At 40.0% G+C, this 111,258-nt stretch carries 137 protein-coding genes and 2 pseudogenes (2 of these 139 running past the window's edge); 35 read left to right on the top strand and 104 right to left on the bottom strand.

Annotated features, from left to right (window positions below; translation table 11 throughout):
• The 4 genes from FZC78_RS12110 to FZC78_RS23700 all read right to left on the bottom strand — a co-directional run.
• Positions 1–24 carry the beginning of a hypothetical protein gene (locus tag FZC78_RS12110; protein ID WP_148939958.1) on the bottom strand. It extends 192 nt beyond the left edge of the window, so the window shows 24 of its 216 coding nt (coding positions 1–24); its start codon is at positions 22–24; its stop codon lies beyond the left edge, outside the window.
• Between the two features lie 320 nt (positions 25–344).
• Positions 345–1,166 carry an STAS domain-containing protein gene (locus tag FZC78_RS12105; RefSeq protein ID WP_148939957.1) on the bottom strand — a complete coding sequence of 274 codons (822 nt, stop codon included), beginning with the start codon at positions 1,164–1,166 and terminating at the stop codon, positions 345–347.
• 212 nt (positions 1,167–1,378) lie between these two features.
• Positions 1,379–1,543, bottom strand: a complete 165-nt coding sequence (locus tag FZC78_RS24770; RefSeq protein WP_353733573.1) for an HAD hydrolase-like protein — start codon at positions 1,541–1,543, stop codon at positions 1,379–1,381.
• A 75-nt stretch (positions 1,544–1,618) separates the two neighbouring features.
• Positions 1,619–1,783: a hypothetical protein gene (locus FZC78_RS23700; RefSeq protein ID WP_187444922.1), complete on the bottom strand. Its 165-nt coding sequence runs from the start codon at positions 1,781–1,783 to the stop codon at positions 1,619–1,621.
• A gap of 186 nt (positions 1,784–1,969) precedes the next feature.
• Here FZC78_RS23700 and FZC78_RS12100 point away from each other — a divergent pair, with 186 nt between their 5' ends.
• On the top strand, positions 1,970–2,824 hold the full coding sequence (locus tag FZC78_RS12100) for a manganese catalase family protein (RefSeq protein ID WP_148939956.1): 855 nt from the start codon (positions 1,970–1,972) through the stop codon (positions 2,822–2,824).
• A 644-nt stretch (positions 2,825–3,468) separates the two neighbouring features.
• On the opposite strand, the gene FZC78_RS12095 is transcribed toward FZC78_RS12100, so the two are convergent.
• Positions 3,469–3,834 (bottom strand): hypothetical protein, encoded by a 366-nt coding sequence (locus FZC78_RS12095; RefSeq protein ID WP_148939955.1) that lies wholly within the window; start codon positions 3,832–3,834, stop codon positions 3,469–3,471.
• Between the two features lie 289 nt (positions 3,835–4,123).
• Here FZC78_RS12095 and FZC78_RS12090 point away from each other — a divergent pair, with 289 nt between their 5' ends.
• Together FZC78_RS12090 and FZC78_RS23695 are read left to right on the top strand one after the other, a co-directional pair.
• On the top strand, positions 4,124–4,492 hold the full coding sequence (locus tag FZC78_RS12090; protein WP_148939954.1) for a hypothetical protein: 369 nt from the start codon (positions 4,124–4,126) through the stop codon (positions 4,490–4,492).
• Positions 4,493–4,600: 108 nt separating this feature from the next.
• Entirely contained in the window at positions 4,601–4,738 is a 138-nt protein-coding gene (locus tag FZC78_RS23695; protein ID WP_187444921.1) for a hypothetical protein, read from the top strand.
• Between the two features lie 277 nt (positions 4,739–5,015).
• Here the strand turns inward: FZC78_RS23695 and FZC78_RS12085 are convergent, their stop codons facing one another.
• The 4 genes from FZC78_RS12085 to FZC78_RS23690 form a co-directional block, all read right to left on the bottom strand.
• On the bottom strand, positions 5,016–5,576 hold the full coding sequence (locus FZC78_RS12085) for an ATP-binding protein (protein ID WP_148939953.1): 561 nt from the start codon (positions 5,574–5,576) through the stop codon (positions 5,016–5,018).
• Positions 5,577–5,983: 407 nt separating this feature from the next.
• A complete protein-coding gene (locus FZC78_RS24595) occupies positions 5,984–6,109 on the bottom strand; it encodes a hypothetical protein (RefSeq protein WP_286365492.1) in 126 nt (41 codons plus the stop codon).
• A gap of 246 nt (positions 6,110–6,355) precedes the next feature.
• Positions 6,356–6,847 (bottom strand): fasciclin domain-containing protein, encoded by a 492-nt coding sequence (locus FZC78_RS12080; RefSeq protein WP_187444920.1) that lies wholly within the window; start codon positions 6,845–6,847, stop codon positions 6,356–6,358.
• 123 nt (positions 6,848–6,970) lie between these two features.
• Complete coding sequence (locus FZC78_RS23690) at positions 6,971–7,147, bottom strand: hypothetical protein (RefSeq protein WP_187444919.1); 177 nt, start codon at positions 7,145–7,147, stop codon at positions 6,971–6,973.
• Positions 7,148–7,380: 233 nt separating this feature from the next.
• On the opposite strand from FZC78_RS23690, the pseudogene tnpB reads away from it, so the two are divergent.
• Positions 7,381–8,553: pseudogene (gene tnpB / locus FZC78_RS12075) on the top strand (IS200/IS605 family element RNA-guided endonuclease TnpB).
• 483 nt (positions 8,554–9,036) lie between these two features.
• Here the strand turns inward: tnpB and FZC78_RS12070 are convergent.
• Both FZC78_RS12070 and FZC78_RS12065 read right to left on the bottom strand, forming a co-directional pair.
• Entirely contained in the window at positions 9,037–9,582 is a 546-nt protein-coding gene (locus FZC78_RS12070) for an MEDS domain-containing protein (protein ID WP_148939952.1), read from the bottom strand.
• Positions 9,583–10,829: 1,247 nt separating this feature from the next.
• Positions 10,830–12,086, bottom strand: a complete 1,257-nt coding sequence (locus FZC78_RS12065) for a YeeE/YedE family protein (protein ID WP_187444918.1) — start codon at positions 12,084–12,086, stop codon at positions 10,830–10,832.
• 412 nt (positions 12,087–12,498) lie between these two features.
• Here FZC78_RS12065 and FZC78_RS24765 point away from each other — a divergent pair, with 412 nt between their 5' ends.
• Complete coding sequence (locus FZC78_RS24765) at positions 12,499–12,573, top strand: alpha-hydroxy-acid oxidizing protein (RefSeq protein WP_148940002.1); 75 nt, start codon at positions 12,499–12,501, stop codon at positions 12,571–12,573.
• A gap of 127 nt (positions 12,574–12,700) precedes the next feature.
• Here FZC78_RS24765 and FZC78_RS23685 read toward each other — a convergent pair whose 3' ends face one another.
• The 7 genes from FZC78_RS23685 to FZC78_RS12035 form a co-directional block, all read right to left on the bottom strand.
• Complete coding sequence (locus FZC78_RS23685) at positions 12,701–12,841, bottom strand: hypothetical protein (protein ID WP_187444917.1); 141 nt, start codon at positions 12,839–12,841, stop codon at positions 12,701–12,703.
• A 1-nt stretch (position 12,842) separates the two neighbouring features.
• Positions 12,843–13,187: a hypothetical protein gene (locus tag FZC78_RS12055; protein ID WP_148939950.1), complete on the bottom strand. Its 345-nt coding sequence runs from the start codon at positions 13,185–13,187 to the stop codon at positions 12,843–12,845.
• Between the two features lie 361 nt (positions 13,188–13,548).
• A complete protein-coding gene (locus FZC78_RS23680) occupies positions 13,549–13,725 on the bottom strand; it encodes a hypothetical protein (RefSeq protein WP_187444916.1) in 177 nt (58 codons plus the stop codon).
• Positions 13,726–13,890: 165 nt separating this feature from the next.
• Entirely contained in the window at positions 13,891–14,442 is a 552-nt protein-coding gene (locus tag FZC78_RS12050) for a GNAT family N-acetyltransferase (protein ID WP_286365495.1), read from the bottom strand.
• Positions 14,443–14,521: 79 nt separating this feature from the next.
• Entirely contained in the window at positions 14,522–15,469 is a 948-nt protein-coding gene (locus FZC78_RS12045; protein WP_148939949.1) for a phosphotransferase family protein, read from the bottom strand.
• Between the two features lie 159 nt (positions 15,470–15,628).
• Positions 15,629–15,856, bottom strand: a complete 228-nt coding sequence (locus FZC78_RS12040; protein ID WP_148939948.1) for a hypothetical protein — start codon at positions 15,854–15,856, stop codon at positions 15,629–15,631.
• A gap of 311 nt (positions 15,857–16,167) precedes the next feature.
• The gene (locus tag FZC78_RS12035; RefSeq protein WP_148939947.1) at positions 16,168–17,385 is read right to left on the bottom strand and encodes an MFS transporter; all 1,218 of its coding nucleotides are present in this window, start codon (positions 17,383–17,385) and stop codon (positions 16,168–16,170) included.
• A gap of 271 nt (positions 17,386–17,656) precedes the next feature.
• On the opposite strand from FZC78_RS12035, the gene FZC78_RS23675 reads away from it, so the two are divergent.
• Complete coding sequence (locus FZC78_RS23675) at positions 17,657–17,830, top strand: hypothetical protein (RefSeq protein ID WP_187444915.1); 174 nt, start codon at positions 17,657–17,659, stop codon at positions 17,828–17,830.
• Positions 17,831–17,878: 48 nt separating this feature from the next.
• Here FZC78_RS23675 and FZC78_RS12030 read toward each other — a convergent pair whose 3' ends face one another.
• The gene (locus FZC78_RS12030; protein ID WP_148939946.1) at positions 17,879–18,076 is read right to left on the bottom strand and encodes a hypothetical protein; all 198 of its coding nucleotides are present in this window, start codon (positions 18,074–18,076) and stop codon (positions 17,879–17,881) included.
• 117 nt (positions 18,077–18,193) lie between these two features.
• Between FZC78_RS12030 and FZC78_RS12025 the strand changes: the two genes are divergently transcribed.
• On the top strand, positions 18,194–18,964 hold the full coding sequence (locus FZC78_RS12025) for a DUF3891 family protein (RefSeq protein ID WP_148939945.1): 771 nt from the start codon (positions 18,194–18,196) through the stop codon (positions 18,962–18,964).
• A gap of 71 nt (positions 18,965–19,035) precedes the next feature.
• Here the strand turns inward: FZC78_RS12025 and FZC78_RS12020 are convergent, their stop codons facing one another.
• The 4 genes from FZC78_RS12020 to FZC78_RS12005 all read right to left on the bottom strand — a co-directional run bounded on the left by FZC78_RS12020 (position 19,036) and on the right by FZC78_RS12005 (position 21,401).
• The gene (locus tag FZC78_RS12020; protein ID WP_148939944.1) at positions 19,036–19,446 is read right to left on the bottom strand and encodes a hypothetical protein; all 411 of its coding nucleotides are present in this window, start codon (positions 19,444–19,446) and stop codon (positions 19,036–19,038) included.
• A gap of 71 nt (positions 19,447–19,517) precedes the next feature.
• Positions 19,518–19,958 (bottom strand): hypothetical protein, encoded by a 441-nt coding sequence (locus tag FZC78_RS12015; protein ID WP_148939943.1) that lies wholly within the window; start codon positions 19,956–19,958, stop codon positions 19,518–19,520.
• Positions 19,959–20,121: 163 nt separating this feature from the next.
• Positions 20,122–20,598, bottom strand: coding sequence for a DUF2975 domain-containing protein (locus FZC78_RS12010; RefSeq protein ID WP_148939942.1), 477 nt, complete (start codon positions 20,596–20,598; stop codon positions 20,122–20,124).
• Between the two features lie 158 nt (positions 20,599–20,756).
• Positions 20,757–21,401 (bottom strand): 2OG-Fe(II) oxygenase, encoded by a 645-nt coding sequence (locus tag FZC78_RS12005; protein WP_148939941.1) that lies wholly within the window; start codon positions 21,399–21,401, stop codon positions 20,757–20,759.
• Between the two features lie 248 nt (positions 21,402–21,649).
• Here FZC78_RS12005 and FZC78_RS24590 point away from each other — a divergent pair, with 248 nt between their 5' ends.
• Entirely contained in the window at positions 21,650–21,775 is a 126-nt protein-coding gene (locus FZC78_RS24590) for a hypothetical protein (protein WP_262372146.1), read from the top strand.
• Positions 21,776–21,816: 41 nt separating this feature from the next.
• Here the strand turns inward: FZC78_RS24590 and FZC78_RS12000 are convergent, their stop codons facing one another.
• The 11 genes from FZC78_RS12000 to FZC78_RS11950 all read right to left on the bottom strand — a co-directional run bounded on the left by FZC78_RS12000 (position 21,817) and on the right by FZC78_RS11950 (position 32,093).
• Complete coding sequence (locus tag FZC78_RS12000; protein WP_148939940.1) at positions 21,817–22,746, bottom strand: serine hydrolase domain-containing protein; 930 nt, start codon at positions 22,744–22,746, stop codon at positions 21,817–21,819.
• A gap of 888 nt (positions 22,747–23,634) precedes the next feature.
• Positions 23,635–24,393 carry a class I SAM-dependent methyltransferase gene (locus FZC78_RS11995; protein WP_148939939.1) on the bottom strand — a complete coding sequence of 253 codons (759 nt, stop codon included), beginning with the start codon at positions 24,391–24,393 and terminating at the stop codon, positions 23,635–23,637.
• 38 nt (positions 24,394–24,431) lie between these two features.
• Positions 24,432–24,812: a nuclear transport factor 2 family protein gene (locus tag FZC78_RS11990; protein ID WP_148939938.1), complete on the bottom strand. Its 381-nt coding sequence runs from the start codon at positions 24,810–24,812 to the stop codon at positions 24,432–24,434.
• A 21-nt stretch (positions 24,813–24,833) separates the two neighbouring features.
• Positions 24,834–25,874, bottom strand: a complete 1,041-nt coding sequence (locus tag FZC78_RS11985; RefSeq protein WP_148939937.1) for a DUF1835 domain-containing protein — start codon at positions 25,872–25,874, stop codon at positions 24,834–24,836.
• A 16-nt stretch (positions 25,875–25,890) separates the two neighbouring features.
• Positions 25,891–26,403 carry a hypothetical protein gene (locus FZC78_RS11980; RefSeq protein WP_252183601.1) on the bottom strand — a complete coding sequence of 171 codons (513 nt, stop codon included), beginning with the start codon at positions 26,401–26,403 and terminating at the stop codon, positions 25,891–25,893.
• A gap of 323 nt (positions 26,404–26,726) precedes the next feature.
• Positions 26,727–27,038, bottom strand: coding sequence for a hypothetical protein (locus tag FZC78_RS11975; protein WP_252183600.1), 312 nt, complete (start codon positions 27,036–27,038; stop codon positions 26,727–26,729).
• Positions 27,039–27,499: 461 nt separating this feature from the next.
• Entirely contained in the window at positions 27,500–28,504 is a 1,005-nt protein-coding gene (locus FZC78_RS11970) for an LLM class flavin-dependent oxidoreductase (protein WP_148939934.1), read from the bottom strand.
• A gap of 216 nt (positions 28,505–28,720) precedes the next feature.
• Entirely contained in the window at positions 28,721–29,740 is a 1,020-nt protein-coding gene (locus FZC78_RS11965; protein WP_148939933.1) for a C45 family autoproteolytic acyltransferase/hydolase, read from the bottom strand.
• Positions 29,741–29,884: 144 nt separating this feature from the next.
• A complete protein-coding gene (locus FZC78_RS11960; RefSeq protein WP_148939932.1) occupies positions 29,885–30,451 on the bottom strand; it encodes a sugar O-acetyltransferase in 567 nt (188 codons plus the stop codon).
• Between the two features lie 194 nt (positions 30,452–30,645).
• A complete protein-coding gene (locus tag FZC78_RS11955; protein WP_148939931.1) occupies positions 30,646–31,599 on the bottom strand; it encodes a DUF2268 domain-containing protein in 954 nt (317 codons plus the stop codon).
• A gap of 119 nt (positions 31,600–31,718) precedes the next feature.
• Positions 31,719–32,093 (bottom strand): nucleotide excision repair endonuclease, encoded by a 375-nt coding sequence (locus FZC78_RS11950; RefSeq protein WP_148939930.1) that lies wholly within the window; start codon positions 32,091–32,093, stop codon positions 31,719–31,721.
• 177 nt (positions 32,094–32,270) lie between these two features.
• Here FZC78_RS11950 and FZC78_RS11945 point away from each other — a divergent pair, with 177 nt between their 5' ends.
• The 3 genes from FZC78_RS11945 (at position 32,271) to FZC78_RS11935 (ending at position 33,777) form a co-directional block, all read left to right on the top strand.
• On the top strand, positions 32,271–32,570 hold the full coding sequence (locus FZC78_RS11945) for a hypothetical protein (protein ID WP_148939929.1): 300 nt from the start codon (positions 32,271–32,273) through the stop codon (positions 32,568–32,570).
• A 536-nt stretch (positions 32,571–33,106) separates the two neighbouring features.
• Complete coding sequence (locus FZC78_RS11940) at positions 33,107–33,286, top strand: hypothetical protein (protein ID WP_148939928.1); 180 nt, start codon at positions 33,107–33,109, stop codon at positions 33,284–33,286.
• Between the two features lie 11 nt (positions 33,287–33,297).
• Positions 33,298–33,777 (top strand): DMP19 family protein, encoded by a 480-nt coding sequence (locus FZC78_RS11935; RefSeq protein ID WP_252183599.1) that lies wholly within the window; start codon positions 33,298–33,300, stop codon positions 33,775–33,777.
• A gap of 287 nt (positions 33,778–34,064) precedes the next feature.
• Here FZC78_RS11935 and FZC78_RS11930 read toward each other — a convergent pair whose 3' ends face one another.
• The 17 genes from FZC78_RS11930 to FZC78_RS11850 all read right to left on the bottom strand — a co-directional run bounded on the left by FZC78_RS11930 (position 34,065) and on the right by FZC78_RS11850 (position 51,847).
• Entirely contained in the window at positions 34,065–34,565 is a 501-nt protein-coding gene (locus FZC78_RS11930; RefSeq protein ID WP_148939927.1) for a hypothetical protein, read from the bottom strand.
• A 117-nt stretch (positions 34,566–34,682) separates the two neighbouring features.
• Positions 34,683–35,690 (bottom strand): phosphotransferase family protein, encoded by a 1,008-nt coding sequence (locus tag FZC78_RS11925; RefSeq protein WP_148939926.1) that lies wholly within the window; start codon positions 35,688–35,690, stop codon positions 34,683–34,685.
• A gap of 52 nt (positions 35,691–35,742) precedes the next feature.
• Entirely contained in the window at positions 35,743–35,976 is a 234-nt protein-coding gene (locus tag FZC78_RS11920; protein WP_148939925.1) for a hypothetical protein, read from the bottom strand.
• A 64-nt stretch (positions 35,977–36,040) separates the two neighbouring features.
• Positions 36,041–36,598 carry a GNAT family N-acetyltransferase gene (locus FZC78_RS11915; RefSeq protein ID WP_148939924.1) on the bottom strand — a complete coding sequence of 186 codons (558 nt, stop codon included), beginning with the start codon at positions 36,596–36,598 and terminating at the stop codon, positions 36,041–36,043.
• Between the two features lie 33 nt (positions 36,599–36,631).
• Complete coding sequence (locus tag FZC78_RS11910) at positions 36,632–37,276, bottom strand: DUF3108 domain-containing protein (protein WP_148939923.1); 645 nt, start codon at positions 37,274–37,276, stop codon at positions 36,632–36,634.
• Positions 37,277–37,349: 73 nt separating this feature from the next.
• On the bottom strand, positions 37,350–40,145 hold the full coding sequence (locus tag FZC78_RS11905; RefSeq protein ID WP_148939922.1) for a vWA domain-containing protein: 2,796 nt from the start codon (positions 40,143–40,145) through the stop codon (positions 37,350–37,352).
• Positions 40,129–41,952, bottom strand: coding sequence for a vWA domain-containing protein (locus FZC78_RS11900; RefSeq protein ID WP_148939921.1), 1,824 nt, complete (start codon positions 41,950–41,952; stop codon positions 40,129–40,131). The genes FZC78_RS11905 and FZC78_RS11900 overlap by 17 nt, the downstream gene beginning before the upstream one ends.
• Before the next feature lie 9 nt (positions 41,953–41,961).
• Positions 41,962–42,831 (bottom strand): DUF58 domain-containing protein, encoded by an 870-nt coding sequence (locus FZC78_RS11895; protein WP_148939920.1) that lies wholly within the window; start codon positions 42,829–42,831, stop codon positions 41,962–41,964.
• Entirely contained in the window at positions 42,828–43,835 is a 1,008-nt protein-coding gene (locus FZC78_RS11890) for an AAA family ATPase (RefSeq protein WP_148939919.1), read from the bottom strand. Before FZC78_RS11890 ends, FZC78_RS11895 begins: the two co-directional genes overlap by 4 nt.
• A gap of 4 nt (positions 43,836–43,839) precedes the next feature.
• The gene (locus FZC78_RS11885; RefSeq protein ID WP_148939918.1) at positions 43,840–45,414 is read right to left on the bottom strand and encodes a hypothetical protein; all 1,575 of its coding nucleotides are present in this window, start codon (positions 45,412–45,414) and stop codon (positions 43,840–43,842) included.
• Positions 45,407–46,261: an ABC transporter permease gene (locus tag FZC78_RS11880; protein ID WP_148939917.1), complete on the bottom strand. Its 855-nt coding sequence runs from the start codon at positions 46,259–46,261 to the stop codon at positions 45,407–45,409. Before FZC78_RS11880 ends, FZC78_RS11885 begins: the two co-directional genes overlap by 8 nt.
• A complete protein-coding gene (locus tag FZC78_RS11875; protein ID WP_148939916.1) occupies positions 46,262–47,194 on the bottom strand; it encodes an ABC transporter ATP-binding protein in 933 nt (310 codons plus the stop codon).
• Positions 47,191–49,626: a hypothetical protein gene (locus FZC78_RS11870; protein ID WP_148939915.1), complete on the bottom strand. Its 2,436-nt coding sequence runs from the start codon at positions 49,624–49,626 to the stop codon at positions 47,191–47,193. Before FZC78_RS11870 ends, FZC78_RS11875 begins: the two co-directional genes overlap by 4 nt.
• A 156-nt stretch (positions 49,627–49,782) precedes the next feature.
• Positions 49,783–50,010, bottom strand: a complete 228-nt coding sequence (locus tag FZC78_RS11865) for an NUDIX hydrolase (RefSeq protein ID WP_148939914.1) — start codon at positions 50,008–50,010, stop codon at positions 49,783–49,785.
• 1 nt (position 50,011) lies between these two features.
• Entirely contained in the window at positions 50,012–50,563 is a 552-nt protein-coding gene (locus FZC78_RS11860; protein ID WP_148939913.1) for an AAA family ATPase, read from the bottom strand.
• Positions 50,560–51,000, bottom strand: a complete 441-nt coding sequence (locus FZC78_RS11855) for an NUDIX hydrolase (protein ID WP_148939912.1) — start codon at positions 50,998–51,000, stop codon at positions 50,560–50,562. The genes FZC78_RS11860 and FZC78_RS11855 overlap by 4 nt, the downstream gene beginning before the upstream one ends.
• Positions 51,001–51,187: 187 nt before the next feature.
• On the bottom strand, positions 51,188–51,847 hold the full coding sequence (locus tag FZC78_RS11850) for a class I SAM-dependent methyltransferase (RefSeq protein WP_252183604.1): 660 nt from the start codon (positions 51,845–51,847) through the stop codon (positions 51,188–51,190).
• A gap of 151 nt (positions 51,848–51,998) precedes the next feature.
• On the opposite strand from FZC78_RS11850, the gene FZC78_RS11845 reads away from it, so the two are divergent.
• Positions 51,999–53,258, top strand: a complete 1,260-nt coding sequence (locus FZC78_RS11845; protein WP_148940000.1) for an NADH:flavin oxidoreductase/NADH oxidase family protein — start codon at positions 51,999–52,001, stop codon at positions 53,256–53,258.
• Positions 53,259–53,360: 102 nt separating this feature from the next.
• Here the strand turns inward: FZC78_RS11845 and FZC78_RS11840 are convergent, their stop codons facing one another.
• The 3 genes from FZC78_RS11840 to lepB form a co-directional block, all read right to left on the bottom strand.
• Positions 53,361–53,864, bottom strand: coding sequence for a phosphoribosylanthranilate isomerase (locus FZC78_RS11840; protein WP_148939910.1), 504 nt, complete (start codon positions 53,862–53,864; stop codon positions 53,361–53,363).
• Positions 53,865–54,340: 476 nt separating this feature from the next.
• The gene (locus FZC78_RS11835; RefSeq protein WP_148939909.1) at positions 54,341–54,580 is read right to left on the bottom strand and encodes a hypothetical protein; all 240 of its coding nucleotides are present in this window, start codon (positions 54,578–54,580) and stop codon (positions 54,341–54,343) included.
• Positions 54,581–54,658: 78 nt separating this feature from the next.
• Entirely contained in the window at positions 54,659–55,201 is a 543-nt protein-coding gene (gene lepB / locus FZC78_RS11830; RefSeq protein WP_148939908.1) for a signal peptidase I, read from the bottom strand.
• 586 nt (positions 55,202–55,787) lie between these two features.
• Here lepB and FZC78_RS11825 point away from each other — a divergent pair.
• On the top strand, positions 55,788–56,900 hold the full coding sequence (locus FZC78_RS11825; RefSeq protein WP_187444913.1) for an AI-2E family transporter: 1,113 nt from the start codon (positions 55,788–55,790) through the stop codon (positions 56,898–56,900).
• A gap of 52 nt (positions 56,901–56,952) precedes the next feature.
• On the opposite strand, the gene FZC78_RS11820 is transcribed toward FZC78_RS11825, so the two are convergent.
• Positions 56,953–57,318: a winged helix-turn-helix transcriptional regulator gene (locus FZC78_RS11820; protein WP_148939906.1), complete on the bottom strand. Its 366-nt coding sequence runs from the start codon at positions 57,316–57,318 to the stop codon at positions 56,953–56,955.
• 202 nt (positions 57,319–57,520) lie between these two features.
• Between FZC78_RS11820 and hxlA the strand changes: the two genes are divergently transcribed.
• The 3 genes from hxlA (at position 57,521) to FZC78_RS11805 (ending at position 59,501) form a co-directional block, all read left to right on the top strand.
• The gene (gene hxlA, locus FZC78_RS11815) at positions 57,521–58,153 is read left to right on the top strand and encodes a 3-hexulose-6-phosphate synthase (protein ID WP_148939905.1); all 633 of its coding nucleotides are present in this window, start codon (positions 57,521–57,523) and stop codon (positions 58,151–58,153) included.
• A 2-nt stretch (positions 58,154–58,155) separates the two neighbouring features.
• The gene (hxlB, locus tag FZC78_RS11810) at positions 58,156–58,713 is read left to right on the top strand and encodes a 6-phospho-3-hexuloisomerase (RefSeq protein ID WP_148939904.1); all 558 of its coding nucleotides are present in this window, start codon (positions 58,156–58,158) and stop codon (positions 58,711–58,713) included.
• 293 nt (positions 58,714–59,006) lie between these two features.
• Entirely contained in the window at positions 59,007–59,501 is a 495-nt protein-coding gene (locus FZC78_RS11805) for a DUF4825 domain-containing protein (protein WP_187444912.1), read from the top strand.
• Positions 59,502–59,728: 227 nt separating this feature from the next.
• On the opposite strand, the gene FZC78_RS11800 is transcribed toward FZC78_RS11805, so the two are convergent.
• Complete coding sequence (locus tag FZC78_RS11800) at positions 59,729–62,794, bottom strand: efflux RND transporter permease subunit (RefSeq protein ID WP_148939902.1); 3,066 nt, start codon at positions 62,792–62,794, stop codon at positions 59,729–59,731.
• 464 nt (positions 62,795–63,258) lie between these two features.
• On the opposite strand from FZC78_RS11800, the gene FZC78_RS11795 reads away from it, so the two are divergent.
• From FZC78_RS11795 to FZC78_RS11780, 4 genes are all read left to right on the top strand, one after another.
• On the top strand, positions 63,259–64,131 hold the full coding sequence (locus tag FZC78_RS11795; protein ID WP_148939901.1) for a TetR/AcrR family transcriptional regulator: 873 nt from the start codon (positions 63,259–63,261) through the stop codon (positions 64,129–64,131).
• A 284-nt stretch (positions 64,132–64,415) separates the two neighbouring features.
• Positions 64,416–64,820: a hypothetical protein gene (locus FZC78_RS11790; protein WP_148939900.1), complete on the top strand. Its 405-nt coding sequence runs from the start codon at positions 64,416–64,418 to the stop codon at positions 64,818–64,820.
• Between the two features lie 464 nt (positions 64,821–65,284).
• On the top strand, positions 65,285–65,488 hold the full coding sequence (locus tag FZC78_RS11785; RefSeq protein ID WP_148939899.1) for a hypothetical protein: 204 nt from the start codon (positions 65,285–65,287) through the stop codon (positions 65,486–65,488).
• Between the two features lie 6 nt (positions 65,489–65,494).
• On the top strand, positions 65,495–66,127 hold the full coding sequence (locus tag FZC78_RS11780) for an STAS domain-containing protein (RefSeq protein WP_353733576.1): 633 nt from the start codon (positions 65,495–65,497) through the stop codon (positions 66,125–66,127).
• 255 nt (positions 66,128–66,382) lie between these two features.
• On the opposite strand, the gene FZC78_RS11775 is transcribed toward FZC78_RS11780, so the two are convergent.
• From FZC78_RS11775 to FZC78_RS11760, 4 genes are all read right to left on the bottom strand, one after another.
• A complete protein-coding gene (locus tag FZC78_RS11775) occupies positions 66,383–66,943 on the bottom strand; it encodes a cysteine hydrolase family protein (RefSeq protein ID WP_148939897.1) in 561 nt (186 codons plus the stop codon).
• A 76-nt stretch (positions 66,944–67,019) separates the two neighbouring features.
• The gene (locus FZC78_RS11770) at positions 67,020–67,481 is read right to left on the bottom strand and encodes a hypothetical protein (protein ID WP_148939896.1); all 462 of its coding nucleotides are present in this window, start codon (positions 67,479–67,481) and stop codon (positions 67,020–67,022) included.
• A complete protein-coding gene (locus FZC78_RS11765) occupies positions 67,478–68,110 on the bottom strand; it encodes a DUF3885 domain-containing protein (protein ID WP_148939895.1) in 633 nt (210 codons plus the stop codon). Before FZC78_RS11765 ends, FZC78_RS11770 begins: the two co-directional genes overlap by 4 nt.
• Positions 68,111–68,413: 303 nt before the next feature.
• Positions 68,414–68,809: a hypothetical protein gene (locus FZC78_RS11760; RefSeq protein ID WP_148939894.1), complete on the bottom strand. Its 396-nt coding sequence runs from the start codon at positions 68,807–68,809 to the stop codon at positions 68,414–68,416.
• A gap of 345 nt (positions 68,810–69,154) precedes the next feature.
• On the opposite strand from FZC78_RS11760, the pseudogene FZC78_RS11755 reads away from it, so the two are divergent.
• Positions 69,155–69,440 (top strand): annotated as a pseudogene (locus tag FZC78_RS11755) (IS1595 family transposase); the annotation flags it as partial.
• Between the two features lie 22 nt (positions 69,441–69,462).
• Here FZC78_RS11755 and FZC78_RS11750 read toward each other — a convergent pair.
• The 5 genes from FZC78_RS11750 to FZC78_RS11730 form a co-directional block, all read right to left on the bottom strand.
• A complete protein-coding gene (locus tag FZC78_RS11750) occupies positions 69,463–70,014 on the bottom strand; it encodes a 2'-5' RNA ligase family protein (RefSeq protein ID WP_148939893.1) in 552 nt (183 codons plus the stop codon).
• A 152-nt stretch (positions 70,015–70,166) separates the two neighbouring features.
• Entirely contained in the window at positions 70,167–72,752 is a 2,586-nt protein-coding gene (locus FZC78_RS11745; protein WP_148939892.1) for an ABC transporter permease, read from the bottom strand.
• Positions 72,749–73,432: an ABC transporter ATP-binding protein gene (locus tag FZC78_RS11740; protein WP_148939891.1), complete on the bottom strand. Its 684-nt coding sequence runs from the start codon at positions 73,430–73,432 to the stop codon at positions 72,749–72,751. Before FZC78_RS11740 ends, FZC78_RS11745 begins: the two co-directional genes overlap by 4 nt.
• Before the next feature lie 122 nt (positions 73,433–73,554).
• Positions 73,555–74,562, bottom strand: a complete 1,008-nt coding sequence (locus tag FZC78_RS11735; protein ID WP_148939890.1) for a sensor histidine kinase — start codon at positions 74,560–74,562, stop codon at positions 73,555–73,557.
• A gap of 1 nt (position 74,563) precedes the next feature.
• Positions 74,564–75,250: a response regulator transcription factor gene (locus FZC78_RS11730; RefSeq protein WP_148939889.1), complete on the bottom strand. Its 687-nt coding sequence runs from the start codon at positions 75,248–75,250 to the stop codon at positions 74,564–74,566.
• Between the two features lie 219 nt (positions 75,251–75,469).
• On the opposite strand from FZC78_RS11730, the gene FZC78_RS11725 reads away from it, so the two are divergent.
• A complete protein-coding gene (locus tag FZC78_RS11725) occupies positions 75,470–75,850 on the top strand; it encodes a hypothetical protein (RefSeq protein WP_148939888.1) in 381 nt (126 codons plus the stop codon).
• Between the two features lie 518 nt (positions 75,851–76,368).
• Here the strand turns inward: FZC78_RS11725 and FZC78_RS11720 are convergent.
• Complete coding sequence (locus FZC78_RS11720; RefSeq protein WP_148939887.1) at positions 76,369–76,560, bottom strand: hypothetical protein; 192 nt, start codon at positions 76,558–76,560, stop codon at positions 76,369–76,371.
• Positions 76,561–76,726: 166 nt separating this feature from the next.
• Between FZC78_RS11720 and FZC78_RS11715 the strand changes: the two genes are divergently transcribed.
• Positions 76,727–77,011 carry a hypothetical protein gene (locus FZC78_RS11715; protein ID WP_148939886.1) on the top strand — a complete coding sequence of 95 codons (285 nt, stop codon included), beginning with the start codon at positions 76,727–76,729 and terminating at the stop codon, positions 77,009–77,011.
• A 26-nt stretch (positions 77,012–77,037) separates the two neighbouring features.
• Positions 77,038–77,871, top strand: a complete 834-nt coding sequence (locus tag FZC78_RS11710; RefSeq protein WP_148939885.1) for an alpha/beta fold hydrolase — start codon at positions 77,038–77,040, stop codon at positions 77,869–77,871.
• 415 nt (positions 77,872–78,286) lie between these two features.
• Here FZC78_RS11710 and FZC78_RS11705 read toward each other — a convergent pair whose 3' ends face one another.
• From FZC78_RS11705 to FZC78_RS11660, 10 genes are all read right to left on the bottom strand, one after another.
• Positions 78,287–78,511 carry a hypothetical protein gene (locus FZC78_RS11705; RefSeq protein WP_148939884.1) on the bottom strand — a complete coding sequence of 75 codons (225 nt, stop codon included), beginning with the start codon at positions 78,509–78,511 and terminating at the stop codon, positions 78,287–78,289.
• A gap of 92 nt (positions 78,512–78,603) precedes the next feature.
• Positions 78,604–79,104, bottom strand: a complete 501-nt coding sequence (locus FZC78_RS11700; RefSeq protein WP_148939883.1) for an NUDIX hydrolase — start codon at positions 79,102–79,104, stop codon at positions 78,604–78,606.
• Between the two features lie 15 nt (positions 79,105–79,119).
• On the bottom strand, positions 79,120–79,398 hold the full coding sequence (locus tag FZC78_RS11695) for a CPBP family glutamic-type intramembrane protease (protein WP_148939882.1): 279 nt from the start codon (positions 79,396–79,398) through the stop codon (positions 79,120–79,122).
• Positions 79,399–79,439: 41 nt separating this feature from the next.
• Positions 79,440–79,643 (bottom strand): hypothetical protein, encoded by a 204-nt coding sequence (locus tag FZC78_RS11690; protein WP_148939881.1) that lies wholly within the window; start codon positions 79,641–79,643, stop codon positions 79,440–79,442.
• A gap of 78 nt (positions 79,644–79,721) precedes the next feature.
• Positions 79,722–80,660, bottom strand: coding sequence for a hypothetical protein (locus FZC78_RS11685; protein ID WP_148939880.1), 939 nt, complete (start codon positions 80,658–80,660; stop codon positions 79,722–79,724).
• 12 nt (positions 80,661–80,672) lie between these two features.
• The gene (locus tag FZC78_RS11680; protein ID WP_148939879.1) at positions 80,673–81,098 is read right to left on the bottom strand and encodes a hypothetical protein; all 426 of its coding nucleotides are present in this window, start codon (positions 81,096–81,098) and stop codon (positions 80,673–80,675) included.
• A gap of 2 nt (positions 81,099–81,100) precedes the next feature.
• On the bottom strand, positions 81,101–81,304 hold the full coding sequence (locus FZC78_RS11675) for a helix-turn-helix transcriptional regulator (RefSeq protein WP_148939878.1): 204 nt from the start codon (positions 81,302–81,304) through the stop codon (positions 81,101–81,103).
• Between the two features lie 377 nt (positions 81,305–81,681).
• Positions 81,682–82,494, bottom strand: a complete 813-nt coding sequence (locus FZC78_RS11670) for a hypothetical protein (protein WP_148939877.1) — start codon at positions 82,492–82,494, stop codon at positions 81,682–81,684.
• Between the two features lie 350 nt (positions 82,495–82,844).
• Positions 82,845–83,063 carry a hypothetical protein gene (locus FZC78_RS11665; RefSeq protein ID WP_148939876.1) on the bottom strand — a complete coding sequence of 73 codons (219 nt, stop codon included), beginning with the start codon at positions 83,061–83,063 and terminating at the stop codon, positions 82,845–82,847.
• 48 nt (positions 83,064–83,111) lie between these two features.
• Positions 83,112–83,846, bottom strand: a complete 735-nt coding sequence (locus FZC78_RS11660; protein ID WP_252183598.1) for a DUF5694 domain-containing protein — start codon at positions 83,844–83,846, stop codon at positions 83,112–83,114.
• A gap of 471 nt (positions 83,847–84,317) precedes the next feature.
• On the opposite strand from FZC78_RS11660, the gene FZC78_RS11655 reads away from it, so the two are divergent.
• On the top strand, positions 84,318–84,554 hold the full coding sequence (locus FZC78_RS11655; protein WP_187444911.1) for a DUF3953 domain-containing protein: 237 nt from the start codon (positions 84,318–84,320) through the stop codon (positions 84,552–84,554).
• Between the two features lie 156 nt (positions 84,555–84,710).
• Here the strand turns inward: FZC78_RS11655 and FZC78_RS11650 are convergent, their stop codons facing one another.
• Positions 84,711–85,970, bottom strand: a complete 1,260-nt coding sequence (locus FZC78_RS11650) for an MDR family MFS transporter (protein WP_148939874.1) — start codon at positions 85,968–85,970, stop codon at positions 84,711–84,713.
• Between the two features lie 99 nt (positions 85,971–86,069).
• Here FZC78_RS11650 and FZC78_RS11645 point away from each other — a divergent pair, with 99 nt between their 5' ends.
• Positions 86,070–87,710, top strand: coding sequence for an ABC transporter substrate-binding protein (locus FZC78_RS11645; protein ID WP_148939873.1), 1,641 nt, complete (start codon positions 86,070–86,072; stop codon positions 87,708–87,710).
• A gap of 132 nt (positions 87,711–87,842) precedes the next feature.
• Here FZC78_RS11645 and FZC78_RS11640 read toward each other — a convergent pair whose 3' ends face one another.
• The 4 genes from FZC78_RS11640 to FZC78_RS11625 all read right to left on the bottom strand — a co-directional run bounded on the left by FZC78_RS11640 (position 87,843) and on the right by FZC78_RS11625 (position 91,434).
• Positions 87,843–88,067: a hypothetical protein gene (locus FZC78_RS11640; RefSeq protein ID WP_148939872.1), complete on the bottom strand. Its 225-nt coding sequence runs from the start codon at positions 88,065–88,067 to the stop codon at positions 87,843–87,845.
• A gap of 48 nt (positions 88,068–88,115) precedes the next feature.
• A complete protein-coding gene (locus tag FZC78_RS11635; RefSeq protein ID WP_148939871.1) occupies positions 88,116–89,162 on the bottom strand; it encodes a DUF2268 domain-containing protein in 1,047 nt (348 codons plus the stop codon).
• A gap of 486 nt (positions 89,163–89,648) precedes the next feature.
• On the bottom strand, positions 89,649–90,191 hold the full coding sequence (locus FZC78_RS11630; protein WP_252183597.1) for a DUF1648 domain-containing protein: 543 nt from the start codon (positions 90,189–90,191) through the stop codon (positions 89,649–89,651).
• Positions 90,192–90,348: 157 nt separating this feature from the next.
• A complete protein-coding gene (locus tag FZC78_RS11625; RefSeq protein WP_148939870.1) occupies positions 90,349–91,434 on the bottom strand; it encodes a citrate synthase/methylcitrate synthase in 1,086 nt (361 codons plus the stop codon).
• Positions 91,435–91,547: 113 nt separating this feature from the next.
• Here FZC78_RS11625 and FZC78_RS11620 point away from each other — a divergent pair, with 113 nt between their 5' ends.
• Positions 91,548–92,426 (top strand): LysR family transcriptional regulator, encoded by an 879-nt coding sequence (locus FZC78_RS11620; protein ID WP_148939869.1) that lies wholly within the window; start codon positions 91,548–91,550, stop codon positions 92,424–92,426.
• Between the two features lie 302 nt (positions 92,427–92,728).
• On the opposite strand, the gene FZC78_RS11615 is transcribed toward FZC78_RS11620, so the two are convergent.
• The gene (locus tag FZC78_RS11615) at positions 92,729–93,034 is read right to left on the bottom strand and encodes a hypothetical protein (protein ID WP_148939868.1); all 306 of its coding nucleotides are present in this window, start codon (positions 93,032–93,034) and stop codon (positions 92,729–92,731) included.
• 198 nt (positions 93,035–93,232) lie between these two features.
• On the bottom strand, positions 93,233–93,667 hold the full coding sequence (locus FZC78_RS11610) for a cell wall hydrolase (protein WP_148939867.1): 435 nt from the start codon (positions 93,665–93,667) through the stop codon (positions 93,233–93,235).
• Between the two features lie 325 nt (positions 93,668–93,992).
• On the opposite strand from FZC78_RS11610, the gene FZC78_RS11605 reads away from it, so the two are divergent.
• Positions 93,993–94,196 carry a hypothetical protein gene (locus tag FZC78_RS11605; protein ID WP_148939866.1) on the top strand — a complete coding sequence of 68 codons (204 nt, stop codon included), beginning with the start codon at positions 93,993–93,995 and terminating at the stop codon, positions 94,194–94,196.
• Positions 94,197–94,341: 145 nt separating this feature from the next.
• Here the strand turns inward: FZC78_RS11605 and FZC78_RS11600 are convergent, their stop codons facing one another.
• Positions 94,342–95,034 carry a polysaccharide deacetylase family protein gene (locus FZC78_RS11600; protein ID WP_148939865.1) on the bottom strand — a complete coding sequence of 231 codons (693 nt, stop codon included), beginning with the start codon at positions 95,032–95,034 and terminating at the stop codon, positions 94,342–94,344.
• 335 nt (positions 95,035–95,369) lie between these two features.
• Complete coding sequence (locus FZC78_RS11595) at positions 95,370–95,789, bottom strand: hypothetical protein (RefSeq protein ID WP_148939864.1); 420 nt, start codon at positions 95,787–95,789, stop codon at positions 95,370–95,372.
• A gap of 298 nt (positions 95,790–96,087) precedes the next feature.
• Here FZC78_RS11595 and FZC78_RS11590 point away from each other — a divergent pair, with 298 nt between their 5' ends.
• Positions 96,088–96,336, top strand: coding sequence for a YueH family protein (locus tag FZC78_RS11590; RefSeq protein WP_148939863.1), 249 nt, complete (start codon positions 96,088–96,090; stop codon positions 96,334–96,336).
• 122 nt (positions 96,337–96,458) lie between these two features.
• On the opposite strand, the gene FZC78_RS11585 is transcribed toward FZC78_RS11590, so the two are convergent.
• Positions 96,459–96,746 (bottom strand): DUF5316 domain-containing protein, encoded by a 288-nt coding sequence (locus FZC78_RS11585; protein ID WP_148939862.1) that lies wholly within the window; start codon positions 96,744–96,746, stop codon positions 96,459–96,461.
• A 159-nt stretch (positions 96,747–96,905) separates the two neighbouring features.
• Between FZC78_RS11585 and FZC78_RS11580 the strand changes: the two genes are divergently transcribed.
• Complete coding sequence (locus FZC78_RS11580) at positions 96,906–97,907, top strand: DUF3231 family protein (protein ID WP_148939861.1); 1,002 nt, start codon at positions 96,906–96,908, stop codon at positions 97,905–97,907.
• A gap of 384 nt (positions 97,908–98,291) precedes the next feature.
• On the opposite strand, the gene FZC78_RS11575 is transcribed toward FZC78_RS11580, so the two are convergent.
• From FZC78_RS11575 to FZC78_RS11565, 3 genes are all read right to left on the bottom strand, one after another.
• Positions 98,292–98,414 carry an NAD(P)-binding protein gene (locus tag FZC78_RS11575; protein ID WP_148939860.1) on the bottom strand — a complete coding sequence of 41 codons (123 nt, stop codon included), beginning with the start codon at positions 98,412–98,414 and terminating at the stop codon, positions 98,292–98,294.
• A gap of 41 nt (positions 98,415–98,455) precedes the next feature.
• Positions 98,456–98,998, bottom strand: coding sequence for a thiol-disulfide oxidoreductase ResA (gene resA / locus FZC78_RS11570; RefSeq protein WP_148939859.1), 543 nt, complete (start codon positions 98,996–98,998; stop codon positions 98,456–98,458).
• Positions 98,999–99,444: 446 nt separating this feature from the next.
• Positions 99,445–99,753: a hypothetical protein gene (locus FZC78_RS11565; RefSeq protein ID WP_148939858.1), complete on the bottom strand. Its 309-nt coding sequence runs from the start codon at positions 99,751–99,753 to the stop codon at positions 99,445–99,447.
• Positions 99,754–99,939: 186 nt separating this feature from the next.
• Here FZC78_RS11565 and FZC78_RS11560 point away from each other — a divergent pair, with 186 nt between their 5' ends.
• On the top strand, positions 99,940–100,530 hold the full coding sequence (locus FZC78_RS11560; protein ID WP_148939997.1) for an HAD-IA family hydrolase: 591 nt from the start codon (positions 99,940–99,942) through the stop codon (positions 100,528–100,530).
• An 88-nt stretch (positions 100,531–100,618) separates the two neighbouring features.
• Here the strand turns inward: FZC78_RS11560 and FZC78_RS11555 are convergent, their stop codons facing one another.
• Positions 100,619–100,807: a hypothetical protein gene (locus FZC78_RS11555; protein WP_148939857.1), complete on the bottom strand. Its 189-nt coding sequence runs from the start codon at positions 100,805–100,807 to the stop codon at positions 100,619–100,621.
• Positions 100,808–100,961: 154 nt separating this feature from the next.
• Here FZC78_RS11555 and FZC78_RS11550 point away from each other — a divergent pair, with 154 nt between their 5' ends.
• Positions 100,962–101,702 (top strand): phosphotransferase family protein, encoded by a 741-nt coding sequence (locus tag FZC78_RS11550; RefSeq protein WP_148939996.1) that lies wholly within the window; start codon positions 100,962–100,964, stop codon positions 101,700–101,702.
• Between the two features lie 185 nt (positions 101,703–101,887).
• Here FZC78_RS11550 and FZC78_RS11545 read toward each other — a convergent pair whose 3' ends face one another.
• From FZC78_RS11545 to FZC78_RS11530, 4 genes are all read right to left on the bottom strand, one after another.
• On the bottom strand, positions 101,888–102,463 hold the full coding sequence (locus FZC78_RS11545) for a histidine phosphatase family protein (RefSeq protein ID WP_148939856.1): 576 nt from the start codon (positions 102,461–102,463) through the stop codon (positions 101,888–101,890).
• A gap of 756 nt (positions 102,464–103,219) precedes the next feature.
• Positions 103,220–103,927 (bottom strand): class I SAM-dependent methyltransferase, encoded by a 708-nt coding sequence (locus FZC78_RS11540; RefSeq protein ID WP_148939855.1) that lies wholly within the window; start codon positions 103,925–103,927, stop codon positions 103,220–103,222.
• A 40-nt stretch (positions 103,928–103,967) separates the two neighbouring features.
• Entirely contained in the window at positions 103,968–104,150 is a 183-nt protein-coding gene (locus FZC78_RS11535) for a serine kinase (protein WP_148939854.1), read from the bottom strand.
• A gap of 71 nt (positions 104,151–104,221) precedes the next feature.
• Positions 104,222–104,356 (bottom strand): tRNA U-34 5-methylaminomethyl-2-thiouridine biosynthesis protein, encoded by a 135-nt coding sequence (locus FZC78_RS11530; protein WP_148939853.1) that lies wholly within the window; start codon positions 104,354–104,356, stop codon positions 104,222–104,224.
• A 126-nt stretch (positions 104,357–104,482) separates the two neighbouring features.
• On the opposite strand from FZC78_RS11530, the gene FZC78_RS11525 reads away from it, so the two are divergent.
• Positions 104,483–104,665: a DUF4083 domain-containing protein gene (locus FZC78_RS11525; RefSeq protein WP_148939852.1), complete on the top strand. Its 183-nt coding sequence runs from the start codon at positions 104,483–104,485 to the stop codon at positions 104,663–104,665.
• Positions 104,666–104,757: 92 nt separating this feature from the next.
• Here the strand turns inward: FZC78_RS11525 and FZC78_RS11520 are convergent, their stop codons facing one another.
• From FZC78_RS11520 to FZC78_RS11500, 6 genes are all read right to left on the bottom strand, one after another.
• Positions 104,758–104,958: a hypothetical protein gene (locus FZC78_RS11520; protein WP_148939851.1), complete on the bottom strand. Its 201-nt coding sequence runs from the start codon at positions 104,956–104,958 to the stop codon at positions 104,758–104,760.
• A 206-nt stretch (positions 104,959–105,164) separates the two neighbouring features.
• A complete protein-coding gene (locus FZC78_RS11515; protein WP_148939850.1) occupies positions 105,165–105,734 on the bottom strand; it encodes a hypothetical protein in 570 nt (189 codons plus the stop codon).
• A 274-nt stretch (positions 105,735–106,008) separates the two neighbouring features.
• The gene (locus tag FZC78_RS11510; RefSeq protein ID WP_148939849.1) at positions 106,009–106,239 is read right to left on the bottom strand and encodes a DUF3953 domain-containing protein; all 231 of its coding nucleotides are present in this window, start codon (positions 106,237–106,239) and stop codon (positions 106,009–106,011) included.
• A gap of 50 nt (positions 106,240–106,289) precedes the next feature.
• Positions 106,290–106,520: a hypothetical protein gene (locus FZC78_RS11505; protein ID WP_353733572.1), complete on the bottom strand. Its 231-nt coding sequence runs from the start codon at positions 106,518–106,520 to the stop codon at positions 106,290–106,292.
• A gap of 164 nt (positions 106,521–106,684) precedes the next feature.
• The gene (locus FZC78_RS23670) at positions 106,685–106,849 is read right to left on the bottom strand and encodes a hypothetical protein (protein WP_187444910.1); all 165 of its coding nucleotides are present in this window, start codon (positions 106,847–106,849) and stop codon (positions 106,685–106,687) included.
• 44 nt (positions 106,850–106,893) lie between these two features.
• Positions 106,894–107,511, bottom strand: coding sequence for a hypothetical protein (locus FZC78_RS11500; RefSeq protein WP_148939847.1), 618 nt, complete (start codon positions 107,509–107,511; stop codon positions 106,894–106,896).
• Positions 107,512–107,940: 429 nt separating this feature from the next.
• Here FZC78_RS11500 and FZC78_RS11495 point away from each other — a divergent pair, with 429 nt between their 5' ends.
• On the top strand, positions 107,941–108,147 hold the full coding sequence (locus tag FZC78_RS11495; RefSeq protein ID WP_435874089.1) for a helix-turn-helix transcriptional regulator: 207 nt from the start codon (positions 107,941–107,943) through the stop codon (positions 108,145–108,147).
• A complete protein-coding gene (locus FZC78_RS11490; protein ID WP_148939845.1) occupies positions 108,144–108,626 on the top strand; it encodes a hypothetical protein in 483 nt (160 codons plus the stop codon). The genes FZC78_RS11495 and FZC78_RS11490 overlap by 4 nt, the downstream gene beginning before the upstream one ends.
• A gap of 74 nt (positions 108,627–108,700) precedes the next feature.
• Here FZC78_RS11490 and FZC78_RS11485 read toward each other — a convergent pair whose 3' ends face one another.
• The 4 genes from FZC78_RS11485 to FZC78_RS24585 all read right to left on the bottom strand — a co-directional run.
• On the bottom strand, positions 108,701–109,111 hold the full coding sequence (locus FZC78_RS11485; RefSeq protein WP_148939844.1) for a hypothetical protein: 411 nt from the start codon (positions 109,109–109,111) through the stop codon (positions 108,701–108,703).
• Positions 109,101–109,328 carry a helix-turn-helix transcriptional regulator gene (locus tag FZC78_RS11480; RefSeq protein WP_148939843.1) on the bottom strand — a complete coding sequence of 76 codons (228 nt, stop codon included), beginning with the start codon at positions 109,326–109,328 and terminating at the stop codon, positions 109,101–109,103. The genes FZC78_RS11485 and FZC78_RS11480 overlap by 11 nt, the downstream gene beginning before the upstream one ends.
• Positions 109,329–109,510: 182 nt before the next feature.
• On the bottom strand, positions 109,511–110,671 hold the full coding sequence (locus FZC78_RS11475) for an FtsW/RodA/SpoVE family cell cycle protein (protein ID WP_148939842.1): 1,161 nt from the start codon (positions 110,669–110,671) through the stop codon (positions 109,511–109,513).
• Between the two features lie 558 nt (positions 110,672–111,229).
• Positions 111,230–111,258, bottom strand: partial view of a hypothetical protein gene (locus FZC78_RS24585; protein ID WP_286365493.1) — the 3' portion only. The gene runs 145 nt beyond the window's last position; only the last 29 of its 174 coding nucleotides appear in the window; its start codon lies off the right edge, out of view; it ends in the stop codon at positions 111,230–111,232.

Genomic DNA, 111,258 nt, shown 5'->3' with positions numbered 1-111,258 from the left:
ATGATAAAAATAAACAATGTACATTCTTCTCACCTGCTTCAAATGAATTGAAGTGCCTATTCATCACTATATGAAGGGCAAGGTGAATAGATACGGTTAAGAAGAAAAGAAAAGCAGGAGATTTTCTTAGCAGACCTAATTGACTCTTACATATTTTTATAAATGATGTATCTCTCACATTTTTTTCATGTTCAAAATCAGCTGAGATTATAAAAAGTTGATTTCCAACACAACCGAAACATTTACTAAACCACGTTCACATTAATTTTTTAAAAAAAGCTTTTAGACATAGTCCATGTTTTGGACTTTGTCTAAAAGCTGATCACACCAAAAAGATGCATTTTTTATTCCATATATTCCAACGCCTGCTTAACGCTCTTGAAGGTGTTTCCGCTGCTATTGGTTTCGATGCCGATACTGATTGCAGCCTTGGCTAAGTGTGGCGAAATACCAGTCGAAATCATTTGGATTCCTAAGAGGCGAAGCATCCGCCTGATATTTTGGATATTTACTGCTGCTATGTCATCTATTTCGTTGACTCCAGAAAAGTCCACAATCAGAAAATCAATTTTTAAATCATTGACTTTGGGCAGCACTGAGTCCATTAAATGGGCCGATCGATGCTGATCAAGCTTGCCGACAAGCGGTATAACCGCCATGCTTTCTTTTAAAGGGACGACAGGAAAAGAAATAATATCGATTTCCTCTTTAAACTCTTCTTTCATTTTGGCATTGAACTCTTCAAAGGCAGTTACTGTTTCTTCCAGACTGATATCAAGCATTTTATTGACCTTTTTCAAGAGAAGGGTAAATTGATCTGTTGAAAGATTGAATTGGGATGTCCAATTGGTTATAAGGTCGGTGAAAACTTCCCTTGTAGGGGGATAACGGTATATAATCTCAGATATCTTTCCATTAGCCGACACTTGTTCATAGGCATTCTGTTTGCTCCATTCCAAGAGTTCTGCGGGCATGTTCTTTCCTTCATATTCCAATGAAGAGCAAAGGAACTTTACGAAGGACTTATACATTGAGACAGCCCTGTCCTTTTCAACTTGCGAAATCTCCAGTGACATATGATTAAGGACAGATTCGACTATTTGATTGGCTAAACCCTCATTATTCTCTTCTAAAAATTCAATAAGGTTGTTCATCTTTGGTTTCAATAGAAGATGCTCCTAATTTTTCTTTCTATTATAACAAGTTTGGTGTGATTCTTGTACCTTCTGCAAGTACTGATGAAGCAAATGGTTCTTTCGATCTATCTATAGGATTTTTTAATAGGATTTCCTTTTTAACTTGAAAAAATAAATTTTTATTGAAAGATATCTTCTTTGAATCCACCAAATACTTTTTTGAGCCAGCTTGAATTCTTTTTTTATGGCCAGATGATCAGAAGGGTTTTCAAACCTAATCTGTTTCCGCATAAAATGTCTGTTATCAGTTTGTCTCGTAGAATTAATACCTGCTCTGGCTTAACATCTTCATGTTCTAGATAATTCTTGATGGACGGCTTTTTACAATTATTAATTATAATTACCATTAAATTGATTTTTAAGGGGGCTGTTCGTTCAGTACCGCTATTGGATATTCCTGTTACTTTAATTCCGTTATCATTCTAGTTTCTTATCCATTCGTTTGCCTTATCGTTAGCCTGACTGCTGGCATTGACCAGTGTTTGATCTAAATCCACTAAGACGAGTTTTATCTTTTGATGATGCAGCCATTCTGCATCCACATTGGTCAAGTGATTAGTATAAAAATCAGGCTGCAATTTTAACATCGGTAGTCCTCTCATTTTACATAAATTTATGAACTTGATGATGAAATCTTCCCCCAGCCAAGTTATATTAAACGTTTGAATGTGCTTCAAAACAGGCATTGTCTATTTAAAAATATCGGGACATACACACATTTTAATTATTCCAATAGGATAAATAGAATCTTTCTTATAAAGGAGAAATGTCCTGTGTTTTATCACGTTAAAGAATTACAATACCAAGCGAAACCAGATAGACCCGATCCATTGTTTGCGAAGCAGCTGCAAGAGGTACTGGGCGGCCAGTTTGGCGAAATCTCAGTGGCACTTCAATATCTTTTTCAAGGCTGGAATGTTAGAGGAAATGGGAAATATAAAGATTTATTGATGGATACAGGTGCAGAGGAGCTGGCACATATTGAAATGCTCGCTACGATGATTGCCCGATTACTGGAGGGTGCACCGGTCGGAGATTTAGAAGTGGCGGCCAAGGATCCCATTATTGGTGCTATACTCGGCGGGATGAATCCACAGCATGCCATTGTTTCAGGTCTTGGAGCCATGCCTGCGGACAGTGTTGGCAACAGATGGACAGCTGACTACATTATTGCCAGCGGAAACCTACTCGCAGATTTTAGAGCAAACTTGAATGCTGAATCTCAAGGCCGTCTTCAAGTTGTACGGTTATATGAATCCACTACCGACCGCGGAGTTAAAGATATGCTTTCATGGCTCATTGCACGGGATACCATGCATCAGAATCAGTGGATTGCCGCCATTAAAGAATTGGAAGCAAAAGAAAACGTAGTTGTTCCAAGTACGTTCCCTAAAGAACTTGAAAAAAGAGAAGTATCTTATACATTATTCAATCTTTCCAGAGGAAACAAAAGTGCTGCAGGAAGATGGGCAAGCGGACCGAGCATGGATGGAGAAGGAACATTCAATTATGTCGAGGATCCTGTGCCTTTCGGACCTAAGCCTGCACTTCGACCTGCGCCTTCTTATATTCATGATACGCTGCCATCGGTGCTTAAAAGCGATATGATGCCTCCTAATATGTGTTAAAAAACGCCTGCGATTATTCTGTTATAAGAGCCCGGTTTGTAATATGTGACTGTGAAAAACCATCGTTGACTATATTAGAATAGACTCGTCAATGTGAGAGCGCTGAAAATCTACTCAATGTTAAAAAGGAACAACAAGGTTCAATGTATTAAATAAATAGAGGGAAAATCTCCCTCTATTCTCTCCAGTATGGGCTGGTTTTTGCAATTAGAGGGAAAATCTCCCCTTATTTTTCCGCTGCATACTTAATTAAGGAGCAGACGGATTCCGCTATAAAGGCCACTCCTTCGTAAACCATCCCAGCGGAGTCGCACACCTACTGAAATCAAAACTCCTTTTAGGACCTGAAGTGAAAAAAGCAGAATCACTCTCTTAAGGGAGCGATTCTGCTTTTTTACTATTTGTTGAACTTTTACAGCACCCTCATAAATGGCGCGCCTTTTGGATTTAATATATGGGATGGAATATCCGGCATATACATTTGCGATCCTTCTGCTCTTCGTCGTCGACGTTCTTTCCGCATTTAAATCCAGCCTTTCCCTATAATAGATACCGTTAGCGCTGGCTGGGTTTCTGCTTTTCCGTAGAGATTCATATATTACATAAGATTTTATCCGATTTTTTACCAGTTGCTTTCTCTATGCTCATTCGTTTGTTCTATACGTTTTCCTGCTTATCTTGTAAACGATGACAATTATATATATGGCTGCAAGCGGCAATATGGCTTCAGCTGTGGAACTGGGCAGGATATTAAAAACAAAGCTGCCAAGTAAAAGCATCAACACATAGCTGCAAGTCCAAACTAATTTTGAAAGTCCTACTAAATATTCACTAAGTCCTTTCTTTAACTTTTCCCCTATCATCACTGAAAAGATTAAAGAGAATATCATAAGGATAAATAATACAGGCCGTAAGAATTCGGGTAATACAAAATGGCTGCCAATGCTGAAATAGGTTAATACGGAGAATGCAATTAACAGGTGTAAATTATACTTTATGATTGGTGACATCTTCTTCCCCCCTATTTATAAGATGATTTACCATGATAAATAGTTTCATAGACCTGCATAAAACAACAAATGGTTATAGTGAGTTACGTTAACCTCAATAGTATTCCTAAATCCCTGACCCCTGAAAAGTTACTTCCACATTTTCATATTCTGATTATCCAATTATTATCAGAAATGGAGTAAAGGCACCTCACTTTTTATAAAGAAATAGTTTATTTTTTGAAACAATTTCCTTATCCTCATAGTTTAACAGATAACACTAACAAATCAGAATAACCAGGAGGAAAAAATGAACTGCAAAGCGATTCTTTTACTATTAATCTCCTTTTCTTTATTACTTGGCGGCTGCCGGATAGAGAGTGGAAGTAATGATGAACACACAGATAAGAAAGAAACAAAAGCTGTGCAAGAAAATGACATGAAATCTAAAGAGGAAAAAACGACTGCTCTAGCAACCATGGAGATGTATAATCAGCTGGAAAAAGGAATGAGCTACGAAGAAGTTAAAGAAATTATTGGTTCAGAAGGCAAGGCTGCTACAGAAGAGGGAGACGCTGATATGATGTATATTTGGGACGGCAGCTACCCCAATTCATTTTTGAGCGTTTCCTTTAAAAGAAATAAGTTAATGTCAAAAACACAAATGGGCTTGAAGTGATTCTCAAGAGTCTCCTGTTAGCTGTCAGTATTTTAAAAAATATAGAAATCACCCCCTTATATCATTAAAAGGAGTCGAAGGATATAGTGAAAGGGTTGGTGAAGTCCTATGAATAAACCATTAACGAAACTTTCTTATGACGATATAGATAAATTGCTTCAACCGGCAGATCAGGATCTGTTTCATAATATAAATTGGCAGTTCATTTCCGAAGAAGAGATGGAGACCCTATTGAAAACCCCTTAATGATACACTAAGGAATTTATGACAGAGAGGCTATAATGCAAAACATACAGAAGGACGCACTTAAATTCACTATAGAATTCGGTGCGTCTTTATATTTATCGATACCTTGACGGATAATAAGCGCTTTTGTCTTACATCAAGCTGTAAATCACAGGAGGGGAATTGATTATCGGAGATTTCAAAATAACAGTGCTTTCGTACCCTTAATTGAGTAACCTATAATATCTCTTGGTTTCCTGGATAAAAGTAAATGTTAGAGATGACAGACTGATTTCTATTACTCAAACTTCAGTATCTCAATTATCTTATCAATGACTACAGGGACATCCATAGGCTTTCCTATTGTAAAGAGACAGTCAGCTTCTCCTTTATTTGGCGAGAAGCTATTTTGCTTAACTGAATCCTGATTCTGGCGATTTAAGACTTCCGTAAAAGTCGACGCACTTCTGAAAATTTTTGTGCTTCGTGCACTGCAGGCTATACGCTCTTGTAGTAACACATCTGAAAGATTGAAATACACCAGAATACTGTGAAACCCCTCTCTGTGATAATACTCCAGAACCCTTGACCGGCTGTTTCGACCTAGATTCGAGTTGCAGAGAATAAGATGACTTTTTGTATTTTTAACAGCATACTCAACAATAGATTGGGTAATGGCTGTTTTTAATGTGTTGGGACCTTCTTCAGGCAGCAGTCTTTTATAATGTGTGTTAATAAATTCAGCATGGTTATCCTGGTCAATAACAAGAATGTCCTCTTGCTTCTCTTCCAGCAATCTCGCAAAGGTAGACTTCCCGCTATGCGTTTTTCCGACTGTCAGTATGACATATCTTTTCATTTGTTCACCACCTCTGCTCCTTATTTGTTGGTTACCGTTTATGTGGTCTCCGATTTCTGGGAAATCTATGTAGATAAAAGTGCAAGAAACTACTATAATTATCCATTTGTTTTATTGTTTTTAAAACGATTAATATGGTTACCTTTGTTTCAATGTCGTATGTTATTTAAAGAAAAAAAGCTGGTCAACATGGCTGGGCTGTTATATTCCCTCCTTGATAAATACGAATGAACTAAATGAAAGTTTCGGTTTTACTCTCAAAATTTAATATAAAAAATCCCTTCCGTGAACAGAAAGGGATCATTTACAACCTTCTTATCTCCAGTTGGATCTTTAGGTCTTATACAGTAAATTACTGTTGAATTAATCCTTAAAACATAAAAAGGATATTCTTATTGCTGCTTTTATTACTTTTTTCTTTTGCTTTCTTGAGCTTTTAAGGCTACGGTTTCGAGTCCATCCTGGGCAAATTCCACGTCATTCTTAGGCATTGCAGGATTATGCTGCAGGTCTTTATTTTTCTTTTTAGACATTGTTCTCCACCTTTCCTTTCTAGAGTTACTTTGCTCCTTTTCAAACTTCCTAATAGGCAAGCTGTAGTATTTTGTGATGATTTTAGGAATCGTATACCAACTCTTATATTGCTTTTTATGGGTATTCATCTGATTACCTAAGTGGTGTTCTATTTCATCCATATCATTCAGCAAGAAAGCTTTGAGAAAGAGTTCAATAAAAAAACGACTGAACTCTTATTAGAGACCAGTCGTTTCTAATGATCATTAAGGAATTAATACCTCATCAATCACATGTATGACACCATTTGATGTTTCGATATCCGCTTTTACAACATTGGCATTATTCACTCGTACAGGGTCAAGGGATACATCTATTGTTTTCTTGGCAAGAGTCTCTGCCTTCATGCCGTCTTTCAAGTCAGTTGAAAGAACCTTTCCAGGGACAACATGATACAGCAGAATATCTTTCAAGTCCTCTCTTGCTAGAAGTTCTTCTGCAGTGATGCCTAATTTGGTTAGAAGTTTTTCGAAGGCTGCGTCCGTAGGCGCAAAAACAGTGAAAGGGCCTTCTCCCTTCAACGTTTCTACCAATCCGGCTTTCTGCAAGGCTGCTGCCAAGGTTGTGAATTCACCAGCCTCTACAGCCGTATCAATAATATCCTTCTTACTCCCGGGGGTTTCTGCTGCAAAAGCACTATTTGCCAATGACATGAATATACTCATGACCATTAACAAAATAATTCCTTTTTTCTTCATGAATACTACCTCCTTTTTTACTGTAAACCTCTACAGAAGACTATATTTATCTCCTATGAGTTTACTCCAATGGTAGTATTCGTTAATTAATGCTTCCTATACCCATTTGCAAATACTTTACATTTAAGGTCCATTTCCAGGTCCGGATCCCGGTCCTGCATTGTAATTCTTATCTTCCCCAGGTCTTTCTCCAGGATTAATTCCCTTGATATTATGATCGTTCCCCCGTTTCTTTCTTCTCATATCTATCAAAAAGGCGAACAACAGTATCCCAATGATTAAAACAGGCACCCACCACATTAAGGCATCCTCCTCTCTGTAAAAAATGAACTTGGTTTTTTGTTCTTTGCAAACAATTTTTATCCAAAAATCGCGAGAAAACTCCCTCTTCAACCGTGTGAAGGGCATAGTCCAACGGTAAGGGGGAGATGAATCGCCTGCCTTTTGGTCTTTACTAAAAATACTTCGAAAGAAACATATGTTCCTAAAGTGCCATCTTTCTTGGTATAATTACTACAAGGAGGTGAAACCATTTGAATGTCAAAAAAACCTTTAAATTCAGGATCTATCCAAATCACGAACAGATTGAATTAATCAATAAAACGTTCGGTTGTTGCCGGTTCATCTACAACTATTTTGTTGGGAAACAAAAGAACAAAGACGCTTATTGGTCTATCGTAAATGAAATGGTACAGAATGGGCAGCTTGCACAGAACAATTAGAAAGGTGAATTTTTCAACAAGAACCAATCCATCAAAGCTGTTCGAGAGCTCAAGAAGACCTATTCATTCTTGAAAGAAGTCGATAGTATTGCCCTTCAGAAATCAGTTGAAATCGTTCATGATTCCTACACACGGTTTTACAAGAAACAAAATCGTTTACCTCGCTTCAAATCGAAGAAGAATCCCGTTCAATCCTATAACACAAAGTTTGTGAACGGGAATATACAAGTGAAAGATCAACACATCAAATTGCCAAAACTCGGCCTTGTTCGGTTTGCCAAGAGTCGTGAGGTAGAAGGACGTATAATGAACGCCACCATTCGACGAAGCCTTTCGGGTAAGTTCTTCGTTTCAATTTTGGCTGAATCAGCAGTTCAACCCTATAAAAAAACTGGCACCTCTGTCGGAATCGACGTAGGTCTGAAGGATTTCGCTACTCTTTCAGATGGCACAACCCATAAAAACCCCCGTTTTTTCCGTACACTAGAAAAGAAAATAATGAATGCCCGACGCATTCTTTCAAGGAGGCAATTGGGTTCTTCGAATTGGACTAAACAAAAAAAGAAAGTTGCCCGGCTGCACGAAAAAATCGCTACTGCAAGAAAAGATATGCTGGATAAAATCTCTACCGAAATAGTCAAAAACCACGACATTATCGGCATTGAAGATTTGTCCGTCGAAAAAATGTTGAAAAACAAAGATCTTTCAAAAGGAATCAGCGAAGTAAGCTGGGCCCAATTCAGGTCTATGTTGGAATACAAATCCTTATGGTACGGCAAACAGGTGATAGCCGCAGCGAAAAATTCCCCTTCCAGCCAGCTATGTTCTGTATGTAATTATAAGTATAAAGCCGGTAAAGATCTTGCGTTGCGCGAATGGACGTGTCCAACTTGTAAAAGCAGCCATCAAAGGGATCTTTACGCAAGTTTAAATCTTCGCAACGAAGCATTGCGATTAACCGCAGGGACTGCGGAGATAGCCTAATCAAAAACGAACCAAAAAGGTTTGTGTTCTTAGGAATCCCCCACTTCAAGCGACCTGTGAGGCGGTAAGTGGTGGGTAGTTCAAACATCATTATAGTAAGACTATATTTTAAGGGAAGGGTCTTCATCACCAATTTAAAAAGTTCTTCCAGTCAGCGAAGAGAGAAATAAAGGGAATTTGACGACAGCCAGCCGTTTAGATAAGCTCTAATCGTAAACTTTGTTCCATTTAAGATGAAAAATTGACAAATCCTCCTTTTAAAAAGCGAAACCACTTTTAATAATAGATAAGAGTTTTTCTCCCCCTTTATGAAAGAAAAATCTTAGTATCCGGGGTTCTCAGAAAGCACCAATCTGAAACAGCTTTTGGAGAAGAAATGAACGTTCTGGAAAATAAAAAAGCAGCTCAATTGAGAAGTGAATCTTAACTAAGCAGCTTTTTATGCATTAAACTGGCTTACATCTTTACGAAAGGATCAGCAGCTCAATATTTTATCAAGTCATCTGTTAATGTGACACGGTGGCATTTCATTAATAGCTCCTCCAACCCATCAGGAGTCAGATTGCTGTCATAGGCGCAGACCGAAATCAGGCCTTTGTCAGTAGTGAATGATTGTACTTGATTTTCATATAGAACAATTTTATCGAGGATATCTTCCTCATCACCCCATTCAACTAATCCCCAGGTCCATACAGGGACTCCATGATTTAAATAGGGCTCAACGGTTTTCTTGAAATAGGAAATGATCGTGTCAGGATCAAAACTTTGTGTAGCTGAATAGAAATCATAATTATTTGAGTAATGGATATTGGCTAATTCCTTCTCGCTCAAGATTTCCTGTAAGTGTTGTTTGATGCTAAGTAAATGTCTGTCATTCTCAACAAGCAATACAGGACTGCCTGCCTTCACTCCAGCTTTAATAAAAGCAACCGCGTTTTGAATATAAGTCTGTTCATTATTAAAATGATAAAGTATATGATTATCCTGTCCTTTAGATTCTTCTAGAACCTCCATAATTAAACTGCTCATTTATGTATAACCCCTTGTATTTTGACCTATTATTCATACTCTGAAAGGTATTTTCAGAGCTGTTCATTTTAATCAACCTCTTTTAAAGGGCTTTTTTCAATATATTTTCTGGTTTAACTAAAGTGTGGATTATTCAAATGAAATTTAAGAGAATGCAGAAATCTAATACAGCCTTTTAAATATAGGTTTCATCTTAACATGAGCTGATTGAGAATGCGAATAATCAGGACATTAAGGATATCGTAAGAATTATTCTGTAAAACAATATCGACTTAGGTTTTCATAAACATTTAACGGTCCATATATTTCCACTTTTTCATCTTCAGGATTTTCAGAGAGGTAAAAAATTTCAATAGGAAAAGAGGATGATTCGTATAGGTTCTGCTCAAAACCTTTCTCTTTTATCCATCTATATAAAGAAGTATAAGCTTTGTCTATGGTCATGTTTGTACAGGAAACTCTGGCAAATTTTATCTTCGGTATCTTGACCCTGACATTCCGTTTGGGATTTCGGTAAGGCTAAATACCTCCAAACAAGCAAAAAAGTCACCAAGATTTCATTCCTTAAATAGGGGCTTATCAACACTTTCCTGCTAACGGCATTTGGAATCTGTTCCATTTTTCCTTCAAACTCTTGCTGAACTTTCATGGCGGCATCCGGAAGAGATTCTGAAAAGTTAGCAGTAATGCTTTCCCCTACTAATAAAAATCTCTTTCAACCATATCAAACTTTACTGGTTCCATCAATTTTTAACTCCATTTCCAAATAAATCATATTTAATAATTCGAAGAAGAAGGGCTTTCCCCCTCTAAATACTTTTAAAAAGCACAAATTTCCTTTCAGCCTTGTTTCTGGGGTTAATTCTAAGCTTTCAGCCGTAAAAACGTTACTGCCTCTGCAAGTGATAATTAAAACTTAGAGAACCATGCAGTTGATATTTACCCAAGAGGCAGAAATGCCGCTAGCCATTCTGGGTTAAGAAAGCCATCTAATTTAATAAAGGCAATTTTCGTAAACTTTGTTGCTATTTGATACTCGTTCCGAAAAATAAATCATATTAAGAGGGGTGAAAACTGGTAACACCGAAAAGAAAGAGCTACTCTCTCTCGATAATAGATAAAACTCTTAGTATCCGGAAAAAATCCTGCTCTTGGAATTTTTTCGAAAGCAACAATATATACGAAAACAGCCTTAATAAAAAAAGGTTCAGTTATAGGGGTATACCCTCAACTGAACCTGCAAATTGTTAACAGAAAGTATCTTTGATTTTTGGAACTGAAAGACCAAACATCGGTCTTAAATAAAGTGCGATAAAGGTACCTGCCATCGCAAGGATTCCCCAAATATAACCATGAAGGCTGAACGAGGCTATGCCTCCAAAATAGGCTCCGATATTACAACCGAACGCCAGTCGTGCACCATATCCCATCAGCAAGCCTCCAATGACAGAAGCAGCAGCATTCTTACCAGTGATTTTAGAAACTTTAAAAAGACCGCCGGCAGCAGAAGCCATAAAAGCTCCTAAGATGACACCGAAGTTCAACACAGTGGTAGAATCTGCAAAAATAGAAGACTGTAAGACTTCAGCATTGCTTCCCTGCCAATACCCCCAGCTGGCAGCATCAATGCCAAAGAACACCGCTGCTTTAGAACCCCACAGGGCAAACGCAGAAGTGATTCCCCAAGGAGCACCGCGTGTCATCAGAGTCAATGCATTAAGAACTGCAAGCGCAATCGCTGCAGCGAATAATGGCCAAGAACCACGTAAAACTCTTTTCCATCCACTTGCAGAAGGAACCGGTGCCATTTTAGGTGACTTCTTCTTTCTTTCCACCACAATGGAAATCCATGCGATAAGAGCGAAAAGTGCTAGAGAAAGTACCCAGGCACCGCCGTAGCCTAAACCTGTGGAAGTTGCCAGTGAAATCGGTTCAAAGGATGGAAGTTCCTCAGTCCAGAAAGGCAAATGTGCCGCACCCACGGTTGCGCCAATAATGAAGAACAATAAAGTTATGAACATGACAGAGCGTCCGCCGCCTACTGCATAAAGAGTACCAGAGGCACAGCCGCCGCCAAGCTGCATTCCAATCCCGAACATGAACGCACCCACCACGAGGCTGATCCCTACCGGTGATACATAACCATTCACCGGACCTCCAAAAAAAGATAAACCGAATGCGAGAATTGGGGCAAATAGTGTAACCGTAACAGCCAGCATCAACATATGAGAACGCAGCGCTTCCCCATTGCCGACAGACATGAATCTGCGGAAAGCGGAAGTGAAACCAAAACGTGCATGAAATAAGGTATATCCAAGCAATAAGCCGATGATAAGCAATAACGGCTGTGCCGTTGATTGAGTCATCATCAGATAGATTAATAGAATGGCACTCATGATCAGTCCCCCATAAATTAAGGGCATTTGAGGATTGTTTAACTTGGTATCTGAACGCAGGACAGGATCCTTAGCGTCATTAATGGGTTGAACTTTTGTTGGAGACATCACCAACCACCCTTTCCTGATAGTTTTAGTCGGATTTACTATTCATATCTTACAAGGGGATTGGTGCTCTGTCAAAAAAATTGTTTGATGTAAGCTGAAGTACATTCTGTATAGAAATTCAACCAAAATGATGTACCCTATTTGCTGAGCGAGGATATTCTACACGAGAACCAATGTTATAATGCACTAGGTATGAGGTTCAACCGGAAATCAGTACCACAAGAAAAATATATTATTGAGGACTTATCAATTTCTGTTATACGAGCTTTGCCGGCAAGCGCAAATCGTGGTTTCAAACTCATTGGAATTAATGGCATCCAACCATTGAGGTAGAAAGCTCGATCATGGCTTCGCAACTTTGGATGTATTAGAAAAGATCTGCGGTGTTGTTCAAAATAAAATTCCCGTATAGTTGGACAGCGGCATTCGCACGGGAAGTGATATATTTAAAGCCTTAGCACCGGGGGCTTACCCTCTTGCTATGTAATCATATGCTTTCTTTTCCATCGCCGATTTTTCCTCTTATTCCCATTCATCAATAGAAATATATGGAAAATTGAGTTATCAAAATTAAACTTGTCTGAAAAATCAGCAGAGAAAGTAATTTGGCACTTTTAAAAGGATAACTTATATTCAGTCAATTCAGCATCTTTTGATTGTAGGTTACTCAGCATCATTTCCCAAAAAGCTGTTAACTCTGCCTCATCCATATAAGCCAGTTCTGTATCCTCCATTCTCTCATGGATATATTCCAAATCAGGAGACCCAAACCTTTAAGGTATTTAAAAATTCTTCCTTTGACATCTCATTAATTCCAGAGGAGTTTAAATTTGGCGATGTCGGAATAAAACTATACAGAGAAAATAGATCAGCCAGCCTCGAATATAGATCCTCATTCGGTTGGATCGTTTCCATTGTTTGAGTGGAAAGTTCCAAGCTCCATGACATTGCTGTTAAATATTCTGCCTTCTCTGCTTCTGAAACCTCTGCGTACTTTCTCGAAAGAATATTTCCAAACTGGATAGCGTATTCAACTCCGTCTTGCACTTTATCAAACTGAGCTTCTTTAACTTCTTTCCTATCTTCAAGTTGAAGAAACAAGAAAACATTGATTAGTAGAGATAATGGAAAACCAATCAGCAGTTTGTATTCTTTGAGGATTTTCTTGATTGCCCTCCTGGGTATGAACCTTTTTATTGAGTGGACTGCTTATTTTAATTTCATGGCCGATGACTCCTTCTTGCGGACCGTTATCTCCGGCATCCAATGGTTTCGTTGGCCCGTAAACTCAGTATGCGGGCCGTTATCTCCTGCATCCAGTGGTTTTGTTGGCCCATAAACTCAGTATGCGGGCCGTTATCTCCGGCATCCAGTGGTTTTGTTGGCCCGTAAACTCAGTATGCGGGCCGTTATCTCCGGCATCCAGTGGTTTTGTTGGCCTGTAAACTCAGTATGCGGGCCGTTATCTCTGGCATCCAATGGTTTCATTGGCCCGTTGACTCACTACGCGGGCTGTTATCTCTGCCTTGCAGTCGTTTTTATTAGTTTTACCTGATGCACCATGGCCCGAGATTCCGATAATCATTCGATCACCGTATCCTTTTATATATTCAACGATTTCCTCGATAACTTTCTCCATGTAATTTCCGTTTCTGAATGAACTTCTCTATATTTTGAAAGCTGCATCTTTCAGCTATTTCTGCCGCAATACAATAATGCATCATTCTTGATCCCATTAGAGTCCCGCCCCTATTCTTTTTCGACCATCACAGAAATTTCCCGGCACTATCTCTATTTTGTTTTTCTATGAATCTCCTTGCGAATTACTTCTTGTATTGCTATTTTCATAGTCTGCCTGAAGCATTCCATAAATAGCACAATCCTTGTACTGATTTTTGGCATTCCGGATCATATCCCTTACTATTCCTTCCTGTCTCATCCCGGACTTCAGCATGACTTTTCCTGAGGAGGGGTTGTCTGTGTTGTGAGCTGCAGAGATTTTATGTACATTCATTGTTTCAAAAGCAAATCGTACGACTTCCCTTAATGCTTCAGTAGCATAGCCTTTGTTCCACCAATTTGGCCCTACTGAGTAACTGACTTCACAATTGCCTGTTTGTTCATCAAAGTCATACAAATCTATTTCACCTATTAGTTCCCCGCTTGCTTTAAGTTCCATTCCCCAGTGGCAAAAATCTTCATTGTCGTATTGTCCGCAGATGGTCTCCAGCTTCTTGACAGTTTCTGAAATGAATTTGTGTGCTGGACTTACGCGGTTATCGCTTACTCTTTCATCTGAGAGCCAGCGATCAAAAATAGCTTCAGCATCAGATAAAGTCAGCCTCCTTAAAACCAGCCGATTCGTTTCTTACTCTGTTGTTCCCTCAAATCTGACCATTCTTACACCTCTTTGATCTGTTTTAGTAAGAAAGCGTTTAGTCTTTTTTTAGATTTCTTTCCATAAGGTTGTACGCAGCTCTACTAATCTCACCTGCTTTAAATAAAAGGATTTTTTGGATTTCTTCCTCAGAATGCAAGCCTTGAAAATACTTCTCTACCTCCCAGGCAATCATCATTGTAGTGTGGTCAATGTAAAAATGGTAGAAGTCCTGCTGGTAACTCTCCATATCAAGGGCAAAGTTATTCTTTCTTAATTGTTCTGTATAATATGTATCTGCGTAGTCGATTAGGTAAGGATCATATAAATCCTGCAGCATTATGGTAAAATCCCTTAACGGGGAGCTCATTGCTGCCCATTCCCAGTCTATGAACCACATCTGTTCACCATGATAAAAGATATTCTCAAGATGGGGATCACCATGAGTGAAGACTAAAGGACATTCCGCTATATAATCAATAAGCCCTAATCTTTCATATGCATTTTTGATATCTTTTATCCACTGCGTATCCACCCATTTCATCTGAGAATATAATTTTGTTAGTTGATCTGAACACCATTCAAGCGACTCGGTTGTGATTCTATGGATTGGAAATCTTTTATCTATATGGCTGGTATCTAAGGTATGCAGTTCGGCTAATCTTTCCACAATCCTTTTTACGGTTAATTCTTTTTCAGGGAGACTCTCCTTTGAAAAAGTTGTTTTAACTGGCCACCCTAGATCCTCCATAAGAATAGCGGGTGGTGAATCGCTCCAGATGTCATTCATTTTAGAAAAAGGAGAAATATAGTGACTGGCCATCTCCATAATTTCTATTTCATTTTCCCTGCCTTCAGCAAATTCTTTGTAAACAAAAGAGTATTGGCGACCATATTCGCTTTCTGCTGTAACTCTATAAATACACCCGGCATGTGCTCCCTTGATCATTTTCGTATTCTTTAAAACCAGTCCTTTTTTATGTAACCGCTGAAATAGATGCTTCACTCTATTCTCCTTTTCGTAAAAAATTTCGGTTTAATAGTGATTGATTTACCTTCTATGAAATTCCTTTAAATAGGAATTTTCATATAAGGGGCTTCGCTTTTTAAGTTGCTCAATTTCTAATCTATTTAGAAATTTTATGGCTTCCCGAATAATCCAATGCTATTCTCCGTATTGTTTCGTATAAGTAATCGATTTTACATATGCCTTCTCGTTTCCATACCAAGCATATTCCACATCATATCTTTCTCCAACTTTAATAAGCCCCCATATTTCTTCTGATTTCACCCTCAAGGTTATTAGAGTTTTTTCTTCCTCGCTCTTAATCTCAATATAGTATTCACCCTCATATGAAGAGTGAATTTTGTCTGTAACTCTTACTCCTTCCATCTTTTTTTCCTCTATTCTGTGATGGCTTAAATATTAGAAGCTTCCTACAGTAAATACGAGTAGAATCGTTATACGTAAAAGCAACTTCATTAAATAACCTCCCTTAATGCCTGAACATTCCTGACTGTTCTATTTCTGCTGCTAGGATTTAATTTAATGAATTCATTCCTCTGCTCCCTCAGTTTTTAAAGCTATTACTTTATACTATTTAGAGAAACAATCTGTAACAAATGGAATTCAAACTGACCATATGATCAACTATTTTCCCCTTAAGACTTAAAAGGCTCCCCTGGTTAAGGGAAGCCCTTGTTCTAACTTGTTTTTTCAAACCCGGCACTCAACGGTTCATTGAGTTGTTTTAATAATGGATTCATCAAGAAGTACAGTGCGAATAGTAGATAACCACATCCTGAAGTGCTCAAGAGGAACAGCCCGGATGTCATTTCCCCTATGACTCCTCCAAGCAGGTACCCTATAGGACTTAGTGAACCGAGTAGAGAACTGATAAATGCAAACCCGATCCCTATGTAATCTCTTGGAAGATTCACTCCAATCATCGTTTGGACAAAGATGCTCAGTATTCCAATTCCTGCCCAGGAAAAACCGAATAAGAGATAAGGCAGGATGGGTATCTCAAACAAGGCAAACGCCATCAGCCAACATGCGCCTGACCAGATAGAAATAAGCGGCATGATCCGATTTAGTGGAAATTGCTGTACTTTGCTTGACAGGATCGTTCCCGTTAAAGTGCCGGCAGACATCGAGGTCAACCAGAATCCATATTGAGCTGAGGTATCAGAAATGACAGGCAGCATAGCTAATCCCATGGTTGCCATCACGTTCATTCCGATAACCCCGAATATAAAATGAAGCAGCCTTCTTCTCTTTTTAACTACCATCAGGCCTTCTTTGAAATCTTCTTTGTATTGCTTAAAGAAACCCAGGGTCGATCTATCAGTCTCTTTTTTCGATTTAGGGATCTTCAAAAATAGAAGAAACAACAGTCCTGTTAAAACCAGGATGACAGAATTAAACAGATAAATAACACCTAATCCAACGAAAGCAATAAGCAATCCTGAAACTGCATCACAAAGAATATCAAGAGTTTGATAAGAAAAAGCAAATATGGAATTCACCTTTGTCAACTTACCTTTCTCGGCCAATCGCTCGATCAGAGCACTTTCAGTAGGATAGGTGAGTTCAGAAAACGATAAAGCAAAGAAAAGCAATGCGAGTAGCAGCGGAACCCATAATAGATTGTTTAGATATAAAATAGAGATAACAGTGACAAGCAGCCCTTGCCCCATCATCGCAGTCACTAAAATTTTTCTTTTGGAAAATCGATCGATCAGCGGTCCGTAAATGAATTGAATGGTCACCGGCAGGATAGCGATTGCACTTGTCACCCCAATCAGCAGGGGGGAATCTGTTACTGTTTTAACATACCAAATAGTAGCAATCATATAAAAGCTGTCGGCGAAATTCGTTAAAATTCTTCCTATTAATAAAATCACTAATTGTCTGTTCATCGTATTGGTCCTCCTTTAATAATTAATATTGAATCAATCATTATTAATTAAGGAGGTTTCCACATGAATACTATACGTTAATGGTCAAAAGGATTCAGATAAATGATTTTGATCATTGCGTTCTCCTTTCCTTTTTTATATGGTAATTATTTCATAATAATTTAGAATATTCAACTTAATTCCCTCTCTTTAACGCATCGATCAACTAAAAGAATGAATTCATGAAACCTTTAATGAAGTCAGATCGTATACTTAGTAGGAGGTGGAGAAGATGGATTTTATGTTTTTTGTTATACTGATCACGGCTCTTTCACTTATATATTACGGCTATATACATAAGATAGAGAATGATGTAAAAAAGAAAGAATTAGAGTTAGAGGAAAGAAAGATTGAGTTAGAGATCTTGCAATTGGAAGTTCAAAAGGAAAGGAAAAAGAGTGAGTAAAGAACCCCCTGTCTTCAAACTGGAGGGTTCTCTTTTTTAGCGGTTCAGTTATCTTACAATCAGCTTTTTTAACAACGCAAATATAGGGATGAAAAGAGCAATGAATATGCCGAGGTCTGCCAGAAGCAGCCATAGGTTGAATTCATCTGAAAAAACCCTGTATTGCAGCCCTAGAAATTCAGTGATTCTTTCAGAGAAAATGCCGACCAGAAAAATGGTCAGGAATGCTGCAAGAAATTCTTTCATAGTATGTACTCCCTATTTTTCTTTTTTAATATTACTATACCATTCGCTTTAAAAGCCAGTAAACCGGGAATGGTTTTATAAGATATACACCAATAATAAACAGGAGGAAATTTACATATGATCATCCGCGAAACCTCTCATTCGTTCTACATGATCCTTCAGCATGACCACGCCTTTTTATCAGGAGAAATAGTGAAGCATTTTGATGAAAATTCACTGCTTTCTAAAGAGGCTTTTTCTCATGTTCAGTATGCCGCCTATGAACATGACCGAGGCTGGATCGGTTTGGATGAGACTCCAATTTGGAATGACCGTTGCGGGGAACCCTATTCGTTTTCAGACTATCCCTTGTTACCTAAATTAGCATTCTACCGAATAGGTCTGGATGAGATTGAAGAAACCAGTGCTTATGCAGCTCTGTTGTGCAGCATGCACTTCTGTTCTTTCTTTGCCAGCTCAACTGATAGTGATTGTCTTGCCTTTCTACAGAAGGAAAGGAAACGGCAAGAAAGGATAAAAGGTGAAATTCAGGAAGTGAACGATGAATTAGTAATGCAGCATTTCCGCTTGCTTCAGTTCTCAGATAACCTCTCCCTCTATCTTTGCTTGAATCAACCTGGAGCGAGTAAAGAAAACGAACATCCCTGGTTTCGAAAAGGATTCAAGAACACGGAAACACTGCATACAAGCAATCAGCCTTTTATCCCTCGGTGGTTGAACAGAGGTGAAATAACAGTTGACCCGTTTCCTTTTCAAAAAGAATTTCCTCTTTCCTTAAAATATAAGGAGGTTCCCAAAAAGAATATCAAGGAAAAAGGAATTGCTGAGGCCTATCATCATAGTGAATTGAAGGAGCTGTGTGTTTTCATTCACAGACCTTTTGTTTAGGAATATTTTGAGAAACAGTATCGATTCATAGCCGTATTTCCCAATACTGCAATTGTAGCATTTGCTTCCTTTTATTCATTAAAGCCGGAAAAGAAGTTCATGGCCATTATGTAAAGAGGATAAACAATGAAAGCCCCTATTATAAGTAAGCCGGATGCAGGATTCGGAATATCACCGTTATGGGTGATCGGGAATAACGTTGCGAAAAGGAAAGCAAACAGAACATAATATGGAAGCCAAAGAACGACGGTTAAATAGCGGGCTTTACCTCCACTCAGCCATTTCCTTGTCAAAAAGAACAAAAGCAAGCTGAAAACTAGAAAGGCGAGTAATGATGTGAGGCTGCTTATTATATTAACAGTTTGGATGTTCCACTCTGTTATACGTGTAATTCTGTATACATTCAACACCAGTTGAATAGGGATTAGTATCGTTATAGCATAAATGATGCTGATCCCATTGAGTTTTAAGAAGTAATTCATTTTTCCACTCCAGTTAGCTGAGGATTCTTGCCTTTAAGGCGGGGAGGATTCTAGTTTTAACTGCCGTTTCTCTATCTTGCTTTTTTTAAAATAGTATTTCCAGCATTCTCTCCTTGGATGACGAGGAAATGCTCTCTGCCCTTGGACAGATCAACAGTTACACTATTGTTAATCTTTTTAGTGGAATCTCCATTCGTTTCTGTGACTAGTACTATAATCTCGGCTGTACCTTCTAAAGGCAGGTCTTCCTCGAGAATTTCGAACTCCAGATCTTCCCCTTTTTTAATTGGCGAACCATCAGCATGAACTGTCCCTGAAGATGAAAGCATTTTTCCTTCTTGGTAAATTTCAAGCTGGATATGATCAATTTTGGATTGCAGTTGATTTTGAACATGTATGACAACACCCTTCCCCTTTTCCGCGTAGTTCGGTTTTCTGTCAGTTTCATTTGAACAGGAGCCTAACGTGAATAGTGATAAGAGTATCAATGTTAATAGAACCCCTTTTTTCATTTATTAGCCCCCTCTTCTTCAGTTAAAGCTGGTTGCAAATTTCCTTCTAAGTGGAGAAACATATAGTTTTCGTTTTCCCATTTTTTAAAATACAGAGGTCATTGTAATGCCTTCCCTTTCTGAAAGTTCGGTATCAAGTATTTTTTTTTTTTTTTTTTTTCGCCTAGACCGTTAATTCATTTTCTTCCTTAAGTTCAAGAGCGTTCTTTAAAAGGTTTTGAAGAAGAGCAGCGAAGATAGATATCACTATGGAATAAAACATTATGATCAAACCCAACAAAACAATACCTGGCTGTCCCGCATTCTGGCTGATAATCAAAATTTCACCGGCTAGGTAAATAACGAAAATGATGACTGCGCAATATTTGATGAGTACTAGCCGCTTTACAGCCAATTCTGAAAATGCTTGGTTTCGATCAATAGCAATCAGCAGTTTCCATGCTTGATACAAAGCGAAAAAGAAGGGCAGTGCTGTCATGTATAATCCAATTAACAAAGGGTATTGCAAATATGAAAATTCAGGATACGTCAGAGCTAATTCTCCTGCTTGCCAGGGCAGCCACAAGATACAAAGAGCGAGCACAGACAAGCCAATAAAAGAGACAGCAGCCTTTAAATAGAGTGTGGCTGTAAATCTCACAAAAATCACCTCGTTGGTCATTATTTCCTTTTATATTACCTTATAATTTATTGATTATCAATAAATTATTATCATTTTTCGTGATTAACCGATAAAAAAACACCAGCATTCTGTCCTGATAAGAGATTGCTGGTGTTTTAGTTTTACGTCATTTATTATTATTTCACTTGCTTTCTTCTCATCCACTGAGTGGCAGCCCATTTATCGCCAATCACGACAGGTGCGCCCCCATGCAAAGTAAGATCGTTCAAGTCCTGGTTATCATAAAAATATTCAAAGTAAACAGCCATCCCTTTTTGAGGAGAAACCGAAAGATTTAATTTGGGAAAGTATGTTTCTCCTCCTTCTTCAACATCATTTAAGTACATGACCATTGTGCTGATACGGGGGTTGCTTGCATTTTTGAAAAAATCAAAGTGTGCTTTATATTCCTGGCCGATTTTGTAATTCAGCATTTGCAGTCCTTCTCCATGTTCATAAGGGACATTCATAACTTGTGCGATCCGTTTTTCCACTCTTGTCACAACTTCGCTTTCACCTTCTTCAATAAAGGTGCTGCTGCTTGTTCTCATATCATTTTCATCACGGGTGTTACCGATTTTGGACCTCTTCATTTTATCCTTTGATAAACGAATCAAGGCATCGCATTCTACATCGCTTAGGACATTTCCCAATACGACTATCAGCGGCTCTTCCACTTTGGCGATTATACGAATCTCTCTGTCTTCTGTTATGATTCTATTCCCTGAATGATGAAAAATACTTTGTTCCTTGAGGACAGCGTTTGGCGTTTCAATTGTCAACTTTCATCTACCTCTAATCTAATAAAATTCGAAATAATTAGAATTCTCACGATGCTGGACACGGCAATTGAGATAGGACAAGAATTATCTTAATGTCCTGCAAATTCAGCAGCTTCAGAAATTTAAATTAATTTTACACTGTCCCAACAGTTTTGACTATCATTATTTCATCGGGAATATGTCTTTTTCATGGCGAATAATCGTAAATTCTGAGTACATAATATCTATGATTATAAGGAGGTGTTAAGATGCCGAATTTAAATGATAACAAGTTCAGGAAGATTCAATCAGAGGCAGCCAAACAAGGGAAATCTCAGGAAGAGTATGCAGCAGAATTAGAGATGAATAAATTGAAAGCTCAAAAGAGGAAGTAAGTTTACGGGGGACAGGAATTTGAGGTTCTGTCCCCTTGTCTTTAAGTTGTCTGCATGTTGTTTTCCAAACCCTGCAAAAGCTCTTTGAAATAGATCCTCGGAAGTCCTTGGTCTTCAAGCTTGAGCTGGCTTTTCACCACAGCAACCAGCTTCAGTTTCGGTACAACGAAAATATTCTGGCCGTAGATCCCGCTCGCACAATAGAAGCTAAGAGGCTGATTGTGATGGGAGCTGGTATAGGTCCAGATTTGATAACCATACCCATATGTCCCCTGCTCTTCTGTCTTTGTTTCTTTATAAGGAGTTGTCATCTGCTGAATCCACTCTGCAGAAACAATTCTTATGTTATGATGCTCACCATTATTCAGTAATAAATACCCCAATGTCATCAACTGTTCAGGCTTCATTCTAATGCCGAATCCTCCAATATGGATCCCCTCAGGGTCCGTCAACCAGCTGTATTCATTGATGTTAAGAGGTTTAAAAAGGTTTTCTTCAGCAAACTCTGAAACGGTCATTCCTGAGACTTTTTGTACGATCCCGCTCAGCAGGTGAGAATCTCCGGAGCTATATTGAAAAGTGGTCCCAGGTTCATATAACAGTGGCTGGTTTAAGACGGTCTCTATCCAATCTTTATTTCCTTCCAGCTCGTTGACTTCCATACCTGATGTCATGGTCAGCAGATGCCGGATCGTAATTTCTTTTTTCATAGCATTCTTAGAATTTAAAATCTCGGGAAAATAGTTGTGTATCGGTGTGTCGAGGGAAGAAATCATCCCTCTGTCGATCAGAATACCGACCAACAGTGAAACAATTGTCTTCGTGATGGAATACACTTTAAACGGCTTTTCCTTCACTTTCTTGTTTTTAGAGTACTCGAAAATCTGCCTTTCTCCCTGGTTGATGATAAAAGCTTCAACTTTGATATCTTTAATTTTCTTCTCTAAGCGATCGAGCAGTTCCTTATCCACTTGTTTTTTGCTCCCCTTCCAGCGTTTTTCTTAATCAGCCTATCAATATTTTCCCTTTTTTTACACAGCATCAAACTCACCTAATAGTAGATTGATGATGTAAAAAGCGCTCTTATACAGCATTAAAACCTGTCTATTAAGGATTTCGTGATGTAAAAAGGACCCTTATACATCATCAGAACTTCTCAAATTGTAGTTTGATGATGTAAAAAGGGCTTTTATACAGCATTAAAAGTGTCTAATATGGATTTCGTGATGTAAAAAGGACTCTTATACAGCATCAAAACTCATCTAATAGTGGCTTGATGATGTAAAAAGGGCTTTTATACAGCATTAAAAGTGTCTAATATGGATTTCGTGACGTAAAAAGGGCTCTTATACAGCATCAAAACTCATTTAATAGTAGTTTGATGATGTAAAAAGCGCTCTTATACAGCATTAAAACCTGTCTATTAAGGATTTCGTGATGTAAAAAGGACCCTTATACAGCATCAGAACTTCTCAAATTGTAGTTTGATGATGTAAAAAGGGCTTTTATACAGCATTAAAAGTGTCTAATAAGGATTTCGTGACGTAAAAAGGGCTCTTATACAGCATCAAAACTTCCAAAATAGTAGATTGATGATGTAAAAAGGGCTTTTATACAGCATTAAAACCTGTCTATTAAGGATTTCGTGATGTAAAAAGGGCTCTTATACAGCATCAAAACTCATTTAATAGTAGTTTGATGTTGTAAAAAGAGCTCTTATACAGCATCAACCGCTTCCTCATAGTCACTTGATGATGGAATAGCACCCTTTCAGAAGACAGAATCTTCAAATAGTGATGATGCCACTACGGTTCCCCTGACTATATATAGTGAAATACGAGTTAAGCACCCGTCTATTATCAATGGGGTTTTCTTGCTTTAATAATCATGGTTGACGGAAATCTCCTTGCTTTGTTTAAAGAATAATAGCGGTCTGATACTTCCTCCTGCACCGATTCGAATTTTTCGGAAACATCGCTCTCATGAACGGTTTCAATGATGAATCCTGCAGCAATCAACTCATTGATATAGGTGCTCATTTTTCTGGTGGGAATGACGACTGGAGCTTCTTCTCCTTTGAAATTGGGATAAGAGATCGTTCCTTCCTCCTGATAAGACCCTTTCAATCGGAGTTCTCCATTTTTACTTGCTAAGTGTGCATAGAGGGGGTGGTCCCAACTGAAAATAAACGTTCTTCCTGGCTTTAAGTATGAATGAATCAGACGGAAGGTCGCTGATAAGTCAGATGTCCAGCCGATTGCATATATGGAATATACAATATCAAAATAGGACTTTGGCAAATCTATATCCTCTTCCATCGGTGCGCAGAATAACTTTGCTTCTCTATCTTTCAACGTTTTATCAGCTGTACTGATCTGTGCTTCTGAAAGGTCCACACCCCACAGCTCACCTGCCCCCTTTTCTGCCATGTACAGCAAAGAGTGTCCACTTCCACATCCTATATCAAGAATCTTCTTATCCTTGACATCTCCGAACAGTCCTAGTTCATCTTCTGTTTGTGCATAAGGACCGTAACTCGGAAGTGCATCCTTTCCATCAAAATGATGTGCCACCTTGTCCCAACTATCTTTGTTTTGCTTCACTACATCCACCTTCATTTTATCTCCTCGTCTTTCTGCTTTGAAAAGTATGTCTACTAAAATACTCCATTCTCATTAAGAGATTCCTCCGGTACTTGCTGCCCGATATCCCACAGTTCTACAATTTTGTCATCGCTAAAGCGGAAGATATGAACAACAGCTGCTCCCGGGTCTCCTGAATTTTGCTTGATATGAGAATGTACGACAACGGTTTCTCCCTCTTCCACCGCTCTCTTTACCTCGATAACCTTGTCAGGATTTTCAGCAGCATTCTCTTCCATGGCAGCCATCAGTGAATCGGCATCTCCTTGGAAATAAGGATTATGATGGATGAAGCGGGGACCGACATGTTCATCAAAGGCTTTTGATACCTTGTTGGGTACTATCAATTTTAAAAATGAAACCGCTCTTTCTTTATTCGTTACTCTATCATTCATAAGCTTCTTCCTTTCAATGATTTACTTTTTGAATCGAATACTATAGAACCTCATCGCTTTAGGAACACCTTTGATTTCGAAAACTCCATTCAAAATTAAATGCCTGACCCGATATTCGAAAAATTGGTCACCGACATATTGATCGAGATGGCCGATGAATTCCCCAATTAATCTGGCAGATTTCATGAATTCTTCACTTCCTCGTTTCACAAACAACGTTCTTGCGGTTTGGATGATGAGGTCATCAAAGTACCCTTCTTCAACGCTTTTGATAGAACCGCCTTGCCAGATACGAAGGACTTCATTCGTGGAGGAGAGTTCTGTGTATTCTTTCTCCAGAAATATTCTTTCATCAAGAGTTAAAGGCTTGGTGTTCTGTCCTTTTTTATACATAGTGATTAATTGTTCAGGAGAGATTTCTCCAGTATGTAAAAGCTGATACTGTATTTCAGAAGTATTGAACAGATTTCTATGAAGTTCGGTTGAATTGACTAGTTGAATATCATTTGATCTGCCAGTCAGCAGCCTCATTACAAGCCTTAAACCTGTCTGCTCATGAGCATTTTCCCCAGCCCATACCGTTATGGCAGCATTACTAGGGATCGCTCTAATCTCATCAATTGTTTTATTGAAAGAGTAGAGATAGTCACTCGAAAATTCATCATCCACGATTAAATGATTTTCAAACCATTCACACCTTTCCAAAACACCCTCTTCTTTCTCCAGCGTTTTAAGCGGTCCAATGGAAAAAAGATCGGAAAAAGAAATCACTCTTTCTTCTTCATTCAATTTCAACTTTTTTAGTGCCTGTTTCAGGCTGCCAGCCGGCGAGTCTCCAAAAACTAAATGGTAAGACTTATAGTCATGGCGCTGTTCAGTGGCTTGCTTTCTTTTATATTGGAGAAAATCATTATAGGTCCTTTTAACATCGGCAGCCAAATCAGAGTCGGTGTACTCGGTAACCTCTTTATTCATATGGATGCCATATAAAGTTTGAAGCAGCAGCGATTTAGCTTCCTCTTCTGTAGTGCTTTTTAAGATTCGTTTCAACTCATCTATCATTTTTCATAGCTCCTTTTTAATGATTCAGCTCCTCGATGGTAGTGAAGATTTTTGAAAACACCTCTTCAACAGTCTCATCCGTTTTTTCATCATTATAGAGACTGTACCCCCATCGGTTCAAAGAGTTTTCCTTAGCAGATGTTAGAATCCCCACTGCATAACTTTTTCCTGGATACCACTTCCAATTCTGTTCCATCTCACTTTCTTTTACTGTAAACGGAATATGACTCCAAGCCTCAATAAAAAAGAAGGGCATGTCCGAATTGAGATAAGTCTCTTCATAATTACCTGCAGAAGCTTCTTTAAGGTTTTCTTCTGTAATAAAAACAGCATCATGATCCAGTTTTTTTAGATTATTCAGGTCCTCAAATGTTACTTCCGAGAAGGTGATATTTTTTTCCCTGACTTCCGGGGGCTCCCCAATGACCGCGATACTTAAAGGTTTCCCTTCATAAACTTTGAAATCTGGAGTCGAGCTGCAGCCCGAAAGCAAAAAGGTCAAGATTACCAGCCATTTTTTCCAGCCCACAACAATCCCCTCCCGAATTTTAGTTTAGCATGATTTACCATTCAATATGAAAGCCGCGATGTCCTCCTTTAGGAACTTTGGAATCAAATATATTCTTGGAATAACCTATTGGTTTTCCTTGTGCAGTGAGAAAAAGTTAATGAAAAAACGACTTGGCATGAGTCAAGTCGTTATCTTTTCTTAATCGCTCTTTTCGTAAACTTTGTTGCTATTCGATACTAATTCCGAAAAATAACAATACTAAAAGGGGGGAAATCTGGTACCACCGAAAAGTAAAGAACTACTCTTACTCCGAAAGCAACAATATATGAGAAAACAGCCTCTTAATAATACGTGATAATCATCATGACGAAACTAACAATTGTGTAAAGAACGGCTCCAAAAAATACAAATCCAACGTTCGCTTTCAATTCGTTATCTTGCTGAACTTTCCATCCTGCGGTACTTGCATCAAGCGTTGCACCTTTTGAAAGGACTCCTCCGCTGCTGTTGAAGAAAAACAGCACTACTGAAATGGCAAGCCCGATAAAGAAGCTCCAATCCATATATGAAATGGATAAAACCATAGCAGCTATCCACACCAGAATGCCGATAACCCCTGCTGATATGATTGTGCCTATAATATTCTTTTTCATATGCATCTCCTTCTACTGTGTTATTTTATGTATTGAATTACTTCGCATCGTCATTTGTCGTTCCCCAGTCATAACCTGACTTTCCCCAATAATACAAAAACATGGCTGATGATAAGAAGCTTAACAAGATGTAAATGAGCCCCATATGATGCCTCCTCGGCGGTTTATGATAGTGTCCTTACTTGTTATACTGTTTCAAATTGTAAAAAGTTTCATAATTCATTTAATTTTTTAAAAATGTGTTATAGATTAGTTGATTCTGACACCTTCTTAGACGGCCTAAAGATGATTTTGCAGCAGTGTTTACTTCATGTGGCTCTTTACCAGCTTACAGTTTCTATATTACACCTGGAAACAATTACTGAGGACTTAGTCTTTATAGAGGCGAAAATAACATTTCGAATGAAAGATAGACATAAAAAAACAGCTCAATATTATAATTGAGCTGTTTTAATCTTACTTTATTTTCCATCCACAATTTCTTTAAAGATTTCATACGAGCGCTTCTGTTTCTCCTGATCATAAATATAAGAAACAGCCATGATTTCATCGACATCATACTTCTCCTGGAAGCTGGTCAGCTGTTCTTTCACCGTCTGCTTGCTGCCCATTAGCGAGACACTCGTCATGGATTCAGCCATTTGCTTTTCACCAGGAGTCCACACAGCATCCATATCCTCGACAGGCGGACTCATTGGACTCTGAGTGCCTCGTACAACATTCAGGAAGAATTGCTGCATAGTCGTAGATTGCAGCTTCGCGTCTTCATCTGTTTCCGTTGCGATGACATTCAGACAGATGATTGCGTGGGGTTTGTCCAGATACTCTGAAGGCTGGAACTGTCTTCTGTAAATCGATAAGGCTTCCTCCATATGTCTTGGCGCAAAGTGAGCTGCAAACGCATATGGCAGTCCTAGTTTAGCTGCTAAATAGGCAGAATCTGTAGAGGATCCGAGTATATAAAGCGGGATGTTCGTTCCCACTCCAGGGTATGCTTTTACATACCCCTGCCCCTCAGCAGGGCCGAAATAGGTCAGCAGCTGCTGGATATCATCCGGGAAAGTGTAGACATTCTCTTGAGAGGATGACCTTCTTAAAGCACTGGCTGTCATCATATCGGTGCCGGGTGCCCGGCCAAGCCCCAAATCCACTCGGTCAGGGTAAATGGTAGCCATTGTTCCAAACTGTTCTGCAACAACCAAAGGTGAATGATTTGGGAGCATGACGCCGCCTGAGCCTACCCGGATGGTTTCTGTGTTTTCCAATGTGTGCTTGATTAAAATGGATGTGGCGGAACTAACAAGTGTAGCGGTATTATGGTGTTCAGCTATCCAATAACGGGTGTATCCCATCTTTTCTGCAGCTTGTGCAAGGTCCACCATGGAATCAATGGCATCCTTAGAGTTTTGCCCTTTCCTGATTGGAGCGAGGTTCAATACGGAAACAGGAATATTTATATTTGTCATGAAAAATTTTCCTTTCTATTTCAGAATTCAAAACGTGGAAATCATGCTTTCAATATGCCCAAGTACGTCTGCAACATCCTTACCTATTAAATGTAAAAATAGAAGTTACAGTTGGGAATGTGAAAAAAGCTTAAACGTTGTCTAAGCTTTTTTATCAATACTGTAATAGTATTATTTACAGTTTAGATTGTCAAAGAATTGATGCTGAGATTCACTTCAAAGCTGTTCTATAAATCCTTCCATAGAATTGATAGGAACATCCTTTCCTCTCACCCATTCCCTAAAGTTGATGTCTAGGACCTTTCCGCTTTGGGCGATAGCGGTGAGAATCCGTGACTCTTCGTACCCATAAGAAAACGTGTGAAGTGTGCCAAATAATTGATCGTAGTCCCTAAAGAACACCGGTGATTGTTTGCTGCAAAAATGATTGAACGCCTGCTCATGCGAAATGTTACAATTTCTTAAGCTCATCAAGTGATTGCGCCTTTGTATTGAACCTTCCAAAGAACTACGGTTTTTATTCAGCAACTCTTTATCCTCGAAGTGATTAACACAGACAGCAGCCTCTTCTCCTTTACGGACTTTCACCTTTTCCGGTGCTGCTTCCACGACAGCGCGGTGACCTTTTTCATCACCTATAGAAAAATTGTAGCAGGCAGCATGAGGAAGTTCTTTCAGCATGTGGATGGCTTCATCCATCGAAGAACATTTATCCAAAACCATCCGTAGAGCTGTCCAAGCTGAGATACCTGCTGTATAACTATCATAGCTCACGAAATGAAGTCCCGCAGCGAGGCCTTTTTCATTCACACCATCGTGCCTTCCTATCAGCTGAAGATTATACCCTGCTGATGCTAATACGCTGTCTCCTTGTACAAGGCTGAATAAGCCGTCATACAAAGCTGGCGCAAAATCGTAATTTCTTACATAAAATTCGTCCGTCATAAACGCCGAACAGCCCATAGCTTCTGTCTTAGGAACATCGTACCCGCTAAACAGGGCTGCGGCCTTTTCAAAAGAAATTCCCAGCCCATCTGATAAACCTTCCAGCTCTTCAAGGAGATGGGGGGCATAAGTTTTATAGATAGCTTTCATTTCCTCTATATTGATCTCTTGTTTTGTTATTGATCTCAAGATGTTTAATATGGAGAGATCACGTACCTGATCTGCTGTTTTTTGGCCGATATGATAAGAACTGCCCCTGGTCTGCAGCACCTTTACTTCAAAGTTTGACATTGAAACCACTCCCTGTTAATACTTGATTACTTATAAGGATAAATATAAGTCATTCATTCTCATTTTTCCACTTCTTTTTTGCTTCAATAAGACCGACTGTCAATAAGAGAAAACCCATCTCATATTGAAATGGGTTCTCTTGGTTTATGAAGATATATCCAATTCCTTAATGATCATGGCGGGGTTACCTCCAACCACCACGTTATCGGGTATATCCTTCGTAACTATCGCTCCGGAAGCGATAACCACATTGTCGCCCACCGAGACACCAGGATTGATCACTGCGCTGCCGCCAATCCAAACATTGTCACCAAAGCTTATAGGTTTAGCATATTCCCTTCCAGAATTCCGCTCTGCTGGATGTAGGGGGTGTGTTGCTGTATAAATATGTACACCCGGCGCCAGCATGCAGTTATCGCCAAATCGCACCTCGCAGACATCTAGGATGGTGCAGTCAAAATTAGCAAAAAAGTTTTCACCGACATGAGTGTTGTATCCATAATCAAAACGAATATTAGGTTCCATATAGACCGTCTCCCCGGTGGAACCAAGGAGTTCCTTCAGCATAGTCACACGCTTCTCTCCTTCAGTCTCTGTCGTTTGATTGTACAGCCTCACGCGTTTCCTGGCTTCCTCACGTTCTTCAGTTAACAAGGGATCAGCTGGATCGTACATCTCACCATTCAGCATCTTCTCTTTTTCAGTTCTCATTCTTTCATCTCCTTTCAAAAAAAATTAACAGGGTGATCATAGAAAGCAACTGTACCGCTTAAAAACGGAATGAGCTTGCTCTAGTAATAGTAATCAAGGTCTGATCCCTCCCGGAAAAAGGGAACTTGAGTTTCATGAGTAAAGAGCATACCATTGTTTTTTCCAATCTAGTAAGGAACAGCTCATGGAAATGCTTATTGAAGCAAGTAACTGAATGAACTGCTTTTGACTATCTTTGTTTCTTCAGCCATTGTCCATTCCTTAACTGTCATGTCAGGGTGCTCTGCCAGAAAGCTTTCCATAATTTTATATCCAATCTTATAATTGGACCAAATAGGCAGACCTTTTGTGAAATTGCCTTCATGGAACTCGTTATAAAGCTCAATGCTCGTGGATTCCATATTTTCTTCTAGAACATTCAACACAGTATTTTCTTCTTCAGTGGTAAGCGGCTCTGTCCATGGTGCTTTCACTTTAGGATACAAACGGGAAGCGAAAGATTCGGCTTTTCCTTCAAAAATGATTCCTTCCAAAAACGTGAAGCCCGCTTCATCATCTTTTTCCATTAACACTGAGTGGTGATATTCATGGGCTACCACATACTTAAGCATTTCTTCTTCATAAGATGGAGACAGAATCAGCAGGATTGCATCCTTGCTCAATGTCACTGCGCCTACCCCTTCCATATACTTTGTAAAAGTATCCTCGGGGGCTGCGGGTTTTATAAAAATCGTTTTCTTTCCCCCAGGAAGACTATTGGCGGATTTTCCAAGGCTATCTTCAATCGCTTTATTGATATCCTCTTGCAGTTTTAATAGTTCTCTGGCAGTTTCTGCTAATGCTTCAGGCTTCTTTGTAGGATAGAAATATGGAGAGTAATCGAGGCCTCCCTTAAGACTGCTGTTTTCTGAGGATGCATAATCCAGGAAAGGCTGTGTCACTCTTGTATAATATTCACCAGCTGTGAGGCCGGATTGTTCCTCGACACTATTAGCATAATCCAGGACCTCTTCATAAAGGGGAACCAGATTGAAGGCTTGTCCTTCCTTAAGAATATTTACCTTTGATTGAGCCGGTACCGCTTCTTCATTTGAACATCCCACTAGAATGATGATCATGACGGCAAACAGGCTGATCGTTTTCGCCATTCTGACACCTCTTTTTTTAGTATGTAAGATAAATACGAGCCAGAATGGTAATTAGTTTCAATTCTTGCGATTTTTAGCATAAAAAACCAGGACCCCTTTAAAGGTCCTGGTTTCCATACTTACTTATAAAACACCTTGTCCACATTATACTTAGCTTGTAATGTGTTGATCATGTACGTTTCATAGATTTCCCGCTCCATGCTGTCTTCCACGAAGCTTACATCAATGCGGTACACTTCTTCTCTATGAGGCTTCAATGGAGACACGTTGTCCTCCAGATGCTTCTTTACACGCTGTCTAAGCTTGCGGGCTTTCCCAACGAAAAGCAGCTCGTCATTAATGTTATAAAACAAGATCATGCCGCCCTTGTCTCTTGGTATTTCATGGAGGTCGATAAAGCCTTCAACAGACTTGATCACCGGTTCATTTTCCTGTGAAGCCTGCTGTCGTTCTGTAATGGATACATCCACTTTAGGCAGTTCAATTTTAATCATAAATTCACGTCCTTTTCCTGTAAAGGTAAATGGTACCATAGATGGCCCGGGAATGCTAACACAAATAGGATTAGCCAATAGTTATTTTTTTATAAGGGAATATATCCCAGTATAATATCCGGATAAAGGGGTATTTACTATTAATCAGAAAAAGTTCTTAAAACTGGAGGGATTCTGATGAATAGAATGGCAAAGAATCTAATTATGGGTTCGCTTGTTTCAGCAGGCAGCGCTGCTTTGGCCACTGCGATGTATAAAAAGAGAAAGAAGAATAACTTCTCCGTCTATCCAGATACAGATATGAGAGACAGCATAAAAATCGATGTTCAGGAAAGTGTGAATGCTGATGTGGAAGAGGCAGAAAAAGGCCTCACCAAGCTAGATTCAGCTTACCGGTCAGAGTGGCAGGCAAACGGATTTCCGCAGACACATGCTGAAATGGAAAGATTGGAAGCTGAGAGCCGGCAGGAAAGATAGATAGGGCTATACCGAGGGAGACACCGAATTGGAATCTATTGCTAACTCGATGTCTCTCTTCTATTTTCACAGATGAAAACAGCTATGTTATAAGAAAGTATGACTTGTACATAACCTCAAAAACTGATTTCTTTTCACATTCAACGAACTTCCAACGCCTGTTTAAACCTCTCTCTCCTATTCATCCAGACAAAAGTATCTAGTTTTGCCTCAAAGGTATCTTTCTTGCCTCCCAATCATCCTTCAAAAAACTTATCTTACCGTGTTAGAAAAAGTACTCTTATTCTGCGACAATAAACTCAACCACCATGCTACATTTAAACCTCTTAAGAGAACTAAACATATTCAATACCTGAATGTATAAATATTTCTACCCGCGGCAGATCTTTTTCAATCAGGAATATTTAAGAATTACTCAAAAAATTTCTTCAGCTGCATCAAATATTCGAAAACGTTAGAAACCAGGATCAGTTAGAAATGTGGTAAAATCAGGATAGAAAAAGATCCATAGAGGTAGTGGAAATGAGGGATAACTCGTGAAAGAACCAATTAAAATAATGTTATTTGGAATAACAATAATGATAGTAAGCCTATTCTTTCAAAATTTAACCAAATGGGAATCAAGTCCTCCCTCTAGTCTTATACAGATTGTCTTTGCAGCAGGCTTAATTACAGTAATAGCGGGTTATTTTTACAAAGGTGAAATTAAAAAATAGCGGATTGTGAAGTGGATAAATTGAAGCCTAAAATGAAAAGAAAAGGGTTAATGAATAATGATGGCATATGGAACGCTGTTACTAAAGTGATATGCGAGCATGATTTTCCTTCAGAAGAGGAAACCATATATGAATCTTTCATTGTGTTTCACTATTTTGCAGAACTGGAAAGCGGCGGGCATGAAATGTTCCTTACGTGGTTTTCTGACCATATTAAAAAAGCAGGCATAAAAAAGTATAGTATTGACCTTGCAGGCGGTCTTGAAAAAATCGGTGCTGATGATTATGCCGAGATTGTGAAAAAGCACCTGGATCCATTGTGGCACTTATACTTAGCTTTAGAAACGGACGAAAGTATAGAACATGAATTTTATAAACTTATTGAAAAAGCAGATAATGATTATCACCAACTAAATGGGCGTTTAGCACAATTATTAGAAGCTCATTTTGTTAAAATACACACCGATTTAATAGAAGTATTGGAAAATTGAATTTCTTCATTAAAGAAGCAGAATCGTTCACTACAAAGAGCGATTCTGCTTTCTTTACTTCAAGTTTCACGAAAAAATGTGATTTCCGTGAAACGCGGTATTCTTCACAAGTTAATGCAACCCTGCGTAATTTCCCTATTAATTTGCTCAGTATTCTTGTAACAGCTCAACACCCTATGTAGATCATTATTCTAGGACTCCCAAAGATGTCCATGAATTTGAGGTCATTTCATTCCTCCTTCAGTTTTATCAGGTATTAAGAGAAATTTACTTCACCTAATCTTCACTCACAGCAGGAAAAACAGAGCAAAGAGCAGGACAAGAGTCCATACAAACGAAATATGAACGGTTTTTTCAACGGTTTGCGACCCTTTTTGTCTTTTAAGTTCAATTGAAAAAATGAACAAGAATATTAATAAGAGAAAATAAATCAAAAAAACATAGAGCAGGAAGCGCCACTGACTGACCCATTCCATCAAAGGACCGATTATACCTCCCATGATAAATAAAATTACAGATAAAACTCCTGCACCAACAAGAATTGACGGCATGCGCGACCATATACTGTATCTGAAAATGGGCTTTTCTTTTTTTGCCTCAAAGACAAAAATTAGATAAATTGATGTCATGATCAAGACAATCATTAAAAACGTTAGAAGAGGTGAGTTAACAGCTGTCCACCCTCCTGAGGAAGTCTGTATATTTAAGTTTTCACTGACGATTTCCAAGGTCCACATTACGATAATAATGAGAGAGACAGCCAGGAATTGCAGTATGGACCACTTCATGGTGAATCCCTCCTTTTCTTATTACTCTCTTTAGTAAGATTAGAATTGTAAAAATATTTTTTGGCTCAAGCCGCTCCATTTAGCGGTGGAGCGCGGTGAAATCAGCAGATAATTTAATCAGTCTGTTAACCATCCTGACAATAGTGGAATCTTTTCCTCATATTTTCTCAACGCATCGATTGTCTCACATATCTGCTCTGTCCCCAACTGCTGCTCTTCTTTATCTCCACACTCAATCCATAAAGAACGCTTTAAATTGTATTCCAGCCAATCGAGTTTTGCTGAAAAGCCGGCATCAAGTACTGTTTTCCAGTTGGAACTTAATTCTTTCCCATGTTTCTGATAACCGCTGATAAAAGCAAAAAACCTTTCTTTCTGTATGCCGTCTTCCCCATCCTCAGACCAATATAGTGCAGTCTCCAACAAGTCTTGCATAGGATGAATGAAACCAGCGGATTCCCAATCAATGATCACCGGGCCAGTCTTAGTCCACCTAACATTTTTGGGGTCGAAATCTCTATGGCTGATTACCCTACCATCAGAAAGTTGTTCAGCTGCCTCAGCAGCGCTTTTACTCCACTTATAAAGCGACTCGATAGTTGTAGAATATAAAGAAAGCCAGGTAGAATTATTCTCTATCCCTTTCCTTAAGTAAGAATCCCAATCGATAACCCTACTACTATGAGAATGGCTATCTGTTATGTTCAATTCTGTTAAATCTGCGGTATGTATTTCTCCCAGCAGCTCTCCGATTGTTTCTGAGTCGTTAAAGTCCAGTTTGCTTAGCTGTTTTGTTTTCCCTTCTAACCAGTCATACACAAGGTAGTAATGATTTTGGAACTTCTGCAGGTGAGAGCCATCGATCTCCTTGGCGGAAAGCGCGGGAACTTTCCTCCCTAATGAACTGGCGATAATTTCTGAATTCCTATAATTACCGGGTGCGTCAGTTCTTTTCATTATCTCAGGATTTAATAGTTTTATTGCATACTTGCCTTTCGTTGTTCTTACTGCAAATATTTTATGTAAAAGCCCGCCTGAAACTGAAGCTGGAGCTTCATTCATTTCACCGAGCCGGCAATGGAGGCAAAGCTTCTTCAAAGTATCCTTCATCTCTCTATTCTTCATTTTTTCTGCCACCTTGAATCTCTTATTTTCATGAACATATACAACTCAAACATCATTTCTTCACTATCTTGCCTAACACCCATAATAAAAACACTGTAATCAATGCACTCTCCAACGCGCTGACGATGAGGGTGAATGTTAAGGTTCCGTAGTCGTCCAATTCATTAAAGCCATAGTAATGAACTTCCCAATCGTAAAAGAGAGTCTTGATACTAACGATTAGCATAACAATGAAGAACAGCTTCCAAAAGTTTTCTTTTATGCTGTCCGGCAATCTGAATTCCATAGGAAACCTCCTTATTAAGTCTTTTTCAGTTTCTAAAGTCAGTCATCTCGTTTAAACACTTGCCTTAGTCCTTAAAGCTGCCAGGATTCATTACTCCATAGTAAACAAGATCTTCATAGCGGTCGTCCTTCACTATATGTTCTTTAAGTACCCCTTCCTTCTCCATCCCGATCTTCTTCAATACCCTGCCTGAAGATGGATTGGAACCAAAGTGACGGGCAAACACTTTATGATAGTTCTTCTCAGCAAAAGCGTATTTCAGGATAGTTTCCGCTGCCTCAGTCGCATACCCTTTTCCCCAGTACTCTTCTCCGATCCAATAAGCGATTTCACCATGATGGTTATGGTGATTGTTTGATAGAGCTATTGCTCCATAGAGAGTCCCCATACCCTTATCAGTAATGGCAAATTCATATAATTTATCCTCATTGAAATTGAGTGAATGAGTCTCTATCCAGCACAAAGCATCTTGTTTTGAATAAGGGTAAGGGAGATACATTGTATTTCTGTAAATATTATAGTTGTTACACAGCCTTGCAACTTCATTGGAATCAGACATCAGAAACTTCCTTAATACCAGCCGCCTGCTCGTTATCGTTTCATTTATATCATCATAATTCATCTGGATTTATCCTCCTTATTTAATTCCTGAATTTTATCTGCGGAATTCCATTGTGATCCCTTCCCCGATATCAGAGGATTGTTTCAGCAGTTCTCTCTGGACTATATCAATCCAATAGTATTGAAGAGTTTCCCCAAAGAGTGTTTTGACTTTCCAGGCATTGGCCATCTCTGAAGAGTTTCGTTTAACCCTTTCCATTTCAGCTGTCTCAACATAAATATCAACTGCTGAAGCACGAGCAGGATTAAATCCTTGAAATTCTATAGAAAAACCCTCCTTCAAAGGCAGCGCTCTAAGTATCATTTCAACTGAAAATGTATCAAAAGAATGATTGAGGGTTTGGACCGATTCTCTATTATTCTCATCTGTTATATGTACAGCGTCATTTTTATATAGCGCTTTATGTTTTTGAACTCCATCAACAAAGTCTGTAAACGATATGGGTTTAAGAGTGTGTCTATCCACAACTGTTACGCCTTTTCTATTGCCAATGATAGGGGATGACAAAGTTTGCACTCTCTCAATTGCTTTGTGTCCGTTCACTTCGATGTATTTCAGCTTCTCTGTTGTTGTTCCTGCCTTGTGTTCTTTTCCATTTTGTATCAGAAAAATTTCTTTTTCATCATAAGACTCTGTCAACAATTTTCCGTTAAGATCGGGCAAACTTGTTTTAGCCATTTCCAGCCTCCAATAAAAATTATAGAAACACCGCAAGGGAAATTCCCATTGCGGCGCTTGTTTCCTTTTTGGGTCATCTCTTCTTTTTCTTTTTCGCTTCGATAAGCCGGTTCATGGTTTCTGAGCGATTGGCTTCTTGCGCAGGTTTAGCCTGCACCCTTTTAGGGGGGAGTTCCTTTTCTAGGGTTTTTGTTTGAGATTTAGCAGGCTGCTGCTCCACCCTTTTTGGTGGTTCCTTCTTTTTGGAAGCGGAGGTTTGAAGCTTCTTGAAATGCTCCACTTTTACTTTCTGAGTTTGCTGCTTTTCTTCCTGCCTTTTTTCTTTCTTTTTGGCGAAGGCGGCTGCAGGTCCTGCCAAACCGAACCTGCGCAGGGCGATCTCCAAAAATAGTAAGAAGAAAGCGGTCAATACCAGCCATTGGTGAATACTTGATTTAGTAAAAGATTTCGGCAGGTTATCCTTAAAAAGGCTTTCTGATGAAGAGAGAACCTCGCCTCCACCTGCCTCAGCAATTCTTTCCAGGTTCGCAAGGTTGGCCTCCATGAGCCGGTATTCTGAAGAATAAGGAACCGAGATGCCTGTACGGAATACCCCATTTCCTTCCTCGCCGTTTTCTTCAATCAGTTGAAGGATATAGGTTCCCGGCTGGGCTGCGAAGGTCATTTCATATTCTCCGGGACCAGTGGTTCTGAAGGAAGAGGCAGTTTCCTCTCCTTTATTATTCACCAGTACTGCATCCATTGGCACAGCTTGGAAGTCTGGTTGAGAGATCGAAACATTCATTTCGTTTCCATTCAGGCCCTGGCTGACTTCAAATGCTGTATTTTGATAGTTTGGCAGTGTCCAGGTGACTAGCTGGTTCCACAAATCCGGCCACCTTTCCCAAAGAGGCCAGTCCCCGGACCACTCTCCAGGGATGTCCGAGGCCCAGGAGGCAGTCCTCCCTATTCCGTACTGCCATCTTGCGAGAACGGGGTCTTCTTTTTCACTCAAGAGTACGGAGTCCGCGCGGCCCTTTAGTGTGGTCGCAACATACGTATTCATCTGCGGGATTCCAGCATTGAATAAATCATCCAAGCCGCTGCCTCCCACAGGGATAGGGTAAAAAGGGTCATCTTCTATATAAGTCCTCGTCGTTAAGACGGTTTCCCTTGAGAGAATGCTCGGTATGGTAGAAGAGTCGACGGCATCATAGAATCTTCCACCGCCTTCTTCAGCCAGTTCCTCCAGTAGAACCCGATCCGAGCCGTCCCCTATCGCGACAGTGGAAAGGGTAATATTATTCGATTTTCCCTCTCCTATGGTTGTAAGGTAATCGGGCGAGGTCGCTGACTGTCCATCAGTCAATAGAATGATATGTTTCCGCTGCAGTTCGAGAGGTGTCAGCTGCTCATAGGCAAGCTCCAGGGATGGAAAGATGTTAGTCCCTCCTCCAGCAGTCAGGCCGTTGATTTGTTCTACTGCTTTGTCTTTATCACCAATGGGCTTTGTCTCGATAATTTGCCACGGCCGATCATCGAAAGCGATGAATCCCAAAGTATCTTTTTCTCTCAGCAGTTCAGCCGATCGGGTTGCTGCTTCTTTTGCCAGTTGAAGTTTGTACCCGGCCATACTGCCGGATCTGTCCAGGACGATGACCATTCCGAGAGAAGGAAGTTCCTTCTTTCCTTTCAGCTCCATATTTACCGGCAGCAATTTTTCTATCGGAGTTTTAAAATAGCCGCCTAGTCCAAAACTGTCTTCTCCTCCTGCCATAACAAAACCTGTTCCGAAATCCTTGACTGCACTGTGAATCAGCTCCATCTGCTGCCCCGTCACTTTAGTGGCAGGAACATTCACGAACGCAATCGACTGATACTGTACATAGCCCGATAGGACAGTCGGAAGCATTTCAGTAGAAATCACATCCACTCTCAAGCCTGAAGCAAGGAGGGACTCTGTCAGATTGCTTCCTTCGCCGGCCGTATTTTCTACGACAAGCACTTTGGGTTCGCCTGCCACAGTGGCGAAGGCAAAAGCCTCATTATTTTCACTGATGGTATCTCCACTTGTAATTACTTCTGCTCTGTATTGCCGAAACCCTTCTTCTGAGGCTTTATGCTGAAAAGCAAAGTGGTTTTTTCCAGGCTGTATGGAAACCTCGCTGTCAATCACCGGTTTGTCATTTTCGAAAATCCGAATCCGGCTTTCTGATGTGATATTGCTTTCTAATTCGATTTCAATCTTTGCAGTTTCTCCCAGAAATTGAGTATCGGGAAGTTCTAAAGAACTTACGGCTGTATCTTCCCCATATTCCGGTTCCATTGGAAACACATCGACCGTTAAGCCTTGCTGTTTCAGGTATGCTGCCTGCTCTGCAGCAACACCGGCATTTTCATTTCCATCTGAGAGGAGGACAATCCTGCCGCTTGTGTAAGATGAAATCAGGCTTCCGCCGAGTCTCAGACCGCTTGCAAGATCGGAGCTGTAGGTATCCAATTCACTGCGAAACTGGATGGCGGCGTCTGTTTTCTCCTTCAGCGGCCGTTCAACGACGGAGGTGGTTCCAGTGGAAATCACTCCATATTTATCTTCCCGCTTTATTTCTTTTACTGCTTCATCAATAGTACCACGGATCGCTTCTTCCTGATTTTTCAGACTGTCCGATTGGTCGGCAATAAAGACGGTCGATACTCCGCTGACCGGAATCAGGACCTGCAAGCCCGCTAAGGCAAAAACGACCAGTAGAACAATAAGAGAGCGGATGGTAAGAATCAGCCTCTTTTCAAGGAGGGGGATTCCTGTCCGGCTTTTCCAAAATAGAAACAGTCCAACAGCTGCTGCAGGAAGGAGCAATAGCCATAAAGGCTGATCAAGTTGTAATTCCACGGCGGTATACCTCCCATTCCAAAATCAGCAGTATCAATGCCAACAGAGCTGCCCATTTCCAAAGAGGATGAATGCTTTTGGTGCTATCTTCTTCCCTGCTTTGACTGCCCCCGATGGCAAAGGATTCTTCCGATGCGATGGTTTGCTCTTTTTCAGAAAGCAGAACGGCAAAATAGCGGTCTCTAGTTCCTGAATCTGATGTTTCTTTTAGTCCGTAAATTCCTGGAGTGCCAGGCATGCGGATCGAATCGGAATTGAGCTCCACTTTATCTGATACTGCATTAGTCAGTGGATCGAAAATTTCTGCTGCTTTACTGTCAGAAGAAAAGGAGACCTGCTTTTCTTCATTTGGAAGAGCGTAGCCAAGGGTTTGATTTTCCTCCTGAAGGTAGTGGAGGGCATTTTTTATAAAGATTGGAAATCCGGGCTGAAGCGGCCAATCGGAATCTTCCAAATCCATTGCTGCCATCACCATTGGACTTCCTTCATAGGTTCCGCTGCTGATTACCGGTTCATCTCCGCTCCAGACAATCGGTTCGAGACTGCTGGAAGTAAAAGGCTTTCTGGATTGAAGATAAACGTCTTCCATCTCCACATAACTAAGAAGAGGATGAGAATCTTCAACTGAAAGTCCTTCTTCTGTTTCTATTTCTTCTCCCACGTTGAAACTTCCACCTGGAACAGGAGATAAAATGAATTTAGGTCCTGCAGGCCATGCTTCCTGCTCTATCCCCGATAAGATATAAACACCTGAAGCATCATCAGGATATAGAATTTCTCCCTCTTCATTTTCAGATAGTACTACTGGATCGTACCCAAGCAGAGGCAGAACTTTTTCTAAAAAGGGATTAGTTTCTCCTGCCAAATATTCTTCTGCTGAGGCAGAACCACCCAGTATGGCTGAGATTGTGTTGTCCGCTTGGTAATCATCTTCATTTGTTATAATCGCTTCATAAAAAGTTGATGGCACAAGGTCATTTATGTAAAGCAGTTCGGCGGCTTCCGCTTTAACCAGAATATTTTTGGCCACACTGCCGCCATCCCCTTCTATTGAGACGGATACATTGGTATCTTTCTTACTTTCATTAGCTATTGTCAGGACACCGGTAATAGTCCCTTCCTTTTCAGCAGCACCAAACGCGCGAAGAGAAAGGTTGTTCACTTGGTTACCAAGATTGTGAACAACAATTTTATGGGGAGAAGGAACCTTTTTCAGCTCTTCTTTTTTCAAAGAGTCTGTAAAGAGGTGAATTTCTCCTTCTCCTTCGGGTACAAGAGAAGTTGCATATCCGGCGGCCTGTATCAGGTTATCTTCTTCAAATGTAACTTCTAACTCGTTGATCGTTCTTTTCATCGTGTTCTTATCTGTTTCTTCACTGAACAGAAGCTGCGGAACTTTCCCGGCAGTCAGGAGGCTCATCTGCTGGCCGCTTCCTAGTGAATCGACCATATCCACAACGGCCTCTTTTGCGTCTTGAAATCTGGTCGCCTCTCCTTCCCTTGCCCCCATGGTTGCAGAAGGATCAAGGACCGCTACCACATGGTTGCCGCTGACTCCCGGTCCTGTAAAAAAAGGCTGGGCCATCGCCAATACCAACAGGCAGACGATTAAAATCTGCAGTAATAGAAGAAGGTGGCGCTGAAGCTTTCTCCACCATCTATTCGCTGTCCACTCTTCAACTAGGTGATTCCATAGAATAGTAGAGGAAATCTCTTTTTCTGTGAATTCTTTACGAAATAAATAAAATATTATCAGTACAGCGAGGAAACCTCCAAGCCATAAAAAAGACGGAGTTAAAAATTCCATTTTCTCACCTCACATGACCCATCCTTTTCCAGCCATTGAAGAGAAAACCAGTTCCTCTAAGGGCTGTGCAGATGAGCACTGCAGATAACCGATTCCTCTTTCTCTGCAGAATCTTTCCAATTCATTGATATGCGCCTGCAGCCGTTCCTCGTATTCCTGAAGTACTTTTCTGCTGATGGATACCTCCCGCGGCTCTTTGGACTCACTGTCGACAAGCTTCAGGTCTCCCTGGAAAGATGGCTGGAGTTCATCCGGGCTGAGAACCTGTACAATCCTGATTTCCTGCCTGGAAGCCTGCATCTTTTTTAACACTTCTTTTATTTGCTCAACCGGTTCCAGAAGGTCGCTGATAATGATAGTCAAACCGTTTCTTTTTTGCTGTATTTCTGCCAGTCTTGTCCAAAAGGTTTCTGAGCCTGCTGGAATTTTTAATTCTGATAGATAAGTTACCAGTCTTCCAGCGAATGCTCTGCCTTTCTTATGCAGGAACGAAGGAGCTCCGCTTCCAGCCGGATAGACGGAAACCCTGTCATCATGCACCAAGGACATATATCCGAGACATGCAGCCAGGGACTTGGCCATCTCCCACTTCGCAGCCGGAATCACCATCGACTTTGAGCAGTCCAAGTAGATGGTAACGAACAGTTCCTGTTCATCAAGATAGCGCTTGATATAATGTTTCTGTGTCCGGGCATAAGCGTTCCAATCTATCAATCTGGGGTCATCCCCAGGTACATACGTCCGAAAATCAGAGAATTCCAGGGATGTACCCTGTTTGGACGAACGCCTCTCTCCTTTGTGCATTCCCCTGACCGATTTCCTCATCACAAGAGCATGCTTTGTGGAGCGCTGTAAAATCCGTGGAGAAAGCAGCATCATTTAGCGCTCCCGTTTTTATCAACAGAAGCAAGAACTTCCTGGATGATATGGTCCTGAGATATCCCAGAAGCTTCTCCTTCAAAGTTCAGGAAGATTCGATGGCGGAGAACAGGCAGAGCCGCTGTCTTCAGATCACCGACGGAAACATGATACCTTCCAGAAAATAAAGCCCTTACTCTCGCTACCTTGATCAAACTCTGCAAGCCCCTTGGACCTGACCCGTATCGTACATTGTTTTTTACGATATCAGGAGATGATTCTTGATCGGGCGAGGTTGCCAGGATTAAAGAGACAGCAAAATCAAGGATATGGTCAGCCAAGAAAATTTCCTTTGCCAGGTTCTGCGTATTCAAAATGAATTCTGCATCCACCTGCTTATTCAACAAAATCTCTTCCAGTCCGGTTGTTCTCAAGGCGATTTCCTTTAATTCCTCTCTTCTCGGTGCCTCAACGTTAATCTTTAGAAGGAAGCGGTCCATTTGGGCTTCAGGAAGCGGGTAGGTTCCTTCAAGTTCGATTGGGTTTTGAGTAGCCAGGACAAAGAACGGCTTCGGCAGTCTCTTCATTTCACCAAGCACGGTAACCGTCTGCTCCTGCATCGCTTCTAATAAGGAGCTTTGTGTCTTGGGTGTGGCCCTGTTGATTTCATCCGCGAGAACGATATTTGAAAAGATAGGTCCAGGGTGGAAGTGGAATTTCTGCCGCCCCTGTTCATCCGGCTGGATCATCATCGTACCGGTTATATCTGTCGGCATTAAGTCTGGAGTATACTGGATTCTGGAAAATTGAAGATCCATTACATCTGATATAGTACGGACAAGCATCGTCTTTCCGAGGCCGGGCAAGCCTTCAAGTAGAGCGTGGCCTCCTGAGAATACTGCCCAAAGTACCTGCTCAACGGTTTCATCCTGTCCGACGATGAACTTACCGATTTCACCCTTGATTCTTCGGTAGGTTTCGGCTGCTTCATGCAGCTGCTGTTCTTTGATTGCAAGTTCTGTCAATGCGTTACTCCCCTTCCGGATTCAATTCACTGAAGTAATTCTTTACTACATTTTCAAGGTTAGAAGGCAGTGCCATTCGGTCGACACTTTCCCTATAAGCCTGTTCATACTCGCCGTAAACTTCATTATAAGGTCTTGCCGATCCCCTGAGCGCCGGGCCCTCGTCCGTTGTCTGCCTTTCACCGGAACCTTTTCCAAGCTGGCCATTATCAACAGACTGATTCGCCTTTCCTCCCAAACGGTCAGGAACGGTCACAAGTTCTCTTGATCCTTGTCCGGAGCCGGCTCCATTACCGCCTCCTTGACCGCTTCCATTCCCTGAGCCAGATACCGAACCTGCTCCTGAACCAGACCCTGAACCAGAACCCGAACCATTTCCGGAAGAACCGCTGCCTGTTCCCTGGCCGTTTCCGCTTTGGGAAGGATTACTCGCTTTTCCTCCTGCTGCGCTTTGCCCGGAAGAGGCTGGATTGGATGATGAATTATTGAAAGCCAGCGATTGCGCGGCACCTAGATCAGCCGCGGCCATTTGCTGGTTCAGGTTATTCGCAAGCTGCTGCAGATCTTTCTGGGCAGCCGCTGTCTGCGAAAGGGAAGACGCAGCAGCCATCGCTTTCTCCAGTGATTTCTCTAGGTTTTCCAGCATCTCCTGGAGTTGCTCCTCAGTCAGCTGGCTGAGATCTTTCCCTTCCCCCTCTGTTGCTTCCTGCATTTTTTGCAGTCCGGCAAGCTCTTCCTTACTCAGGCTTTGCTTGTCTTTAAGCTGCTTCATTGCTTCTTCCAGCTTTTTCTGATCCATGTTTTGCAGCGCCTGTGAAAGTTCATTGAGCTTGTTTCCTGCAGCAGCCTCAGAAAGTGAACTTACTTTCTTTTCTGCCTCTTCCGCTTCCTTCTTTAATTGAGCTGTTTTTCTTTCTTTTTCTAAAAGTTTTTTCAAGTATTCTTCAGCAGTCTTGCTCTCAGCCATCTCCTTTTGAAGCTCAGTGAGTTCCTTATTAACTTTTTCACCCCTGTCCTTCTTTTCAGCAAGTTTCTCAATCTTTTCTTCCGCTTCTTTCATAATCCTTTTTTCGTCTTCCTTTTGCTCGGCCTGTTCCATCATTGTGCTTGGAAAAGCCAGGGAGAATGAAACTATGAGTACCAGAAACAATGCGGCATAGAGAGGCTTCTTCGGAAGGTTAAGCCTGCTGATTTGGTCTATGTTTTTCCGGGAATCTTTCATTCTTCTTAAAGCATCTTTACGCTGAAGCTGAGGCATGACATCTTCATTATCGAGACAGGAAAGAGCGGTGGATACCGCTTCTTCCCCGGCAACTTCATCATAATGCTGTGCGGCATCCTGACTTGTCGGCCGTTTTAGAAAAGCCCAAACAGCGAAAAAAAGGATCAGCAGAGCACTGGTTATCGCTATTTTTTCCCACAACCATGTAATGACGAACAGCCTGCCTGCAAGTGCAAGGAAAGCGGACGCAAATGCGGCACTTGCCAGGCCATAAGAGAGCATCCTGCTGAAATGCCTTATTGCCAGCTTCCTATGAAGGTAGGACAGCAGAGAAAGAAAGAGTTTGCGATCATGCATCTTTCTTTCTTCCTCTTCTGGACGGTTTCATATTGGGACGAAGTTTGGTGATGCTGATCCATAGAGATGCTGCGGCTATTACAATGAAAGACACACCGAACGAAATCCAAAATGGCAGTTCGATTCCTGTCCTTGTAACAAATTCTTCTTGCATGTTGGGTTCAAATACTGTCATCAGAACAAAGGCCGGATTTGTCATGATCATAAAATAAGGAGCCACATTCGTGGTATTTCCATAGAAAAATGCATTCATGAAAAAAAGGGAGATGAATCCGGTACCGGCTGTCAGGAAAATAGCCACTCCGTATGTCGCAATCATGGCCACTATCGTTTTTTTGAGCAGCGTTGAAAATAAGATCCCTATACTGCCAACGGTGATGATGGTGATAACATAAATGCCGAACGTCCCCAGAAGCACTCCCGGTGAAACGCCTCCATATAAAAACACGATGCTGTATAACGGAAGCGATGCGGAAATCATCAGAAACAGAAATGCCACTGAAGAAATCAGCTTACTTAAAATGATGCTTGTTGATGATTGCTCCGTAGTCAGGAGCATGTTGAGTGTCTGCCTTTCTCTCTCTCCGCTGATGACACCTGCTGTAAGCCCCGGTGTCATAAATATGATCAGTCCGAGCTGGACCATGGAGAGCACCATGAACATCATACGGCTTTCTTGAGGACGGATGTACCCCGCCTGGCTGTTCATCATCGTAATATAAATGAAACCGATAGCGACGATCCCTAGAGCGATCAGGTAAAACAGTATTCCCAGGAAGCTTTTCAGCGACCGAAGGCGCAGCTTGATTTCTTTATTCAATACCGGGTTGATCAGAAGTGTTTTCATTTACTCATCCCCTTTCGTAATTTCCAGGAAGATGTCTTCTAGATCTGTCTTCTTCTGGGTGAAATCCATAATGGAAAGACCAGACTGCATGGCTTTTACCAACAGATCCACCTGTTCCCGGTCTGTCCCTGAATAAGCAAAATGAATGGTATTCGGTTCTTTTTCATCTCGCAATACTTCAGCCACATGAGGGTCGTCCTCGAAGAAGGAGACCGCTTTTTCTATTTCGTCTATAACCGTGACATTCAGAATTTTGTTAGCCTGAAGCTGCTGATGGATAACTGACACAGAACCGGATGCCACAAGTTTCCCATTTTCTATGACTCCGAGCTCATCACACATTTCGGCAAGCTCAGGGAGAATATGAGAGGAAATTAGGATTGTTTTCCCCATTGTTTTCAGTTCTTTCAAGATGTCCCTCATTTCTATCCGTGCCCGTGGATCTAAGCCTGAAGCAGGTTCATCCAAAATTAAGACTTCTGGATCATGAATCAGGCAGCGAGCGAGGCACAGCCGCTGTTTCATCCCCCGGGAGAGCAGGTCGACATAGGAGTCTTTTTTATGAGACAAGTTGACGAGTTCGAGCAGCTGCGGAATCAGTGCCTTTCGCTCAGCTGCTGTCAAACCGTAGCTCGCTCCATAGAAATCAAGGTATTCAGAAGCCTTAAACTGATCATAAACACCAAAGAAATCGGGCATATACCCAATTTGCTTGCGGACCATCTTGGGATCCTTCGTCACATCAAATCCATTGACATATGCCGTCCCTTCCGTGGGAGCAAGGAGAGTGGCCAGGATGGAGAATGTGGTCGACTTCCCGGCTCCATTTGGGCCCACCACCCCGAAAACAGTCCCTTTCTCGATGGATAGGTTTAAGTTGTCCAGTGCTGTAAACGAGCCGTATTTTTTAGTCAAGTTGATGATTTCGATCATTGTACAAACTCCCCTTCTATCGTGACTCCCGGAACAGGAAGCTGAGGGTTATTCTGTCCTCTCTTTTCAATCCTGATAGTCATTTTTCCGTCTTTATCAATGTAACGCTGAACATCTTCTTCTATCTTTATTTGCCTTACACCAGATTCCAATTCCTCTGTTTCACCTGTTTTGGCATTCACCAAAGATAGTCCGTCTGTTGTCTCGATATCCCTAAAGGAAAGAAGCATTTTCGTATAGGTTACTTTTTTATCGACGACTGAATCTGGAAGCTGGAATGAAAGATCATAGGTACCGGGTGCTGCATCGATATAATAGTTGCCTTCCATGAAATCCTGATGGTGGATCATGCCTTCTACCACAGATACCTGTGGTTCCATCTGTTCTTGTTTCAGTTTAAAGGACCCTTTATTATTCGACTCTATGTCGAAAGGCTGAAGAAATAAATTCAAAGACTCTTCTTCTGCACTTTTTCCATTGATGGTCAATTCAATAAGAGATTCATCGGAATAGCCAATGATCAGCGGCTTCTTCAGAGAATAATTGTATATTCTTTCTTGTAGTGCATAGTTCAGCAGATTGAACATTTTCCAGTCATCGCCCGGCTTTGTCTGTGGTCCTGGGCCATACATCATATTTTGCGCCCCAGGAAAAGCCCTTGCAGCTGCAATGCTGTTAGGAGAACTCAATAATGAGGACGATTTCATTTCCACCTCCACCTTCTTTTCTTCTCCTTTTGCCAATGAACCGATTTTGTATGCACTGCCGCCGGCAAGCACAAACACATCGTGAAGGTCATGCTTCATATTATTAGTCACAGTACCTGAAAGGAAATCATTGCCCGCTTTCAACTCCCCTTCGATTTTGCCGGTTTCAAGTGAGGTAAATTGATTCATTGCCGAGCGGACTGACCAATATTCTACATCCTGGAAGGTGACCTTTGAGCCTTCCCCGGAATTCTGAATCATCGGGTAATCACTGAAGTTGGTTTCTTCAACATAGCTTTGATTGAATGGAACGGGATTCAGACTTTCGCTCCCGAACTCCATCGTATAATCTCCACCGCCGCTTGAGAGCATGGAAGTGAACTGAAAGCCTGAGCCCGTACCTTCTTCATTAACCGAGACAACGGCCACTTTATTCAGGTTTTCACCGCCTGTGCGGTCCGCCGCTCCAGTTATAAAGATTCCCAAACTGGTCAGAACCGCTATGGAAGGGATGATCCACCAGCCCCATTCTCTTTTGTCTTTCTTTTTCAGGATAAAATAAAGGACGGGTACAATGATGATGATATAAAGGGCGAATAATAAAGTAATTACCGAGACTGGCAGGAACGAAGATGCGAACAATTCAGTTGTCGTCCGCAGAATGTTTTCTGCCTGGTCATAATAGGACATCGGATGCTTAAAACTAGTATCCAGTGTCGCAGTTAAAATCCTGTTCCACCAGCCGCTGTTTCCATCCCATGAAGCAAGAGGTTCTTCAGCTAGACTATAGGTCAACTGGGTGACTTCTCCAGTGCCGAATCCTTTTTCTATAGCAAGCACCTTGCCGCCTTCTTCAATTACTGTGTCTGCTCCTGGTTGGATTTCACCGGTCATTAGGGTCATTTCTTCTATAGAGAGAGGTTTGTCGCTGAATCCTTTTAAGAAGGAAAGGTCCTTCAACTTCTCTTCACCTGTAATTTTCATAGGAACCAAAGTTTCCAAAGCTCCCATTTTCTGCTGAAGGTCGGGCGAACTTCCAACAATCATTCTGCCGCCAAGTTCTACCCACTGTTTAAGCGCAGACTGCTTCTTCTCACTCAGGCCATCAATAGAAAAATTATGAATGATAACAGCATCGAACATGTTAAGGCTAAGACTATCCTCCGGCATCGTCTCTGCTGTTAAAGGCAGAACCTCAGGTGCCTCTCCTTGGTAGGATGTCAGCTTCAAAACGTTCATTTGATCCGGATTGTCACTCAGCACACCCAATACCGGTTTCATTTCAGGAACGAGGTTTGGTGTCAAACTGGTATCGCCGGTAAGCTTGATTTGCTTGCCGTCTTTCCAGCCTCCCTGATAGAACCGGATCCGCTTTTCCTTCTTTCCATTGGGATTCATTGCTCCCCCTATATAGTCGCTAAAACCAGGAACAGAGAATTGAATCTTCTGTTCGGTACCAGCAGCTATTTCAACTGGGATGACAACATTTCCGTAGGCGTGATAATGCGGACTTGTGGATACCACCAAGTCACCGCTGATATCCTCCCCGTCATTAGTGATGGTCACTGTGACCGGAAAGGCACTACCATTCTTTACTTTTCCTTTGATTCCTGGTTCTGTGTCAATTGTCAGTGTTCCTTGTGCAGCTGTCTCCGCTGCCATCCATGGCAGCAATCCCATAAGGAGCAGCACAACTGCTAGTATTTTTCCTATGTACTGTTTCACCCAAAATTTCCCCCTCTTTATCTTCTCAAAAGTAAAGACGAGTCTCAGGGTGAAAAAGTTCTCTTATTTATGAGATTTTTTAAAATATTTTTAGGTTTTCGGTTTTGTTTAGGAGATCTAGGGAATATAGATTGGTTGATTGATAGGAAAGCTGCTTCAGAGGAGTTTTTCTATTATAGCAGGGTGTTTATTGGCTCTTTTATGAAAGAAGATCGAATTACCTGTTTCCTCCCTCGCCTCGCGAATAGCACACTCCTCAAATTGCTCGCCCTGATCCAGCCTTCCTCTAGGCAAATCCCAAAGAGGGTAATCTTTACGCTTGGCTAATAACAGTTGTCCCCTCTGATTCACAATAATCGTAAAGCACCCCGATGTTTTACTCATATTAAAGAACACCTTCCTTTAGCTTGGATAAAATCAGTTCAACTATCCTCTCAACAGGAAGTTTCCCGCCGACTATATAATCTGCGTCCACCTTAATAGTCGCTTCCATTTCTTCGTATGCTCTCCGCCCTTTTTCTAAATAAAAGGTTATATCTTTATGGATTTCAGATGCGGTTCCATTCTTATAATCTCTTAAAATCCGCCTGCCCAGGGCAACGTCCAACGGGGTATCTATGTAAATGGACAGGTCGATCCAATCCTTCATCCCTTGATTTTGATAGGAGAAAGGGTAGTCAAGTAATATAAACGACGGAGGATCTACGGACTCAAACAAAGTCATGACGTCTTTTACCAATGGTTCTAAATTCCAAAGGCCATAATCTGCTCCCTCTTTTACCCACTTCACCAGGTCTTCCGGCGAGTCCTTCCATATGTAATCGTCAAAAAAGAGGGATTCTGAATTTCTTAACCTATCTCCTAAACATTTAGTCACAGTCGTTTTTCCGCTCCCTGACACTCCAGATACTGCAATAACTTTGGTTTTTCTGCTCATAACCTTGCCGTATCCTTTTCCTTCAGCATTTTATCCGCCATTGAAATGTTTTTCATAAGATAAGAAGGCATCTCAGGGAGTTCCAGTATCTGAGGCGTGGTCAGCCATACAACTTTATCAACTTCATCAACGCTTTTGGCGTAAGGTTCTCCAGAATGATGCTGACACAAAAACACTATATCGATGACATGCACACCTGAATCTGTCACGAAGGAAGCACTGTTCACATAGCGAATGCCTGTTACTTCACAGCCCACTTCCTCAAAAATTTCCCGTTGCAATGTTCTCTCCAAAATATCGGAGGACACTCCTTCAATATCACACTTTCCACCGACGAGCGAAAGTTGTCCTCCGGCGTGCTCTTCCTTTTCGCTTCTTAAAATCAACAGCCATTTTCCATCACGGTGAATGGCACCTTCGACATTGACAATGAACATATTCATCTCTCCTGCTTCTCTTCATTTTCTTGTAGGCTCTTTTCGTAAACTTTGTTGCTATTTGATACTAATTCCAAAAAACTAATCATATTTCATCTTAATAGCCTGGTAATGATGAAAGAAAAGAACTACTTTCCCCAATAAGAGATAAAACTCTTAGTATCCGGGGATATCCGAAAGCAACAATCTATGCGAAAACAGCCTTTTTTTGTAACAGCAGTTCAATCGTTCCATGGTAATGAGGTTCACCATGGCCTAAATCCAAAGAGTATGTCTGCGATGCTTTAATCGCTTTGTAACCGGTGAAATAACTCTCCAACTCAGACTTTGTAAAAAAATGCATAAAGGAATCTGAATTTGGCCTGTAAAAGGTGTTTAGTGAAACTTCCTCATAATCTTTCTTGCTCTTCTCGTAACCTGGATCAAATATATCGAATGCATTAATGTATATGAGTCCTTGGTCGACCAGCCCTTCTTTAGCCGATTGAATGATTTCGCTGATTTCATCTTTATTAAAAAAGTTCAATATATTCGATAATATGATCAGAGAGTATGAGTTTTTCTCAATATGAAAGTTTCTTAGATCACCTGGTAATGTTAATATGTTCAGCCCCGCCTCTTCAGCAAGTGTTCGGCAGCGCTCGATGGCATTTGTTGAAATGTCCACTCCCTCTACAGTAAAACCATGGGCGGCAAAATATAGTGCATTTCTTCCTTCTCCAACTCCAAGGTCAAGAACTTTCCCCTGCTTTGGAATAAGGTTTTTGTATTGAACTAGTGTTTCTTTTGGCTTAAAACCCCATAACTTGCTGACTTTTGAATATTGTTCATCCCAATAGGTCTTCATTTCAGTCACCTTTTCCATCCTTTCCTTTCTCAAACTCCATACATTATTTCAAAAATTACAACAATTTACAATGTGTATTCTAATGGACCTGGAGTGTGCAAGGTTGATTTACCACGTCATCAAGCTAGATAATATGATCATGATTAAAATTATGTACAGAGGTGAAACACATTTGAAAAATACGAATCACCCTTTATCAGAACCTTTAGCACTACCTAACGGAGCCAAAATAAAAAACAGGTTTTTTAAATCTGCGATGAGCGAAGCACTTGGAACGAATAATCACAACTCTTCCCCTGCTCTCGTCACACTCTATAAAACCTGGGCTGACGGTGGGACAGGGCTTGTCGTAACAGGCAATGTCATGATTGACCGAAACGCTCTTGGAGAATCAGGAAATGTTGTTATTGAAGATGAAAGAGATTTAGATGTGCTCAGTGAATGGGCAAAAACTGGAACAAGAAATGGAACTCATCTATGGATGCAATTAAATCATCCAGGAAAGCAGTCACCGAGAACCCTGTCGAAAACGCCGGTGGCACCTAGTGCCATCCCTTTATCCGGGAGCTTGAAAAAATTTTTTAATGAACCTAGGGCTCTTACCGAAGAAGATATCCAGGGATTAGTCACACGCTTTGGCAAGGCAGCCAGCGTCGCCCAAAAAGCCGGTTTTACAGGTGTTCAAATTCATGGGGCCCATGGCTACCTCATCAGTCAGTTTCTTTCACCTAATCATAACCGCCGCAGTGATAAGTGGGGCGGCAATTTGGAGAATCGAATGAGATTTCTGCTGGAGGTCTATCAGGAAATCCGCAAGCAGACAGGTGAAAACTTCCCCATTGGAATCAAATTGAATTCAGCTGACTTTCAGCGAGGCGGTTTCACCGAAGAGGAATCATTGGAGGTTATTCGCAAACTTGCCCAAGCAGGAATTGATCTTATTGAAATTTCAGGCGGTAATTACGAAAATCCCATGATGCAGGGAGCCAACGTTAAAGAAAGCACGAAAAAACGAGAAGCCTATTTCCTGGAGTTTGCAGCAAAGGTACGAGAGATTGTGTCTACTCCTTTGGTAGTCACCGGCGGCTTCCGCTCAGAAAAGGCGATGACGGACGCTGTAGCACAAGGGGAAATCGATATGGTGGGAATCGCCAAGCCGCTAGCCCTGATTCCTGACCTGCCAAATCAAATTTTTCAAGGAACTTATGAAACTATAAAGTTAAAGCCGATGAAAACTGGATTGAAATGGCTCGATAAGTCTGCTTCCATGCTGGAAATCGTCTGGTATGAGCAGCAGCTGGCAAGAATGGGGAATTCCAAGCCTCCCAAACCAGACTATAGTGTCTGGCGGGCATTGCTTCAGACTGTCACCACCAATGGAACAGCTGTTTTTAAAAAACGGCGTGGATAAAAACGATCAAGGCAGGTAAAGCTGGCGAATCTTATAGAAATAGAGCTCAGAGTCTGTTACTCTGAGCTCCTTCATAAATTTTTAGTTTAACAGAACTTTCATTCAGTCATTCTGGGTAATGCTTTTTAAAGATTCTATTTTCCTTAAGTCTTTATGATTATTTTTATTAGAACGATAACTATCCTTGGAGGAGGCCTCATAAACCTTCAAATATTGCTTAGGGTTGAGTAAATAATAGATGGTGGCGCCGTCTTGATGTTGTTCTAGATCCTCTAATTGTACTCCTGCGAACCTGGGTAAAGTGTCCATTATCCCAAATTCAACCGAAAACCCTTCTTTAGAAAACTCATGTTCGTGCAAATCAATCAGGCTGTATTCCATGGACTTCATAATTTTAACAATATCATTCCAGTTATGTATGGATAATTCTGGTGGCACTTCGCAACCCCTTTTATCACCAGGAACATGAATATCTAAATCCTGGGCATCCCAACTCTTTCCCGATATGACTTCTAAACCGACAGATCCCATTAACAAAGGGGTAATGCCAATATCATTTAGCTTTGCTGCAATCTTAATAAACTCTTCGTACTTATGATATTCCATATGCTCCTCCAAGATCTTGCTTCTTCCGCAGAAACCTGTCACTTACAAAAGAAAAGGCCGGCAATATCCTTAATCCTCAACCTCCATCAAATCAATTAAGAACCCCTCCTTATCAAAAAAAGTAAATCAGCAGGGAATGGTTCCTCTAACTCTTCAGGAAGCTTTTCTTATATAACAAACGATTTGTCCTGAAACGTCTATCATGCATTCGAAGTTTTCATGAAGTAACTCTGCACTGATTTTTTCTATATTCAAATCAGGATTTTTGCCTGTTACAATTCCATAGCCTCCTTGATTAGTCTCAATAACGTGATAGGAAGCTGTGTTTCTGCCATCTCCGCTTCGTTCTATTTTGAATTTGCCATTCCAACCTTTTCTTAACAGACCAGTAATGTCTCTTATAAACCTTTAGGAGAATAGACAAAAACTATCAAAAACACAACCTAAGATTTTATGCCTTCTAAAATTGAAGAAAACTAGAAACCCGAATTTAATGACCAAATGATAAGAAGCCCTAGGACCTGTGGTAACATGGCGGCTAAAATACTGAAGATTATCAAGTATAGCCCTTGCTTTCTTTCCTGATAATCCTTCTTGATCACCCACCCTATGCCTGCGCCCACAAGTCCTGTGAAAATGGACGAAAAGAGAAAAGCATAAATGACAGACGACCAGCCAATCAATAATAAAACCCTCTTGCCCTGTTGATCCTTCAACTTAACCCCCCTCTATTTTCACTTTTAAAAGAGAAATGTCATTACCAATTCCTGTGAATAACCTCCCCTGCAAAATCTTTACTCTTTAATTAACCTGATATTACTCAAAGGAAAAAAAACGACATTCGTTTTACCGATTATTGTTTCAATGGGTATCGCGCCAATTTGGCGGCTGTCCTTGCTGTCTCTTCTGTTGTCACCCAAGACAAAAACATGACCTTCTGGAACGGTAGATTGCCCTACAGCTGTTTCCTCTAATTTAAATGAAGTCGTCAAACTGCCTTCTGATTTTTCTTTTTGATCATCCAAAAAAGGCTCTTCAACTGTCTTTCCATTAACGTAGAGAGTATCCTCTTTATACTGGATGCGGTCGCCGGGCAGTCCGATAACACGTTTTATATAGTTTTGTTCTGCAGCTGCCCGGAATACTACGATATCAAATCTTTCTGTTTCTCCTAATTTAGAAACAATGACTCTTTCCTGGTCCTCTAAGGTGGTATTCATAGAGGCTCCTTTAACCATGACAGGTGTAAAAAGGAAAGTACGTACAACAAAAACAATTAATAAGGCAAACCCTAAAGCTTTCATCCACTCTAAAGTACTGTTTTTTTCTTCTGCCATTTTTTTATCTCCTTTAATTCTCAATATGTATTTGTGGGATTGGCAAGTGTTCACAACATTCAATCCACTATTTAACTATTAGACGCTATTAGGAAACAGATAGTTTCAGTTAGGGATTTTTTATATAGTTTACATAATAATATTATGATAATTTTTTCCTGGCAGGAATTAATTCAGCTGTAACCTGTGAGTATTATCAGCTTTATATATCCTGAAGCCCCCTCATGTTCTATTGCCGGAATATAAGGGTATAAATTGCACGAAATTGGCGGTGCATCGGCAGCTGTATATCTGGTTGTGGTTATTTGTGAGAAGTATTTGATAATACGAGCGGGTTGTCAGGATTTATGAGCGGAGTATGCAGATATACTAGCGGGTTATTCAGTTTTACGAGCGGATTATACAAATATACGATCACATTATACATAAATACGAGCGCACACTATAATTTTGTTCTTCCCGCTGCCCTAATCAAATCCTTTATGCTCCACACCGTCCAGCCTAAAACACCCGCCAAAGATTGTTAAAATCTCCTCTTCTTGTTATAATCAAACTCTACATAATTGTTAAAAAAAGAGGTCATGACGTGTCTAAAAAAAGCTTGCAATTCTGGCTGATACAAATCCTTTTGATCGTGACGATTGTATTTGTATCTACGAAAATCTCATTTCTGTTCCAGCCCATCACGATTTTTTTTACAACTTTGTTTTTTCCAATTCTGATTACTCTGTTTCTGTATTTTCTGTTGAATCCAATTGTGAATTTCCTGCAGCGTTATAAGGTTCCGAGAATTGTTGCCATTCTGATTATTTATCTTTTGATTGTCGGGCTTTTGGTGCTGGCAATTGTCAACCTGGTGCCAACGATTTCAAAACAGTTCACGGCGCTTGCCAATGAACTCCCTACTTACGCGACACAGGCTTTTCAGTACTTTGAAAATCTGTCCAGGTCCCCTGAGTTAAGAACGTTCATGAATGAACAGGCGGAACTTTTGGATACTGCACAGCAGAAGCTTGTGGATTTTGCGAACAACCTTCCTACGATTATCACAGGAAGTTTTCAAAATCTCCTTGGCTTAGTAGCGAACATTGCGATTATCCTGGTCACTGTACCTCTCCTTCTTTTTTACATGTTCAAGGACGGGCACAGATTCCCGATTGCGGTTTCGAAGTTTTTGCCTGCAGAGTACAGGAAGGAAGCTCTGACGATTCTTAAAGAGACTGGCAGCACCCTCGCTGCCTATATTCAAGGTCAGGTGACAGTAGGTCTGTTTGTAGGGCTTCTGTCATTTATCGGTTATTTAGTCATTGATTTGAGGTTTGCTTTGGTACTGGCTATCACGGTTTCGGTCACGAATATCATTCCTTATGTCGGTCCGCTTATTGGCGGAGCACCCGCAGTGATTGTCGGTCTGTTCGACTCACCCGGCAAGGCATTATTGGTGCTGCTCATATTGGTGATTGCCCAGCAGGTCGAAGGAAACATCCTTTCTCCTTTGATTCTAGGCAAGACGCTGGACACCCACCCTGCCACCATTGTGATTTTGTTATTAGCGGCAGGAAACATTGCGGGAGTCCTGGGGATGATCCTGGCAGTACCTACTTATGCTGTCATCAAGACTATCGTCATTAACTTGGTGAAGTTTTTAAAGGCACGAAAAGAAGCAAAACTCCGAGCCGAGCCTGAAGTCGTAACGTGATAAAAGCTGAAAAACCCGAATGACACTCGTCATTCGGGTTTTTTGTTCTCCACTATTTAGCTGTATCCTTCTGTAATGCTTCTTCTTCAACAACATCAGTCATATAATTTTTTCCCCACTCATACATCGAATCGAGAATCGGCATAAGAGTTTGGCCTTGTTCTGTCAAGGAATATTCGACTTTCGGCGGGACTACCGGATAGACTTCGCGGTGGACAATTCGGTCTTCCTCCAGTTCACGAAGCTGATTAACGAGCATCCGTTGAGTTATTCCAGGCATGAGAGACTTCAATTCACCGAAGCGTTTTGTCCCCTCTTTTCCTAAATGCCACAAGATCAGCATTTTCCACTTACCTCCAATGACAGAGAGCGTTAATTCTTTTTCACAGTTGAACACTTTTTCTTTCATGCGAGACAATACTCTCACCTCCGATTTTTATACTATATCACACAGTATACTTTTTTACACTATGTATGATTTTTATCACTATGTAAAAATAAAGTGCGTACTTTTCTATTTTGAAACTACCTACTATACTTACATTTGCAATGCATTTTAGTACAGGAATGTGATGGTGCAATATTGCCGATTCAAAAAACAACAATAGGAGTGAAGAAAAATGGAATTACAATTAGCTTTAGATTTAGTTAACATCCCAGAAGCAATTCAATTGGTGAAAGAAGTCGAAGAACATATTGATATCGTTGAAATCGGAACTCCGGTTGTCATTAACGAAGGTCTTCGTGCCGTAAAAGAAATGAAGGAAGCCTTCCCTAATCTGAAAGTACTTTCTGATTTGAAAATTATGGATGCTGCAGGTTATGAAGTAATGAAAGCTTCAGAAGCCGGAGCAGATATTATAACCATTCTTGGTGCTGCGGAAGATATGTCTATAAAAGGTGCCGTGGATGAAGCCAAAAAACAAGGAAAGAAAATCCTTGTTGATATGATTGCCGTCAAGGATTTAGCCAAGCGCGCAGAAGAAGTCGATGCTCTTGGTGTCGATTACATTTGTGTGCACACTGGCTATGATTTGCAAGCTGTTGGAAAGAACTCTTTTGAAGATCTTCAAACTATCAAGAATGTAGTAAAAAATGCGAAAACAGCTATTGCAGGCGGAATAAAGTTAGAAACTCTTCCAGAAGTAATCAAAGCTCAACCTGATTTGGTTATTGTCGGAGGCGGAATCACTGGACAAGAAGATAAAAAAGCGGCAGCTGCGAAAATGCAGGAAATGATCAAGCAGGGATAACCATGAATTCGACAGATTATCTTACAAAGATCTTAGAGGAACTCTCCCTCTCCACGAATTTGATTTCCAAAGAAGAGGCTGAACAACTGGTCAACAGCATTCTCGAGAAGGAAAAAGTCTTCGTAGCTGGGGCCGGCCGATCTGGTTTGATGGCCAAGTCCTTTGCCATGCGGCTTATGCACATGGGGATTGACGCGTATGTCATAGGCGAGACCGCCACTTCCACTTTTGAAAAAGGTGACCTGCTCATCATCGCTTCTGGTTCAGGTGAAACGAAAAGCCTTGTCTCCATGAGCGAAAAAGCGAAAGATATCGGGGGAACAATAGCCGCTGTCACCATTTTTCCAAACTCAACAATTGGTAAAATGGCGGACTTCTCGGTAAAGCTGCCGGGATCTCCGAAAGATCAAAAGAATGGTGTTCTCAAAACCATCCAGCCTATGGGATCTCTATACGAACAAACACTGCTTTTGTTTTTTGACAGTATAATCTTGCGGTATATGGACAAAAAAGGTTTAGACTCCGACAAGATGTATGGCAAACACGCTAATTTAGAGTAATAGACAGATATAGCAGAAAAAGCCAGGTGAATGACTAACTTCACCTGGCTATTTTTTGTTGAGATACTTTAAATTAAAGTGCGGCTTGTATTCAGATTACATCAATTCTTTATGCAAATTCACAAAGTTATGCTGCGAACGGTATTTTATCTATCTCATGATTTATTTGAAACCTCGAAAGTCAGCTGTACGTATATAGGTATGGAGGAAAGGAATGGAATCAAGATAACTATGACATCGTGAAGTACACTGAATCGAAGAGCAATCAGTATAAATAGAAGGAGCTGGTCCTTGTGAAGAGAAAGTCGATTTTATTTTTAAGTTTAACGGCACTTTTAACTCTATATGGCTGCACTACCACCCCGCCAAAAGATGAAACGATTTTTCAATATAAGGATTCCTATGTTGGAGACAGTGGAGCCGTTGGGAATATTACCAGACCTTTGGACGAGCCGGCAGGTGAACACATGAGCGGGCTGGAGCTTAAAACCACAGAGGAACCTTACGGGATCATATTAAACTATTCCCCAGATGATAGTATTGAAAATAATAAGTTGGATTATAGGGAGCTTTCACTTTATAATGCTTCAATTATCCTGGCTCTTGTAAAAAATGCTGAGTGGGTTCAGTTTAATTTTGTTGAAGAGAAAGTTAAAGTTCCCAGAGATAAATTGGAACATTGGATTGGTAAAGACATCCGTGATTTTTCAGAAGAGGAAGAATTGAGAAGCTTCATTCAGGAGCATTTGGAAGATGCAGAAAAGGTGGATCAGTTCTTCAGAGATTGAGCACGAGCACTCTTAGGATATAAGTAGTTCAGTTAGGGGTACTTCTGATACTTCTGCTCTGTACTACTTTTCTTTATGCCAGAATAAAAACAATGGGTTTACATAACAATATTATTGACGCTCATTCGGTACTTTGTCTAAAAAAGCACCCATTAATAATGGTAAACACACTACCTTTTAAAATAAATCAAAAAAAGAGAGAAGGAATTTCTCCTCCTCTCCCTTCTTTATGCTGCAGCTTTCTCTCTCTTCTTCCTTCTGAAACGGTCAAATACCAGATACAGCATCGGTACAATCAGCAATGTCAAAATTGCTGAGAATAGGATACCTGAAATGATGGTGACTGCCAGCGGTGTAAAGAGCGCGTCCCCGCTAAAGGCAACTGGCAGCAGCGCAACAATAGATGTCAGTGCTGTCAGGAGGATTGGGCGCAGCCTCGTTCGTCCCGCTTCGACTACCGCTTCTTTCACCTTCATGCCGTCCTTCAGTCCCTGTTTGATGAACTCGATTAGGACAATAGAGTTTCGCACAACGATACCTGTCAGCGATACCATACCCATGACAGCCAGGAAGCTGATTGGCGTTTGTGTTACGAACAAACCTAAGATAGCTCCTGCGATGGCAAGATACACGGCAACTAATACAAGGAATGGAAGTGACAGTGAGTTGAATTGCAGTGCAATTAACAGATACACAAGGAAGATGACAATGATAAACAAGATGGTGATCTCAGAAAAGAAATCCTTCTGTGCTTCATTCTCTCCTCCAAGCGTTACACTGTAATCACTGTCCAAACCTTCCTTAACATTATCGACAATTTCTTGGACATTTTCTTCATATCCCTCTTCATTTTCAGGGAAAGCACGAATGGTAATCGCACGTTCACCTTCTTTATGAGGAATCTGCTGAATTTCTTCTTGATTGTCTACAGTTACCAATTCATCCAAAGAAATCAGGGTCGGCGGTCCAGCAGGATTACCGCCTGAAGCTGGAAGTTCAAGAGCTGATAGATCAACTTCCCCTTCACTTCCCGCCAGTACAATGCTCATATCTCGCTTTGTTACCCCATTATCAAAGGAACTCATTGGGATTCCTTCTGTAGCTAACCGAATTTGTTCACTAATCTGCTTTATAGTGATACCGTATTGTTCTAAAGCATCACGGTCAGGAACGTATTGGATGGTTGGAGCAAACTCGCCTACGTTATCGACTACGAGATTCGTATCAAGAGAGCGGATTTCTTCTTGAAGTGTATCCCTCAGTTGCAGCAGCTTTTCTAATTCCGGACCTGAGACAGTAACGGTAACTGGTGCTCCGGCTGGGGGCCCCTGCTGGATGGTTTCCATGAACAGTTCCGCATCCGGGAATTCACTTCTTAGTTTTTCTGTCCATTCATCAATCAGTCCTTGAGCTGTTTGGTTTTCACGGTCAACACGTGCCGCGATTTGTCCTGTGTTTGGTCCTGCATTGGATAGAGAGCTATTGAAAAGATTGGGAAGCCCTGTTCCGGCAAATACACTGGTTTCGTAGACACCCTCATCGTTTTTCAGCATCTCTTCCATCTCGGCAAGGGTTTCTGAAGTCTGATCTAATGTGGTTCCGATTGGCAATGTTACGTCAACCGTTACTTCCTCCCTGTCAGCTGACGGGAAAAATTCGAAAGGTGTCAAAACTACTAAACCAAAGATTGCGGTTGTAAATACCAAACCAATCAGCGAAGTGATGAACGGCTTTTTGGAAAACTTGGTTAGAACCTTGTCTGCATAAAAATCGGAAAATTTATCCAGCGGCTTTCCGATAAATCCAGGAGAATCAGAGATTTTTCTGCTTGTCTTGCTGTAAAGCAGATACCTCATTACCGGCACGAAAATCAGGGCCACCAAAGTGGAAGCAATGATCGTTGTGATAAGAACTGTTGGCAATGCCCGGATGAATGCTCCGTTTCCACCTGATAAAAATACTAATGGAAGAAAGGTGAATACTATCGCGAAAGATGAGGTCACGATGCTGACCCAGATTTCTTTTACACCTGTAACTGCACCCTGCAGTGCCTTGTCTCCAAGCTTATACCTTCTTTGGATATTATCGTTGACGACAATCGAGTCATCTACAAGAATACCAAGGGCAATAATTGCTCCGATGACGGAAATCTGGTTAAGGTCAACTTCAGCATACGGAAGTGGAATCAATCCCATCAGAACGGAAATCGGCACAGCCAGCGCAACAACTAACGCACCGGAACCAGTCAAACCGAGCGAAGTTGTAATGACAACCGCTACTACAGAAATAGCCAATGATAGAAATAGACCATCAAAAATATCTGTCACAAGATTGGCCTGAGAGTAATAAGGAACCAGTTCCACCTCTTGAGGCAGTCCTGCAGCCAACTCCTCTACTTTGTCGCTCACCCGCTGGTCGACAGTTGGGATATCTTCGCCAGACTGGACGAAAGCTGTAAAAGAAATGGCAGGTTTGCCTTCATACGTGATAAGATCTTCTGCCGCTTTAGGCTTGGTCTCCACATTTGCGATATCCCCCAGTAAAACTGTTTCACCGCCAGAGGTTTTTCCGACGAACACCTCATTCATCTCTTCTATAGATGAAAAGTGTTCAACTGTTAATTGAACAACTTCATTGTCAATTTCCTGCTTGCCGAGCGGTGTAGGATAAAATTCATCATTGATTGCTGTCATGACGCTGCCAACATTCAATCCTGCTTCTTTTAATGCATCAGGATGAAGCTCAATGATAATTTCTTCCTCTGGAAGACCTTTAACCGTTACCCCTTCGACACCCGACAATTCAGTAACTTCATCAGTCCATCGGTCAAGTTCAGGTTTCAGTTCGAGAAGATTTTCACGGCTTTCACTGGTCAACTGATAAGAAACAATCGGCATCTTAACGGTAAATTCATTAATTTCAGTGTCAAATACTTCTTCAGGGAACCCTGTGGAAGCATAGGAAACAGCCTGCCGTACATCGCTGAACACTTCTCTTTTGTCTGCGCCGTCTTCAACCTCTACAATAATAGTAGAGAAACCGGCTGCAGAAGAAGAATTCAGTTCCTTGATTCCATCTATAGACTGCAGTGAGTCTTCAATCGGATTAGTGACTATCCTTTCCACATTTTCAACAGTGGCTCCAGGGTAGACGGTCGAAACGGTTCCAATATTGACCGTTGTTTCGGGTATTTCTCTCTGCGGGAGCTGTAAAAAGGTAAAGACTCCAATAATAACAAATAGCAGAACAAAAATCAGTGTAATCTTGGATCGATTCAATATTGCTTTTAACATGTAAAAACCTCCTTTGTTGCTGTTCGACTCGCTGGTCAATATTTAGTGATTTAAAATTTTAAATGCTTATATAACGCTATTTATTGAGTTGACTCATAAGTCATTCTACAGCCTTTTGGAATATAGTCAAGATTTAATGTGTTTCTTCACAAAGAAAACATTTTCTCGTAATCAGAAGGGTGTTTTTCAAAGGCTGGCGGCTGGAATTCGATTGCCTGTTAGGCCCGCAGGCCGCACGCCATTTGCATCAATCCTTCCATTTATATGGAAGCAGGATAATGCAGCATATGGAATAATCTTTAGAGATGGGCCATCACGGATTCCTTTAAGTTGATAGTTTCAATTGGAACATATGATATAATTAGTTGATTTGCAGACTATGCAGTGTAATTATGTTATCTATCACCCGACATTAAATAATTTTATACATTTATTTATCTTTAAAATAGAGGAAGGTGAATACGATGAATAAACGGAAAGCGATATTGGAAACAGCTGTAGAACTCTTCGGCGAACAAGGATACACCCAAACCTCGATGCAGCAGATCGCTGACAGTATCGGCATATCAAAAGGGTCGCTGTATTCATTCTTTCAATCCAAGGAAGATCTAATCATTTCCATTTACGAACACTATCAGCAGCTTGTTTTTGAAAGAGCCTATGTTGTTGGCCTTGATGGGAATTTACCGGATGATGTAAGGCTTGCCAAGCAGTTTCAGGTTCAGTTTGAAGGAATTTTGGAATACAAATCTTACATGAAAATGCATATGAGGGGCGACACGGCGAAAAACAGTGATAAGCTGGCAGCCATGGAACACAGGATGAGAGGACGGTTATTCAGCTGGCTGGAGCATAACCTTCTCCAGATTTATGGTGAAAAGATTCTTCCTTACAAGTGGGATTTGATGTGGATGACACAATCCATTTATTCCTCTTATATGATGCTGCTTATCTCCACGGAAAGCGGACTGCAGCCTTCTAAACTGGGAGAACACATCGTCAGGCAAATCTCGATTCTTGCACAGGATTTCTTTAATGGTAACAGCACTCCCCTTCTTGATGACGAAATCATGCAGCCTTTTTCGGTGAACATGGACCGGCAAGGTGCCTTCATTTCTTTTGAAAAACGGGAAACGGCCTGGAAAATGCTCTATTCTGCAATACATTCTTTAAATGGTGATTCTGATTACTACTTGAAAATGGCTGACCGTATTTCTGAGGAGTGCCGCAAATCAAAACCTGATGAATTGATTATCAAGGGTATGTTCAGGCTTCTCGCTGATAAAGAGGAGCTTAGACAGGCGGCAGTTGAGTTGGAGGATGAATTGCTTCCTTAGTACTGGGAATACAGGAGCCGTAAACGAATACGCTTGGCCTCGTTACGAGCTGGGTGGTTTTCATTGAACTAGGACCTATAGTTAATAAGAAACAGAGAGCGCCCGATCCTCTATGACACTGGAATTTGTCATCTTGTAAATTCGGGTGCTGTTTTGCCTGTTTTTAAATGCAGTATTGTGAAAAACCACTCTATTACCTTAACAATATATGGTAATATATTGTTAAGATTTGATAATCAATTCAATTGCAATTGAATTGATTAGGCCTTAGGAGGTAAACGACGATGAAGGATAAAAGTAATCCTTGGTTTATACTATTTGTTTTTCTAGTGCTGATCATTTTTACTCAAGGCACAGATGATATCGTTGACCCCAGTTTTTTTGTGCCTGCTATTATTATTTCCTTATTGCTTGGAGTTTCTGGAGTATATTTACTCGGAAAAGATATGGATTTCTTGAAAAATTTATATTTTTTAAGTTATGTGATGACAATAGGAATTGCTTTTGTACCTGCTGTTGGCAGTTATATTGAAGATGGTGACCGCTTCTACGGCTTTCCTGCTCAATGGTTCAGCTACTATCATCTGAGTGGATCTGTTTCCTTTCATATAATCGGCTTTTTATTCGATTTTTTCTTGTTTTATTTCCTGCTCCGTTTTTTGAATAAGATCTTCCTGAAGTCTTCTTAGTTTTAAACTCTTCCTATACTTTGTTGCTATTTAGTATGTATTTCGTCAGATAACAGCCTAAATCACCTAAAATATCTTTATAGAAAAGGCTGTTTTATCATATATTGTTGCTTTCAAATAATTCCGGATACTAAGAGTTTTATCTCTTTTCGGTGTTACCAGATTTCACCCTCTTAGTATGGTTAATTTTCGGAATTAGGATCAAATAGCAACAAAGTTTACGAAAAGAGCCACAGAAAAACATACACGACCAAGCACTTAGTCTAGATAGCCCAAGTTTTTTGCATTGTTTACTTCCATTGATTAATGTCACTTTCTTATTTCAAAATCTGCACACCTAATCCCTCAGTTATTTCCTCTTTGCTCCTTATTCTTTCTATATAAGGTTTTTTGGTATGAAGACTGCATGTTTTACGTTATACTTGCATGAGCGTTCTGTTATTATCTGTAAGGGGGTGAATGTTATGAGCTTTTCTCAAGTTGCGAATTATTCTTCCATAGAGGAAGCATCAAAGGATGTACTGGAGCTGATCAGTAAATTTGTTGATGTGAATACCTTCTTCGTGGCTAAAAATGATAAGAAAAATGTTGATATTATACAATCTTTTAATCGGGAAGATGCAGTGCTTGAAGCAGGATTCAAGACTTATTATCGTGATTCCTACTGACAATTCATCGTCAGGGGTGGTCGGGAACCACTTATCATAGAAGATTTATTAAAGTTTGATGAAACAAGCAACATGGAAGTAACTAAAAATCTTGGAGGCGGTTCCTTAATTGGAATGCCTATCTACTATAGTGATGGAACTAATTTCGGTACGCTTTGCGGAATGGATTTACGTCCGCATCATTTTACCGAGGAACACATCTCTCTATTCAAGGCGATGGCAAAGCTGCTAGAAAATGTCTTGAATCTGGAAAGAGCGAACCATAGAGTACAAGCACTTTCTGCTCCTCTTGTTCCTATTTCTGATACAGTGGCGATACTGCCGGTCATTGGGGATGTAGATGAAGACCGTACCAATAGAATTATGGAACATTCATTATCTCAGAGCCTTAAACAAGGATTGGAGTATATGATTTTTGACCTGTCAGGGTTAGTTACGATTGATGAGTGGAGCGCTTATAATCTGTTAAAGATCGGGCAATCACTGAAATTGCTCGGCGTTCGTATGATAATAACAGGAGTCCGTCCTGAACTTGCCTTAAAAGCCGTTCAATCGGGAAGTGATTTAGACCAAATACATACAGAGTCTAACTTGAGTGATGCTCTCCGCTCCATTGGGTATCATCTTGAAAAAATTTGATTATGCACTTTCTCTCTATAGGCAGTTACTAACAGACATAACGAACGCTTGGATTATAAATCCAAGCGTTTTGTTCTTTTCTCTATTTTACATAACTACAGCAGTCTTTCAAGGAGTTTGATCTCTATAAGACCAGCTTGTTAAACTTAGACACTCGGTTAGAGTTAATACTCTTTGTACCAGGAATATCCGAAAGCACCAATATATGCGAAAACAGACTTTAATTAGAAAAATGGCCTTTCACAGGACATAGCTCTACTCCCTATAAGAATCATGGGCCGGCGTGAATAAATCTTCCTCAGAGTTCCTGACTATTGAAAAATTCTCCACATTGTAATGGCCATGCAGCGTTTCATTGTGATGCTGAATGATCTGTTCGGCACTTAAACTTTTACTATCAGGTGTGGAATGTCCATCTTCCACGAGGGTAACATCCAAGCCATTGATCGTTGCTGTTCTGACAGCAGTATCGATACAATGCTGTGTGGCGCAGCCCATTATGACGATATGCTGTGTTTCAAGCGATTTCAAATGTTCCATTAACCCTGTACCATGAAACGAATTGGTCGCAGATTTATCAAAAACCAGGCTGTTTTCTGGTACATTTATGTCCTCATGAATCTGAAAACCTTTTCCAGTTCCTTGTCCTACATCCAGGTCTCTTACAAAAACAACCGGAATATGGGAGTTTGAAGCTTTAGTTATGACGAGGTTAATCGTTTCTACTAGCCTTTCCTTCTTAAAAACCGGCTGTTCATCTCCATTTCCTTCTATTAAGTCCTGCTGCGCATCGATTATTAACAATAATTGATTCATTGATTTTCCCCTTTCTTTATCAACTTTACCGCTTTCGGCAATCCAAAATCTTCTGCATTGCTTGATGGATACTCAGTCATTCATCTGTCCTTCCGTCCAATGACCAGTAGCCTCCCCCTAAGTCACTGTTTTCGGCTCCATATGGAAATGAGGTTCCTCCTATCACCTTGCCTTCCACAACATACACATAGGTATACACCTTCCCTTTGGCTTTAATGCCTCCACAGCACTCCCAGTCATCCAGTGGGTGATTTCGAACAAGGAATTTTTCCACATCGACTGTTTTTCCGATATGAGGATACGGATCATTTCCGGGCATCATCCAATAAAATTGATAAGGCAATGTTTCCAGTTTCTTTTTTGTGAGGGTATAACTTTCTTGGAGCTTTTCATAAGATAAAACTTCATATCCTTCTTGTTCAAGATACTCTTTGGCAATTGTGGAGGTTATGGAATCGGTAACGGCAGGATCATTTTGCTGACACCCGCTGGAAATGATAAGAAGAAAAATCAGCAGGATACTATATAGTAGTTTCATGGCTGCAAGATCCCCTTTTGCTCAAATTCTTCTTTTAAGGAATGGAGGGATTGAAGGTCGGCTGCAAAAATTTCGCATCCCCTATCATCGTAGATAAAAAAGATTAGATTCCTGGTGACATTAATGAAATATACATCCGGATAATAAGGACGATTCCCTTTTCCAAATCTCGGCTTCAATGGAAAATCCTCATTGCATGCGGCTTTAATCAGGAGAGGATAAGCCAGATCTTTTTTTAGGCATTTTACTGAAAACTGTGAAATGTGAAATGAAGCGGGTTCATCTAGGTTCCAAATGGGCAGCGTATCCAGTTCCACCTTATACCTCATTTCTTTACCTTTCAAATAACGATCAAAGATTTTCGCTTTCAGTTTAATCCTGCTTTTTTGAGTGCCATAGATGTTGCTGACGAGAAACATTTCATCCTTCTCATGAAACAATAAGTGAAAGATGCTCAATGACTGCTGGTATTCTTTTTCAAAGTATGTTAGATTCAGAGCGCCATTTTCCTTGTATGGATAGTGATCCCTGCCTAGTTCAACATGCAAGCCATATTTCCATTGGTGGAAACATCCTGGTTTTAAAACAAGTCCCGGAAAAGTAGTTTGAAGGTATTCGGTTAATCTCATCAATTCCCCACCATGCTTTCCGCACTTTCCGTTATTTTTTGAAAAAATTAGAAGAGATAATTATTACTATACCGAAGATAATGGCAGGAAGTGAATAGTCGCTAAATTGTTCGGGAGCATCTTGGATCGGGCTAATCCTGTTATTAAATAAGAATCCTAGTATAAATAACAGAAAGCCAATCAAGAAGAGTACTTTGCCCTTGGTGCTATGTTTACTTATGACCATCAGCTCCTTTTGTTTAGATTTTGAGTTAAACGTTAGTAGGTTCAAATGCAGTCAAAAACATCAGATGTTTACTAATTTTATCCTTCAAAGTTCTCTATAGAATCTCCTGTCAGCAATTCATAGAACACTTCTGCTTCTTCGTGCAGGATGACCGCTCTTTCATTACCATCAGCACTCGGCCTGAACATTTCGATCGAGTTGTTTTTAGAGTGAATATGGACGTCGACTTTCTTATTGTCAACGCTAAACATAAAGTCTGTTCCCGCGTAGAGATCAACTTTCGTCCACTTTTCGTTTTCCAGTGTCGCCATAAGGCTTTCGATTTCCTCCTGGCTTGTAATTGTATGGACCGTTTCGACAACTTCTCCCTCTTCTATTTTTTCAACGGCTATTTCCTGCTTTTGTTCAGGCTGGGTGCATCCAGCTAAGGTAAAAGTTATTGCCAATGAAGAGATAATAAGTTTAAGTTTCATGGTTAATCCCCCTTTTTATATGTTACAAGTGTAGTAAAAATCATTATATTGACATTTAAAATAGCTTAAGGAGCTACTGGAGAGCGCAAGAAGATGAACATAGCCATGCGGTTACCTCATCAAAGCACATTAGTGTGACCATTACTAATTTTACCATAAATAACAATCATTAGAGGGGTGGAATGGATTTTCCCATGTCTTTCTACAGATTATTGTATGTAGATATGTTTGAAAAAAAAGCAGAACAAGACAGTCCTTGTCCTACTTTAAAATACTTTTATTCTTCACAGCTGGTAGAATATAAAATCGGAACATCACAAAGCGACTCTAGCATAACATCAGCAAAAACTCAAAGGTCTCTTGCACGAAACAGTTAGTGAACGCCAAAAACAGCGAGTGAAGAAGGGGATTTATCATATACAACACGTTAATAATTTCCACAATCGCTTAAAAGGGTGGTTGGAGCGTTTCCAAGGTGTGGGAACGCATTATTTGGACAACTAACCTCTATTGGTTCCGTTGGCTTGAATTAGGGAAGAACTTAGCATTTGATAAGCGTGTTCAGCAAATGCTAATTTCAGCGTGTCAGAAATCCAATTATACAACCGTTGAAATGTTGAGAAGTGCATAAAAAAGACCTCAATACAGTGAGGTCAATTGTTTAAAGAGATATCGGAATACTTTTCATATCTTTGCTTTTCAATGTTTAGTTCATATACTCTAATAAAGTTCACTTCAAAATGGGGATATGGTGTCAATTCTTTGCCCGCTAATCTTTCCATTTCTTTTAGTTCCTTTTTAGAGAGTCCAGTAGAAATGTTTCCACCGTATTGTTCTTTTCCAAGAGTCAAGTGAGGTACAAAGGCATCAAGTTCATAATACTGTTTTATTAAGTCTTCTGACGGTGAAATCTCTTGCACTATTTCTTGATGCAATTTTGGTAAATTATTTGAGTTAACACTCAAATATAAAATGTTATCACCGAAATACTTTGGCTTATCTAATGACACTTGAAAAGGTTTGAAAGTTTCACACACTTTCTGCACTTTGTCTATCCATTTTTTATCTGGAGTTAGTCCTCCTTGTGCTTTCAAAGTTATATGAGGTTCTACACCCGATTGTTTAATCCATTTACTTTGAAAATGCTCAATTCGTTCTAAATATTCTTCTGGTGGGACAATTCCTATAAAATACTCCACTTTCATTCTTTTTCACTCCTATTATTGTCAGTTTTAATAATTCTACCAGAAAATTCAAAACATACAAATGAAATAATTATGTGAAAAACAACAATCTTTGAGAAAACAGCCAATAAAAAAGAGATGGGTGCTTTTGTCGCCCCATCCCTGTCTATCATTCAGATATTCTCTTGCTTCAATCCTTCGATGATGTTCTGCTTCTTGATTTTGGAGATAGAATACAGCATGGCCGAGCTGACGATGAGGAAAATCGCTGCTACTACAAACAGTATATCCAGCCATGGGACACTGAACCCATATTCAAAGGTTTCTCTTACTGAGAGATGTATCAGGTACATGATTACGAAGCTTATCGGCAAACCATACAACAGCGCATTCACTCCATAGAAGATACTCTCGTAATTGATCATTTTGTTAAATCCCTTCGGCGTCATGCCGACTGACTTCAGCATCGCAAATTCTCTTTTTCTCAGTGAAATGCTGGTAGAAATAGTGTTAAAGATATTAGCTATCGAAATTAATGAAATTAACGCGATAAACCCGTAGGTAAAGACAGATAAAAACATAATCAACTGCTGTTCACGTTCTCTATTTTGTACAACATTGTAAATATAAAGTGAAGAGGGGGCAACTTCTTCTAGTGCTTCCTGGGTTTTATCAGCATCACTGCTGTTAAGGTAAAGGCTGGCGTCCACTTGATCCAGCGCCTGATCTTTTACGATACTTTCCAGCGTCTCCATTGGCACGACAATATCCAATCCGCCGAGGCCTGCTGTATTGCTGCCCGTAGGCATTTCTCCTGTCATTGCTCCGATCTCAACATTTCCTAATGAGGTGACTTCGTTTGTTTCATAATTCGTAAAGAGGAGTTCAATTGAATCTCCAGGATTTGCATTTATAGAGGCTGTTTCAATAAACCTGGAAGTTGCAAAGTCCTGATAGGCTAAATCCTCTATAATAATTGCCTTGGGATCCTCTGAATTCCTATAAGCTGCCTCATCCGTCCCAACTTTTTCGGCATACTTTTTAAAACTCTCTTCATTCAATCCATACAGATTGATGTAGTATTGGTACTTTCCGTCCTGTAGTTCAATTTGCTCATCCTGCTTAATCAATTCTTTCAATGCTTCAGGAAATTTATCCTCTTCGACCAATGATGTTAGCTGGACTTTTTTTTGGATACTATAATCCGTCACAGCTTCCAAGTCCACTAAAGGTTCTAATAGGGATGTATCCCCTTTGCTTCCTGCCACCAAAATATCGTAGTCAATATTCATTTGTGACATCTCAACCGACCTGCTTAAATTATCTGTAAAAAATGAAACAGATAGGAAAAGAATAATACTGATGACAAGCGAAAAGAGAGTGGCATAGTATCTCTTTTTATTCCTTTTGACATTTTTCATCCCGATTTCAGCTTCCAAGCCGAATATTTTCCTTAAGAGCTTGGATGTTTTAACTGTTTTCCGTGATAATTTAATATCCTGTGTCTGGCGGATCGCATCAATCGCAGAAACTCTTGATGCCTTTCGTGCCGGCACGTAGGTAGAGATAAAAATAGTGCATATCGAGATTAAGCAGGCTGCGAAAATGGAGGATGGTGTTACTACAACTACAAGCTTTTCCGTTGTCCCTAATGCCTCTTCTAAAAAAGAGTTGATGAACATGAATGTCAACGCAATACCGCCTACACCAGCCAAGACTCCAATCGGAATACTGATAAGCCCGATTACTGCACCTTCAAAAAAGACCGAGTTTCTCTTTTGCTTCTTGGTCGCCCCAACACTGGAAAGCATCCCCAAATGCCTAGCTCTCTCAGAAACACTGATCGCGAACGCATTATAAATCAGCGATACCGATCCAATAATGATCACCGCAATAATAATGCCTGCCAAGGAGAACATGGTTGTTCTCAGATTTCCACTATCTGTTACACCATAGAAACGTAAAAGCTCATCATTGAACCCGATTTTCTCAACACCAATTTGCTCCGCCAGTTTTTGAGCCTGTTCGAATAGTGAACCGTTTATTTCATCTAACACGACAATGGCATCAGCTTCTGAAGATTGCCCTAAATTTTCAGCGTCAATATAATTAATTACTGTATACCCTGGTGACCATGAATTTTCCCAGGTTGGCATTTCGATTGTTCCAACAACTGTGAAGGTTTCCGTGGAGGTTACTTCCAGAGTTTCACTAATTCCGTTCTCATCCCTCTGAATCGAATAATCCTGTGACAAGGGTTCACTCTCGCCTCCCAAGAGCCTATTACCGATATTTACAGTCATTTCATCGCCGATTTTATATTCAATTCCAGTGTCTGCAGCTATTTCTTCAGAAATGACAACTTCATCTTCAGCTTGGGGAAGCCGGCCGCTGCTTAATTCAATCGGAAACTGTTCCATTCCTTGGGAGTTATATGCTTTAAAAAATAGATAGGGCTTGTCTGTGTCTTCTGCCCCTTCCAGCTTCGCGTATCCAACGTCATTAGATAGAATCAAGTCTTTAGTATTCTCATCCTCTTGTATCTCTTCAACTTGTTCGCTAGTGACATTTTTATATTGAACATGCCACTCACCATTGTCTGCAATGGACTGCCTCTGAAGCAGATCAAGAAATGAGACACCGAGCGTAGCGACTGCGGTCACCATTGCAACTGAGATGATGACACCAATGATCGTTACGAGTGTTCTTCTCTTGTTTTCCTTCAAATGCCTCAATGTCAGTTTATTGATGATGTTCATGGACGGATCACCTCGTCCTTGGCGACTTTTCCATCGTTGATTTCAATTACGCGGTCGGCCTGCAGGGCAATCCGTTCATCGTGGGTGATGACGATCAATGTCTGGTTATATGTCTTATTGAACATTTTTAAAAGTTCCATGATTTCATTGCTGTTTTTACTGTCGAGGTTGCCTGTCGGTTCATCTGCCAGTATGATCGCCGGATTGCTGATTAGTGCCCTGCCGATTGATACACGCTGCTGCTGGCCGCCGGAAAGCTGGTTGGGAAGGTGACTCAGGCGGTTGGTTAAACCAAGAGTGGAGGCAATGTCATTGAACTGCTTTTGATCCACTTTGTGTTCGTCCAGAAGCATCGGCAGCGTCATGTTTTCTTCAACAGTCAGGATCGGTATCAAGTTATAAAATTGATAGATTAAGCCAATCTGCCTGCGCCTGAATATCGCCAGCTGTGTTTCGTTAAGTTGATAAATATCCGTGTTATCGACCAATACCTTTCCTGTGCTTGGCCTGTCCACCCCGCCGAGTAAATGAAGCAAAGTGGATTTACCAGAACCGGATGGACCGATGATGGCGACAAACTCCCCTTTCTTCACTGAAAACGATACATCATCCAATGCCTTTACCGCTGTTTCTCCCTTGCCGTAAACCTTAGACAGATTTTCTATTTGTAATATACTCATCGTAAACCCTCCATATTTTAAGTGTTGACCTCAGTATATCTGCCTAAGATGACTTTCAAGTGACTTTCAAAGTGACAATTTAGTCACTTAAGAGGATAGGTACGTCTCCTCAATGGACGAGCCTATCCCCTTTCTGTTCTGTAAAATTTGATGATAAATTCAGATCCAACACCGGATTCGCTTCTGACTTCGATATCCCCCTGCTGACCGGTAATGATGCTGTAAGCCATCGCAAGGCCGATTCCTACACTATCTTCACCTGCATTTCTCCCTTTATAAAAACGCCGGAAGATATATGGAAGATCTTCTTTTGGAATTCCCTTCCCAGAATCTTTCACCCTTATTTCGGTAAAAAGAGGATTCTCCGAGTATGAGATGGTTATCCTTCCGCCATTAGGAGTATGCTCCACGCAGTTCTTCAAGATATTGATCAATGCCTCTGCTGTCCAATGGAGATCTCCAGTAAAAGTGACATGGTCATCTCCCTCTCTTAAAATTTCCTGCTCCTTGATATCCATAGGGATGGACACCGGCTGTACCGCCCTGTCGATGAGATCGCGGACAGGAACTTCATTCTTCTTGAATACTACGGTCCCGGCGTCAATTCTCGATATTTTTAAAAGAGAAGAAACCAGCCATTCAATCCTCTCCAATTGAACTGTTATATTCTTGGTGAATTCATCTCGTTTAGACTCTTCCAGGTTTTTATCACTCAGCAAATCAGCCATCACCGTCATGGATGTCAGCGGAGTTTTCAATTGATGAGAGATATCCGAAATGGCATTCGTTAATTTGATTTTATCCTGTTCCAAATGGGAGCTCTGCTCTGACAGCATTAAAGTGACTTTATAGATATCACTTTTTAAAATACTCAGTTCTCCTTCGTAATTGTCCCGGACATCCAAGTCATAATCGCCATTGCTGATGCGTCTTAAATATCCGGAGAGCTTTTCAATTTCACGATATCTCCATTTCGTGAAAATTAAACTGCAGCCAACAAGCAAGGCAGAGGCGGCCAGCACTACTAATGCAGCAGCGCCCGAAAGAAAGAAAGCTGCTGCTCCACTGAAGACCGCTGCTATCAGGATCATGACTATAGTAAATAATTGAATTTCCCTATTACGCCACATATTATTGACCTGCCTTGTAGCCCAGGCCCCGGACGGTCCTGATGATCATAGGACTTTGAGGATTGTCTTCAAGCTTTTCCCGCAATCGCTTAATATACACAGTCAGGGTATTGTCGTTCACGAAATCACCTGCCACATCCCATATCCGGTCAAGCAGCTGGGCTCGCGTCAAAACCTGTCCGATATGATTGGCAAAAATCATCAACAGCCTGTATTCCAGAGCAGTCAACAGTACCTCTTCTCCGTTTTTGAATACTTTTCCTTCCAAACTGTTAATCCGGATATTCTCAATATCTATGTAGGTTCTCGCCTGTTCCGGCTGCTTATGGTAACGGCGCAGCACTGATTTAATCCGCGAAAGCAGTTCACGGACCCTGAATGGCTTTGTAATATAATCATCGGCCCCCATGTCCAGACCCATCACCACATTGACCTCATCATCAAATGCCGTCAGAAAAATGACAGGCTTGTCCTCGTGCTTCTTCACCAATTCACAAAGGTCATACCCGCTTCCATCAGGCAGGGACAAATCAAACAAACATAAATCTATATCATTCAGCCTGTCACGTATCTCCAGTTTCGCCGATTGCACATCATGGCAAAGAACCATATCATAGCCTTCCTGCCGAAGAGAATACTCCAAACCAGCAGCAATCGTGCGATCATCCTCCACCAACAAAACTCTCATCTTATACACCCCAACCGAAAACCTTTTTCCTCTATCATATTTTATCTCTCCCATTCCGTCAAAACGGACTTTACCACATTAAAGTGTTAACAGGGACAGTCCCTTTTTGTACGTTGTCGCGTTGAAGGTATAAAGTCTTCAACCCTTTTTCTATTTTCAGTCATTTTCTATTCGGACAAACCATATTTTATATATAGAATGTGATGGGAGGACAGCATTATGAAACAATTCCTTATATCAATGGCAATTATTCTCTCAGTAGGGACAGTCCTTATGCTAAATGGGTTCACAGATAATGTTCAAGAAGTGAATTCTTCCTTTGAAAACGAATTATCCGAAGAGGCCGCTGCACAAACTCCTGCAGAACCTCTCCTCTTACCGGCAGAGTTAAATAATTTCATTGAAGAAGAAAACAAACCTGACACAGCACAGACTGAGCTGATTCCAGCGAATCTGGAATATCTCTTTGACGCGAAATTTGAGGAAGACGGTTATATTGTGGAAATCTATAGAGAATATGAAATTTACCGAGATGCTGATGGAAATGTGATCAAAGAAGTTCCGACAAGCAATTTTGAATATATGAGGTATAAAGAGTAAGATCCCGTTTTCTTCTTATTTTGGGCAGACAAGTTTACTCAATCCTGTAAAAACCTCAAAAACACACTGGATTAATAACCGGTGTGTTTTTGAGATTTATTTAGTATTTTTAGTTAACTACCTTGCCTGTAGGATATAACTTTTAAAGTTTAGGGTGAAATTAGAAGAAAATGCACCAAAAAATCAGAGGAACTCAAAGAAAACCGAACGTTTTGATAAGGAAACCTACCATTAACTTTGAGGAAGCCAAAGAAAACGGTGCGATTAACAAGGAAACGTACCACTAACTCTAAGGAAGCCTAAGAAAACGGCAGGATGAATAAGGAAACATACCATTAACTCTAAAAAAAGCCTAAGAAAACGGTACGATTACCAAGGAAACGTACCATTAACTCTAAGGAAGCCTAAGAAAACGGTACGATCATCCGGGAAGCGCACCAAATAATCAGAGGAATCCAAAAAAATGGAGCGGTTAAATAGAAAACGCTTCTTGTGAAACTCACTTATCCTAAACTAATTCAAACATCAGATGAATCATCGTAATCATACCGGAAGCCGTCTTCGTTTGCAGGTGTCTGGCTATTCTCGCCGGCTTGCAATTTTTCAAGTAGTTCCTGATGCAATTTCAACTCTTCTTGATCCGTTGTTAGACCATATGCTGACTTCAATGCCTTCTCGATAACTGCTTGTTCCTCACTAGATAACTTCATAATGTCCCCCTTATTTCTCATCAATCACCTTACATTTTTTGCAGCTATCCATGTAATTATGTATGATCCTTCCACTAACGCTAAGAGATTATGAAATACACTTTTTCTGTATACTTGAAACTTTGCTTCAGCTAATCCGTAAGAACCATTAAGGAGGCGGTAAGTAATGGACTATGGGTTACTTGTAATTGGAATAGCTTTTTTAGTGGTTTCTTACTTGATAGGTGTTAAGAAACAAACCAAATTACTTGTAGGTTTTAATAAGAAGATGATAAAAAACAAGTCTTTACTGGGAACAGTTACGGGATTGGGGTACTTCCTCCCTCTTGGTGTTATTGTGGTTTTCAATAGTATGGTTGACTACTCCCATGAGGGAACAGTGTTTATGGGGGCGATGCTATTGCTCCTGACAGCCTTGTATTTTTTTATTAATAAAAAACTGCTTGACTGAGTCGCAGTTCTTAAGGAAGTGTAGTTTTGGAAGAGAAATTCATTGAGATAAATGGTAAATCATTATTTGTTAAAGTGAAAGGACATGGGGAGCCTATTATTTTCCTTCATGGAGGGCCCGGCGGCAGTCTCGAGTACTTTTTACCACATATTGAGCCATTAGCCGAATATTATCAAATTATATTATATGATCAAGCTGGCTGTGGTCAATCAGAAAAGCTACCAGGAGATCACTACTCCATTGAAGATGAAATCGATAATCTTGAATCATTAAGAAAAGCACTAAACTTGGAAAAAGTGGCGTTATTCGGAGAGTCCTGGGGAAGTATCCTGGCTCTATCTTACGCAGCCAGGTATCCCTCCAATATTCATAAGCTCGTTCTGACAGCTGTTTTGGGCTTGTCTTCTGAGCACTATCACACTTTTAAAGAGGCCCTTATTCAAAAACTAGGACTCTATAAAAAGTTGAAGCTGGGTTATTATTCACTTGTTTCAGTTTTAGGAGTAAATACGGCCGAAAAGGTTAACACCTTGCTGGATCCTTACTATGTTTTTTCCGGTGATGCGTTAACAAATAAAAAAGATATTCCTTACAATAAAAAAGCACTTCATCAAATTAGCAGAGACATTGAAAAGAACTTCAATTTGCTTCCTGTTATTCATAAGATTAATTGTTTACCTATTCTTATTGCCCAGGGAACACACGATATTCTTACTCCAGATTATATACATAGAAATGTAATGAAACACTTAAAGAATGCACAGCTTATTGAGGTAAAAGAAAGCGGTCATTGGACAGTACTTGAGCAGCCAGAGCAAATCAGATTGTTAACGGAATCTTTCTTAAAAACTCCTCACTAAACCATTGTTCCTGCAAAGATTGCGGCTTCCCAACAGGTACTGGATTTCCTGGTATGGATTATAATTATGTTCTCAACATGAAATAATAAGTCTCACCCGCCCCACCAATGATTATTTTTCACCCTTTCCTCTTCTTGTGTTATCTTCTCACTTCGATGTTTCTTTACGGATAGTAAACTGACTAAAAATCCTAATATGCTAAAAATCACTACCATAAAAATAAAGGTCCATAGCATATGCTTCTCTCCCTCTCTTGGGTTAGAATGATTTCTTCGTTACATCAATTTCCAGAAAATGTTTATAAAAGGAATTCTATTTTCAGAAAAGTGGAATCCTTTTCTTTCATCCCGTCATATTCTATCCCGTGATAAAACAGAAAAGGCCGGACAAAAGTGTCCAGCCTCTTTATCTCTAATCAGTATTGATACCCATAACCAGGCGGGCAGCAAGGTCTTGGCGGACCAACCCATGGCGGTGGTGGTGGCGGCGGATATCCGTAAAACGGTCTGGGACCTATAAGCGCAGAACCTAACAAACCTCCTGCCAATCCTCCTAAGAATGGCAAGCCGAATCCAAATCCAAAGAAACGTTGATTTTGCGGTTGATGAGGGCCTCTGTAGTACATACATTTTACCTCCATTTCCTATATATCTCTACACTATTTTATATGTAGGAAATTGGGTTTGGCTTGGGCATCTGTCCCAAATGTACAAAAGCTGCTCCGCAAATGTCTCATGTCCTTTCCAGGTTGGTGAATTGGTGAATTTTTGAACCAATCAGTAAGTATTCTGAAGGGTCTTTTTGCACAAAATGCTTTTCAATGAACCTCAGTACATCATCATTTCCGGGTAAGGACGCTGTTTCTATTGCTTCTTCAAATGAGAACCATTTAAAATTACTATGCTCTTCATTTAAAATGACCTCGTGCTTTTCATCCACATACCCCACGAAGACCGGAGCCAGGTAAATATAATTCTCAGCTGGTGAATAAAACTGGTCGAACTTATTGGAGGTGTAGAGCACCACATCCTCAAGTCCGGTTTCCTCATGAATTTCTCTTAACGCTGCTTGCCATGCCTTTTCCCCTTGTTCAATGCTTCCGCCTATATAACACCATGCCCCTCTTAACACTTCTGAATTTCTTTTTAACAATAATACCTTGCAGCCGGTTTCTGATTTCTGCAGCAGCACCACCGCAATTCCTGAGCTCTTTACCTCTATGTTATTCTCCAACTCTTTTCACTCCCCTTATGTAATTACTTCTGCAATAAAAGGTCCAATTACGTGCAGTGTTATATCCGCTGTAAAATGAGCAATAATCGCAAATTCCAGGCCTAAATATACAAACAGCGCTCCAAATATAATGCCGCCTATTCCATTAATGATCAGCATGCTTGCAAAAATCCCTAAAGTCATTTCAAAAGCAGAGGAAGCGACACTGAAGTGCATCAATCCGAAAACAAGAGAAGAAAGAAGGATAGCTGACCATTTATTAAGTGAGGCAGTGCGGCCTTTTTTGAATTTCATGAACAGCCAGATTAAAAAAGTAATAAGAAACAGACGGAATATTATTCTTCATTGACTGCTGCTCCAAAGGAACCCAATATACCCAGCCACCATGAGGGTTCGTTAAGAGAAGAATTATCCACTCCAAGTTTTTCAGAAACGAGTAAACTGAAAATGATAATCGCCGTACCTGCTGCCGCTCCGTAAAAGGCCGAAACAACAACTTTCTTTCGTAAGTTACTAACGGTTCCTCCTTGGCCGGCCATCGAATCAATGATAGGAATCTTGACTCCTGTTCGTTTTGCCAGCCAAAGTGCAATGAACAGCAGAATTCCCGCTTCCAGCTATACCTGTACAACATAATACAGCATGAACGCCCATTGACTGAGACCCATGAGTTCATGATAGTTTTCCCTGGCCATAGCGTATGGAGCAATGGCGAGTGCACCTAATACGTTGAGAAAAAGCAGGATGAAGTAAACTTTCCAATTGATGAGAGGTCGTTTCTTCTCCCTAACCTCCTCTGCAGGAAAAAGCTTTCCTACTTCTTTATAAGTCACCATGTTTTGCTCTAACGCTTCTACAAAAGGTTCCGGCTGATCCATGTAGATCAATGCTTTCGTAACTTCTTTCTTTTGACCGAAATACCCTCTGGCATAAATGGGGTTTTTGAAAATAATTTCATATTTCAGCTCATCAGTAACCCCGAATATCCTGGTGAGTACCCTGGGAAGGGCTCCTGCATGGAAGACCTTTTTCTCATGAACCATTCCCCCGCTTTTATGGTACTGCACCTTCGCCGGCTGGATGACTTTTATATCTTTAACATGGAACGTCAACTCCCTCCTTGCTCCAATCTTCATTCGCACTTTATTCTTTATGATTTCTATAGGAGAGTTTCTGACAAGATTATAATCTCCTAACATATAAAGAATACTGTAAACGTGAAGAACAAGAAGAATGTTGGCTCTCAGAGGATCGACTTCTTTTAAATAAATATGAAAGACGATTCCTTCGATGACCTGTTCATGAAGCAGAGCCAGGAATAACCAGAAGTACAGGGAGCCTTTATGATAGGCAAAGGTTTGGACGCCAGGCTTCTCTTTTCCTTTCCTTCTCCACCAAAAAAAAGCGTAAAACAGCAGCAGCCACTCTTTTTTTATAAGCGTAATAAAAGGATTTCCTTCAATATCGCCGCGCCTTTTTTTCACAAAAAGGACGACCGCAAAGATTTCTGCTGCTGTAATTAAAAGGACAATCGATATAATAAGCTGAGTATCCACAGGACCACTTCCTTACTGGAATTTCTTCATCTGCAGCCAATAAATCAAGTACTGAACAATCCCCATAACAGCGAGTAGAATAATAGAAAAATAAGGCAGGTGATTGAAATAGGCCGTTAAAGCTATGCCTAAGGGAATGGCGAAAGCATAAAAGATATAAACCTTTCTTGTCGCTTTGAAAGTCAGCCACTGCATCCCTTCATCCTCTTCCCTGAGTTCCATCGGAATGACACTTGGCTTGATCTTGTCCCCGGGATTCCTTCTATTATAAAAAGGAATAACAGCGATGATGATTAAAATCGGTATTCCCAAAACCATTGGATCTATGATCAGCCAGGATGGTATGTGGGCTGCATAATGTTCGCCGATTATAATGAGAGCTAAGAAAAATATTAATAAACAATTAAATAATGGTGACTGATACGTTCTCTTTAACAAAGCTATCTCTCTCCTTCTAAACGGAAAATTTCCTCTACCGGAACCGCAAAAACATGAGAAATCTTTAGGACAAGCGTGATGGACGGCGCGTAGTCCCCTTTTTCAATGAGTCCTATGGTTTGTCTCGTGACACCTGTCCTCTCAGCCAAATCTTGTTGAGTCAAACGAAACCTTGCTCGTAACTCGCGAACAGAATTATTCAGCATTTCCAAAAATCTCCTTTGGTATTATATCCTTAATGTAAGGTATCCTTTGCATTTTATATAGGATTATTGTCTTTGTTCAAACTTTAGCAACCAATAATTGCCTATTTTGTTAAATCACTTCCTTTCTATTGACAAAGAGAATATAGGTTATAGTGGCCTCGACTATAAATTCAAGCACGACAAAAAACCAGATACCGACGATAACTGGTCAATTTCTGGTTTTTCTATTTCATAAATCACCTATCTTTTCTATCTAACTCATCTAAGCGATTAATCGGATTCTAAATAAGTGTGCCACTCTTGAAATCATAAATTAACACTAAAAAAATATATGGTTTACTATCGCTTCAAAAACATCTAATTCTTCCTTCTCTCAATTACTGCTCATTATGAACACTTGGTCTTCTATTGATCAACCACATCCTGGCTGCCTCTTCATCAGACAAATTGAAGACTTCTATGAAATGTTTCTGAAGATTAACTTTCCTCTCTCCATCTACCCACTCCTTATAATGATTAATTAGTATCCCTACATTATTTTGACAGTATCTCTCAATAAGGGTTTCAACGACTAAGGTGCTTCTCCAATAATCATAAAAAGCTGATGCATATTGAAATTCATCAGAATGTTCAACTGCGGCTTCACCAAAATAACTTAAGCTGTATTCTCCGTAATCCCCTTTATACTTTTCGATTAATTTTGATTCTACCTTCATAATTTCAGCTTGCTTTTCTTCCGATAAAATCAGCTTCCTTGGAAGATAAAAACACATGCCCTCTTCAAACCACATATTTTCCTCGTCCAAATCTTCAAATTCAGAATGAAAAAAATCTGCATGATGAGTAAATTCATGGGCTGCAATGACGGCTATATCATTTAAATCAAGTTTTGAATAATATTTTTCAGCTTTATTAACTCCCTTAGCAGTCGTAATGAATATGTCTTTCCATGTCTCTATAAGGGGTGTAAAGTGAATTAAATCCCTCGAAGTGTAGGCCGGTAACGGAATGGTAGAGTATAGCTGGGTAGCTGAGGTTAAATCATGAAAGACAATTCCTCTGGGCATATGAAAGGAACAAATTGCTTTTAAGGACACAGCAAATTCTGCAAGTTTTTTAAGCAGCTCCTGTCCGCTTTTCTCAATTTCATTAATCCTTGACGTATCGGTTACTGATACTGCATATTTCATAGACGTTCTCCTTTCCTTCATTAATCATTACTTCAACTCATTAGCCATTTTTATAATCTCTTCTTTTGAAATCTTTTCTGGTGTGGAACCTGTTCCCATCTTATAATTCACGAGCATCTAGTACGTCAAATTTTTTTCCATCCAAGTTATATGATGGTTGTCTTTATCCTCTGCATAATAGGCTGATCTGCCGTTCTCTAAAATCCCTTCCTCATAGTCCGCGGAAGGGTCTCTCTTCATAATCATTTCGTTTTCTACTAGTAAATCAATTTAATAGTTCAGTCCTCCATACTCTAACTGTATCAATTCGGTGCCTTCTACCTCCCGGGTTACCCTTGCTCCCTTTTTCTTTACCTGGAAGGGAATGATTCTTCATTCAATAGTTTCGGAACAAAAGATACGTTTTCCAACGCAGTACTTACTGGCATTTGTTCTTCTTTCTTGATGACTTTATAGGAGTCATCTACAGATTCCTTTTTAAAAAAATCTGAAGCTTCTTCACTGGGTTCATTATTCGTGCATCCTGCGAGAAGCAAAATGATAAGAGCAAAGAATACTTTCCTGTTCAATGGATGTCCATCCTTCTATAAATAGCAAGGTTTTTTGGATGAGTGGAGCTAAAGATAGTCTTCAGCAGTAACCACCTCAAACATGCCGCTTTCGTTAAGGAATTGTGAGATCAAATGGACGTGTGCAGACCCTATGATCAAAAGTATTCTGTCAGTTGAGGAGACTGCCAGTTCAGCCAAATTGGCATAAATGATTAAATTCCGCTGATACCACCAACGCAGCCAATCAATCCCGACATAGTCATGTGAACTTCCTATCCGTGCGACAGCCATATACTTTTCGTGGTCTTTTCTTGTCGAATCCCTCTTATTGATATTCCTCATCAACTCTCCAATAGTTGAATTTTTATAATCATTCTCCTGACTTGTACGGTACTCTTCGTTTATGTATTTAAAAAGTTCAGGCTGTTCTTTCTCCGCCCATTGAAAAACCTGGCCAATCCCTCTGTTGCCAACGCTTTCCATCCAATCAACCGCATATACATTTTCATGTTCCAAATCAGAAGCCAGTCTGAAACCATATTGATGTACTTCATCCATCTTGGCTTCCATCTCTCCGTTTACATACAGTTGATATTCCCTGTTTAGCTCCCCTTCTTCCTCCTTGACCACTTCAAAAGCTATTTTTGTGGGACGAAATCGCTTAACCTTCTCAACCACTTCTTTGATTTCTTTCTGCCGTTTATCGCTTAACAAATCATCCGCTTCCACTCTGTACAGGTCCGGGGTATAACGCATATGAAAGGTACCGAGAATCATAATTTTAGGTTTGATATTTTCCAAGATCCTTCCTCCTTGCTGATTTAAGGAAAGTGGCTTTCTTGACACCACTTCATCTTAGTTTTACAGATCTTATGGTCCATAAACCAATATTCTGCAACCATTTTATAATTGTATTCCAATTATTTCAAAAATTCCAAGTTATCGCAATGGTATTTAATAAAAAACACTGACAAAAAAGATTCAAATGGTTGAATTCACAATCGGTCTCAATGCAGTCCGTTTCACGTAATTTGAATGACCATCACTCTTGAAATCTCCTATTTTGATTGAAAGTTCCCCATTCACAAGTTGTATTTCATTGTTGGAGGGGATGAAGATATCAGCGAAAAAAGTTCCAAAAGATATGTTAACATATAGATAATTATTAATTTCTAATTATTCTAGTAATTTTACATCTTCTTTAATTCCACCAATGAATTAAGGATATAACTGAGTTGAGGGTTCATAATGATTTTTTTTGGAGGTAATCGATTGAATAAATATTTAGTTCTTTTTGCTTTAATAGTAACAGTGCTTTCATTCTTTGGACTCTTAACGAATAATGACACGCTGCTTCCCTTTGTATTGTTTGGATCAGGAATCCTTACACTAATTTCAGGGATAAGTGAACTACGGAAAAAACAAGAAAGAACTCTGGGAATCGTCTATATTTTCACCTCTTTGATCGCTTTAAGCTGGGGAATTGACTTGGTGATTTTTTTTGTGTGAAAAACAATAAAAACACAAAAGGACTGACTCTTATCGGAGCCGGCCCTTTTGTGTGGAGAAATACTGCAGGTGATCTTGATAATTTCAATGTTTCTAAGCAAGATCGGTTATCGCTTCACAAGTAAAACAGCTGAATAAAATTTTTTTTAAAAAATTCTATTCCGCAGCACCTACATCTTCCCTAATCAGCTTTCCGACCTTCCAATTTCGTGCAAACAGCCCTGTGTAAATTAAAACAATCCCAAACATGATGATGACTCCTATGTAGACAGACATCATCGTCGGCACCAGGAACGCCCCGATGATAATGGTAGATCTCGCAATCAAATCAGCACCGCTGAACGACAAATTAGAAAACGCAGAGTAGGATCCCCGCTTGTCATCTGGGATCATATTGGCCTGTTCTGCATTGCGGATTGGTGAGTAAATCAATTCCCCCATCGTTGCAATCAGATTGAAGGCAATAAGCATGTACCAGGTATTAGCTGATGTTACCGTCACGTATCCGATACCATATAAAATGAGTCCAATAAGCAAGGAGTTTTTCTTATTGAACTTGTCAGTGAAGCGGTTCACGATAAAGGTAAAGCATACGACCAGAAGCATGTTCTCGATATTCAAGATACTCAGCATTCTGACACCGGCAATCTCAAAGCTGCCTATATTAACAGCGTTGAACGTTTCGGCAAGCCGGATGCCGATATAACTGTTCAAGGAAAATTCCGCTGCGAAAATGAATGTGGATCCAGCGACCACCTTCACAAAGGCTGAATCTTTAAACGCGATTCGATAATTGTTCACCAAATCTATGAATACATTCTTATGCTGTTTCTTCAGCTGATCCTTGAAATTGTCCTGCAGCCAAATGCCATAAGCAATTGGAATTGTAGTGGATGTAAAGGTCAGCATCATAAAGAGCTCTATCTGATGATTCAAATAAAGAAGCCCGCCAAGCGCAGCCCCGATGGCCATGGAAAGATTAATCAGCCAGTAATCCAATGCGTAGACAGCTTTTCTATTTTCCGGTGTGGTCGAATCAATAATAATCGCATGCATCGCCGGACGCCCGAGACTGCTTGTTATGATAAAACCTATGTAAGCAATAGCAAACAGGACGATGAATTTACTCTCTGGAAATAAGCTGATCGTCATGATGAGAAAAAACAATGCATTCAGCCAAGATGTCGCAAGCAGGACCTTTTTACGCGGAAAGCGATCAGAAATATATCCGCCAACCAGGTTGATGAAAAATCCGACCACTACCGTAATGATCAAGAATGCTCCTGCCCATACCTTTCCCAATTCCCCTGCAAAAAATAGTGCCATGAACGGCATGACTGCCGAGGAAACAGCTCTGTTAAAAAATGATGTAATCATCCGTACTTTAATGTTTCTAGGTAGTTCCTTCCATTTCATGTTGTTTCCCTCCCCTTGTATACTGTATAGTAAACTAGACTACTAGTTTTAAAAATAGACAATTAAACAAATGATGTCCCCTTTTAGGAGGAAGAAATAATGGATGATAAATTACTCACTCTCTGGAGACATTTTCCGAGTGGAAACCTCAGTACCGAAGAAATCTCAAAAACTCTACAACTCAGCCCTAAACAGTCGGGTCGTTATCTGAAAAAGTGGAAGGAAGAAGGGTGGTTTACTTTTACCCCTGGCCTCGGCCGTGGAAATGTTTCCAAACTTAAATGGATAAAAGATGTAGAAGTTATTTTTGAAGAAAAAGCTCTGATGCGGATCGACCAGGAGCCCGTTGAACGGAGCAGCCGCTACTTGATGTATGATTGGTCGACCGACAGTAAGATGCGGCTGATGAATAAATTTCAAACAAAGCTTGGATTTGTACAAGAATCTCAGGACAAATTAATCGTCCCCAAACGCTACCCTTTCTTTTCCGTCCATCCTCTCCAAGCTGCCGATGTACTAAGCGCCCATTTAGTGGCGAACGTTTTTAACAGAATGGTCTCATTGACGGAAACAGGCGAAATAGTGCCTGAGCTGGCACATAGCTGGGATGCTTCGCCGTCCATGCTGCGGCTTTATTTAAAAAAAGATATTCAATTTCATGACGGCTCGCTTTTTACCGCAAAGGATGCAGCGGTTTGCATTGAAAAACTCCGCCATCATCATCGCTACAAAGAAATTTGGGAGCCTGTGGAAAGAATTGATGTGAAAACGCCGCTTATCCTCGACATCCATCATCCCGGAGGCTGCAGTTATATCCTTCCTCTCCTAAGTATGATGTGCGCCAGTATGTATCGAGAGACTCGAGAAGGAATCCTGGGAACAGGCTGTTTTTCATTGAAAGAAAACAAACCCGAGAAGACAACTCTTGCCGCATTTAAGGACTACTTTCAAGAAAGGCCTCTTCTCGACACGGTAGAATTCATTCAGGTGCCACACGAATTCCGCGGCATCTACCATTCCCCTGTGGAACAGCATCAATCTTTTGAGGTGGAAAGCGATTCAGGGTTTGGTATTATCGTGATGAATACCTGCCGTCAAAGTGATATCAGAAGAAAAGAAGTTCGAGAATACCTGCATTGGGTCATCAATAAGAACATCCATACCATTGGTGACTGCAGCCCGAGGCTCACACCAAACAACAAAAGCGTGATGGCTGGTAAAAACCATGAATTAACAACGGGAGAGGTGGATTGTCCTGATTTTAATGAGCCGATAGTGATCCGCGGCGTCAACTACACAGCCAGCACTACTCAATGGCTTGCCGATATTTTTGAAAAAGAAAATATTCCTGTTGAAATTCAATGGTTCTCTTTTGCAGATACGTTGAACAGAGAAGCAAAAACTCTTGATGTAGACCTCTTTATTCATGGCGAGATCTTCGAATCAAATCAAGATTTCTCCTTCTATTACTTTTTGAAAAATGGTTACTCACCTCTTTATCAAATAGTCAGGGAAAATCAGGAGTTGAATCTCCTATTGGAGAAGTATCCTCATACTCCTTTTGAAGAGTGGGATACCCTTAATATGCAGCTGGAAAGGAAGCTCATTAAACAATCGATTATGATTCCTCTCTACTATGTAAAGCGGTTCATTCCCTTTTCGTCGGATATCATGAATATCAAGATCAAGCATTTTGGGTACGTAGACTTTTCTAAATTGTGGGTACGTCCGAGGGTGTAATGGAGTAGATGATGGATTGACGGATCAACCTTAATGGGATTGGTTTGCTGCTTTTTTACCGTCTCAGGCAGCGAGGTACATTTTCTTGCGGTTTTTCTCTTTTGATGTACCTCGCTCGGACAGCGAAGTACATCATCTTGTCTTTTTCTCATTTTGATGTACCTCGCTCCGATACAGTATTACCTCTTTTTGTTTGCTCGCACCCATAAAGATACTGAGGGCGGTTAATATAATACCTAAAACTCCACCGGAGAATTCTGCAATGAAGAAATCGCCATCCCGAAGTAAGCGGATGAGAAATCCTCCACCAAAAATAACACTAAAAGCTATACCAACCGAAAGCAGTCCAAATTTCATTTCGTTCCCCTCTCTTTCACTTATAAATTTCTAAATTTGCGAAACGCTTTACCCTTCACTGCGCTCAAACTCTTCAAAAACATCCTTGAACTCACTGCCGAGAATAATCTCTTTTGGAACTAATTCCGTCCATTCCTCAACTGGGATTTCAGGATTGTTCTTAAGGAAGCTTTGGGTGATCTGATATCCGGCTCTATAATTTGTCCAGTGGGTGACACCGCTATTTGAGTTTCCAGCCAGGAACTCCATATATAGCTTATAATCAAATGCATTTCCCTCTGTCCTCAGTTTTTCAAAAAGCTTTTCCCATCCCTTTTCACTTAGCGGCTCAGTCCAAGGTGCTGAATAATCAGGATACACCTCACTCGCAAATGCATCTGCTTTTCCTTCCATCACAAAAGCCTCCAAAATGGTGGTCGCTGCCTCAGCTCTTTTTTCTGTCTGCAGCGTATGATGATACTCATGTGCAATCAAGTGCTTCAATCCTTCATCGGTAAAAGAAGGGTCTACTCTTGCGACAAAGGTATCCTGACTCAAAGCAACTCCTGCTACCCCGCCCATTTTGTCGATGATAAAATACTCATCCGGATTAACCGGGAGAATAATGATGGTTTTGTCTATACCTGACATTTTTTCTGTTGCATCAATGACGGCTTCCTCAACCAATTGCAGAATGCGGTCCTCATCCTCTGCCAATTTCTGCGCGTTCTCCTTGAGCTTTGAAATATTCGTATTAGGAGAAAGGAAAGAATAGTAGTCATCATAAACGTGAGCATCCGCCTCAGCCACCTGTTTCCTCAGCGGCCTGACCACCTTTTCTCTATAAACCTCCTTTTTGTCAGCCGATGCATCGTTCTCAACCGCAGCGGCATATTCCATTATTTCATCATGAAGAGAAATGACACGGAAGGTCTGATCCCCTACCGTAATATCAACTGGTGTATTAGAAGAGTCTTCACTCATGGCTGCGCTCTGGACTGCCGGTTCACTTTTTTCAGTCTGAGGACTCTCACTGTTTTGTGCTTCATTATTAGAACAGCTCGCAAGCAGCATACCTATAGCATTGGTAATCATTATTGCCCAAAATTTTTTCACAGTTTCAAATCCTCCTCTTATCTAAACGATCTGCTACTTACTTTCACGAGCGGTTTTACAGAAAGTTTCAAAAAAAGATAGAAAATGGTAATTTTTATAAAAAGATAGATAGTGTTTGAGCAAAATTAATTTTATAGAGAATTAAAGGAACTTTGCAGGCCATTGAGATGAGATTATGCACTTGATATTGGCCCGTAACCGAGGTTTATGTGCCATTCAGATGAAGAAAAGCCCTGGATGTAGGCCCGTAAATGCGTGCCGTTGAAATAGGAAAATGCTCTGGATGTCGAACCGTAAATGAAGTATGCGGGCCGTTGAAATGAAGAAATGCTCAGGATGTTGGTCCGTAAATGACGTTTGAGGGCAATTGAAATGAGGAATTGCCTTAGATTTTGGCCAGTAAAGCCCGTAAATGAGATAAGCCTCTAAAACTGATGAAATCACCTAAGGAAGGCCCCGCTAAGTAACCTTTCCTTACCCAAAAATTCACCTAACCATTATTTTATTTTTTTCTGCTGAATTAAGTATGAAACAATAGGATAAACAGCACCCAAATAGGGTCAACGGTAAAAACCATACTCCTAGCCCCTCACCCCAACCTAAAGCGATAGAAACAGATTCATATAGAATGCTAGCAAAAATGATCAAACAGATATTTTTCAATCTGTTCATCATTTTCCGGCTGAGTAAATAAAATTGTTTCGCGTTATGCTCATTGAATCGCTGAGGATAATTGTGTGATTCCGGGAACTTCTCAAACAACTGCATGAATATTAAGAGAAACACACCCACAGCCGGCAAAATGAAGAGTTCTGTTTTGGATCCCCACCGGTCAATTTCCCCTAATGCATTATAATGTGCGGGTACTTTATCGGGGATATCGCTCCAATGAAAGAGCAAAAAGATGATTGAGCCAATATACATGGCATAACCGGCTATGTCCCACATCCACTCGCTTTTAGTTTTCGGGATTTTTATTTTTGGCCGTTTTGATGGACTTAACATTAAACTCACTCCTTCCTTTACCAAGGGAGCTTAAATACTCTCCTCTCCGCGCTCCGCCAACTACTAAGATAGTTTCAAAAGAGCTCTTTATATTGTCTACGGATGAAATACAATGAGGTTTCACTCATTTCAGACAAAAAGAATCGCCCTGTATGAAAGTACAGGACGTTTGCAAATATTACTATAAAATCTCCCCAACATACTCAGACTGCGGTCGGAAGATGACATTATTCTCCGCCTGCTCCAACACGTGTGCCGTCCAACCGACGATTCTGCTGGCGGTGAATGTCGGGGTGAAGAGTTCTGTCTTCAAATTAATCGATTTCATGATAGCGGCTGCGTAGAATTCTACATTAGTGTACAGTGCACGTCCCGGTTTCACTTCTTTTAACACTTCTATGGCTGTTTCTTCGACATGGAGAGCAAGATCCAGCGAGTTGTCGGCACCGCTTTCTTCCAGCAGTTTGTTTCTCAGAGCGATGGCGCGGGGATCATGAGTCTTATACACTCTGTGTCCAAATCCCATCAGTTTCTCTCCTTTTTGCAGCTTCTCTCTAATCACGCTTTCTGCTCTTTCAGGTGTTCCTATCTCTTCTAATAAATCAATGACTCCTGAGGGAGCACCTCCGTGAAGCGGCCCCTTCATTGTACCGATGGCAGAGGTGATGGAGGAAACCAAGTCAGATTCTGTTGAAGCTGTCACTCTGGCTGAAAAAGCTGAGGCGTTCATGCCATGTTCCATGGTCAGAACCATATAAGTTTCCAGCGCATTGACCACTGCCTGGGAAGGAGTGCTGCCCGTCAACATGTATAAATAATTCGCAACATGGCTCAATTCTTTGTTAGGTTCATGAAACGGACGTTTACTAATCAGGCTTCCTCTAAAAGCGATGATCGAAGGAATGACAGCCGTAAGCCTTATTGCCTGGTCGATTGAAGGCTTCCAGGAAAAGTCTGCAGAACCTTCAGCTGAAATGGCGGTTCTCAACACGCTCATCATATCCATGTCTTCCGGAAGACTGCTTATAACATCCTTCATGGTCTGTGATAAACTACGGTTCTGAATGAGCTGAGTTTTTAGCTCTTGCAACTCTGCCGTATTTGGCAAATAGCCCTTCCACAGCAGGAAAGCTCCTTCTTCAAAGGAAAGTCTTTCAGCTAGTTCCCGGATTTCCCTGCCCCGATATACCAAAATCCCTTTCTCACCGTCTATATGGCTGATTTTCGTTTGCGCTGCCACAATTCCTTTTAATCCCTGTCGATACATTGCAACTCATCTCCTTATTCATTTAATTACCTTTATTGTATAATGGCTATATAATTAAGAAAATTAAATATATTTAAAGAGTTTGATTAGTCATTTTAATAAGGGGTGCTCTAATGGAACTTAGCTGGTTAAGGACATTTATCACAGCAGCACAATTTAATAATTTCAGAAAGGCATCTCAACAGCTTTTCATTTCACAGCCCTCGGTCACCGTGCATATTAAGCTGCTTGAAAAAGAATTGGGCGTATCTCTTTTTGAACGAAAAGGAAAAAGCATCAAACTCACTGAAGCCGGCAGATTATATCTGAAACATGCACAGAAATTGATCGGCCTATACGAAGATGGAATGACAGAACTGCAATCATACAGCCAGGGCTATACGGCAAAACTGTCTATTGCCATATCTCCTTTGATCGCCGACAATGTGCTGCCATATGTTCTTAAGCAGTATGTGAAAAGGCATCCAGAGGTAGAGATTTCAGTCAAAATCATTGAATCACATGACATTGAAAAGGCTGTGCTGGAGGAAAAAGTGGATCTTGGTTTATCCTGCCTTCACAGTTATCATCCTCAGATTGAGAGCACAAAACTGTATTCGGACAAGGTCATCCTGGTGGCTCCTCATGATGGAAGGGATTCTGAATCCGCTTATCCTTTGGAGGAAGAGGAACTTCTGGAATCCAATTATTTACTGACCCATAATCATCCAGACTACTGGGATGATTTATGCTCCACGGTAAAAAGATTCTACCCTGCTGCACGGATGATGGAAGTTTCTCAGATTCATATAACCAAACGGTTTATCGTTGAAGGACTTGGGGTTTCCTACCTTCCTTCGTCGACGGTCCGAAGGGAATTGCTCGAAGGAAGGATGCTGGAAGTGAGGAGGAATACTTTCAATTTACCAGGGGCAAACATTTACTCAATTATCAAGTACCTGCATAAAGAGCAGAAGGAATTTCTTGAGTTTCTTTCAGGATTCAGACTGTAATAAAGAAGATCTTAAGTAAAATAGGATGAAAGGGAACAGCAAAATAGCCGTTCCTCTTTTCTGATGTTCCTCTACACTAATCAATCCAAAGATCAAACAGGTTATCATGATGCTGTATCCCAAAATCAAATATCTTTAGTGAAAAATATAGGCATTGCAAAAATCGTTCAGAGATCTATGGCGAGTATCAATGAATCAAGGATTTAAGTGCCTGCTAACAACTTCACTTTCATCATTAAGGCTCCTTCAAAATCCACATGGTTTTATCTTGGTACTCTTTTCACCCTGCTTAACATATCTCATTACGACAGCTCTTCTTTCGTTAAGACTCTCCAGCCATGATTTTTCAGTTTTTCTATGTAGGCTGTGGAAGAAATGTCTTCTTTTTCAATCAGGAGCGGTGAAAGGGAAACCCAGCACTCATCCGCTGCATAATCGATGGTAACTTTCACCACTTCATATCCGTTATGGAAATCAGCGTCAAATCCAGGATCCGCAATGATATCGCCATTGTAGGGCCGGATGGTTGATTCAAATGTTTTCACAAGTGCTTCCAACTGGTTTTTCTCCTTCACAGAAGAGACAAACACTAGCAGGTTAATCTTCATGACCATTCTCCTTCCCTGAATATTATTTCTTCATTTTATCATCGAATGGCTGCCAATCACACCTTCCGATTGAAATGGCCCTATTAGATTTACCGGCTTCCTTTTGCCCTGAAGCAAGCACCATCGAAAATAGAAAAAGGACCCCCTGACACCCCAGGAGGTTCCTTCTTCAATGACGACTCAATTCTAACACTCTTATCAATAAACACTGTCACACGTCCCGCCTACTGGTTCATAATAACAATGATTTTTATACTGACCAGCAATAGGCTGCCCATACCAAGTTGGAGGGCATGGAGCATAAGGATTAAAATACCAAAGTGCATATTTTGCAGGGTGCTGGCGCCAATAATTTAAATTTTGCTTTGCCAGTTTTTTTTCAATTGATCTTGCTCGGTTATAAAACAGGTTCCCTTTTTGGACAGCTTCGAAGGAGTAATTGCCCCCTTGTACTTGATATATCACATCATTAATGGTTCTCACATCTTTGAAATCTAAACAATCAGCCTTCGCACGATTCACAATCACATTACCAACAAACAACATGCCTAGCTTACCTTCTCCTTCAGCTTCAGCGCGCATCATCCTAGCCATTAAGGCAATGTCTGAATCTCTATATTTCACTCTTGGCATATTTTTCACCTCAGAAATAGTGTATTGAAAAAGGGCTGGATTCATGTCAGTAAATCACAAATTTCAGTCTTCTCTTTTTTTAGAATAGGATGCTGGAAATATCTAAAAAAACTTAGACTGCACTTAAAGAGGTGGTGGGATTCTTTTTAACTGTGTACCTTGCTCTGCAGCTGCACCTGTCCCTCTTGTCTGGTCCTAATTCTCCTAAAAGAAATTCAGCGTCCTCTTCTTTCTGAAACTTTTAGTCATTCTAATCGTATGAGTAAGAGAGCCGAAACTTTATTGCCTGCCCACTGAGGATGAGTAAAGCAGGAGGTCATAAAGAATGAATACGAAAAAAGAAAATCCCTATGTTTATAAATGGATCGCCATTTTAACGTTGGCTTTAATTCCGATTTCTGCGGGCATTGCCTTCGTTTTAGAATTAAACAGAGACGCCTTTCAATTTCTCCTGATGCTTATAGGATTGAGCGCAGTAAGCTTGAGAAGCTGGAATAAATACAAACAAATAGTAAGACAGAGAAGATGATTCCCAGGTTGAAAAATAGTACTCATCAAAATACCCTTTAGGTCATTTGTCCATTGACCTTTTATAGGACAATCAAAGACGCTCAGATTGTGAAAGAATTAACCAGCTCAATGCATTTAAGTATTTTCGGATAGCATCCATATTATTAAAGATCTAATTCCTGCAGTTCATTCACCGTAACAAACTCATATCCTTCATCTATTAATAACTTTATAATACTTTCGAGCAATTGCAGTTGCTCCCCAGATTCATCATACATAGGATGCAGAAGGATGATCGAACCATTCTCTATATTTCTTTTCACATACTCCACTTTATCCACCGCATGATCAGGTTCAATATTCCAAGTAATCGTTTCTTTCCCTTCTCTATGTAAATAAAAAGGCAAAACAGCTAATTTCTTGCCATTTGGCGGACGGAAGTCTATCTCACCTTCGTATCCAATGCTTTCTATTAACCTATCTGTTTTTTCAATCTCCTCTTTAATAAAGGAAGGAGTTTTAAAAATCATCCGTTGATGGGAATAAGAATGATTTCCAACCTGATGTCCGTCTGCAACAATCTTCTCAGCTTCTTCTTTCCTCTTTTCGATTTCATTTCCAATAAGAAAAAAAGTTGCTTTAATTTCGTATTGGTTTAACACAGCTAGAATATCATCAACATTATCAGTTGGACCATCATCAAAGGTCAACGCAACTGCCTTTTGATCTGTTTCTACCTTATTGGTTAGTCCGCCAAATAATTGAAAGGTTCTGGAGTTCATCAACTTATAAGTACTAAACAATAAAATAATAACGAATATAACGGCTATGGAGATGAATTGGATCTTCTTTTTCATGACTTATTCTCCTTAAGTTTCTCGAAATCTTCTTGTTTTTATTATAGTAAAGTATGAATTTCTATTAGGAAATGGTTTTTAAATTGTGGAATGTTAAATCTCTTAGTAAAATGATAAAACAACAAAATTGGGATATAATTCATGAGTGAATTTGCTCCCTTTTTGTTTTTTAAATCTCCGCCAGTAACCGAAACAGGCAGTGATAGATATGTAATTTTATTTGTCTCTCGCCTGAAAGATAGAGACTGTGGCTGAAAAATATCAAACAGCTTTTACATTTTTAAAATTCTATCTCAAGATGAGCTTTAATTTTATCCAAAAGCTCTTTTTCAGCATCAATTGTTATTACTGGTTTTTTGTTTTAAAGATTCGGGTCCGTCAAAAGTAAACATCATGGTGCCGTCCTCTAATGCATAGAAGGTATAGGGAACCATCCCGGAAATATCTTGCTCTGTTTTAAAAAAAGAGAAAGAATAGCTGTTTTGCGATTTCAGCTCATCGAAAAACTCATCGGTGCTGATTTCTTTTACTTTTAATCCGCTTACCAATTTCAATGTCTCCTCTACCTTAGATTCATCAGAAATACTTTGGGTTAATGCTTCATCAGAAGTATCATTTTCCACTTTTTGTACAATGAGCATTTTAGCAAAGGTTTTATCCTCTACTTTCAATACTTCTTCATCCGAAACACAAGCCCCAAGGAAAAAAGCAGTAAGCACCACAAATATGGTGAGAAAACTGATTGATTTATTCATTCCATTCACCTGCATTCTCTACGTATTGTCCTTACTTCTACCTTAAAAAAATATCTCTGATTCTTACCACTTCAAACTAAACAGAATGAGTGTAAACATGATATGCATTCAGATTTTTTCTCTCCCCTCGGTATTTCACTGAGCAGAATTATAGATTTGAAGATGGAATAATAACTCACTTTAAACTTGGTTTCTTTTTACTGTCTAAACAGCATATTGAACCTAGGTTAATAATTCTTTTCTGAAAGGAATTTTGATATAATGTGTCCATACATATTATCGAAATGAGTGATGAAGAATGATTACCTCTTATGAGAAGATTAATATATCTGGAAATAAGACGGCCGAAGTATACCTTCACCTGACACCTGACAATAGATTCATCGTTTCCATTCCTGCCATACATTGGTCAGCTGAGTTCAACAAAGAGGATGAGTTCAGTTTCCAAGATGACCAATTGAAGTCATCCTTGAACTTTCACTTATTTGAAGGGAATACTGATGAATTAGTCAGTGCCATAAAAGAATTAGCTAAGAAGCATTTTTAAGATAAAAACCTGTTACTGCCTGTTTTACTTCTTATTTCCGAGTGGTAAAACAGGCAGTAATTTTACCTTCCTCTTAATACCTCAGAAAAATCTTGTACCTTTCAAAATCAATTTCTAACCTTTTAAGGCTGCAGCGTCAATACAATCGCTGCCGCAAAATGCGGAGCTCCCAGTAATGCAAACAGATACATCATTCTTATCCTCTTCCTTCTTTTCTCTTTTGTTTCAGTAGAAGTATTGGCCCTGATTTGATTACCGCTTATGAAAGCTCCTGATAGTATGCCGGAAATGGCCAGACAGAATAAACCGATTCCTCCACATATGAAGGTGATCATTTCGGATCCCGTTAGTAAGCCAGCCAGAAAGAATAGAGAGGCAGATAAAAAACTAATGAAGAAGATTTTTTTCAAGTTATACATCTCCTTTACTTATACCATTAAATACGCAGCAGAATTATGAAATGAAAATATTTAGATTTTATCCACATCTAAAGACAGGGCATTCTTTTAATCCCCTAAGAAGAATGATAATTTGCTGAGTATAGGGGAAAATAGGGCTGAGGTGATACCATGGATAAAGAAGATATAAAGCTAACGTCAGCTGAAATAGGAACACTTTGGGGAGAATACATAAACGGAACGGCTGTAGATTGTGTAAACAAATATATGGTGTCGATTATTGAGGATGACAGAATCAAATCCCTTTTTGAGGAAGCTCTGAATTTATTTAACAAACAAAAAGGCCAGATTATCTCTTTCCTTGAAAAAGAAGGCTTTTCCGTTCCGGCGGGTTTCAATGATTCTGACTTGATTAAAGGAGCCAAACGATTATTCTCCGATATCTTTTGTTTACACTACCTCCATATAATGACTCTTCACGGTTTGTTGGGACATACAACGGCTCTTAGTTCATCCGTGAGAAGAGATTTACGGCAGTTCTATGATGAATGTGATAATGATGCCAAAAAGATGTACCATCAAACCACTGAGTTATTGCTTGAGATGGGGCACTTCCAGAGAGACCCCTGCTTTTATCCGGAAGACAGACCAACCTTTGTTAACGGTTCGGAATTTCTTGATGGATTTGGTGATAAAAGACCACTGGCAGCTACAGAGATCATTGCCCTTTCGCTGAATATGAAAAAGAAGATCTTAGGGAAAGCTCTCTCAATGGGCTTCAGCCAAGTAACTCAATCCAAAGAAGTCAGAGAATTTCTAAAATCATCACAAAAAACCTCCGATGATCAAATTCAGTCACTCGGCAAAATACTGCATGAGGATAATTTGCCTATCCCTATGTCATGGGAAACGGAAATTACGGATTCCCGAGAAGCTCCTTTATCTGACAAATTAATGCTCTATCATGTTGGATTTTTATTGCAAACTGCGCAATCATATCATGGAACAGGCCTTGCTTCCGCTATGAGAACGGATTTGGCTATGACGTATGAAAAAATCATTCTCAAAAATCTTACAGTAACCAAAAAGTGGTTCAATATTATGACTAAAAACAAGTGGCTTGAACAGCCTCCCCTGGCACCGAATCGAAAAGAGATTGCGGAAGATGTTTGAAATTTGACTTTTCCGGCCATTGGGATTTCGCAGTTTCTGGATAACGGCCCGTTTTTTACTTTGCGGACCATTTAGATGTCGAGGTCCCTCGGATAAAGTCTTGTATTTTTACTTTATGTGCCCTTAAGAAAATACTGCTATTGGACCGTATTTTCAAAGTACGGGGCAGCGAGATGGCTAATACCTTTGAGGACTTATAAGAATAAGCCCTTCTTTAATTGCTATTTAGTTAAACAGAAAGTGAAAATATTATTACATAAGCCTCTAAGTAATCAACAACTTCGTTTTGTCTGGATAGGTATTCTGGCATCCAGTAAGCTTTAATCCTGGCAAGAATCTATAAAATTCTGGAGAAAATAAAGTAAGTGAGTCATATCTGTTTCTCTACACTTCTCCTATTTCAGAAGCTCTATCTAGAATGACAAATGCTGCCCTGCTTTGCTTCATATAGCAGCCCATTGAAAGACCCGCTTGTCCAGCCCCTATGATCATTACCTCATGATTCATACATCATAGCTCCTCCTAGTTTCCTTGAATCCCATTTATACCTATAAGGATTCTCTTGGCAGAATCTCATTCACCCATTTATCGATTTCTTTCCTTGTCATTTCACCCTGATAGATTCTATTCACTTTTCCCTCTGGAGTAACAAAGAATGATGCGGGAAGATTTCTGACAGCATAAGCATCATACACTTCTGCTTCTTTGTCCATCACTACAGGCAAAGAAAGGTTGTTACTTTCCAGGAATTTTTTCACCGCGAATTCAGATTCCCTGATATTGATAGTAAGCACTTCAAACCCATCGTCTTTATATTGATTGTATGCTTCTTCAATAGCGGGCATCTCGTTTTTGCATGGTCCGCACCAGCTGCCCCAAAAGTTTATGAGCAGAGCTTTTCCTTCAAACCCGCTCGCGTTCACTTTTTCGCCATCAATGCTGGGGAGAGTGAAATTAGGCGCTTGATCATTCACTCTCACTTTATTTAATTCATCTTTGTTATATAGATTGGCATACAGGGTGTATGTCACTGCGCTTAATAAGATTAATAGTATAATGGTTCTCATAATCGACCGTTTTTTCTTCTTCATAAAGATCACTCCTTTTAGTTAGAGTCAATGTTTTTAATATTGGGAAAAAGTTTGATTTTAATTTGATAGGAAGGTGTTTCATGTTGTCACAAAAAGGGCATCGCTGAATGTTAAATGGGCACTAAGGAGGATCATGCTCATCTCGAAGATTGGTTTAAAACAGGAACAGACAAGTTTGTGCATGAACGTATGTGCTTATGATGCAGAACGGATGCCGTCCGATTTGCAATAGACGCTAAGAGCAATGCTAATATATTTGCGAAAGGCTGTTTTCGCATATATTGTTGCTTTCGAATATCCCCAGATCCTAGGAGTGTTATCTCTTATTGGAAAGAGTAGCTTTATTCTTTTCAGTCTTCCGAGATTTTCCGCCTCTTAATATGGTTACTTTTTCGGAATTAGTATCAAATAGCAACAAAGTTTACGTAAAGAGCCTGGTATATATATTATTGTTTGGGAAGGACGCCATTCGTCAGCTTTTCTAAGACCTTATTCAAAATAGAGATACTTATCAATAGCGAAGCAAGGATGACTGCCATTGAAATGATAAATTTTATGATGCAATTAGGAGCGAATCCGGCAGCCCAATTACCGAAATAATAGATACAAACTAATGCTAATGAGATTGCAGCTAAATAAGATAGCGCAATACCGACTATCTGTGTCTTGGAGAACTTCTTCAAAAGATCCCTGTTTTTATAAATTTTATAAATAGCGAACACTGGAAAAGCAGCGATCATTATATAGTCAAACATCTAAATTCAACCTCTTCCTTTCAAATGGTTCTTTCTGTTCACTCTCACCTTAACATATTTTCCCTTTTCTGATTGTGAAATGTTCATGTCAATTATTTATAATGTAGAATTCATTTCTCCTTTAATGAAGGAGTCAGCGTTGAATTGGCGAATTTATTAGATTATAAAACTAAAAAGGATGATTCAATGAATATTCTATGGGACTTCGATGGCACTTTATTCGATACATACCCCGCGTACACCAAGGTGCTTTCAATGGTACTCGGAGATGATTATGACCAAGAAGAAATCTATAATAAGCTGAAAGTGTCCTACTCTCATGCAATGGATCATTATCAGGTTTCACAGGAACAGCAGGATGAAATGAACGTATTAAGGAAGGAATTGCTTCCGAGTGAGATGAAGCCATACGATCATGTCGAGGAAATATTAAAGTACGCTGATAAAAATGTCATCATGACGCACAAAAGCAGAGCCGGTGTTTCAGCAATTTTGAAACACTATGGATGGGAGAAATATTTTGAAGATATCGTCACCATTGAGGACGGATTTGCACGCAAACCGCATCCGGAAGCTTATATTTACTTGCATGAGAAGCATGGGATCGACTTGGCCATCGGAGATAGAGAACTAGATTTACTGCCGGCCAGGGAGCTTGGGATTCCGACCTGTCTTTTTCAAGCCAAAAGTGATATAGCGGACTTCCATTTGGAGGATTATTCGAAATTTTTCACTTTGGATTGGGATTCTATAAAAAGAGTTACAGGGAAGGGTTGAAGACAAAAAGAGTGATTTATAGCAAAAGATACTCCTTGTTCTTGAAAACAATCATAAAAGAACCCTGCACTTACAAAAAAACAGGATTCTAAGAGGACTTCTTATTTACTCTTCTATCAGTGAAAATTTCAAAGCCCCTGTACACAAACAGCGTCAAACCCAGGATTAAAATGATCGCAGATGGAAAATAGCTGGAATCAATGAAAAAATGATAAAAGGCGACACCTAAAAACAGCAGTCCGATTATTGCCATCAGCAGTTGCAAAATTTTTAACACTTCCCCTCTTTTCGTAAGATTATATTACCAGACTATCAGAAAATCGGCAGTGTGAAAATGGACAGATCTTTTTTAGTTCTAAGTACAGCGAATATGCAAAAGTTAAAATCTATTATTTTAGTATAGAAATAACAGGAGAACTCCAATGAATTCTATTTACCTGGGAAATCCGATAGCAAGCGGTAACACGGCAGAAATCTTTCTGCATGAAAACAAGGTGATTAAAATTTTTAACAATCACCTGCCAAGCTCAGAAGCAATGAAGGAAGCCTCTAAGCAGAAACTTGCTCATTCAGCAGGCATCCCTGTACCAGAAGTGCTGGATGTTTCAAGGATAAACGGAAAACAATCAATCACAATGGAATATGTCCAGGGAAAAACTTTGGGCGAATTATTCTTTGAGGATAAGGGGCAGGCTGAAAAGTATTTGATGATGTCCGTCGACCTCCAGCAGCAGATTCATCGCATTATTCCGAAGTCCCTAGAGCGGATGAGAGATAAATTGAGCAGTCAAATAGCATCTGTCTCACAGCTCGATAAAAGGCAAAAATCCAACTTGCTCAGCAAATTAAATTCCATTCAGTTCGAAGAAAGGCTGTGCCACGGGGATTTTCACTTATTTAATCTGATTCTGACAGATAATAAAGTGGTCATTATTGACTGGGTCGATTCCAGTGCAGGCGATATCCGGGCAGATGTCTACCGAACCTATTTGCTCTACTCTCAATTCTACCCAGACTTAGCCGAAAAGTACGTGAGTCTTTACTGTCAAAAAACCGGCTTATCAAGGTCGGACATTTTCGAATGGGCTCCTATAATTGCGGCTGCCAGATTAGCTGAGAGTGTATCTACTGAAAACCAGGATAGGCTTTTGGAGATTGTTAACCAATACTGATGAAATACTTTCTTTTTTATTCAGAGACCTACTTGAGACCATACTAAAATTTTTTCTTTATCATGGTCTCAAGCTACAGTATGCCAGTTCTGCTGTTTTTTTACTTAATCTCGTTATCACTCATATTTAAGTGCCAATCCCCAACCTACTGTAGTTGATTACCAGATAGATTATATAATTAATCCTCAGAGAGGCGGCCACAACCGGTCCACCCCCACCAGCCTTTCCCCCTCAAACTCCATCCGATAAATGTCCGGCTTGGTGGTACTATGTAAAAATTTCAAGCTATTATACTTCTCATCAAAATAGCCCATCATTAATGTCATGACCGCTCCATGGGTTCCAATCGCTATCTTTTGACCACTGAATGTTCTTACTATCTCTCTTAATACTGCCACTGCCCTGTGCTGGCAATCTGCATTAGATTCTCCGCCTTCTAAAGTATAATATTTATCTTCAAATGACTTCTCTAACAACGGCATCAATTGCTTATCGTCCACTCGGTTTTCTTCAGAAGAGAACACCCTCTCTTTAAGGTCTTCCAGTATAGCAACCTCTTCTCCTATTGTATTCGCAATCGGTTCAACAGTTAAAACAGCTCGTCTATAAGGACTGGAAACGATCGTTTGAATCCCTTCCCTTTTCAAAATCTCTGTAACTCTCTGCACATCTATCAGCCCTGTTTCTGAGAGCCCTCGTACCCTTTCTTTGCCTTCCTTGGGTGAATCTCCATGCCTGACCATATAGACGAATGTTTTCATTTCTTTTTCCTCCTATACCACAAATACTTCCATCATAATTAGTTTACCATTTCTTTGAAATCTTCTAGTAAACAAAATATAGTAGAATGTTTTTTAAATTTTTTTGAACCGAGTTTGTTCTCTTTCTATCTAATGGTAAAGGACCATAAATACTGTTGGGAGGTGTGTTCTTTTTGCTCCATAAAAAACCGATAAGAGTCTTAGTTTCCTTTCAAGTGCTGGGGAGTGACTGATGGTACAGAGCTTTATCAAAAACGGCCTGTTATTTCATCAACTACTCACCCAGCGGTAAAAATAAGGGAACTTTTTTCCCTTAATCTTAAATACAAGCTCATTATGGGGTAAATAGAGGAACTTATTTCCCTTATATGATAATAAAGCACATTTATATAGTGTATTAAGTTAAATAAGGGAATTTAATTACCCTATTTTGGCTTCTTTCAGTGTATTTTAGTTATTAAAGGAAATTTTCTCCTCTATATAACAAAATACTTCACCCCATTGATAATGCTACCGGTCACTGGCTTGAATAATCATCTTTCTTTCAACTAGTTAAATAAGGACCCTTCAGCCCCGAAAAGCATAAGATCAAAAATTATCTAAGGATTAATCACATTGCTTTATAAGAAAAAAGTCAACTACATTTCCTATTCAAGGAAATGTAGTTGACTATATCTTTGTTCATAACAAGAAGATTCTAAAATTCGGTAGATTTTCAGTGACCTTATTCTGTCCTTCTGCCTACATAAGAAGAGGTCAATCCTTCATTGCTTTCATAATGAGGAAATTAGGCCTTTTCATAAGTTTTTTGTAGCTTTCGGGTGCTCTCATTTTGAAATTGTTTGTTGGAATGGGTTCAATCATTTCTTTCAGGGTAAAAAAAGAGGCCGTTTTCGTCACAATCTCCTGAAGAGGTCTGCGGTAAAAAGCAACTTCATAATCTTTCCCCTCTTTATTCCAGGTATCGATAATCAATTGTGTTGAAAAGTACTTAGTATCTTCAAGAATAGTGCTATCCATCATAGGATGGTGAACGGAGAATAAGAAAGTTCCCTTTGGTTTCAGTATTCTTTGAAACTCCCTGAAGATATGGTTCCAGTCTTGAAGATAATGCAGAGTTAAAGAACTGATTATGTAATCAAAAGAGTTGTCATGGAAAGGCAATGCTTTTTCCAAATCCAAGCACAGTACCTCTGCCTTATCTCCGACCCGCCTTTTAGCAGAAGCAACCATTTCCGGACTTAAGTCAACAGCAACCACATCTGCACTACGGTTTATCAACTGATGGGTATACCAGCCGGCAGCACATCCTGCATCAAGGACCCTTTTGGAATAGAGGTCTTCGGGAATTTGCGCCATCATGGAAGGTCTTTCATATTCGCTGTTGTATATACTGTTGGTATCGATGGCCTTTTCATAAACACTTGCCAGCTCATTAAAGGTCATCTTTACTTTTTCTTTCAAACTTTCACCTCTTTTTACTAATTTCATTTTGAAACGAACACTAAATGTTAACGGAAGTATTCCCGGGTTCCTTCTTTCTCCTTCCTATCATTACACCAAATCCAAAGATGACTACACCTGTGAACTTCAATAAAAAATAGGACGTACGGCTTATTTCATCAATCGTCAATGCAATTAAAACAGCTCCAATCACAATAAATAAAAAGGCAATGAACAGTCTCACTCCTATCCTCCTCCTATAATTTCTGAAATATCACCACTAAGGCATTCTTGGAGCTAGGTGAATTTTCAAGACTAAGTTCCTTCTTTTTTCCCTATACTGTACCCAATCGAGATTCCCAGTACAAGCAGAAAAACGGGGATGAACTCAAAATCATCAATGATAAACCCCCAAAGAATCCATCCTGTAATGACTCCTAAAATAGCCAAAAATAATGCCTTCAGATCGTATACCCCATTTCCCAGCAAGTTCTCACTTGTTTAATTTTACAGAAATCAAACAATACAAGCACAAATTATGGTATCATTATCCAAAAACAACAAGGAGTTGCAGGTATGTTCATAGGTGACTTTCTTTATTCAGCTCTTTTTTTATTCGTATTGATTATAGGAGCTGTCTCATTCACTCTTTTTGTCCGCAGATTGCTCGTGAACAGCAGCAGAAGTAATACCTATAATGACGATATTAACAGGAAATTAGATAGAATCATTGAGCTGCTGGAAAAACAATCGAAGTAAATACAGCAATAAAACGGTGAAGAGGGACAGTTTTCATCATTGCTTACTGGAAGACATTACACCTGCCCCCTCTTTCACTTTTAATTAGTGTATCAGATCATTGTTTCCTTTTTTTGAGGAGAAAAAAACTTGTTTATTAACTCTAAGAAACCTATGGTCGCCATCACGATTAAAGGGTAAATAATCCAGTTATTTACGTTAGGTGCTATCTTGTTAAATGCTGCAGATAGTATATAAGCCACTGTAAATGCTGCGAGTGCCCACCCAATCATCTCTCCCATTCTTTTTTGCATCTCATTCACCTCTTTTATTAAGATTACTCTCTTTAAGGATTACGAATTAATTCTGGAAATGGTTTCAATTTTTCCTGTTCAGTTTTTAAAAAGCCAAGATTGTGATCTCCTTCTGCAAGTTTTTATAGAATCCTTGTCTTTTTTCCATCGGTTATCTTGATATGAAATCCCGTTGACGATCCACTTTCTATACTGTTTTTCACTTTTCACAAATCAAGCAACTTCTCGATCTGGACAGACTCTTTGCTGTTTGGTGAAAGTGTTACTAAATTCGGACCACTTTCATTCATTAATGACTCTATTCGTTTATCCTCTTTTAAATACGGTGACTCCATGAATACTACCTCAAAAGTAACAGGCTTATTACTGCGATTTTGTAAATTGAGAGTGCATTCACCTTTTAATAATCCCTCTCTAACAGATGCAAAATCACAGGTGCCTTCATCATCATAAGAGACAGCAGCAATACCTCTCGCAAATGTTTCCTGATATAGCGGGATAAGAACCAGAGGCAGAACTGCGTAGGCAAAAGCAGTAAGAACCACTGCCCTGAAATGGTATTTTTCCAAACCCTTTACCAGTAAAACCATAGCGATTATAAATAAAATTGATCCTATAATGGCAAGTGGATTATACCCATCAACATCTCTGATAGGAAAGGACATGAAAGAGGTACGTGAATCAATCATCACATTATTTGGAAAAGGAAAATATAAAAACATACATATAACTAAAATGATTCCCGAGCCTATGAGTGCCAGCTTATTTTTAACCATGCTTTATCCTCCTGTCAATCAATCCTTCTCGAAAGCTTGCTTAATAAAAGGCTATTTTCACATACATTGTTGCTTTCGGAAAAATCCCAAAAGCCGGATTTTTCCCCTGCATACTAGGCTTTTTTGCTCTCAGCGAAGAGAGAAGCTCTTTTCTCTCTTATTTAACAGGATTTTACCGGTTAATTATGGCGCTATCTTTCACAGTTAATTTCAAATAGACACAAAGTTTACGAAAAGAGCCTAATACAATGAGCCAGATTAGATATAGATACCTTCAGCTGATAAGAAATCCTTGAATGGATACATAACCAGTAAAAAGAAATGTCCCCATAAGCAGGAATCCTGTCCCTTTATGATTTCTTTCAAACTCTTCCAGTCCCATGGTCAACATTAATAGACTCAAGAAAAGCATCATAATATGGTTGTAGGTATAATCTCCGGTGATGAGTCCGTAAGATGCAAAAGTCAGTGCTGTAAGGGATACTATGTAACGAATTATTTTCAACAATACATTCACCTACTTTGAATAGATTTTTTTCAAAGAAGTATTGGAGTTTATGAACTCTTAAAACTTAACGCCATTCGATGCAGGAAATATCCAACTGCATTCAGCAGGATGGTTACACTTACTAGAACAACCGAAACGAAAACCAAAGCACCACTGGTATCCATAATTGCAGACCAGTCCTCAATATTGACAAGATGATTTTGGTAGATAATCTGAAAACACAGAGATATTGCGCATGCACTGATGCTCAGCACCGCACTTGTTCCCCATGTCTTCAAATCCTTCTTTCTATACCCCATAATACATACAAAGGGAAGAATCCATGCAATACAGCCAAGGATTAGGCTTCCTAGATTTAGCATACTGAATATGTTAATTGTCCTCCTTTTTTGTGCAGACTAGAAATATCATATAAGCTAAGTACATTGTATTCCAAAATGACTTATTCCCTCATAAAAAGACTAATCCGTTCCTTTACCTTTTCTGATTTTTCTGTATCAAACCGTTCCCTGAGTGTTGTCAAAATGGTGAGCAGCATACCCGCAAGTGACATCAAAGCTATATAAAAAGAGATTTCTGTAATTATTTTCAACGCTTCCCTTTTCAAACTCCTCACCTCTTAAAGTAATGTTCAGCATTTTTTAAACATGATTAATTAGAATAAAATTCAGATTCTTTTTCTTCGACTTTAATTTTTAGCAGTAGGACAGTTTCTCCTTCTTCGATAATCCTGTTAACCGACTCTTCATCTTGATAATCAATCGTTCTCATGGAATTCCCCGCAGATTTCCGATAGGCAGCCAGAACCTGCGTTTCTCCGAGCTGCAGCTCTACTTCCTCTTCACCAATTGCATAATCCCAAGTTGCCAACAGTCCGTGATCAAGGTCTCTATCCACTTTTTCAGGAGCTGATTTTACATCGGGTCCATAAAGAAAGACCATGGAATCTTCTCCATCTGGATTAATTATTCCAAACCCCAAATTTCCTTTTTCCACCTCTACCGGGTTGTTTCCATAAGATAATTGGGTTAAAGGCTGGGGATCCCTCTCTCCATTACTGTAGCTTTCGACCCAAAGCGTTACCCACCTCTTATCCGCCTCAGGCAAGTGAAAATTAAAGTCGAATAACATGCCTAACGCCAAGTCATTAAAGGTTTCCTCATAAGCCGACTCTGTATTTTTAGAAATAGTTGGATGGTCTATATTAGCAGAACACCCGGCACTAATGAGGCTTGCTAAGAAAAAGATACTTAAATAAACTTTTTTCAATACGATCCCCCTCTTTAGAATCCATTTTTCAGAATAGCGGTTGTGCATCTCTTCTTATGTTTATCAAAATAACACTAGGTTGACTACACGCTGCTATTTTCACAGGGAATTGTATGCCTTAAGCTCCATTAATGTCATTTATCTGGATCAAGCAGCAGAACATATTATGTGGTGATTTATATACCTTCCCATCTATTAATTGACGAATAACTGACGCATAAAGTTTCATTTATCTGACAAAAAGGGTCCCTTTTATAAATATGGGAAAGCCTTTGCAGGTAAACTTGCTTCTTCCTGAGGAATTAATTGAGGAGATTTCTTGTTTTAAAAAAACCGCACAAGTAAAATAAACTATACATTAAGACAAGTCAATTTTACAAAATGACAAGCAGACTGTACAATGACCAAGAAGAGATAGGAGTGGTGAAATTGCTGGTGAATCGTGTGAAAGAATTTAGAGCCCGGTTTGATCTAACTCAAGGGCAGCTTGCTAAAAAAATCGGGGTGACCAGACAGACCATTGTGTCATTGGAGAAAGGGAGTTACATTCCTTCATTGCTTCTTGCGATGAATATTGCAGAGGTCTTCAATGAACCAATAGAAGAGATTTTTTCAAAAGAGGAGGAAGAAAAATGAAATTATATATGATTGTTTTATTAAGAGCTCTGCTTTTCGTGTCCCTGGCCATAATGGTTTATGATGTAGTTTGGATCGAACAGCAATTTGAACTGATGGGAAGAGGTTATATCGAAGGTTTTTCAACGAACATCAGCACCCTTATGGGACAAGTATTCATTGTTATAACCATTATCCTGGCCATCCTGAATCTCATACAGATGTTCGCCATGAAGAAAAAGAGACAAGCGAAAGTCGAAGATTATATCCTGCCAGAATACGATGCTTCTGATGAAAGATCAGTGGAAATCACAGGGAGGGCCGTACGTATTGCGTTTGGATTCATACTACTTTCTTCATTTTTACTACTTGGTTCTTATATGCTGGTACCAGCTTACTTTCTTGATTTCGTTTGGTATCCGATGTTTACTACCGCTGCCGTTCCGGTTATCGGACTGGTCGCTTATCTAATATCGTTCAAGGTGCTTTATTCACAATAAGATCGATGTATCCGCAAAGAAGCTAAAGAAGGGAAGGAAATTCTGCCCCTGCTTTAGCTTCTTCCTTTTGATAGTCATAATCGTTTTGTAATAAGAGCACCCATCCCAATGACAATATAGACTCCCATCAAACAAACAATCAACATGCCTGTTTCTATCATCTGTACTCCCAGCGCGTATAATGTAATCAAGACCGCTCCACTCCCGATAAGCAGAGCATAAAGCACTATCATCAAGTAGCGCTGCATTAAGATTAAGCTTCTTTCATCAAAACTGGGAACATTTCGTCTCCTCTTCTTCATTAATTTGGAATAGAGGAAAAAGAGTAGAAATCCTCCTGCTGTCCCGCCAACGACTGAATAAGCCAGAGAGTAGTCATACTCTCCTGTTTCTTTTCCGATTAAGTAGATTCCTATTAATCCACCTGTCATAATACATCCCATAATAAATACCCATCCAACATATAGTGCTTTTTTATTTCTCATCGGTGTTCCCCCTTTCTTGTTCCTCTAGATAAAACATTTCTTCAATCGGCACATTAAAGTACTTAATCAATTTCAGTGCCAATTCCAAACTTGGATTATATTTATTCTTTTCAATGGCATTCACAGTTTGCCGCGTTATCTGCAGATCCTCAGCCATTTTAACCTGCGTAACCCCCTTTTTTAACCTGATTTCTTTTATGTGGTTAATCACTTTCATGCAGAACCCTCCAATAGGAAGTAAAGATATCTTTACATATACTATAAAATAAAAAAACAAGTATGTAAAGATATCTTTACATACTTGTTCCGTATACTGTTTAATTTGGTTTAAGAGGGATTATTTGAATCAGCCCGGTAAAATAAATTTCATAATTTATCAGATTAGTAGATGCCGCCTTTTTACACCTCCCGGCTGCTAAACATGTATTCTTTCGTCTTGGCAGAAATGTTATTCACCAGACTGAGTGCGAGCAGTGTCCCGAGCACAGTACTTCCTCCGTAACTCAGTAATGGCAGCGGGATCCCCGTAATGGGAACAAGTCCTATAACCATTCCGACATTCTCAAATATGTGGAACGTCAGCATCGCAACCACTCCTGAAACGATCAAGCTTTCGAACTCGCCTTTATTCCTCAGCGCAACAGCAACAATTTTGAAAATGAGAAGGAAATAAAGACTAAGTACGATAGATCCACCGATAAATCCAAATTCCTCTCCAATTACGGTGAAAATGAAGTCAGAGTGGGCTTCCGGCACAATGACTTGGCCTTCGTTAAACCCTTTTCCATAAAAAGTTCCCGACCCTGTAGCAAGGATCGATTGTTTTAGCTGATATCCAATTCCCTGGCCGAAGCCGAATGGATCCAGCCATGAATGAATTCTATTCATTTGGTAGTCATCCAGGACCTGTAATAATAGCTCTGTTTTATAAATGTACGTGTAAACTAAACCCGAAAGCATAAGAAGTGAGACCATAATTAATAACACAACCAGCTTCCAATCGATTCCGGAAAGAAAAAGCATGCCTGCAGCAATACACATGACGACCATTCCTGTTCCGGCATCCGGCTGTTTCAGGATTAAGGCCAGTGGAACCAAGGTTATGCCAATTGTCTTTAAAATCAAGAGAAAATCCGATTTGATTGAACGGATTTCGCGGCTTTCATTATGCCTGCTGATGACACTGCCTAAGAATAGGATTAGAAATACCTTCATAAATTCGGATGGCTGCAGTGAAAATCCGGGAATGGCAAACCAGGCTTTGGTCCCTTTAATCTCAGGGGCAATGGAATCCGGTGCTATCATCAGTACAAACAGTGATAGTACACCCATGAGGTACAGATAAGGAGATAATTTCCGAAGTTGTTCAAAGTCAAACAGATACACGACAGAAGTAAACACTAATCCGACCGAAAACCAAATTCCTTGTTTGATAGCAAAATTATCTTCATACGGGAGGTATTTTTGTGAGCTGTATATAGACGCACAGCTGATAATCATAAAAAGCATGATTAAAAACAGCAAATCCAAGTCCATATTTTTAAAATCACGTTTTTCCATTATAGCGAGATTCTCCTTGTTAAAGTGATTCTGATAAGAGGCCGTATTCTTATATGTATATCAGCATCCAATTGAATAAAAAAAATTGCTTACATACTATTAGACGAAAGAGAACCGTAAGAAGTTTCGACTAATTTCTCTTTAAGAAAAATGATTTATCACTTCCTTCTACCTAAAAACTTAGAAAAAAAACCGGAACAAAGTAACTGTCCGGTTTCGCTTTTTTATGTTTATTTATATCTCTTACGTCTCTGCACAATTAGGTTTACGCATCAGTTAATACCCTATTACGAATAGAAGAAAAAAGATCAAGACTATGAAAGACCATACAATAATCGAAACCTTCCTCTTGCATCGATCGTTCTTAACCATTCTTCTTCCTGCCAATTCCGAGACTGTACCCATAACTAACAAAACAATAAAGATATACCACGCCATCATTTCTCATCTCCAAAACTATAAAAATATGGTATAAAACAGCAGCCTCTAATCACACTCATAACCTGCCCATACTCAATAACATTAACGTGCTGAATGTCCTGCAGATTTATTAATTGGCTATTCTGCAGCCTTCTTCCAAACAAACC

It is taken from the genome of Rossellomorea vietnamensis (genome assembly GCF_008180415.1).
In the GTDB taxonomy this organism is placed as follows: Bacteria; Bacillota; Bacilli; order Bacillales; family Bacillaceae_B; genus Rossellomorea; species Rossellomorea vietnamensis_C.
Note: the sequence above shows the minus strand (reverse complement) of the source record. Positions and strands in the feature narration are given on the sequence as shown.

What these genes read in the sequence shown, in the direction of transcription:
- FZC78_RS23695 (WP_187444921.1), top strand. Translation starts at nt 4,601, where the DNA reads ATGAATAAACCATTAACGAAACTTTCTTATGACGATATAGATAAATTG.
- FZC78_RS11885 (WP_148939918.1), bottom strand. Translation starts at nt 45,414, where the DNA reads ATGCATGATCGCAAACTCTTTCTTTCTCTGCTGTCCTACCTTCATAGG.
- FZC78_RS11930 (WP_148939927.1), bottom strand. Translation starts at nt 34,565, where the DNA reads ATGAAGTGGTCCATACTGCAATTCCTGGCTGTCTCTCTCATTATTATC.
- FZC78_RS11955 (WP_148939931.1), bottom strand. Translation starts at nt 31,599, where the DNA reads ATGGCGAAAACGATCAGCCTGTTTGCCGTCATGATCATCATTCTAGTG.
- FZC78_RS11600 (WP_148939865.1), bottom strand. Translation starts at nt 95,034, where the DNA reads ATGAAAAAGAAGATCCAATTCATCTCCATAGCCGTTATATTCGTTATT.
- FZC78_RS11640 (WP_148939872.1), bottom strand. Translation starts at nt 88,067, where the DNA reads ATGAAATTTGGACTGCTTTCGGTTGGTATAGCTTTTAGTGTTATTTTT.
- FZC78_RS24590 (WP_262372146.1), top strand. Translation starts at nt 21,650, where the DNA reads ATGCCGAATTTAAATGATAACAAGTTCAGGAAGATTCAATCAGAGGCA.
- FZC78_RS11965 (WP_148939933.1), bottom strand. Translation starts at nt 29,740, where the DNA reads ATGTCAAACTTTGAAGTAAAGGTGCTGCAGACCAGGGGCAGTTCTTAT.
- FZC78_RS11480 (WP_148939843.1), bottom strand. Translation starts at nt 109,328, where the DNA reads ATGAAAGTGATTAACCACATAAAAGAAATCAGGTTAAAAAAGGGGGTT.
- FZC78_RS11915 (WP_148939924.1), bottom strand. Translation starts at nt 36,598, where the DNA reads ATGAATTATGATGATATAAATGAAACGATAACGAGCAGGCGGCTGGTA.
- FZC78_RS11990 (WP_148939938.1), bottom strand. Translation starts at nt 24,812, where the DNA reads ATGAATGATAGAGTAACGAATAAAGAAAGAGCGGTTTCATTTTTAAAA.
- FZC78_RS11560 (WP_148939997.1), top strand. Translation starts at nt 99,940, where the DNA reads ATGAATATTCTATGGGACTTCGATGGCACTTTATTCGATACATACCCC.
- FZC78_RS12030 (WP_148939946.1), bottom strand. Translation starts at nt 18,076, where the DNA reads ATGAAAGAATTTCTTGCAGCATTCCTGACCATTTTTCTGGTCGGCATT.
- FZC78_RS11490 (WP_148939845.1), top strand. Translation starts at nt 108,144, where the DNA reads ATGAAATTATATATGATTGTTTTATTAAGAGCTCTGCTTTTCGTGTCC.
- FZC78_RS11775 (WP_148939897.1), bottom strand. Translation starts at nt 66,943, where the DNA reads ATGAATCAATTATTGTTAATAATCGATGCGCAGCAGGACTTAATAGAA.
- FZC78_RS11960 (WP_148939932.1), bottom strand. Translation starts at nt 30,451, where the DNA reads ATGAGAACTGAAAAAGAGAAGATGCTGAATGGTGAGATGTACGATCCA.
- FZC78_RS11800 (WP_148939902.1), bottom strand. Translation starts at nt 62,794, where the DNA reads ATGTTAAAAGCAATATTGAATCGATCCAAGATTACACTGATTTTTGTT.
- FZC78_RS12035 (WP_148939947.1), bottom strand. Translation starts at nt 17,385, where the DNA reads ATGAACAGACAATTAGTGATTTTATTAATAGGAAGAATTTTAACGAAT.
- lepB (WP_148939908.1), bottom strand. Translation starts at nt 55,201, where the DNA reads ATGGCAGAAGAAAAAAACAGTACTTTAGAGTGGATGAAAGCTTTAGGG.
- FZC78_RS11725 (WP_148939888.1), top strand. Translation starts at nt 75,470, where the DNA reads ATGAAACAATTCCTTATATCAATGGCAATTATTCTCTCAGTAGGGACA.
- FZC78_RS11670 (WP_148939877.1), bottom strand. Translation starts at nt 82,494, where the DNA reads ATGAAATATGCAGTATCAGTAACCGATACGTCAAGGATTAATGAAATT.
- FZC78_RS11580 (WP_148939861.1), top strand. Translation starts at nt 96,906, where the DNA reads ATGGATAAAGAAGATATAAAGCTAACGTCAGCTGAAATAGGAACACTT.
- FZC78_RS11855 (WP_148939912.1), bottom strand. Translation starts at nt 51,000, where the DNA reads ATGTTCATTGTCAATGTCGAAGGTGCCATTCACCGTGATGGAAAATGG.
- FZC78_RS11485 (WP_148939844.1), bottom strand. Translation starts at nt 109,111, where the DNA reads ATGAGAAATAAAAAAGCACTATATGTTGGATGGGTATTTATTATGGGA.
- FZC78_RS11625 (WP_148939870.1), bottom strand. Translation starts at nt 91,434, where the DNA reads ATGTATCGACAGGGATTAAAAGGAATTGTGGCAGCGCAAACGAAAATC.
- FZC78_RS11865 (WP_148939914.1), bottom strand. Translation starts at nt 50,010, where the DNA reads ATGAGTAAAACATCGGGGTGCTTTACGATTATTGTGAATCAGAGGGGA.
- FZC78_RS11925 (WP_148939926.1), bottom strand. Translation starts at nt 35,690, where the DNA reads ATGAAGAATAGAGAGATGAAGGATACTTTGAAGAAGCTTTGCCTCCAT.
- FZC78_RS12025 (WP_148939945.1), top strand. Translation starts at nt 18,194, where the DNA reads ATGATCATCCGCGAAACCTCTCATTCGTTCTACATGATCCTTCAGCAT.
- FZC78_RS11760 (WP_148939894.1), bottom strand. Translation starts at nt 68,809, where the DNA reads ATGAAACTTAAACTTATTATCTCTTCATTGGCAATAACTTTTACCTTA.
- FZC78_RS11645 (WP_148939873.1), top strand. Translation starts at nt 86,070, where the DNA reads ATGGATGATAAATTACTCACTCTCTGGAGACATTTTCCGAGTGGAAAC.
- FZC78_RS11705 (WP_148939884.1), bottom strand. Translation starts at nt 78,511, where the DNA reads ATGGAGGTAAAATGTATGTACTACAGAGGCCCTCATCAACCGCAAAAT.
- FZC78_RS24595 (WP_286365492.1), bottom strand. Translation starts at nt 6,109, where the DNA reads ATGTCTAAAAAGAAAAATAAAGACCTGCAGCATAATCCTGCAATGCCT.
- FZC78_RS11675 (WP_148939878.1), bottom strand. Translation starts at nt 81,304, where the DNA reads ATGCTGAATAATTCTGTTCGCGAGTTACGAGCAAGGTTTCGTTTGACT.
- FZC78_RS11595 (WP_148939864.1), bottom strand. Translation starts at nt 95,789, where the DNA reads ATGAATAAATCAATCAGTTTTCTCACCATATTTGTGGTGCTTACTGCT.
- FZC78_RS11715 (WP_148939886.1), top strand. Translation starts at nt 76,727, where the DNA reads ATGGACTATGGGTTACTTGTAATTGGAATAGCTTTTTTAGTGGTTTCT.
- FZC78_RS11860 (WP_148939913.1), bottom strand. Translation starts at nt 50,563, where the DNA reads ATGAGCAGAAAAACCAAAGTTATTGCAGTATCTGGAGTGTCAGGGAGC.
- FZC78_RS11735 (WP_148939890.1), bottom strand. Translation starts at nt 74,562, where the DNA reads ATGTGGCGTAATAGGGAAATTCAATTATTTACTATAGTCATGATCCTG.
- FZC78_RS11730 (WP_148939889.1), bottom strand. Translation starts at nt 75,250, where the DNA reads ATGAGAGTTTTGTTGGTGGAGGATGATCGCACGATTGCTGCTGGTTTG.
- FZC78_RS11650 (WP_148939874.1), bottom strand. Translation starts at nt 85,970, where the DNA reads ATGAAATGGAAGGAACTACCTAGAAACATTAAAGTACGGATGATTACA.
- FZC78_RS11520 (WP_148939851.1), bottom strand. Translation starts at nt 104,958, where the DNA reads ATGCAAAAAAGAATGGGAGAGATGATTGGGTGGGCACTCGCAGCATTT.
- FZC78_RS11740 (WP_148939891.1), bottom strand. Translation starts at nt 73,432, where the DNA reads ATGAGTATATTACAAATAGAAAATCTGTCTAAGGTTTACGGCAAGGGA.
- FZC78_RS23700 (WP_187444922.1), bottom strand. Translation starts at nt 1,783, where the DNA reads ATGTTAAAATTGCAGCCTGATTTTTATACTAATCACTTGACCAATGTG.
- FZC78_RS11565 (WP_148939858.1), bottom strand. Translation starts at nt 99,753, where the DNA reads ATGTTTGACTATATAATGATCGCTGCTTTTCCAGTGTTCGCTATTTAT.
- FZC78_RS11475 (WP_148939842.1), bottom strand. Translation starts at nt 110,671, where the DNA reads ATGGAAAAACGTGATTTTAAAAATATGGACTTGGATTTGCTGTTTTTA.
- FZC78_RS11920 (WP_148939925.1), bottom strand. Translation starts at nt 35,976, where the DNA reads ATGGAATTCAGATTGCCGGACAGCATAAAAGAAAACTTTTGGAAGCTG.
- hxlA (WP_148939905.1), top strand. Translation starts at nt 57,521, where the DNA reads ATGGAATTACAATTAGCTTTAGATTTAGTTAACATCCCAGAAGCAATT.
- FZC78_RS11545 (WP_148939856.1), bottom strand. Translation starts at nt 102,463, where the DNA reads ATGAAAACATTCGTCTATATGGTCAGGCATGGAGATTCACCCAAGGAA.
- FZC78_RS12065 (WP_187444918.1), bottom strand. Translation starts at nt 12,086, where the DNA reads ATGTCTCCAACAAAAGTTCAACCCATTAATGACGCTAAGGATCCTGTC.
- FZC78_RS12095 (WP_148939955.1), bottom strand. Translation starts at nt 3,834, where the DNA reads ATGTCACCAATCATAAAGTATAATTTACACCTGTTAATTGCATTCTCC.
- FZC78_RS12040 (WP_148939948.1), bottom strand. Translation starts at nt 15,856, where the DNA reads ATGGAAGGAGTAAGAGTTACAGACAAAATTCACTCTTCATATGAGGGT.
- FZC78_RS11910 (WP_148939923.1), bottom strand. Translation starts at nt 37,276, where the DNA reads ATGGCTAAAACAAGTTTGCCCGATCTTAACGGAAAATTGTTGACAGAG.
- FZC78_RS12020 (WP_148939944.1), bottom strand. Translation starts at nt 19,446, where the DNA reads ATGAATTACTTCTTAAAACTCAATGGGATCAGCATCATTTATGCTATA.
- FZC78_RS11875 (WP_148939916.1), bottom strand. Translation starts at nt 47,194, where the DNA reads ATGATCGAAATCATCAACTTGACTAAAAAATACGGCTCGTTTACAGCA.
- FZC78_RS11975 (WP_252183600.1), bottom strand. Translation starts at nt 27,038, where the DNA reads ATGAAAAAGAATATTATAGGCACAATCATATCAGCAGGGGTTATCGGC.
- FZC78_RS11880 (WP_148939917.1), bottom strand. Translation starts at nt 46,261, where the DNA reads ATGAAAACACTTCTGATCAACCCGGTATTGAATAAAGAAATCAAGCTG.
- FZC78_RS24770 (WP_353733573.1), bottom strand. Translation starts at nt 1,543, where the DNA reads ATGGTAATTATAATTAATAATTGTAAAAAGCCGTCCATCAAGAATTAT.
- FZC78_RS11795 (WP_148939901.1), top strand. Translation starts at nt 63,259, where the DNA reads ATGAATAAACGGAAAGCGATATTGGAAACAGCTGTAGAACTCTTCGGC.
- FZC78_RS11610 (WP_148939867.1), bottom strand. Translation starts at nt 93,667, where the DNA reads ATGCCAAGAGTGAAATATAGAGATTCAGACATTGCCTTAATGGCTAGG.
- FZC78_RS11895 (WP_148939920.1), bottom strand. Translation starts at nt 42,831, where the DNA reads ATGATGCTGCTTTCTCCACGGATTTTACAGCGCTCCACAAAGCATGCT.
- FZC78_RS11590 (WP_148939863.1), top strand. Translation starts at nt 96,088, where the DNA reads ATGATTACCTCTTATGAGAAGATTAATATATCTGGAAATAAGACGGCC.
- hxlB (WP_148939904.1), top strand. Translation starts at nt 58,156, where the DNA reads ATGAATTCGACAGATTATCTTACAAAGATCTTAGAGGAACTCTCCCTC.
- FZC78_RS11695 (WP_148939882.1), bottom strand. Translation starts at nt 79,398, where the DNA reads ATGAAATTCAAAAAAGGCCGCACTGCCTCACTTAATAAATGGTCAGCT.
- FZC78_RS11605 (WP_148939866.1), top strand. Translation starts at nt 93,993, where the DNA reads ATGAATACGAAAAAAGAAAATCCCTATGTTTATAAATGGATCGCCATT.
- FZC78_RS11840 (WP_148939910.1), bottom strand. Translation starts at nt 53,864, where the DNA reads ATGGAATATCATAAGTACGAAGAGTTTATTAAGATTGCAGCAAAGCTA.
- FZC78_RS11745 (WP_148939892.1), bottom strand. Translation starts at nt 72,752, where the DNA reads ATGAACATCATCAATAAACTGACATTGAGGCATTTGAAGGAAAACAAG.
- FZC78_RS23675 (WP_187444915.1), top strand. Translation starts at nt 17,657, where the DNA reads ATGGATTTTATGTTTTTTGTTATACTGATCACGGCTCTTTCACTTATA.
- FZC78_RS11620 (WP_148939869.1), top strand. Translation starts at nt 91,548, where the DNA reads ATGGAACTTAGCTGGTTAAGGACATTTATCACAGCAGCACAATTTAAT.
- FZC78_RS23680 (WP_187444916.1), bottom strand. Translation starts at nt 13,725, where the DNA reads ATGGAGAAAGTTATCGAGGAAATCGTTGAATATATAAAAGGATACGGT.
- FZC78_RS11950 (WP_148939930.1), bottom strand. Translation starts at nt 32,093, where the DNA reads ATGATTAAAATTGAACTGCCTAAAGTGGATGTATCCATTACAGAACGA.
- FZC78_RS11525 (WP_148939852.1), top strand. Translation starts at nt 104,483, where the DNA reads ATGTTCATAGGTGACTTTCTTTATTCAGCTCTTTTTTTATTCGTATTG.
- resA (WP_148939859.1), bottom strand. Translation starts at nt 98,998, where the DNA reads ATGAAGAAGAAAAAACGGTCGATTATGAGAACCATTATACTATTAATC.
- FZC78_RS12015 (WP_148939943.1), bottom strand. Translation starts at nt 19,958, where the DNA reads ATGAAAAAAGGGGTTCTATTAACATTGATACTCTTATCACTATTCACG.
- FZC78_RS11720 (WP_148939887.1), bottom strand. Translation starts at nt 76,560, where the DNA reads ATGAAGTTATCTAGTGAGGAACAAGCAGTTATCGAGAAGGCATTGAAG.
- FZC78_RS11900 (WP_148939921.1), bottom strand. Translation starts at nt 41,952, where the DNA reads ATGGAATTTTTAACTCCGTCTTTTTTATGGCTTGGAGGTTTCCTCGCT.
- FZC78_RS12080 (WP_187444920.1), bottom strand. Translation starts at nt 6,847, where the DNA reads ATGAAGAAAAAAGGAATTATTTTGTTAATGGTCATGAGTATATTCATG.
- FZC78_RS11690 (WP_148939881.1), bottom strand. Translation starts at nt 79,643, where the DNA reads ATGGCCGGCCAAGGAGGAACCGTTAGTAACTTACGAAAGAAAGTTGTT.
- FZC78_RS11985 (WP_148939937.1), bottom strand. Translation starts at nt 25,874, where the DNA reads ATGATAGATGAGTTGAAACGAATCTTAAAAAGCACTACAGAAGAGGAA.
- FZC78_RS12085 (WP_148939953.1), bottom strand. Translation starts at nt 5,576, where the DNA reads ATGAAAAGATATGTCATACTGACAGTCGGAAAAACGCATAGCGGGAAG.
- FZC78_RS11765 (WP_148939895.1), bottom strand. Translation starts at nt 68,110, where the DNA reads ATGAGATTAACCGAATACCTTCAAACTACTTTTCCGGGACTTGTTTTA.
- FZC78_RS11750 (WP_148939893.1), bottom strand. Translation starts at nt 70,014, where the DNA reads ATGAAAGTGGAGTATTTTATAGGAATTGTCCCACCAGAAGAATATTTA.
- FZC78_RS11785 (WP_148939899.1), top strand. Translation starts at nt 65,285, where the DNA reads ATGAGCTTTTCTCAAGTTGCGAATTATTCTTCCATAGAGGAAGCATCA.
- FZC78_RS11970 (WP_148939934.1), bottom strand. Translation starts at nt 28,504, where the DNA reads ATGACAAATATAAATATTCCTGTTTCCGTATTGAACCTCGCTCCAATC.
- FZC78_RS11615 (WP_148939868.1), bottom strand. Translation starts at nt 93,034, where the DNA reads ATGAAGATTAACCTGCTAGTGTTTGTCTCTTCTGTGAAGGAGAAAAAC.
- FZC78_RS23690 (WP_187444919.1), bottom strand. Translation starts at nt 7,147, where the DNA reads ATGTGGTGGGTGCCTGTTTTAATCATTGGGATACTGTTGTTCGCCTTT.
- FZC78_RS12070 (WP_148939952.1), bottom strand. Translation starts at nt 9,582, where the DNA reads ATGAGCAGTTTAATTATGGAGGTTCTAGAAGAATCTAAAGGACAGGAT.
- FZC78_RS11945 (WP_148939929.1), top strand. Translation starts at nt 32,271, where the DNA reads ATGAATAGAATGGCAAAGAATCTAATTATGGGTTCGCTTGTTTCAGCA.
- FZC78_RS11515 (WP_148939850.1), bottom strand. Translation starts at nt 105,734, where the DNA reads ATGGTTAAAAATAAGCTGGCACTCATAGGCTCGGGAATCATTTTAGTT.
- FZC78_RS11995 (WP_148939939.1), bottom strand. Translation starts at nt 24,393, where the DNA reads ATGAAGGTGGATGTAGTGAAGCAAAACAAAGATAGTTGGGACAAGGTG.
- FZC78_RS11770 (WP_148939896.1), bottom strand. Translation starts at nt 67,481, where the DNA reads ATGAAACTACTATATAGTATCCTGCTGATTTTTCTTCTTATCATTTCC.
- FZC78_RS11575 (WP_148939860.1), bottom strand. Translation starts at nt 98,414, where the DNA reads ATGAATCATGAGGTAATGATCATAGGGGCTGGACAAGCGGGTCTTTCA.
- FZC78_RS11850 (WP_252183604.1), bottom strand. Translation starts at nt 51,847, where the DNA reads ATGAAGACCTATTGGGATGAACAATATTCAAAAGTCAGCAAGTTATGG.
- FZC78_RS11845 (WP_148940000.1), top strand. Translation starts at nt 51,999, where the DNA reads ATGTACAGAGGTGAAACACATTTGAAAAATACGAATCACCCTTTATCA.
- FZC78_RS12090 (WP_148939954.1), top strand. Translation starts at nt 4,124, where the DNA reads ATGAACTGCAAAGCGATTCTTTTACTATTAATCTCCTTTTCTTTATTA.
- FZC78_RS11790 (WP_148939900.1), top strand. Translation starts at nt 64,416, where the DNA reads ATGAAGGATAAAAGTAATCCTTGGTTTATACTATTTGTTTTTCTAGTG.